Raw genomic sequence first — 107,387 nt, forward strand, 5'->3', positions numbered from 1 at the left:
CGGCGTTGGCCACCACCCGTACGTCGGTGTGCCGGACCAGCGCCGCACGCCAGAGCTGCGCCATCATGGCGACCTCCTTGGCGCGGTCGAGCTGGTCGCGGGAGAGGTTGAGCAGTGCGACCACGTGCGGCTCGGTCGCCTCCAGCACCTGGGCGAGGTAGTGCTCGTCGACCTCCAGCACCGCGTACGGGGTGCTGCCGGCCTTGGCCAGCGCCGAGGTGTGCCCGCTGGGCATGTTCGCGCCGAAGGAGTTGGTGGCGACCCGCCCGAGCACGCCGACGGCGGCGGCGGTCAGACGAGTGGTGGTGGTCTTGCCGTTGGTGCCGGAGACGAGCGCGATGGCGCGCCCGGCCGACAGGTGCGCCAGCAGATCCGGGTCGATCTTGAGCCCGATCCACCCGCCGATCACGGAACCGTCGCCACGCCCGGCCGCCCGGGAGAGCGCCGCGGCGGTCCGTGACACGGAGCTGGCAACCTTCGCCCGTAGGGGCATTTTCGCGTCCGTCACGCGAGCGAGGTTACCGGACCGACAGCCCCGCCAGATCGCCGCCGACGCCGAACCGTTCGGCCGTGGCAGGTGTGTGGGCGGCTGAGTCGGCCTCCACCGGACGGAGTCGATCTATGTCGGAAAGCGGACCACGCCGGATGGGCGCTCCGGCCCTCCACTCCGCTCCACCCCTTGTGACGTGCGGTTTTGCGCGCGGATCGGCCGCGCCACGCGGGCGATTCTGGTTGCAGGTGGAGGGAAGTGGAGTAGAGTGGGGCCCAATGGTGAGGCCGGGAGGGCTCACCGGCCCGGGGGGTCAGCGGCGCCGCGAACGCCGCTTCAGGGCGAGGGGGTTGGGCCGATGTTCCTCGGCACCCATACTCCGCGCCTTGACGACAAAGGCCGGTTGATCCTTCCGGCCAAGTTTCGGGATGAACTGGCGGGGGGTGTCGTGGTCACCAAAGGGCAGGATCGCTGTCTCTATGTCTTTCCGACACCCGAGTTCCAGCGCATCGCGGAGCAGTTGCGGGCGCAGCCCATGACGCACAAGGCGGCCCGGGCCTACAGCCGGGTCTTCTTCGCCAGCGCGCACGACGAGGTTCCGGACAAGCAGGGCCGGGTGACCATTCCGGCCCACCTGCGGGAGTACGCCGCACTCGACCGGGACCTGGTCGTGATCGGCGCGAGCACGCGTGTGGAGATCTGGGACAAGGCCGCGTGGGAGACCTACCTCGCCGAGAGCGAAGACGACTTCGCCGACATCGAGGAGGGGGTGCTGCCCGGCGGTCTGTAGGGCGGATCGGCGCCCGACGTACTGCGAGATCTCCAGCCGCTTTCGAGTTCCTGGCATCCCTTCCCCGGTGCCAGGCGCACGATCCAGTCATCGGGTTCGCCCGGTGGACGGCGGGAGCGGATGGGGATCTGGCGGTACGACGGCAGCGCCGTCCGACGACAGGCACAGGAGAAAGAACGGACGTTTCAACCAGTGGGGGTCAACATGGGGGAGCTACGCGGCACGCACGTGCCGGTGCTGCTCGAGCGGTGCCTCGAGCTGCTGGCCCCCGCGCTGGGTCGAGGCGGCCGAACGGTCCACGTCGACGCGACGCTCGGCCTTGCCGGGCACGCGGAGGCGGTGCTCGAGGCGCACCCGGAGACGGTCCTGATCGGGCTCGACCGGGACACCGAGGCACTCGCCCACGCGCGGGTCCGGTTGGCGCGTTTCGCCGACCGCATCCACCTGGAGCACGCCGTCTACGACGAGTTGCCCGACGTGCTGGCCCGGCTGGGTTATCCGGGCATCGACGGGATCCTGTTCGACCTGGGTGTCTCGTCGTTGCAGCTGGACGCGCCCGACCGCGGGTTCGCCTACGCCCAGGACGCGCCACTGGACATGCGGATGGACCAGACGCGGGGGGTGACCGCCGAGGAGGTGGTCAACACCTACGCGCATCCGGACCTGGCCCGGGTGTTGCGGGTCTACGGCGAGGAGAAGTTCGCCGGCCGGATCGCCTCGGCGATCCTCCGGGAGCGGGAACGCGCCCGGATCACCTCGTCCGCGCTGCTGGCGGAGCTGGTTCGGGACTCCATTCCGGCACCAGCCCGACGAACGGGTGGACACCCGGCAAAGAGAACGTTTCAGGCTTTACGGATCGAGGTAAACAGAGAGCTGGCAGCGCTGGAAGCAGCGCTGCCGTCCGCGCTCGACGCACTGACCGTGGGCGGTCGCATGGTGGTCCTGTCCTACCACTCGCTGGAGGACCGGCTCACCAAGTTGGCGCTCGCGGACCGGGTCCGCAGTAAGGGCCCGATCGACCTCCCGGTCGAGCTTCCCGGGTCCGGTCCGACGTTCCGGCTGCTCAGCCGGGGCGCCGAGCTTCCCGGGGAGGCGGAGGTCGCCGCGAACCCGCGCGCCGCCTCGGTGCGGCTGCGGGCGGCGGAACGACTCGATCCGAACGCGACAGAGCAAGGGCGGACCGACCGCGAACGGTCCCGCCGACGGGTGAAGGGGATGCATCAACCGGGGACGGGGTCTGCGTGATCCGTGGGGGGTCCGCAGACGTCGCCCCGTAGAGGGACGGACGTTTAGGGGGAGGGGACATGAGCATTGACAAGCGCGACCGCCGGGGCAACACCGGCGGCGGGCAGCGCGCACCGCGGTCGGGGGGCCGGACCGCGGCGGAGCGAGCCACGCGCGTGGAGAACGCTACGCCACGCATTGATCGAGTCAACCGGCAGGGGGAGGCTCGCGCCCGGGGGGCGCGCGAGTTTCCGACGCAGGGCAGCGCCGCGCTGCGACCGGCCGAGAAGGCCACCGCCGCGCCCAGCGCACGCCCGCCGCGCCTGCGGGTGGCGCCGCCTCCGCCGGTGTCGGTGCCGCGCGCTCCGTTCGCGGCGCTGATCGTGGTGCTTGTCGTCGGCGGGGTGCTGGGCATCCTGGCGGTCAACACCAAGATCAACGAGAACGCGTTCCGGCTGGAGCGGTTGCAGCAGCAGCAGACCCGACTGGACCTGGAGAAGCAGCAGCTGGACAAGCAGATCGCCGACGCCGAGGCGCCGGGCAACCTGACCGCCGAGGCGCGGCGGCTGGGCCTTGTCGACGCCGGCGAGCCGGGCTACATCCGGCTGCCGGACGGCAAGACCATCGGCGTGCCGCAGCCGGCGACGGGCCAGCCGTCGGTGACCAGCCAGGGTGCGGGAGGCTGAACCGTGCCACCGAGGTCGGACGAGCCGCGCCGGGACCCCAAGGGGACCCGGCGCGGTTCTTCGCGTGACACCGGCCGCACCGACGGGGAGCCGCGCGCCGGCGAGCCGGGTATCGGGGGCATCTCCGGCGCTCGGGCGTACACCCCGAGGGGCCGGACCGTCCGCGAGGAGCGCGGCACGCCAGCGCGCAGCGGGGGCGCCGAGCAGCGGCGTACCCCGCGCAGCACCCGCTCCGGAGACCCGTTCCGGCCGGCGTTGCAGGTGCTCGACGGTGGTCGCGCCGCCGCCCGGACCGGCCGGCGTGACGCCCCGGCCGCCGGACGCGGCGGTGTGGTGCGCACGGTCGCGCCGCGCAAACCCCGTGGTCCCGGTGTCGACGAGCCGCCGCCGCGACGCCGGACCACGCCGAGGGCGCCCGGCCGCGTCAGCCGCCCGGCCGCCCGCCGGCCCTCCCGCAAGCCACCGCGCCCACCGAAGCTCGCCGACTCGCGGCTGCGGCTGCGGCTGGGCACCGCGCTCGCGCTGACGCTGTTCGCCGTCATCGGGATCCGACTGGTCTTCCTTCAGGCGGTCGACACCCCTGCCTACGCCGGGGGTGGCATCGCCGACCGGACCCGCACGGTGGAGCTGCCCGCGCCGCGCGGCGCGATCTACGACAGCACCGGCGCGCCGCTGGCCCGCAGTGTCGAGGCGCGGTACGTGTACGCCGACCCGACCGAGGTGAAGGACCCGCCCGGCGCCGCCAAGGCGCTCTCCTCCCTGCTCGGCATCCCGGCGTCGAAACTCGCGGAGCTGATGGCGCCGCGCAAACTGGAGAACGGCATCCCGTCCCGATTCGTGTACTTGGCGCGCGGGGTGGAGATCTCGACAGCCAAGCGGGTGGAGGCGCTGGAACTGCCCGGCATCGGGGTGCACCGCGACGAGCGCCGCGACGTGCCCGGCGGGGATCTGGCGGCCAACCTGATCGGCTTCACAAGCCAGGACATGGTCGGTCTGGAAGGGCTGGAGGCCCGCTACGACGAGGTGCTCGCCGGGCAGGACGGCAAGCGGGTGTACGAGGCCGGCCGCCGTGACCTCGACGCGCCGATCCCGGGCGGCTACAGCCGGACGACCCCCGCCAAGCCGGGCAGCTCGCTGACCCTCACCATCGTCCGTGACCTCCAGTTCCGTACGCAGCAGATCCTCAGCGCGGGGATGGCGAAGCATCCCGGTGGCACCGCCGCGGCGGTGGTCATCGACGTGCCCACCGGCGAGGTGCTGGCCCAGGCCAGCCACCCCACCTACGACGCCGCGAAGCCGATCCCGAGCGACCCGGTCGCCCGGGAGGACGCCGCGACGAGTTTCGTGGTCGACCCCGGCTCGGTGCACAAGGCGATCACCTACGGCGCGGCGCTCCAGGAGGGGGTGATCACCCCGGACACGACGCTGCCCATCGCGAACAGCATCAAGAAGGGCGACACCTGGTTCTCCGACACGCACTACGCCAACGGCCGGAAGATGAGCATCCCGGGGATGCTCGCCTACTCGTCGAACGTCGGCACGATCACCATCGCCGACCGGCTCGGCCCGGACCGGCTGATCGACTACCAGAAGCGGTTCGGGCTGGGCCAGCCCACCCGCGAGGGCCTGCCCGGCGAGGCCAGCGGGCGGCTCCTGCCCGCCGAGGAGTGGAGCGAATCGTCGCGCGGGTCGGTGCCGATCGGGCACAGCGTCGACGCGACGCCACTGCAGATGGCCGCCGCGTACGCCGCCATCGCCAACGACGGCACGTACGTGCAGCCGCACCTGGTCAAGGAGACGATCGACCCGGACGGCAAGCGCACACCAGGGCCGACCCCGGTGACCCGCTCGGTGCTCAGCCCGCAGAACGCGGCAGCCCTGCGCACCATGCTGGAGGCGGTCACCACTGTCGACGGCGCCACGGGCCTCGCCGCAGCGGTCCCCGGCTACCGGGTCGCGGGTAAGACCGGCACCGGGTGGCGGTTGGTGGACGGCAAGAAGCAGCCCGGCGAGGTGTCGTCCTTCATCGGCATGGCACCCGCCGAGAAGCCCCGGTACGTGATCGCGGTCTTCGTGTACGCGCCCTCCGGTGGAGGCGCGGCGACCGCCGGACCGGCCTTCCGGGACATGATGCAGTTCACGCTGCGTCACTACCGGATTCCGCCTTCCGCAAGTGGTTCGGCACCCAAGTTCGTGGTCTATCCGCGCTGAGCAGCAATGGCGGGACATCATCGGTGAGTGCCGACGAACCACCGGGGCGGCTGTGCGGCCGGAACCGGACGACGGGGTAGGGTCTGACGCCGTGCCCGGCAATCCACGTCCACGTACCGTGACCGGAGTGCGGCTCGGTGATCTCGCCGGCCGACTCGCTGTCGACCTCCCGGCGGACGCCGCCGACGTGGTCGTCACCGGAGCGACCCACGCCAGCCAGGAGGTCCGCCCCGGCGACCTGTACGCGGCGTTGCCCGGCGCCCGCCGGCACGGCGCGGAGTTCGCCGCCGGCGCTGCCGAGGCCGGCGCCGTGGCCCTGTTGACCGACCCGGCCGGCGCTGAGCTGGCGACGGGGACCGGCCTGCCCGCCCTTGTGGTGCCCGACCCGCGTGCGGTGCTCGGCGAGCTGGCGTCGGCCGTCTACGGCGACCCGACCGCCGCGCTCACCGTGATCGGCGTGACCGGCACCGCGGGCAAGACGTCCACCGCGTACCTGATCGAGTCGGGGCTGCGGGCGGCCGGGCACACCACCGGGCTGATCGGCACCGTGGAGACCCGCCTCGGCGACCTGGTGATCGACAGCGTGCGCACCACCCCCGAGGCGACGGACCTGCACGCGATGCTTGCCACCGCCCAGGAGCGGGGGGTGACAGCCGTCGTCATGGAGGTCTCCAGCCACGCGCTGGCCATGGGCCGGGTGGGCGGGGTCCGCTTCGCCGTGGGCGGCTACACCAACTTCGGCTCCGACCACCTGGACTTCCACGCCGACAGCGCCGACTACTTCGCCGCCAAGGCGCAGCTCTTCGACGGTCGGTGCGCGGTCGAGGTGCTCAACCAGGACGACCCGGCACTCAAGCCGCTGTACAAGCCGGCGACTGTCACCTATTCGGCGGCCGGCGACCAGGCCGCGACCTGGTGGGCCGACGGCGTGGGCGGCGAGGGGTACGCGCAGCGGTTCACCGCGCACGGCCCGGACGGGACGCTGGCAGCCGGGGTGGCGCTGCCCGGCCGGCACAACGTCGCCAACGCGCTGCTGGCCATCGCCGCGCTCGTGGGCGCCGGGGTCGACCCGGCGACCGCGGCGACAGGCGTGGCCGCCTGCGGTGGCGTACCCGGCCGCCTCCAGTTGGTCGACGTGGTCGGGCCGGTGCGCGGAGTCGTCGACTACGCGCACAAGGCCGACGCGATAGTCGCGGCGCTGGCAGCGCTGCGCGAGCTGAGCGCCGGCCGGTTGATCTGTGTGATCGGTGCCGGCGGAGACCGGGACCGGGGTAAGCGGCCGGTGATGGGCGCCGCCGCGGCGGAGGGGGCCGACGTGGTGCTGGTGACCGACGACAATCCGCGTACCGAGGATCCGGTGGAGATCCGCGCCGAGGTGCTCGCTGGGGCGTACGCCGCCAGCACGCCCGCCCGGATCATCGAGGTGGCCGGTCGCCGGGCCGCGATCGACGAGGCAGTCCGGCTCGCCGAGCCGGGCGACGTCATCGCGCTGCTCGGCAAGGGCCACGAGCGGGGCCAGGAGGTCGCCGGCGAGGTGCTCCCGTTCGACGACAGCGTCGAGTTGGCCGACGCGCTGCGGGCACGGTTCGGCGATCCGGCGGGTCAGCGATGATCGCCCTCAGCCTGGCCGAGGTGGCCGAGGCGGTCGACGGGCGGCTCGTGGCCGCCGACCCGGCCGCCACCGTCACCGGCTCGGTCGAATTCGACTCGCGCAAGGTGGGGCCCGGTTCGCTCTTCGTGGCCTTCCCCGGGGAGAAGGTCGACGGGCACGACTACGCGGCGACGGCGCTGGCTGCCGGCGCGGTGGCGGTGCTCGGCAGCCGCGAGGTGCCAGGGGTGCCGATGGTGCTTGTCGACGACGCCCTGGCCGCGATGGGCCGGCTGGCCCGCGCGGCGGTGGACCGGCTGCCCGAGCTGACAGTGATCGGCGTGACCGGCTCCTCGGGCAAGACCACCACGAAGGACCTGATCGGCCAGCTCACCTCCCGGCTTGGGGCCACCGTGGCGCCGCCCGGTTCGTTCAACAACGAGCTGGGGCACCCGTACACGGCGTTGCAGGCCGACCCGGGCACCCGCTACCTGGTGATGGAGAAGGGCGCCCGCGGGATCGGGCACGTCCGTTACCTGTGCGAGCTGGTGCCACCCCGGATCTCGGTGGTGCTCAACGTCGGTACGTCACACATCGGCGAGTTCGGCTCGCAGGACGCCATCGCACAGGCCAAGGGCGAGTTGGTCGAGGCGCTGCCGCCGGACGGGCTGGCCGTGCTGAACGCCGACGACCCGCGGGTGGCCGCGATGGCGAGCCGCACCAAGGCCCGGGTGGTCCGCTACGGCGAGGCGCCGGACGCCGACGTGCGCGCCGAGGACGTCACGCTCGACGAGCGCGGGCACCCGTCGTACACCCTTGTGACCCCGGAGGGACGCGCGCCGGTGCGGCTCGCGCTGACCGGCCGCCACCAGGTCGGCAACACCCTCGCCGCCGCCGCGGTCGCCCGGGAGCTGGGCATGCCGCTGGCCGAGCTGGCCACGGCGCTCGGCGAACTGGGGCTGAAGTCCACCCGGCGGATGGATGTCTTCGACAGGCCCGACGGGGTCACGATCATCGACGACTCGTACAACGCCAACCCGGCCTCGATGGCGGTCGCGCTGCGGGCGCTTGCCAGCCTCGGCGAGGGGCGGCGTACCGTCGCGGTGCTCGGTTACATGGCGGAGCTCGGCCCGTTCGAGCGGGATGGCCACCGTGAGGTCGGCCAACTCGCGGCCGAGCTTGGTGTCGACCGGCTGCTCGTGGTGGGTGAGCCGGCAGCGCCGATCCACGAAGGCGCGACAGCGGTAGCGAACTGGGGAGGAGAGTCGGTGCTGCTCACCGATCAGGCGGCGGCCGTCGAGGTGCTGCGGGGCGAGTTACGGCCGGGCGATGTCGTCCTGGTCAAGGGCTCCCGGTACCGGACTTGGGAGGTTGTCGACGCCCTGCGCGCCGACGCCGCCGGGGAGCCCACCCGATGAGGGCTGTCATCGTCGCCATCGGGGTGGCCTTCCTCGTCTCGCTCTTCTGCACCCCGATCGCGATCAAGGTGTTCACCCGGCTCAAGGCCGGTCAGCCGATCCGGTCCGACGGTCCGGCCATGCACCAGACCAAGAAGGGCACGCCCACGATGGGCGGCGTGGTCTTCATCCTGGCCACGGTGATCGCGTACGTGGCCGGACACCTCGCCCTGACGACCCTGCCGGACGCGCAGATCGCCCAGGTCGAGCCGACCATCACCGCGCTGGTGCTGCTGGGGCTGATGGTCTTCTCCGGCGCGGTCGGCTTCCTCGACGACTTCCTCAAGGTGCGCAAGCGCAACAGCGCCGGCCTGAACAAGCGCGGCAAGCTGCTCGGCCAGATTCTGGTCGGCGCGGTCTTCGGCGTGGTCGCGTTGTACTTCCCGAGCACGATGACCGACGCGTCGGGCGCGGTGACGAACACCGAGACGGTGGGCAGCACCACGCTGAGCTTCATCAGGGACATCGACGCCCTGGAAGTCAGCAAGGTCGGCGCCGTGATCATCTTCATCTTCGTGGTGATGGGCGCGACGAACGGGGTGAACCTCACCGACGGCCTGGACGGCCTGGCCACCGGCGCCTCGGTGATGGTGCTCGCCGCGTACGCGTTGATCGCGTTCTGGCAGTACCGGCACTGGTGCGCCGACCCGAGCTACACCCAGGGGCAGGAATACTGCTACGCCGTCCGCGACCCGCTGGAGATCGCGCTGATAGCCGGGGCCGCGGCCGGGGCCTGTGTGGGCTTCCTGTGGTGGAACACGTCCCCGGCGCGGATCTTCATGGGTGACACCGGCGCGCTGGGGCTGGGCGGCCTGATCGCCGGCATGGCGATGTCCACCCGCACGATCCTGCTGCTGCCGATCATCGGTGGCCTCTTCGTGATCATCACGATGTCCGTGGTGATCCAGATCATCTCCTTCCGGACTACAGGTAAACGTGTCTTCCGAATGTCGCCGTTGCAGCACCACTTCGAGTTGGCCGGCTGGAGCGAGGTCAACATCGTGGTCCGGTTCTGGATCATCGCCGGCATCGGCGTAGCCATCGCCCTAGGCCTGTTCTACAGCGAGTTCCTAGCCAACATGACCTAACCCGCTGCCCCCTCCCCGCGCCCCCCTCCCCGCGCCCCGCCCTCATTCCCCCCGCGATCTTGCACTTTCGGTCTCCCGTATGCCCCGTTGTGTGGCTTGTGTCCGGGCAGAAAGTGCAAGATCGACGGGGTGGGGCGGCCGACACGCCGGGGGTGCCGTTGTGGGCGTGCCCGGCGCGCGAAGCGGTGATGATGTCGGGGTGGGGGAGGAACGAGGCACCGAGGGCAGGACAGGCGGCCGGCCGCGGCGATCACCGGGTGTGCGGCGTACCGCTGCGGCCCCGGTGGCACCGCCCGGGCCGGACGACGAGCGTGGGCCGGAGGACCGGCGCGGCTCGGAGGACAGGCGCGGCCCGGAGGACAGGCACGGTCTGGGCCACACGCTCGGCCCGGACGGCCTGCGGGGCCCGGAGGACAGGCGCGGCCCGCACGGGTCCGGGGACACGCGGGAGACCGGCGACACGCGGGGGGCGGACAGGTCCCGTGGGGCGGTGCCGGTTGCGGCGGCGCGGGAGTCGGAGGCTGTCGCGCCGGTACCGCTGCGCGGACTGGACGCCGCAAGCGGGCTCGCCGCGCTGCGCGGCCTGCTGGATCGGCCGCTGGCCTCCTACTACCTGCTGCTGTCCTGCGCCGGCCTGTTGCTGCTGATCGGGCTGACAATGGTCTTCTCGGCGACAAGCGTGCGCGACTACGCCGAGGGCGGTAATGCCTCGGCGTCGGTGACCAAGCAGGCGATCTTCGCGGTGATCGGCATCGGGGCGTTCTGGGTCTGCCAGCGCCTGCCCGCCAGCACCTACCGGTCCCTGGGTCGGCCGCTGCTGTTCACCGCGATCGGGCTGCTGCTGCTGCTAAACGTTCTGCTCGCGTACGCCCGGCTCAGTCACCAGGAATCCGCCCAGATCGGCCCGATCGAGGCGCGGCTGCTCTGGTTGTTCATCGGCGGGATCCAGGTGCAGCCCTCCGAGTTGGCCAAGTTCGCGCTGGTGCTGTGGGGCGCGCACGTGGTCGCCCGGAAGGGTGCCGCGCTGGGCTGGTGGCGCGAGTTGGCCACCCCGATGTTCCCGGTGATGGGCCTGCTCTTCGTCCTGGTCGGCTACAACGACGTGGGCACGATGCTCTGCCTGCTGGCACTGGTGGTGGGCCTGCTCTGGGCCGCCGGCGTACGAATGCGGGTCTTCGGCGCGCTGACGGTGGTCGGTCTGCTCGGCGTGGGCCTGCTCATCGCAGTGGCCTCGCTGGGCGCCGGCTCGGGTGTGCGTGGCGCGGAAAACTACCGGCTGGCGCGCCTGACGCTCTTTCTCAACCCGCCGCCGCCGGACCAGTGCGGGGACCCGTGTTACCAGTTCTACCAGGGGCGACTGGCCATCGAGCACGGCGGCTGGTTCGGGGTCGGGCTGGGCAAGGGCAGCCTGAAGTGGGACTGGCTGCCCGAGGCGCACAACGACTTCATCTTCGCAGTCATCGCCGAGGAGTTGGGTGTTATCGGCTGCGCGGTGGTGCTCAGCCTCTTCGCGGTGCTCGCGTACACCGGGCTGCGGATCGCCCGGCGGGTCGACGACCCGTTCCGGCGGCTCGCCGCCGCGGCCGTCACCACCTGGCTGGTGAGCCAGGCGGTGATCAATATCGGTGGGGTGGTCGGGCTGCTGCCGATCACCGGTCTGCCGCTGCCGTTCATCTCCGACGGTGGAAGTGCCCTGGTCGTGACGTTGGCCGGGATCGGCATGCTGGCGTCGTTCGCTCGCGCCGAACCCGATGCGGCCAGAGCACTGCATGCCCGTCCGCCAGCCCGGTGGGTCCGACTACTCTGGGCCCCGTTGCCGCCGCTTCCCGGCCGGCGTCGCCGGCCGGCGACGCCGCCGGCTGGCCGAGGGTCAGTGCCCCGGTCCCGTGAACGGCGACAGGACGACCAGGCCGCACCACGCGGCGTCCGGCAGGGCCGGAGTCGCGCGGGTTCGGCGAGCGAGAGGAGACGCTGATGGGTCCGCTGCGTTCGGTGGTGCTCGCGGGAGGTGGCACCGGGGGGCACATCTACCCGCTGCTCGCCTTCGCCGACTGCCTGCGCCGACACGACCCGGGCGTCCGCATCACCTGCCTCGGCACACCGAAGGGCATGGAGAACGAGCTGATCCCGCCGCACGGCTACGAACTGCGGCAGATCCCCGCGTACCAACTGCCCCGGTCGGTCAACATGAACCTGGTCCGCACCCCGGGCCGGATGTGGACCGCGGCCCGCGCGGCGGGCAAGGTGATCGACGAGGTGCGGGCCGACGTGGTCGTCGGCTTCGGCGGGTACGTCTCGGTGCCGGCCTACCTGGCCGCCTGGCGGCGTGAGCTTCCCATGGTGATCCACGAGGTGAACGTGCCGCCGGGGGTGGCCAACCGGCTGGGCATGAAGTTCACCAAGAACATCGCTGTCGGTTTCCCGCACCAGCCGAGCCAGTCCGAGGCGCTGCGGCACGCCACAGTGGTCGGGGTGCCGCTGCGCCGCTCCATCGCTGGGCTGGACCGGTACGCGCTGCGCAACGCGGCCCGCGCCCACTTCGGGCTCCGCCCCGACCTGCCGGTGCTCTTCGTCGCGGGCGGCTCGTCGGGTGCCCGCTCGGTCAACCTGGCCGTCTCCGGTGCCGCCAAGGAGTTGGCCCGCAACGGCGTGCAGGTGCTGCACGTGATGGGCGCCCGCAACGAGCCGGTGCCGATCCCCACCGACCTGCCGGTGCCGTACGTGACGCTGCCGTACCTGTCGGAGATGGAGCTGGGTTACGCGGCCGCCGACCTGATGCTGGCCCGGGGCGGGGCGATGACAGTCGCCGAGGTGGCCGCGATCGGGCTGCCCACGATCTTCGTGCCGTATCCGCACAGCAACCAGGAGCAGAAGCGCAACGCGCTGCCGGTGGTGGAGGCAGGCGGCGGGCTGCTTGTCGATGACGCCGAACTGACCCCGGACTGGCTGGAGCGGGCCGTCATCCCGCTGATCCGCGACCCGCAGCGGCTCTACACGATGGGCGCTGCGGCGTCGGCGTACGGGCGGCGCGACGGTGACGAGGCGCTGCGCTCCTTCGTCGTCGAGGCGGTGGCCCGATGACCGCGCAGTTCACCCCGGCCGGCACGCTCACCGCAGAGGACCTGGGCGCCGTTCACCTGATCGGCGTGGGCGGGGTGGGCATGCTGGGCGTGGCCCGACTGCTGCTCACCCGGGGCATCCGGGTTTCCGGCAGCGACCTGCGTGAGTGGCCGTCGCTGGCGGGGCTGCGGGCGCTCGGCGGCACGATCTACCTCAGCCACGAGGCGACGAACCTCGACGGCGTGGACACAGTTGTCTACTCCTCGGCCATCCCGCAGGACCACCTGGAGCTGGTCGAGGCGCGCCGGCGTGGCCTGCGGGTGCTGCACCGCTCGGAGGCTCTCGCCGCGGCGATGACCGGCCGCCGCGCGATCGCGGTGGCCGGCACCCACGGCAAGACCACCACCACGTCGATGGTGACGATGGTTCTCCAGCAGGCCGGTGTGGACCCGTCGTTCGTGATCGGCGGGGAGATCTCCGAGGTCGGTTCGGGTGCGCACCACGGCACCGGCGAGCACTTCGTGGTCGAGGCGGACGAGAGCGACCGCTCGTTCCTCATCTACCGCCCGTACGTCTCGATCATCACGAACGTCGAGGCGGACCACCTCAACACCTACGGCGACTACGAGACGCTTGAGGCGGCGTTCGTCGAGTTCGCCCGGCTCACCGACCCGGACGGGTTCATCATCACGTGTGCCGACGACCCGGGTGGCCGGCGGCTGGCGGCGACGCTGCGCGCCGAGGGCCGGCGGGTCCACACGTACGGCGCGGCCGAGGACGCCGACCTGCGACTGACCGAGATCGTCTCCTCCGCGCGGGGAGTGCGCTACCTGGCCTCGATCGACGGGCGGTCGCTCGGCGAGTTCCGGCTGCCGGTGCCGGGCCGGCACATGGGCCTGAACAGCGCCTCGGCGGTGCTGGCCGCGTACCTCCTGGAGTTGCCGTTGGAGGCCGCGGAGGCGGCGCTTGCGGTCTTCCCCGGCGTGCGACGGCGCTTCGAGCGCAAGGGCGTCGCGGACGGCGTGCTTGTCTACGACGAGTACGCCTACCACCCGACCTCGATCACGCTGGCGATGCAGACGCTGCGCGAGGTGGCCGGGGACGGGCGGCTGATAGTGGTCTTCCAGCCCTACCGGCTGTACCGGACCCGCGACAACCAGGCGGAGATCGCCGAGGCGCTTGCCATCGCCGACGAGGTGGTGCTGCTGGAGGTCTTCGGGCCGGGCGAGCTGCGTCAGCCCGGTGAGGGGTCGGCGGCGCTTATCGAGGCGGTGCCGTTGCCCGCCGAGCGGAAGGTGTTCGTCGACTCGTGGGAGGCAGCGCCTGTCGAGGTGGCCCGCCGGGCCCGCTCCGGGGACGTCGTGGTGACGATGGGCGCCCCGCCGATCTCGCTTATGGGTGATGAGTTGCTTGCCGCCCTGGGCGCGCGTGGTTCCGCCTCCGCGTCGACCGCGACAGTCGATCCGGTGGCCACCACCCCGGCGATCGGCCAGCCGGTGCCCGGCGGGTCCACCGCCGGTGGCGACGGTGCGGCACTCGGCACCGTCGCACCGGACGGCGCGGCGCCCCCGGCCGGATGAGCCCCGGCCCCGCCCGAGGGCGGACAAGCGCCGCCGAGGGCGGCACCCCGCGACGTGGGCCGGTGCGGCGTTGGCAGTTGGTCCGGGCCGGCAGCGACGCGGTGCCGCCGTCGACCCGCCGGTTCATGGCCCGCGCCAGGCAGCGCCGGATGCGCGCGGCGCTGCCGTGGGCGGTGGCCGCCGGGGTGTTGGCGCTGCTCGGGCTGGTCGCCTGGACGGTGCTCGGCACCGGGTTGTTCGGGGTCCGCGAGGTGACTGTGGAGGGTGCGAAGCTGGTCACCGCCGTGCAGGTGCGTGACGCGGTGGGGGTGCCCGACGGGGTGCCGCTGGCCCGGGTCGACCTGACCGCCGCCGAGCGCCGGGTCGGCGCGCTGGCTCCGGTGGAGCGGGCCACGGTGTCCCGGGACTGGCCTGGCGCGCTTGTGGTCCGGGTGATCGAGCGGACCCCGGTGGCGGCGGTGCCGCAGGGGGAGGCGTTCGCCCTGATCGACCGCAGCGGCGTGGCGTTCCAGACGGCGGCCCGTCGACCTGCCGATCTACCGCTGGTGCGGGTGGTCCAGCCCGCCGCCCACGACCCGGGCACCCGGGCGGCGCTTGAGGTGCTTGTGGCGTTGACCCCGCAGCTGCGCGCCGAGCTGGTGGAGGTGAGTGTGGAGAGCCTGGCCCGGATCAGCCTGCGGCTGCGCGGGGACCGCACGGTGGTCTGGGGTGACGCGACGAGGGGTACGGACAAGGCCCGGGTGGCCACCGCGCTGCTCGACGAGGACGCCGACCGGATCGACGTGAGCGCTCCGGACGTGGTGACCTTCCGCTGATCGGAGAGCGTCCGGGGACGTGATGAGTCGCGCTCCGGCGGCGACACGCCGGTCAGGTCCTTGGCTCATCGGGCGGTGGCGCTTACGTTGCCCCGAAGAGGATCAGTGGTTGACATAACTGTAAGCCTCTAGTAGAGGGTTAGGGTTCACCTCTGGCCCTCGCTGGTGACAGCTGTCGTCGGCCGCTGGGCTGGCCACGCCGTACCCGGTCGGCCGAAGCCAATCTCGAAGGGAAAGGACCGGAGATGACACCTCCGCACAACTACCTGGCGGTCATCAAGGTCGTCGGCATCGGGGGTGGCGGCGTCAACGCCGTCAACCGGATGATCGAGGTTGGGCTCAAGGGCGTCGAGTTCATCGCGATCAACACCGATGCCCAGGCGCTGCTGATGAGTGACGCCGACGTCAAGCTCGACGTCGGCCGGGAGCTGACCCGTGGCCTTGGCGCCGGGGCCAATCCGGACGTGGGCAAGAACGCCGCCGAGGACCACCGCGACGAGATCGAGGAGGTGCTCAAGGGCGCCGACATGGTCTTCGTGACCTGCGGTGAGGGCGGCGGCACCGGCACCGGCGGCGCGCCGGTGGTGGCAAACATTGCCCGCAAGCTCGGCGCGCTGACCATCGGCGTGGTGACCCGGCCGTTCTCCTTCGAGGGCAAGCGCCGTCAGGTGCAGGCCGAGACCGGGATAGACGAACTCCGCAACCAGTGCGACACGCTGATCGTGATCCCGAACGACCGGCTGCTGGCGCTCGGTGACCGCAACATCAGCATGATGGACGCCTTCCGCACCGCCGACCAGGTGCTGCTCTCCGGTGTGCAGGGCATCACCGACCTGATCACCACCCCGGGTCTGATCAACCTGGACTTCGCCGACGTCAAGAGCGTGATGAGTGGCGCCGGCAGCGCGTTGATGGGCATCGGCAGCGCCCGCGGGGAGAACCGCGCGGTCGAGGCGGCCGAGGCGGCCATCTCCAGCCCGCTGCTGGAGCAGAGCATGGACGGCGCGCGTGGCGTGCTGCTCTCCATCGCCGGCGGCTCCGACCTGGGCCTGTTCGAAATCAACGACGCGGCGCAACTGGTCACCGACGCGGCCCACCCGGACGCCAACATCATCTTCGGTGCGGTGATCGACGACGCGCTCGGCGACGAGGTCCGCGTGACGGTCATCGCGGCGGGCTTCGACGGCGGCACGCCTGCCTACAAGGCGGCCGAGCCGACCCGCAAGACCAACACCAACCAGCCGGCGCCGCAGAACACCCCGGTGCCCGCACCGGCCACGCTGCCGGCCCCGACCCAGTCGCCGCGCCGGGTGCTCTTCGACGATGTGGACGTGCCCGACTTCCTCAAGAACGGGTCCTGAGCCCCGCCGATGACTGACAGCTCAGCCACGGCACGACCGGACCGGCGCGCCGAACTCGCGGCCGGCCTGGCCCAGGTGAGGGCCCGGATCGCCGACGCCTGCGCGGATGCGGGCCGGGACCGCGCCGAGGTCACGATGATCGCGGTGACCAAGACGTACCCGGCCGACGACGTACTGGCGTTGGCCGGGCTCGGGGTGACCGACATGGGGGAGAACCGCGACCAGGAGGCGGCCGGCAAGGCCGCCGAGGTGGCCGCCGCCGGGGTGAGCCCGCGGTGGCACTTCATCGGCCAGTTGCAGCGGAACAAGGCCCGCTCGGTGGTCCGGTACGCCGACGTCGTGCACTCGGTGGACAGCGCGCGGCTGGCCCGGGCGCTGGCAACGGCGGCGGCCGACCGGGAAAAGCCGTTGGACGCTCTGGTGCAGGTGAGCATCGACGGCGACCCGGCCCGCGGCGGGGCGCTGCCCGGATCGGCCGACCCGGGCGTCGGGCTGGAGGCGGTGGCCGAGGCTGTCGCCGACGCGCCGGCGCTGCGGCTGGCCGGCCTGATGGCGGTCGCGCCGCTGGGCTGGCAGCCGGAGCGGGCCTTTGCCCGGCTGGCCGAGGTGGCCGAGGCGTTTCGGAATGTCCATCCAACGGCGACAGCGTTGTCCGCGGGAATGAGCGGCGACCTGGAAATCGCGATCCGATATGGCGCGACACATGTCCGCGTCGGTAGCGCGTTGCTCGGAATGCGTCCCACGCTGCGGTAGCCTGACCGCGAGACATGCAAATTACATCAGTGTTGTTTCAGGGACGGCGTCCCCTTGTCGGGGGTTGTGGCGTGCGACGCGAATCGCGCGCCAGGGGATTGCCGTTCCGGTCCGATGGGCATCGTTGTCCACTCGCGACTGGCGACATGGCACGGGGGCGAGTGCCGCACGGCGGACGGAAGGGCGCGGGATGGGTGCACTGCGCAAGGCGGGGGTCTGGCTCGGTCTGGTCGAGGAAGACGACGAGCGGGCCTACGACGACGGTGGCTACGAAAAGGGTGGCTACCGCGATTCGCGGTACCGGCAGAGCCGGTACGCCGAGGAGTTCGCCGACGAGGACGACGACGACACCGAGGAGCCGCCGGCTCCCCGGCCGCGGGCGAGCGAGCGGGGTCGGTTCTCCGACCGCGCGAACGGGCGGGCCGGCGAGTCCGACCGTGGCGACGGTGAGCGTCCCGAGCGCCTCGAGCGGTCCAGCGTACGGTCGATCACCCGGTCGTCGGCCGGTGAGAGTTCCGGCGCGCTGACCTACCACACGCGCGACAATCTGGCTCTCGCGCCGCAGGCCACGACGCGCGAGCGTGCCGTGGCGCCCGAGGAGGAGCAGCGCTACCAGATCACCACGCTGCACCCGACCACCTACCGGGAGGCGCGCACCATCGGTGAGCACTTCCGCGACGGTGTCCCGGTGATCATCAACCTCACCGAGATGGATGAGGCAGATGCCCGCCGTCTGGTTGACTTCGCCGCCGGTCTGGCGTTTGGGCTGCGCGGTACGATCGAGCGCGTGACCAATCGGGTGTTCCTGCTCTCACCGGCCAATGTCCAGGTCACCGCGGAGGACAAGGCCAAGATCGCTGAGGGCGGTTTTTTCAGCCTGAGTTGACCCCGCCCGACCCGAGGGACGTCGCTGACCGTGTTGTCGATCTTACTGCAAGTGTTGTATTTGGTCCTTTATGTCTTCCTGCTCGTTCTTCTGTCCCGGTTCGTGTTGAGCGCCGTTCTGCAGTACGGCCGTCGATGGCAGCCGGGCCGTGGCGCATCGGCCGGACTGGAATCCGTGTGGAGCGTCACTGATCCCCCTCTCAACGCGTTGAGGCGTGTGATCCCTCCGCTGCGAATTGGTACCGTGAGCATCGACCTGGCCTCCCTTGTGCTCCTGGTTATCCTGTTCGTGCTGATGGAGTTCGTGTTAGGGCCGTCGATCAGGGCATCTGCCTGATGACCGACGCGCTTTCGCGGCCGCAACTGACCCGAGGAGTTTCGATGCCGCTGACCCCGGCCGACGTCCACAACGTCGCCTTCAAAAAGCCGCCGATCGGCAAGCGGGGGTATGACGAGGAGGAGGTCGACGCCTTCCTGGACGAGGTCGAGCGCGAGCTCGCCCGTCTCATCGAGGAGAACAACGAGCTGCGCGCCCAGGTGGAGCGCGGCGGCCGTGGCGGCGCCCCCGCCGGCCCCGGCGGCGACGCCCGACTGGCGGCGGAGCTCAACGACGTCAAGGCCCAACTGGACCGGGTGCAGCGCGACAAGTCCGCTGCCGAGCAGGCCGCCCGCGCCATGCAGGCCGAGCTGGAGCAGGTCCGCGCGACCGGCGGTCCCGGCGCGGTCACCGGCGACGGTGAGCAGCAGGCCCTGCGCGTGCTGATGATGGCCCAGCGCACCGCCGACGACCACGTGTCCGACGCGCGTCGCGAGGCCGACCAGCTCCTGTCCGAGGCCCGCAGCAAGGCCGAGGAGGTGACCCGCGAGGCTCGCGCGAAGGCCGACGCCCTGGAGCGGGACGCCCGCCAGCGGCACCAGGAGGCCATGGGCGGCCTGGACGCCAAGCGCACGGCGCTGCAGAAGCACATCGAGGAGCTCAAGCAGTTCGAGCGCGAGTACCGCACCCGGCTCAAGGCGTACCTGGAGAGCCAACTGCGGGACCTCGACGGTCGTGGGCAGGGCCTCGAAGCCGAGATGACCCGCTCCGAGGCCAACCGGGCAGCCGGTGGCAACGGGCTGGCCGCGGCAGGTCTCGCCGGTTCGTACGGCGGCGGGCGCTCCGGCGCCCTCGAATCTGGACGCTGAGCACCGGCCGGCGATCGCTGTCCGCAGATGGTGACGGTCGCCGGCCCTGCCTCACGGGTCCGACGCGGCGGGGGTGAGCCGTGATAGTTGCGAGTCTTCTGCTCATCCTCGTCGCTGTGGTGCTGCTGGTGCTCGGCCTGGCCGGTGGCTCCAGCACTCTGTTGACCATCTCCATCGGGGCCAGCCTGCTGGCCGCCGTGGCGTTGGTGGTGGGCGCCCGCCAGGCTGCCGCCAACCGCGCGACGGCGGACCCCGGTCGGGCCGGCCTGCGGACCCCCACGACCTCTCGCCCGGCCAGCCGGTCCGGGCCGGGCGTCGCGTACGGGACGCCGCTTGTCGAGCCGGACGTGCCGGTCCAGCACGTACCTTCGACTGTCGGTAACGGCGGCACCGGGTGGCGGCAACCACCCGAGCCGCCGTTCGACCCCGACGCGCCGTTCGACACGGCCCCGCCGTTCGACACGGCCCCGCCCTTCGAGCGCGAGTCGCCGTTCGTGACAGCGGCCGACGGCACGCCGTCGCGTTCCGCGCCCGTCAACCCGGCGTCGCCCGTCAGCCCGGCATCGCCGGTCAGCCCCGCGTCGCCGTTCGTCGCGCGGGCCGCCGAGACGTCCGGTGCGCCGGCCGACACGCTTGTCGACGAGCCGGCCGAGCAACCGATCACCCCCGCCGAAGCGGCCCGGGTGGCCCGGTTGCCCAGCCCCGTCGACGTGGTGGACGGCCGCCCCCGCTATCACCTCGCCGGCTGCCCGCACCTCGTCGGCAGGCTGCCGGAGACTCTCCCGGTCGCCGAGGCCGTCGAGCTCGGCTTCACGCCGTGCGCGGCCTGCGCGCCCGCCACCGCCCTGCTCACCGACGCCCGACCGATCTGAAAGCCGCGCCGGTGCCCCCGCAGGACACGCTCACGGTGGCGGTGCGGGTGAAGCCCGGCGCCTCCCGGGACCGGGTCGGTGGCCGCTTCGACGGCCCGCACGGCCCCGCCCTGGTGATCGCCGTGCACGCGCCGGCAGTGGACGGCAGGGCCACCGAGGCGGCCCGTCGTGCCCTCGCCACCGCGTTGGGTGTCCGGCCGTCTGCGGTGTCGTTGCGTGCCGGCGCGGCCAGCCGGGACAAGCTCTTCCTCGTAGACCGGCCAGGCCCCGAACTACCCGACGCGCTGCGCCGGCTGCGGGACGGATCGGCAGGGTGAGCAACGCCCAGGCGAGGCAACCATGACGCCTGGGCTGGACATCGCGCTGCTGCTCGGGGCGGCCGTGCTGCTGGTGGCGGTCGGCGCGGTCCGGCTCTCCAGTCGCTTCGGGGTGCCCAGCCTGCTGGTCTACCTGGCGATAGGCGTGGCGATCGGCGAGAGCGGGCTGGGCATCCGCTTCGACGACGTCGAGCTGACCCGGACCCTCGGTTTCTGCGCGCTCATCGTCATCATCGCCGAGGGCGGCCTGACCGCCCGGTGGAGCACGCTGCGCCCGGTGCTCGGCCTGGCCTCCGCGCTCTCCACTGTCGGAGTGGTCGTCAGCATCGTGGTGGTCGGCATCGCCGTACACCTGTTGTTGGGGTTGGACTGGCGTTTGGCGTTGCTCTACGGCGCGGTGCTGTCCTCCACCGACGCGGCGGCCGTCTTCGCCACCCTGCGCCGGTTGCGGCTGCCGCCCCGGCTGGTGGCGACGCTGGAGGCCGAGTCCGGCATGAACGACGCTCCGGTGGTGCTGCTGGTGGTGCTCCTGTCCCACGAGGGCTTTGCGCATCCGTGGTGGTACGAGGTGGGGCTGGTCACCTACGAGTTGGTCGTCGGCGCCGCGGTGGGCGTGGGGGTGGGCCTCGCCGGCGCATGGGCGCTGCGTCGGGCGGCGCTGCCGTCGGCCGGGCTGTACCCGATCGCGGCGGTGGGCATCACCGTGCTGGCGTACGCCGCCGGGGCGGTGCTGCACGCCTCGGGGTTCCTCGCCGTCTACGTGGCCGGCGTGCTGCTGGGCAACGCCCGGCTCTCGCACCGGCAGGCGATTCTCGGCTTCGCCGACGGGTTGGCGTGGCTGGCCCAGATCGGGCTGTTCGTGCTGCTCGGGTTGCTGGTCACGCCGAGCCGGTTGGACGCGGCGGTGCTGCCGGCGGTGGTCGCCGGGCTGGCGCTGGTGCTGCTGGCCCGGCCGCTGTCGGTGGCCGTGGCGGCGCTGCCGTTCCGGGTCGGCCTGAACGAGCAGGCCTTCCTGTCCTGGGCTGGGCTGCGGGGTGCGGTGCCGATCGTGCTGGCCACCATTCCGCTCTCCGAACGGGTGCCGGGCGCGGATCGCCTCTTCGACGCGGTATTCGTGCTGGTGGTGATCTTCACTTTGGTGCAGGCCAGCACGTTGGGGCCGTTCGCCCGCTGGCTGGGGACCACCGCGCCGGCCGAGGCCACCGAGATCCACGTGGAGACCGCGCCGCTGGAGCGGATGCGGGCGGATCTGCTGCAACTGGAGGTGCCGCCGGGGTCGCGGCTTGCCGGCGTGCACGTCGACGAGCTGCGGCTGCCGGTGGGCGCTTCGATCACACTTGTGCTGCGCGACGGTACGGGTTTCGTGCCCGGTCCGGACACCCGGCTCAAGACCGGCGACAGTCTGCTGATCGTCGCCACCGGCGGGGTGCGCGACGCCACCGAACAGCGGCTGCGGGCGGTCAGTCGGCGGGGTCGGTTGGCCCGGTGGTTTGGCGAGTACGGAGATGAGGCCGTCCGTTGATCTGCTAGCGTTCCCTTTGCCCCAGTTAAGCAGGGCTCGGGGCAGTTGAGCGGTGCGACGGTGCGGCACGTTGTCGGACGCCTGTACGTTCCGTATTCTTGCGAACCTCCGGAGTGCGTGGCCGAGTGTGGCCGTGCGCCCCTTTTCGTACATAGGGGACGCCTTGGTCGGCGCCCCCTGACCAGGTGCTGCGGACCACGCGGTGCCGCGGCCGAGGGAGCGACCCATGGCGAAGCCAGCCGACACCAGGACTGCCGGCCGCAAGCCGGTGGCCAAGGCCACCCGCAGCGCGGCGGAGACCGAGAAGATCCGTGGGGCGTTGGCGGCGCGGCGGGACGAGCTTCGCGCCGAGTACGATCAGACGCTGAGCGAGATCACCGAGCTGCAGCGCGATCGGTTGACCGACTCGGCCGGGGACGACCAGGCCGACACGGGCACCAAGACGTTCGAGCGGGAGCAGGAGATCTCTCTCGCCAACAGCATCCTGGAACGGATCACACAGGTCGAGCGCGCCCTGGAGCGCCTCGACGAGGGTGGTTACGGCTGGTGCGAGCGGTGCGGCAACCCGATCCCGGTCGAGCGCCTCGCCGCCTTCCCGTCGGCGACCCTGTGCGTGACGTGCAAGCAGTTGGAGGAGCGGCGCTGAGACCCGTTCCCCATCTGCGATGAGACGGTGAGTGATCACCGCCGAGACTGTCGATGGGGAGCGCATGACCGCAGCACCGTCCGAGGAACCCGGCCGTACCGACCCGGGTGGCGGCAGAGCCCGGCGCCGGGCTGTCGCGATCCTCTCCGGGGTCGCCCTGGTTGCCCTGCTGACCGATCTGCTCACCAAGCACCTCGCGCTGGCCGGGCTCACCGACCGGGAGCCGGTCCGGGTGCTCGGCGGGCTGGTCTACCTGAGCCTGACCCGCAACAGCGGTGCCGCGTGGAGCATCGGCTCGGACTACACCTGGGTGTTTCCGCTGATCACCATCGGCGTGGTCGGCTGGATCGTCTTCATGGCGCTGCGGCTGCGCTCACTGCCGTGGGCGATCTCCCTGGGCCTCGTGCTCGGCGGCGCGCTCGGCAACCTCACGGACCGGATCTTCCGGGCGCCCGCACCGTTGCACGGGCACGTCGTCGACTTCGTGAGTGTCTTCGGGCCGTACGGCGAATATTTTCCGGTGTTCAACGTGGCTGACAGTTCGCTGTTCTGCGGCGTGGTGCTTGCCGTGCTGCTGGAGGTGACCGGCCGTCAGCGCGACGGCCGGCGGCTCGGCCGGGACGGCAAGCCGATAGATGCGAGCGCCGCCACCGAGGGCGCCGACCAGAGGGAGCGGGCATGACCTCCGCATTCGCCGCTGGCGGCGACCACCGTTCCCTGCCCGTGCCCGACGGCCTCGACGGAATGCGCCTGGACCAGGCGGTGGCGCGGTTGTTCGGCCTGTCCCGCACCGCCGCCGCGGCCCTTGTCGACGCGGGCGACGCCCTTGTCGACGGCACCGCCCGACCCAACTCGCACAAGGTCAAGGCCGGCTCCTGGCTGGACGTCACGCTGCCCGCGCCGGTCGCCCCACCCACTGTGGTGCCGCAGGCGGTGCCCGGCCTGCGCGTGGTGTACGCCGACGACGACATCGTCGTGGTGGACAAGCCGGTCGGCGTGGCCGCGCACCCCAGCCCGGGCTGGACCGGCCCGACGGTGATCGGCGCCCTCGCCGCCATCGGGCACCGCATTTCCACGAGTGGCGCCGCCGAACGGCAGGGTGTGGTGCACCGCCTCGACGTGGGCACCACAGGCATCATGGTGGTGGCCAAGAGCGAGCAGGCGTACACGGCGTTGAAGCGGGCCTTCAAGTACCGCGAGGTGGACAAGGGTTACCACGCGGTGGTGCAGGGCCATCTGGACCCGCTGCGGGGCACCGTCGACGCGCCGATCGACAGGCACCCCACCCACGACTACCGCTGGGCTGTGGTGTCCGGCGGCAAGCCGAGCATCACCCACTACGACACGATCGAGGCGTTCCCGGCCGCCAGCCTCGTCGATGTGCGGTTGGAGACCGGCCGGACCCACCAGATCCGGGTGCACTTCTCCACCCTGCGGCACCCGTGCGTGGGTGACCTCACGTACGGTGCCGATCCCACCCTCTCGGCCCGTCTGGGCCTGGCCCGACAGTGGCTTCACGCTCGCGAATTGAGCTTTTTGCACCCCCGTTCGGGGGACGAGGTCCGCTTCGTCAGCGACTACCCTGACGACCTGGAACGTGCGCTTGAGATCCTTCGTGACTGAGCGGCGACCGCCCGACACCTACCCGACGAGGGGATCTGACCCGTGCGCGCCGGCGACCTGCTGCGGCAGTTGGACCAACGCCTGCTGCCGCCGCTGACCCGGGCGGTGGCCCGGCTCGCCGACCGGTCGGGCCGCTCCGGCGTGCTCACCTGGGCCGCCGTGCTGTCCGCCGCCGCCGTGCTGGGCACCGCCGTCTGGGCCGCCGACGACCCACCGGTGGGCGATCGGACGGTGGGCGAGGTGACACGGGTCGGGGTGTCCGACGGCGACTCCGTCCCCGGCTACCTGCGCTCCGCCGCAGCCGACCTGGCCGCCCTGCCCTCGGCCGCACCGGCCACCGGCGACGGGACGTACGCCCTTGTGACGCTCGACGCGTACCTGCCGCCGCAGCGACTGACCGAGGTGCTCGGCGACGTCGGAGTCTCGGCCGTCTTCGGGCGGGTGCCGCTGCCGGGCCGGCAGACCGAGATCGTCAAGATCCCCGCACTGCGGGTGCCGGATGACGTGGTGGCCGGGATGGCGCAGGTGGCCGCCCGCAAGGACGGCGAGGCCGCCGACTATCGGGCCAGGGCCGCAGCGCTCGCCGGCGACGGCGCCGACGGGCGTGAGCTGCGCGAGTGGTACGCCACAAGCGCTGACGTGGCGAGCGCCGAGGCGTCGGCGTACCGGGCTGGCTGCGCCTGCGTCTACGCGGCGGTGGTGCGCGCGGCCCCGCAGGCGCTGCGGGGGGTGGCGTCCCGGCCGGACGTGCGGGCCGTCGACCCGGCCCCCGAGGTGTACCGGCTGGACCGCACGGTCTTCACCGCGCCGCTGCCCGAGCAGCGCGACGTGGTCCGCCCGCCGGCCGACACCGGGCCGGCACCGACCCCGGCCCCGACGGGCGCGTCGGTCACGCCGGTGCCCCCGGTGCCGATGGGCGAATCGTCGGAACCCGCACCGGTCGTAACGATTCCGTCACCCGAGCAGTCGTCGGTCGCGCCCACCGAACAGGCTCCCACGAGCGTCACCACCTCCCCGGACGTCGCCGGCGCCGGGCCGCTGAAGCCCTCCCCGTCGTGATCTCAGTCGGTCGGTGTGCGTGCTCCGGTGTGGTCCGAATAGGGTTTCGTTCGTAGCCTGTCAGACAGAGATCGATGGCGCTGGGAGGGCGGGCCGTGGAGGGCAGTGAGACCGGCTGGGGCCGGCCGGCCGAACCAGCACCGAGGTGGCGGGCATTGTTGGACCGCGCCCGGCTGGGAGGCCGCGCCGCGGAACAGGCCGAGCCCGACCGCCGGGCCGACGAGCAGCCCCCGGACCCCCTGCCGCGGCGCGCGGCCCCCAACGGCTACGCCGGGCGGGCGCCGGCCATCGGGCACCCGGCCGAGCTGACGTACGGCCAGGACCCGGGTTACCGGGCCGAGGGGACCTACCGGGTCGACCCCGCCCACCGATCCGAGCCGGGGTACCGGTCGGAGCCCGACTACCGCGCCGACCCCGCCTACCGGTCCGAGCCGGGATACCGGCCGCAGCCGGAGCACCGTTCCGAGCCGGCATACCGCGCCGAGCCGGCGTACCGGTCGGAGCCGGCCTATCGGTCGGAGCCGGCGTACCGTCCCGAGCCCGGGTACCGGTCCGAGCCGGACTACCGCGCCGAGCCCGGCTATCGTGCCGAGCCGGACTACCGTGCCGAGCCGGACTACCGTGCCGAGCCGGACTACCGTGCCGAGCCTGGCTATCGTGCCGAGCCGGACCACCGTGCCGAGCCCGTCGAGCCGCGTCGCGCCGAGCCCGAGTCGCGCCGGGCGGCCGAGCCGGTCGAGTCGCGCTACGCGCTGCTGGACAACGGCTACCGGCAGGGCGGGCCGACGATCGAGTCCCGGTACGCGTTGCTGGAGACCGGCTACCAGCCGGAGGCCGGCTATGCGCCGCCGCAGGCCGCGCCAGCGCCCGCCGCGCCGCCGATCACCCCACCGCCGATCACCCCACCGCCCGCGCCGCCGGTCGGCTCGGCGCTCGCCGAGCGCGGTTACCCGGCCCGCATCGAGTGGCGCCCCCAGGGCGTCGACAAGGAGGTGGAGCGCGCCACCGGGGTGCTCCGCCGCGACCTGGGCACGCCACGGGTGTTCGCGTTCGCCAACCCCAAGGGCGGGGTGCACAAGACGACGGCCACAGTGCTCGCCGCCGCCACAGTCGGCAGCGTGCGCGGGAGCGGCGTACTGGCCTGGGACGACAACGAACTGCGGGGCACCCTCGGGCTGCGCGCCGGCAGCGCCCGACACGCCCGCACCATCCGGCACCTGATCAGCGACCTGGCCCAGATCGAGATCCTGGAGGGCTCGACGCTGCTGGAGCGGTTGGACGACTACCTGCGGCACGCCTCCGACGGCTCGTACGACGTGCTTGCCGGCGAGGAGAGCCCACGCTTCGCCCAGCGACTGGACCAGTTCACTGTCAAGCGGGTGCTGGAGCTGCTGCGGCGTACCCATGACGTGGTCTGCGTGGACACCGGCAACAACGTGGAGAGCCCCAACTGGCGCACCGTGATGCAGGCCGCCGACCAGTTGGTGGTGACCACCGTGCCGCGTGAGGACGCGGCGTTCAGCGCCGACTGGATGCTCGACCTGCTGCACGAGGTGGGCATGGGCGAGCTGGCCGACAACGCCGTCACACTCATCTCCTGCCCGACGCCGGGGCGCTCGCCCCTGCAGGACGACCTGGAACGGCACTTCGCCACCCGTACCCGGGCGGTGGCAGTGGTGCCCTACGACCCGGCGCTGGAGACTGGGTCGTCGATCGAGTACCACCAGCTCCAGCCGGAAACCCGACAGGCCTGGCTGCGCGCCGCCGCGATCATGGCGGAGCCGTTCGGCAGGTGACCGGTCATGTCATCGGCGGGAGCGCCGACGACAGTGCACGGCTCGGGCGGCGAGCTGAGAGGATCATCGGGTGAACCCCGACAGTCCCGAATCCGATCGGCCCGCGCCGCCCGGCGACGAGCCGTCCGTACCCTCGGCGTCCGCGGAACCGCTCGCCCAGGAGCAGAGCCCGAGCGGTACGCCGCCGGACACCGACGGGCTCATCGGCCCCCTCCCGGTGGGCCCGCCGCGCCGACCGGGCCGGATCGTGGCGACGGTGCTCGGCGTCGCGCTCGCTATGGCCGTGCTGGGTGCGCCCCTCGGGCTGCTCTGGGCGGCGCTCGCGCCGGACACCCCGGTGCTCAAGGTCGCCGAGGGCGCCATCTACGCCGAGCCGCAGCCGGAGCAGCCGATCGCCGCGGACGGCTGGTTCAGCCTGGTCGGGCTTGCCTTCGGGGTGCTCGCGGCGCTCGTCCTGTGGTTCGTGCTGCGGCGGTGGCGCGGCCCCGTCGGGCTGCTCAGCGCGGTGCTCGGCGCGCTGGCCGCCGCGCCCGTGGCCTGGCAGGTGGGGCGCCGGGTCGGCCTGGGGACCTACGACCGGCTGCTGGACAGCGCCCCCGCCGGGCAGGCCTTCACCAAACCCGCCGATCTCCGTGCCGGCGGGGTCGACTGGCTGCTCGGGGTGCTGCCGGTGCCGCACGGCAACCTGCTGCTGCCGGCGTTCGGCGCCGCTGTCACGTACACGCTGCTGGCCGGATGGTCACGCTGGCCGTCGCTGCGGCCCGAGCCCGACCCGGAGGCCCTCAGTTGGGCGTCGGCGGGGACGCCAGTTCCGCAAGCGGCACCGGAACCGCCCGCACCTGGCGCAGCAGAGCCGCCTCGCGGTTGAGCAGCCGCAGCTCGGCGCGGAGCCGGGCCGCGGTGTCGTCGATCGCCAGCAGCCGCTGCCTGTCGTCAACGGTCAGCGCCGCGGTGGCCGCCACCAGGTGGGAGAGCACTGTCGGGTCCTCCGGCAGCTGCTCGGAGATCTCCTCCGGGTCGGCGCGGATCAGCCCGAGATATTGCCGGAACACCGAGATCACCCGCGCCGCCAGCAGGTCGGCCACCTCGTCCGGCCCGGCCGGCTCGCGCAGCCACTCGACCTCGGCGGTCAGGTAGGGCGCGGCGGCCTCGTCGACCTCGGCGATCCGGAACCGGCGTCGGCCGACCGTGACGATGTCGAAGCCGCCGTCGTCCAACTCGGTCACCTGGCGCAGTTCGGCGGTGCAGCCCACCTCGTGCAGGGTGATCTCGCCCACGCCTGGCGTCGGGCGGCCGCCCGGCCCGGTGGTCGCGACCTCCCACCCGGTCTGGATGGCGACCACCCCGAACTCGCGCGGCGCGCCCTCCGGCAGGCCGACAAGGTGCCGGACCAGGGCGCGGTAGCGCTCCTCGAAGATGTGCAGTGGCAGCACCAACCCGGGAAAGAGCACCGTTGCGAGCGGGAACACCGGCAGCCGTGCGGTCACGTGGTCGAGCCTAACCAATCCCGGGCGCCACGGCGTGGCCCGGCTCACCGTCCCGCCGACCGGGCAGCTCGGGTGGGCGGCCGGCCCGCCGCCTAGACTCGCAAGGGTGCTGAACCGGATCGACATGCGCGGTGGCCTCGGCGACCCGCGCCGCCTGCTGCCCCGTGCCCAGCTCGACGTGTCTGTGGCCGTCGAGCGGATCAAGCCGCTCGTGGAGGCGGTCCGCGAGCATGGGTACCCGGCGATCCGGGAGGCAAGCCTTCGGTTCGACGGCGTCTCGCCCGAGGTGCTGCGGGTGCCTGTCGAGGCGATCGCCGAGGCCGAGGGTGTGCTCGACCCGGCCGTACGCGCCGCGCTGCTGGAGTCGATCAGCCGGGCCCGTCGTGTGCACGACGACCAGCGGCGCACCGACCACGTGACGCAGGTGGTGCCGGGCGGCACCGTCACCGAGCGGTGGTTGCCCGTCGACCGGGTCGGCCTCTACGTCCCCGGTGGGCTGGCCATGTATCCGTCGACAGTCGTGATGAACGTGGTGCCGGCCCAGGCGGCCGGGGTGCGCTCGCTCGTGGTGGTCAGCCCGCCGCAGAAGGACAACGGCGGCCTGCCCGATCCCCGCGTGCTCGCCGCGTGTGCGCTGCTCGGCGTCGACGAGGTCTACGCGGTGGGCGGCGCCCAGGCGGTGGCGATGCTTGCCTACGGCGCGGCGGTCGACCCGGCTGGTGAGCTGCGGTGCGAGCCTGTCGACCTGATCACCGGCCCGGGCAACATCTGGGTGACCGCCGCCAAGCGGCTGCTCCGCGGCGTGGTCGGCATCGACGCCGAGGCCGGGCCGACCGAGATCGCCATCCTGGCCGACGACACCGCCGACGCGGCGCACGTCGCCGCCGACCTGATCAGCCAGGCCGAGCACGACCCACTGGCAGCCAGCGTGCTTGTCACGCCGTCGCTGGCGCTTGTCGAGGCGGTCGAGCGGGAGCTGGCCCGGCAGGTGCCGGCCACCAAGCACACCGAGCGGGTGACCACAGCGCTTACCGGCGAGCAGAGCGGCGTGGTCCTCGTCGACGACCTCGAGGCGGGGCTGCGGGTGGTCGACGCGTACGCGGCCGAGCACCTGGAGATCCAGACGGCCGACGCCCGGGAGTGGGCGCTGCGCGTCCGCAACGCCGGGGCGATCTTCGTGGGCGCCTGGTCGCCGGTGTCGCTCGGCGACTACTGCGCCGGCTCCAACCACGTGCTGCCCACCGGCGGCTGCGCCCGGCACTCCTCGGGCCTGTCGGTGCAGTCCTTCCTGCGCGGTGTGCACCTGATCGAATACACCGAGGCCGCCCTGCGCGAGGTGGCCCCGCACGTGGTCACCCTGGCCAACGTGGAGGACCTGCCCGCGCACGGCCAGGCCGTCCAGGCACGCTTCCCGGGAGGGCCGGCGTGACCGCGCTCGACGACCTGCCGATCCGCGACGACCTGCGCGGGCTGACGCCGTACGGGGCGCCGCAGCTGGACGTGCCGGTGCGGCTCAACACCAACGAGAACTCCTACCCGGTGCCGGAGCCGGTTGTCGACGCGATCGGCAAGGCCCTCGCGGCCGAGCTGCGCGAGCTGAACCGCTATCCGGACCGGGACGCCGTGGCGCTGCGCGCCGACCTGGCCGACTATCTCGGACACGACCTCACCGTCGAGCAGGTGTGGGCGGCCAACGGCTCCAACGAGATCCAGCAGCAGTTGCTCCAGGCGTTCGGTGGTCCGGGTCGCAGCGCGCTCGGCTTCGTGCCGGCGTACTCGATGCACCCGCTGTTGGCGCTCGGCACCGGCACCCGGTGGGTGCCGGTGCGGCGCGGCGTCGACTTCGGGCTGACCGCCGACGAGGCGGTGGCGCAGGTCCGCGAGCACCGGCCCGACGTGGTGTTCCTCTGCTCGCCGAACAACCCCACAGGCACCGCACTGGACCCTGCGGTGGTCGCCGCGGTGCTCGACGCCGCGCCGGGCATGGTGGTGGTCGACGAGGCGTACGCCGAGTTCGCCCGGCCCGGCACGATAAGCGCCCTCGCGGTGCTGCCCGGCCATCCGCGGCTGGTGGTCACCCGGACGATGAGCAAGGCGTTCGGGTTCGCCGGCGGCCGGCTGGGCTACCTGGCGGCCGACGCGGCGGTGGTGCAGGCGGTGCAGTTGGTCCGGTTGCCATACCATCTGTCCGCGCTGACCCAGGCCGCAGCCCGCGCGGCGCTCGCGCACCGCGACGCCCTGCTCGGTACGGTGAGCGCGATCATGGTGCAGCGGGACCGGATCGTGACGACGCTGCGGGAGCGCGGTCTCCGGGTCGCCGACAGCGACGCCAACTTCGTGCTCTTCGAGACCGGTGGCGACCAGGCGACCGCCTGGCGCGCCCTGCTGGAGCAGGGGGTGCTGGTCCGCGACGTCGGCCTGCCGGGCTGGCTGCGCGTGACCGCCGGCACCCCCGCCGAGACCGACGCATTCCTCACCGCAATGGAGACTGTGTAGTGGCAGCGCGAGGAGTGAGCTTGCGAGCCCCGCAGTCGCGACCGAAAGGCAACACATGAGCAGGACCGCCCGGGTGGAGCGGATCACCAAGGAGACGAAGGTCCTCGTCGAGATCGACCTCGACGGCACCGGGACGGCCGAGATCAGCACCGGCGTGGGCTTCTACGACCACATGCTGCACCAGATCGCCCGGCACGGCGGCTTCGACCTGACCGTGCAGACGGTGGGCGACCTGGAGATCGACGCGCACCACACGATGGAGGACACCGCGCTCGCCCTCGGCGCCGCGTTCGACCAGGCGCTTGGCGACAAGGCTGGCATCCGGCGGTACGGGTCGGCGACCGTGCCGATGGACGAGGTGCTGGTGCGGGCCGCGGTGGATCTGTCCGGCCGGCCGTACGTGGTGCACGACGAGCCGCTGCTCGCGCCGTACATCGGTCCGGTCTACGCGACAAGCATGACCCGCCACATCTGGGAGTCGTTCGGTCAGGCGGCCCGGGTCACCCTGCACGTCGACGTGCTGCGGGCGGCCCGCCCGGGTGGTCACCCGGACGCGCACCACGTGGTGGAGGCGCAGTTCAAGGCGGTGTCGCGGGCGCTGCGTGAGGCCACCGCGATCGACCCGCGGGCGGCGGGAGCGATTCCGAGCACGAAGGGCGCTCTCTAATGGGTGGCGCGTTGCCGACGTTGCTGCTGATCCTGGCCGGGGTGCTGGTGGGTGGCACCTGGTCGTTGTACCGGCAGGGCGCGCCGAAGGTCGCCGTGCTGATCACCGCGGTGCTCGCGGTGCTCGCCACGGTCGCCGGGGTGCTGCGGCTGCTGCCGGGGGACGGGTGAGCGCCCGATGAGTGACGTGGTGGTGCTTGACTACGGCTCGGGCAACCTGCGTTCGGCGGAGCGGGCGTTGGCGGCGGCCGGCGCGTCCGTGCGGGTGACCGACGACCTCGCCGCGGCGGCTGCCGCCGATGGTCTGGTGGTGCCGGGCGTGGGCGCGTACGCGGCGTGCATGGCGGGGCTTGACGCGCTCGGCGCCGGCCCGGTGGTCGCCGAGCGGGTCGCTGCGGGCCGGCCGGTCCTCGGCATCTGTGTGGGCATGCAGGTGCTCTTCGAGTACGGCGAGGAGCACGGTGTGGTGACCAAGGGGCTCGGTCTGTTGCCCGGTGGGGTGACTCGCCTGGCCGCTGCCCGGTTGCCGCACATGGGCTGGAACACGGTCCGGGCGGCTCCGGGTTCGGTGCTGTTCGCAGGCCTGTCGGCGGAGAGCCGCTTCTACTTCGTCCACTCGTACGCGATGGGTGACCCGGCGGCGTTGGCGGCGGCTGGCGCCACGGTGACCACCGCCCACCATGACACCGACTTCGTGGCCGCTGTGGAGCGCGGGCCGCTGTCGGCTGCTCAGTTCCACCCGGAGAAGTCCGCCGACACCGGTGCCGCGCTGCTGCGCAACTGGCTTGCCACTCTGCCCAGCGGTGACTGAGCGCTGTCGCCCGCTGCCTGATCGGGGGGTGCCGCGGTGAGCCGGGAACGCGCCCGTCGGCGCGCGGAGCGGGAGGCCGTGCTGGCCCGGGAGCGGGCGGTCCGGCAGCGCCGGGTGGCCCGCCGGCAGCGTCGCCGTGCGCTTGTGCGCCGGTTGACGCCGCAGGTGCGGCGGGGCCGGTCGGGCCGGTTGGCTCGGCACACCCGGGGTGAGCGGGCCGCGATCGTGCTGCTCACCGGCGCGGCGATCTTTTCGATCTGGACATTCGTCGACAATCTGGCGTTGCGTATCGCGCTGATCGTGTTGTTGCTGCTCGTACTGCCGGCGATCGTGGTGATCGCCTTGGACCGCCGTACCTGATCGAGGAGAAGACCTTGAGCCTCACCCTGTTACCCGCTGTGGATGTCGCCGACGGCCGGGCTGTCCGGCTCGTGCAGGGCGCCGCCGACAGCGAGAGCATCTACGGCGAGCCGCTGGATGCGGCGTTGGCGTGGCAGCGCGACGGCGCCGAGTGGATCCACCTGGTCGACCTGGACGCGGCGTTCGGCCGGGGCACGAACGCCCACCTGCTCGCGGAGGTGGTGCGTCAGTTGGACGTGAAGGTGGAGTTGTCCGGCGGGATCCGTGACGACGAGTCGCTGCGGGCGGCGCTGGGCACGGGGGCGGCGCGGGTGAACATCGGCACGGCCGCCCTGGAGAACCCGGAGTGGTGTGACCGGGTGGTGGGGGAGTACGGCGATCGGGTCGCCATCGGGCTGGACGTGCGTGGTCGTACCCTGTCGGCGCGGGGCTGGACCCGCGACGGCGGTGACCTGTACGAGGTGCTGGAGCGGCTGGACAAGGCGGGCGCGACCCGGTACGTGGTCACCGACATCACCAAGGACGGCACGATGCGCGGGCCGAACCTGGAGCTGCTGCGCGAGGTGTGCGCGCGTACCGATCGGCCGGTGATCGCGTCGGGTGGGGTGTCCACGTTGGACGACCTGCGGGCGTTGAGCGGTCTGGAGTCGATCGGGGTGGAGGGCGTGATCGCGGGCAAGGCGCTCTACGCGGGTGCCTTCACTGTTGCGGAGGCGCTGCGCACGCTGGCCGAGGTGTGACTGTCACCCGCCTCGGCTCGGGCGGCCCGTGGGAGCAGCGGTACGGCTACTCGCGGGTGGTGCGGGCCGGTGACCGGGCCTTCACGGCCGGCTGCACGGCCACCGTGGAGGGTCGGGTGGTGCACGTCGGTGACGCCGCCGCGCAGACCGCGCAGGCGCTGCGGATCGCGCTCGACGCGCTCGCCGAGGTGGGGGCGGGTCCGGGCGATGTGGTCCGCACCCGGATGTACGTGACGGACCGGCTGCACGCCGACGAGGTGGGCCGGGCACACAACGCGGTCTTCGGCGCGGTCCGGCCGGCGGCGACGCTTGTGGTGGTGGCCGGCCTGCTGGATCCGGAGCATCTGGTCGAGGTCGAGGTGGAGGCGTACGTCGGCGACCGCTGAGGTCGGCCCGGCGGGGCGCCCGCCACCTCGCGGCCCGACAAGTTGTGCACAATTCAATTGGGGGCTACGGTTTGGTGGTGACCGATGATCTGGTGCTGCGCCGGCAGGCGTGCTTCGCGCTCTATGCCGCGTCGCGCGCCCTCACCGACGTCTACCGGCCGATGCTTGACGAGTTCGGGCTGACCTACCCGCAGTACCTGGTGCTGCTGGTGCTCTGGGAACACCCCGACGACGCCCCCACGGTCTCCGAGCTGGGCGCCGAGCTGCGGCTCGACTCCGGCACGCTCTCCCCGCTGCTCAAGCGGTTGGAGGCGGCAGGTCTGGTGGTGCGGCGGCGCTCGGCACGCGACGAGCGGCGGGTCGAGGTGGGCCTCACCGAGGCGGGCCGGGCGCTGCGGGAGCAGGTCCGCGACGTCCCGGGGCGGGTCGCGCAGGCCACCGGGCTGGGCCGCGATGAGCTTGTCGCGCTGCGCAACACCCTCACCAGGATCACCGACACCATCCACCGACAGAAGGAGCAGTGACCCTCATGCAGGTTCTCTACACCGCATCCGCGACGGCCAGCGGCGACGGCCGGGACGGCCACGTCGAGACCTCCGACGGCACCCTCGCGCTCGACCTGGCCGTGCCGAAGGAGATGGGCGGAGCCGGTGGCGCCGCCAACCCCGAGCAGCTCTTCGCCGCCGGCTACGCAGCCTGCTTCCACAGCGCCCTGCGTGTGGTGGCCCGCCGGGCCAAGGCCGACGTGACAGGCTCCGTCGTCGCCGCCGAGGTCGGCATCGGCCCGAACGGCAGCGGTGGCTTCGGGCTCACCGTGCAGCTCGTCGTCGACCTGCCCGCGGTGTCCCGCGAGACCGCCGAGCAGATCGTCGAGCAGGCCCACCAGGTCTGCCCCTACTCCAACGCCACCCGCGGCAACATCGACGTCAAGCTGACCGTCCGCGAGACCCTGCCCGCCTGACGCCGCCCGCCAGGCACCCCACCGTGGACGAGAGGACATCCACCCTGTGACCAGCAACCGCGAGATCCACCTGGCCAGCCGCCCGCACGGCTGGCCGACCGAGGACACCTTCCGGCTCGTCGAGACCGACGTGCCGACGCCCGGCCCGGGCCAGATCGTGGTCCGCAACCAGTTCATGTCCGTCGACCCGTACATGCGCGGGCGGATGAACGACGTCAAGTCGTACGTGCCGCCGTTCGCCCTCGACGCGCCCCTCGACGGGGCCGCGATCGGCGAGGTGGTCGCCAGTGAGGCGGCGGACGTCGCCGTCGGCGACACCGTCCAGCACGGGCTGGGCTGGCGGGAGTACGCGCTGCTCGACGCCACCGCCGCCCGCACTGTCGACGCGAGCATCGCCCCGGTCAGCACCTACCTCGGCGTGCTGGGCATGCCCGGTCTGACGGCGTACGCCGGGCTGCTGGAGGTGGCCGCGATGAAGCCCGGCGACACGGTATTCGTCTCCGCCGCGGCCGGCTCGGTGGGCAGCCTCGTCGGTCAGATCGCCAAGCTCAAGGGCGCCGGCCGGGTGATCGGCAGCGCCGGCTCGCCGGCCAAGGTCGAACGGCTGCGGGCGCTGGGCTTCGACGCCGCGTTCGACTACCACGACGGGCCGGTCCGTGACTCGCTGCGGGTGGCCGCGCCGGACGGCATCGACGTCTACTTCGACAACGTCGGTGGCGACCACCTGGAGGCGGCGATCTCGGCCCTGAACCTGCACGGCCGGGCCGCCATCTGCGGCATGATCGCGCAGTACAACGACACCGAGCCGCCGGCCGCGCCGCGCAACCTGGCACTTGTCATCGGCAAGCGGCTCACCCTGCGCGGCTTCCTGGTCAACGATCACAACCACCTGCGGACGGCCTTCGTCCGTGACGTCGCCGGCTGGCTGCGCGAGGGCACGCTGTCCTACGACGAGACGATCGTGGACGGCATCGAGAACGCCCCGGCGGCGTTCCTCGGCCTGCTGCGCGGCGAAAACCTCGGCAAGATGCTCGTCCGGGTGTGAACCCCACCCGCCGCGCGGCGGTGGCCGGCCTCACACGCCGGTCACCGCCGCGTGCGCGGAGGATAGGCTCGCGGCATGACGGTGGCGGTGCGCGTGATCCCCTGCCTGGACGTGGACGCGGGACGGGTGGTCAAGGGGGTCAACTTCCTCGACCTGCGCGACGCCGGCGACCCGGTCGAGCTGGCCGCTGCCTATGACCGGGCCGGCGCCGACGAGCTGACCTTCCTCGACGTCACGGCGTCGTCCAGCGACCGGGGCACCATGCTCGACGTGGTGCGCCGCACCGCCGAGTCGGTATTCATCCCGCTGACCGTCGGCGGTGGGGTCCGGCAGGTCGCCGACGTCGACACGCTGCTGCGCGCGGGCGCCGACAAGGTCGGCGTGAACACGGCCGCCATCGCCCGACCGGAGCTGATCGCCGAGATCGCCGACCGGTTCGGCAGGCAGGTGCTTGTGCTCTCCCTCGACGTCCGCCGCGCGCCGGCCGGCGGCACGCCCAGCGGCTTCGAGGTCACCACGCACGGCGGCCGGCGCGGCACGGGCATCGACGCGGTCCAGTGGGCGCGGCAGGGCGCCGAGCTTGGCGCGGGGGAGATCCTGCTCAACTCGATGGACGCCGACGGCACCAAGGCGGGCTTCGACCTGGAACTTATCGGCGCGGTACGCGCCGTGGTGGACGTGCCGGTGGTGGCCAGTGGCGGCGCCGGCGAGGTGGGGCACTTCCCGCCGGCGATCGGGGCCGGCGCGGACGCGGTGCTCGCCGCAAGCGTCTTCCACTTCGGTGAGCTGACAGTGGCCGAGGTCAAGGACGCACTACGCCGCAGCGGTCACCCGGTGCGCTGAGCCCCGCTCAGTGCCCGCCGGGGTGCCCCTCCGGCGACCTGCGGGGCGTGGGAATCGAACGGACTGCGTATTCCTGCACGGCCGCGGCGTGATCTTCCTCGTCGAGGATCCAGTCGGCGCGACCAGGCTCACGGCGGCGGCTCAGCACGCCCTGCACCGTGTCCACCATTGTCGCCACCCCGGCGCGCGGCCGCGTACGCCAGAGTTGCTCGCCCTCGGCGGTGATCCGGAACCAGCCGTCGGCGACGGTGACAAGCCCGGCACCGACCAACCGCTGGACGGCGGCCTCCACCTCGTGCCGCTGCGGAATCGCGTGGTTGAGGTGATCGGCTGTGGACAGCACATCGGTCAGACGAACGCCCTCCGGACGTCGGCTGGTCGCGGACCGCCGGTGCCGCCCGGCCCCGCTCGCGATCACCAGCGACACGAAGATCCAGGCGTCCGTCCAACGCCAACCGTTGTCCCCCATGCAGAGATGATGACGGCGAGCGTCGCGGAAGGGAACACCCACCCTCGAACGTGCCCTATTACACCCCGCGGCGTGCCGAGCCGGGGACCGTCGGTGAGAACTCAGCCGGCCGGCGCCACCGGCTCGACACCTTCCGTCGCGGACGGCCCGACGCGCTGCCCGCCCGGCGCGGGAGCGGCGTCTGTCGAGCGGTCTGCGGCGGCGGGCGGGGGAGTGGCGTCTGTCGGGCGGTCTGCGGCGGCTGCCGGTGTGGGAGTGGCGTCCGTCGGGCGGTCTACGGCGGCTGCCGGTGTGGGAGTGGCGTCCGTCGGGCGGGCTGTGGCGGTGCCCGGTGTGGGCACCGCGACAAGCGGGATGAACAGTTGCGTCAACGGGCCGATGGCCAGCGCGTAGGCGAGGGTGCCCAGGCCCACAGTGCCGCCGAGCAGCCAACCCAGCGCGAGCACAGTGATCTCGATGGCGGTGCGCACCAGCCGGACCGACCAGCGAGGCCGGCGGGCCACGAAGCCCGTCATCAGCCCGTCGCGCGGGCCGGGGCCCAGGTGGGCGCCGAGGTAGAGAGCGGTCGCGGCGCCGTTGCCGACGATCCCGGTGATCAGCATCGCGATCCGCACGGCGAGCGGTCCACCGCCGGGCAGCAGGGCCAGAGTGGCATCCACGACCAGACCGATCACGAGCACGTTGCTGACCGTGCCCAGGCCGGGCCGCTGCCGCAGCGGGATCCAGAGCAGCAGCACCAGGACGCCGACGAGAATGGTGACGGTGCCGAAGGAGAGCGTGGTCAGCTCGGACAACCCCTGGTGGAACACGTCCCACGGGTTGAGGCCCAGGTCGGAGCGGATCATCAGGGCCATGCTGACCCCGTAGAGGACGAGCCCGACGTAGAGCTGGCTGAGCCGCCGGACCGGCCGATGCCGCAGATTGCCAATCAGTGCCATGCATGCCACCCTAGGGGCCAATCCTCCCGGCGGAAGAGGCCAATATCCGAGGAGTGGCTATGGCAGGTCAGGTGCGAGGCGTCCAATTGGCCCGCCTGCTCGGTCAGTGGCACGCCCTGCCGGGTCGTCGCCGCAGCCCCGACTACGCCGCCCTGGCCGGCGCGGTGCGTGGACTGCTCGCCGACGCCCGGCTGCCGCTTGGCGTCCGCCTCCCCGCCGAACGGGAGCTGGCCGAGGCGCTGCGGATCAGCCGTACCACTGTCACCGCCGCGTACCGGGAGCTGCGCGAGACCGGGCACCTCGCCAGCCGTCGGGGCGCCGGCAGCTGGACGATGCTGCCCGCCAACCACCGGGTGGCCAGCACCGGGCTCTGGACCCCGCTGGACGACCGGGAGATGATCGACCTCGGTGTCGCCGCGCTGGCCGCCCCGCCGCAACTGCTCGGCGCGGCCCGGGCCGCCACCGAGGACCTGCCCCGCTATCTGGGTGGGGCCGGCTACCACCCGACCGGCATCATCGAGCTGCGCGAGGCGATCGCCGACGGCTACACCGTCCGGGGTCTGCCCACCTCGGCCGACCAGATCATGGTCACCAGCGGCACCCAGCACGCCCTGGACCTGGTGCTGCGGCTCGCCCTGCCCCCCGGCGGGAGCGTGCTCGTCGAGTCACCGACCTACCCCAACGCGCTCGCCGCCCTGGCCGGTAGGCGGGCCCGGATCACCACTCACGGGCTGTCCGTCGACGCCGGCGGCTGGGAGCCCGACCTGCTGCTGGGCAGCCTGCGGCAGACGCGGCCCAAGCTGGCCTACCTGATCCCGGAGTTCCAGAACCCGACAGGGCATCTGATGCCGTCCACGCTGCGTGAGCGTGTGGTGGCCGCCGCCCACGCCGTCGGCACCGACCTGATCGTCGACGAGTCCTTCGTGGACCTGCCACTGGACGGCACCGAGTTGCCGCCGCCGATGGCCGCGTTCGACAGGCACTCCCGGGTGGTGAGCATCGGCGGGATGAGCAAGCCGTACTGGGGTGGCCTGCGGATCGGCTGGGTCCGCGCCTCCGCGCCGCAGGTGCAACGGCTTGCCGCCGTACGGGTCGGCGTGGACATGTCCAGCCCGGTGCTCGACCAACTGGTCGCGGTGCACCTGCTCGCCGACGCGGAGGCGATCGTCGCGGACCGCCGGGTGCAGCTCGCCGCCCAACGCGACGCGCTGCTCGGCGCGCTGGCGCACCGGCTGCCGGACTGGCGGGTGAGCGTCCCGCGCGGCGGTGTCACGCTCTGGGCCGAGCTGGACGGCCCGGTCTCCAGCGCGCTGGCCCGGGCCGCCGAGGAGGTCGGAGTCCGCCTGGCGCCCGGCCCCCGGTTCGGTCTGGACGGCACCCTGGAGCGTTTCCTGCGGCTGCCGTTCACACTGCCGGCCACCGACCTGGTCGAGGCCGTGGGGCGGATCGCCACGGTCCGCTACGACCTGGACCGCACCGGCCGGCAGCGGTGGCGGGAGCCCTCCGTCATCGCCTGAGCCCGCCATCGCCTGAGCCCCGACGAGCCCTGAGCCCCGACGAGCCCGGAGCCCCGACCACCGCCGGAGCCCCGACCCATCGCCCGTGCCGGCTGAGTCGCCGGTGGCTCCGCACCCGAGCGGTGCCGAGCCACCGGCGGTCGACTCAGAGCTCGGCGAGGGTGCCGGAGTACATCTTGTCGATCTCGGCGGAGAAGTTGCTCTCCACCCCACGCCGCTTGATCTTCAGCGACGGGGTGATCTCGCCGTCCTCGATGGTCAGGTCGCGCGGCAGGATCGCCACCTTCTTGATGGTCTCCCAGCGGTTGAGCTTGGCGTTGAGCTGGGCGACGTACTCCTCGACCATCGTCTGTGCCTCCTGAGAGGTCACGATCTCGGTGTAGCTGCGCCCCTCCAGCGGCCCGCCGGCGACCCAACCCTGGATCGCGTCCGGGTCCAGCGTGACGAGCATCGTGCAGAAGTTGCGGGCCTGACCGACGACGACCGCCTGCGAGGTGTACGGGCAGATCGCCTTGAACATGCCCTCGATGTGCGACGGCGCGATGTACTTGCCGCCCGAGGTCTTGACCAGGTCCTTCTTGCGGTCGGTGATCCGCAGGTAGCCCTGCTCGTCGAGGGTGCCGATGTCGCCGGTACGGAAGAAGCCGTCCTCGGTGAACGCGGCGGCGGTCTCCTCCGGCAGGTTGTGGTAGCCGCGCATCACCGGCCGGCCACGCACCAGGATCTCGCCGTCGGTGTCGATCCGGCACTCCAGGTCGCCCATCGCCCGGCCGACAGTGCCGATCCGCAGCCCCGACGGCGGGTTGACGAAGTTGCCGGCGCTGGTCTCGGTGAGGCCGTAGCCCTCGGAGATCGGCAGGTTCGCGGCGGCGAAGAAGGTGGCGATCTCCGGGCTGAGCGGAGCGGCACCCGAGACCAGCACCCGCATCCGGCCGCCGAGGCGGGCCTGGAGCTTGCTGAACACGAGCTTCTCGGCCAGCCCGTAGCGCAGCTTGAGCCCGCCGGGCACCGGCTTGCCGGCCTGCTCCAGGGCCACCTTCTCCTTGCCGACCCGGACGCCCCAGGCGAAGATTTTCGCCTTCGCGCCGCCGGCGCCCTGCGCGGTGGTCACGGCCCGGTTGTAGACCTTCTCGAACACCCGGGGAGCGCCGCACATAAGCGTCGGACGGATTACCGACAACAGGTCGACAAGCTTCTCCACCCGACCGTCGACGTAGGTCGGCAGCCCGACGTGGATGGCGCCGCAGAGCAGCGTCTTGCCGAACGAGTGGGCCAACGGCAGCCACAGGTATTGCAGGTCGTCGTCGCGCAGCAGCCCGACCTCGGCCTGCGCCACCGCCTCCCAGCACCAGCCGCCGTGCAGCAGCTCGACGCCCTTGGGCTGACCTGTCGTGCCGGAGGTGTAGATCAGTGTGGCCAGGTGCTCCGGGCCGATGCCGGCCACGAGCATGTCGATCAGATCCGGCTCGGCGGCCAGCGCGGCGGCCCCCCGCTCCTCCAGCTCGGCGAGCGTGAGCTGGGGCACCGCCGCGGCGGGGTCGACGGCACCGTCGAAGAGCACCACGTGTGTCAGCGCCGGCAGGGCCGCTCCCGCGATCTTCGCGGCCTGGGCGGGGTTCTCCGCGAACAGCACCCGCGAGCCGGAGTCCGCGATGATGAACGTCGCGTCCCCCGGCTCGGTGGTCGGATAGACGGTGGTGGTCGCCCCGCCGGCACACATGATGCCGAGGTCGGCGACCACCCAGTCCAGCCGGGTGCTGGCGAGGATGGCGACCGGATCCTCCTGGCCGACGCCGAGCGTGTGCAGGCCGGCGGCGACCGCCTTGGCGCGCTGACCGACCTGTTCCCAGGTCAGCCAGTTGGGGCCCGAATCGTCGGGTAAGGGTGACGCGAAGGCGTGCTGGTCGGGGGTCGCCGCCACGCGCTTGAGAAACATGTCCGGGATGGAGCGGTACGGTACATCGAGAGCCATCGCTGTAGCCGCCTTCGGGGGTGGTGGCGTGACGGTTGTCACGTCAAAACGGTTACCGAAGAGTATTGCCTGGCACCGTGCATCGGCTAGCCCTGGAGATCACGCAGGCGCCCGTCCCGCTATCCGGAACCGATGATTCAGGCGTATCGGGCAGCCATTATCGACCAGTCGTAGGTGGCACGCACCCAGTTGCGTCGGGACGCGAGCGGCTCGTGCAGCCCGTCGTCACCGCTGGCCAGCAGCGCCTCCTCGGCGTCCAGGTACGCCGCCAACCCCCGGTTGAAGCGGTCCGCGGCCGCCCGCAGCGCATCCGCCTCGTCCAGGCCGCTCTCCTGGGCGATGACCGTCACCAGGTTGTGCGCGTCCGGGTCGGAACGACTCTCCTTGCCGTAGGAGAAGACGTCGTTGCACCAGCAGATCAGGTCGACCGCCAGCAGATCCAGGGCCGTCAACGCCGGGTCGGCGCGCCGCGTCGGCCCCGGTGGCCGTCCCGACGCCAGGTCGGTAAGGGTCAGGCAGGGGTGGACGCCGCCGATGTGCCGCCGCAGTTGGACGTACTCCGTGACCCCGGGGACTCTCTGGCGTTCCCGGTTGGCCGCCTCCCAGAGCAGCGCCAGCAGATACTCGCGTAATTGGCTGATGAACCGCAGCAGCAGCGCCGAGCGGCCCTGCGCCCGGGTCCGACGGCACAGATCGTGCAGCGCGGCACCCAGCGGGCCGGCCTCGGTCGGCGGTGGTGCGGCCGGATCACCGCACCGGTCCAGCACGTCGAGGAGAGCCGCGATCGCCGGCGCCAACCGGCCCGGGTCGGTCCCGAGGCCGTCCTCGTCGCAGGCGTCGTCCATGACGAAGAGCCAGGAAATCAAGTCAGTGAGTAGTCGTACTCCCTCCACTGGCCCGTCTGGGCAGGCCCGGCCGGCCAGGCCGGCGGCATCCGCCCGTTGCAATCTATGAACTCGATGTCCGGAATCGACCAGCCCGAACGTGCGCGCCCATTCGACGCTCTCGTTCGCCACCCGATCCGTGGCTTGATGGCGCCCTCCCACAAAGGAAGGTTCCCGTAGCGCCGAAATCGCGAAACTGCGCATGCTCCGCCCCCACTCCATGCCGCCCCGGCGCGGAACGGCGCGGTGAAGCGTACGGGAGGAGGCATCGTTCCGCATCGTTTGAAGCGCGCAATACCGTGGAAGATCCGCGACCGATTCGGTACAGACGGTCACATACCCAGACTGGCGTCACGCAGTTGCCGCGCGGACGCCGCCGGACCGTCCAGCTGAACCCGGGCCACCCGCTGCCGCCCGGAGAGGAACAGAGTCAGCTCGGCCGGGGCGCCGACCAACCGCAGCGGCTCGCCGCCACGGCCGACGGAGATCTCGCCGTAACCCGGTGCCTGGACGTACAGGTCGGCAGGAAAGCGGCGCAGCGCCATCCGGGCCAGTGGGGCGGCCCGCTTCCAGAGGCTGGCCTGTAGGCCACGCGGCAACTCGCGCGGCTGCCACCCCGACGCGGCCCGCCGCACGTCCTCGTGGTGGATGAAGAACTCCACCGTGTTGACCAGCTCGTCGGTCAACGGGTTGCTGACCGGGCTCCACACCGGCGGCCGGCGCACCTGCGCCACCAACTCCGGGTAGGGCCGGGCCGCGATCCGGCGGCGGACCCTTTCGGCGTACGCGCGCAGCGGCGCCAGCAGGATCCCGCCGGCCGCATCCGGTCGGCGTTCACGCAGCACCAGGTGCGCGGCGAGGTCACGGGTCGCCCAGCCCTCGTTTATCGTCGGGGCGTCCGGCCCGAGGGCCAGGAGGAGATCGGCCAGCGACTCGCGCTCGGCTCGGGCGTACCGCGGCATGGCCCGATCGTAGGCCCGGATGCCCCGCGCCGCGCGTCGGACATATTCCCGGTTGTCGCCCCGTCCGGTACGTGACCGTCGACATATCGAGTCCGGGTCGTCGTGTTGGCAGAGACCAGTAAGGATGAGGGAGATAATTGTGGCTTACGGCGGGGGATAGCGTGGCGAGCGGGACAAGTCGGGACGTGCTCGGCCGAGGGCTGGGAGTCCTCCGGCAGGCGATCCGGGAACAGCCACGGATATTCGCGGTGGCCGTGGTCGGCAGCGTGTTGTTCGGCGGGATGGTCATCGCCAGCGCGTACGTGGTGGGCGGGGTCGTCGGTGACGTGGTGGTGCCTGCCATCGCCAGCGGCCAGGTGGCCACCGGCACCCTCGCGTTGGCAGCGGTCGCGCTGTTCGGGATCAGCGTGCTGCGGGTGGTGGGGATCTTCGGCCGCCGGCTCGGCGCCGGCTACATGCAGTACCGCCTCCAGGCCGCCTACCGACGCCGGGTCACCCGCCGCTACCTGGACCTGCCGCTGTCCTGGCACCACCGCAACGCCACCGGCACGCTGCTCTCCAACGCCAACTCCGACGTAGAGGCAGCCTGGTATCCGATCGCGCCGCTGCCCTTCGCGGTCGGCACTGTGGTGATGCTTGTCGGCGCGATCGCCTCGCTGTTCGCCACCGACTGGGCGCTGGCCCTTGTCGGCCTCGCGGTGTTTCCGGCGCTGTTCGCGCTCAACGTGGTCTACTCCCGCCGGATGGCGCCCCGACAGGCCCGGGCGCAGCGGCTGCGCGCCGAGGTCAGCGAGATCGCCCACGAGAGCTTCGACGGCGCGCTCGTGGTCAAGACGATGGGCCGCGAGGCGCAGGAGACCGCCCGGTTCGCCGGTCGTGCCCGCGAGCTGCGGGACGCGCTGATCGCGGTCGGCCGGCTGCGCGGCGTCTTCGACCCGCTGCTGGAGACGCTGCCCAGCCTCGGCACCCTGGCGGTGCTCGTGGTCGGGGCGTTCCGGCTGCGGCAGGGCGCGATCAGCGTGACCGAGCTGGTAAGCGTGGCCTTCCTCTTCACAGTGCTGGCCTTCCCGGTGCGGGCCATCGGCTGGGTGCTGGCCGAGCTGCCGCGCAGCGTCGCCGGCTGGGACCGGGTCCGCCGGGTGCTCGACGCGACAGGCGAGATGCCGTACGGGTCCCGCGTGCTCGATCCGGCCATCTCCGGCCCGGCCACGCTCACCTTCACGAACGTGCACTTCTCGTACCCCCCGGCGGAGGCGCACCAGACCGGCGCGAAGGTGCTCGGCGATGTTGGTTTCACAGTGCCGGCCGGCCGCACTGTCGCCCTGGTCGGGCCGACCGGCGCCGGTAAGTCCACAATCGCCTCGCTTGCGGTGCGCCTTGTCGACCCGGACGCCGGCGTCGTCGAGTTGGACGGCGTGGACGTGCGGGACCTGACGGCCGCCTCGCTGGCGGGCACTGTCGCCCTTGTCGCGCAGGTGCCGTTCATCTTCGACGACACCGTCCGGGCCAACATCGCCCTCGACCGGCCGGGCATCGACGACGAGGTGGTCTGGGCGGCTCTGCGGCTGGCCGAGGCGGACGGGTTCGTCGCGGCGCTGCCCGACGGACTGGACACCATGGTCGGCGAGCGCGGCACCTCGCTCTCCGGTGGGCAGCGGCAGCGGCTCACCCTGGCCCGTGCGTTGGCGGGAAGCCCACGTCTGCTGGTCCTCGACGACGCGACGAGCGCCGTGGACCCGCGCGTGGAGGCGGCCATCCTGGCCGGTCTGCGCTCGTCGGCGGGCGAGCCGGGAGCGCCTGCCGCGTCGATCCTTGTCGTCGCGTACCGCCGGGCGACCATCGCGCTGGCCGACGAGGTCATCTACGTGGCGCGCGGCCGGGTGATCGCCCGGGGCACGCACACCGAGTTGCTGGCGACTGTGCCCGGGTACGCGGACCTGGTCACCGCCTACGAACAGGCGGAGGTCGAACGGGCGCAGGAGCGCGCGTACGACGAGGTGGCGCCGCTGCCGTCGGGCCTGGAAATCGAGGTGGACCGGTGAGCGCGAGGAGTGCAGCGAAGCGGAGCCCCGCAGTCGCGAGCGAAAGGCAAGTCCGGTGAGCGCGAGGAGTGCAGCGAAGCGGAGCCCCGCAGTCGCGAACGAAAGGCAAGTCCGGTGAGCGCGAGGAGTGCAGCGCGGCGGAGCCCCGCAGTCGCGAACGAAAGGCCAGAACCCGTGAGCGCGCAGACTGATGAGCGGGCGGCGAGGTCCGAGACGACCTGGCAGACGTTTCGGCGTGGGTTGGCTCTCTCTCCGGAGTTGCGGACGGGGCTGGCTGTCACGTTGGCCCTGGCGTTGGTCTACATGGTGGGCCGGGTGGCGGTGCCGGTGGCGGTGCAGCAGGGCATCGACAAGGGCATCGTCGGTGGTCTGAACCTGAACGTGGTCTGGTCGGTGGTGGCGATCACCGCGGCGATCCTGACGGTCACCACGATCTGCGGTTACCTGATGATGCGCCGGCTGTTCACGGTCAGCGAGACGGCGTTGGCGAACGTGCGGACGCGGGCGTTCCGGCATGTGCACGACCTGTCGATGTTGCACCAGCAGTCGGAGCGGCGTGGTTCGTTGGTGTCGCGGGTGACGAGCGACGTCGACCAGATCACCCAGTTCCTCCAGTGGGGTGGGGTGATCCTGCTCGTCAACCTCGGTCAACTGGTGGTGACGACGGCGGTCATGTTGGCGTACTCCTGGCAGTTGACGCTTGTGGTGCTCGTGGCGTTCCTGCCGGCGGTGTTCATCATCCGACAGTTGCAGCGCCGGCTCGGCGCGGCGTACGCGACGGTGCGTCAGCGCACCGGCGCGCTGCTGGGCGCGATCGGTGAGAGTGTGGTGGGCGCGCCGGTGATCCGGGCGTACGGCATCGCGGGGCGCACGGCGCGGCGGTTGGACGACGCCATCGACAGTCAGCGTCAGGCGCAGCAGCGGGCGATCCGGATCAGCATCGTGGGCAGTTCGGTGGGTGAGCTGGCGGCGGGGGTGGCGCTTGCCGGCGTGGTGGTGCTCGGGGTGACGCTGGGGGTGGACGGCACGCTGTCGATCGGGCAGCTGACCGCGTTCCTGTTCCTGGTGACGCTGTTCATCCAGCCGGTGCAGATCGCCACCGAGGTGCTGAACGAGGCGCAGAACGCGATCGCGGGCTGGCGTCGGGTGTTGGACGTGCTGGACGTCGCGCCGGACGTGGCCGACCCGGGGGAGCAGGGGCGGGAGTTGCCGGGTGGTCCGTTGGACATCCGGTTCGCCGGGGTGCGGTTCGCCTACCCGGGTGGTCCGCCGGTGCTGCACGACATCGACTTGGAGATCCCGGCGAAGAGCCGGGTGGCGGTGGTGGGGGAGACCGGCAGCGGCAAGACCACGTTCGCCAAGTTGCTGACCCGTCTGATGGACCCGTCGGACGGGGCGGTGCTGCTGTCCGGGGTGCCGTTGACGGATGTCCGGTTCGACTCGCTGCGTTCCCGTGTGGTGATGGTGCCGCAGGACGGGTTCCTCTTCGACGCGACGGTGGGGGACAACGTCCGGTTCGCCCGGCCGGACCTGACCGACGAGCAGTTGAGCACCGCCTTCACCGAGTTGGGCCTTGCGGACTGGTTGGACGGCCTGCCGGCCGGTCTGGACACGCCGGTCGGTGAGCGCGGTGAGGCGCTGAGCGTCGGGGAGCGGCAGTTGGTCGCGTTGGCTCGGGCGTACGTGGCGGACCCGGATCTGCTGGTGCTGGACGAGGCGACAAGCGCGGTGGATCCGGCTACTGAGGTGCGGCTGCAACGCACCCTGGAGGCGGTGACGCGGGGTCGTACGACCCTCGCGATCGCGCACCGGCTCTCCACGGCGCAGGCGGCCGACGAGGTGATCGTTGTGGACCGGGGGCGGATCGTGCAGCGCGGTCCGCACGACGAGTTGGTCCGTGACGCCGATTCGGTCTATGGCCTGCTGTATGCCTCCTGGCTGGAGCAGACCCGGTAACGGTCGGGCCTGGGCCGCAGGTGGACGTGGTGGGCCGGGTGCTCTACGCTCCGAGTTAGGTTAGCCTAACCGAAGGAGGCGCCCATGCGGCCCAGCCCTGCCGAGACCGTTCGTACCCTGGTTGCCGGCTGGCTGCCCGGCCTCATCCACCTGGCCCACCGGCCGGGCCCACACCACGCCCGGCACGTGACCGACCCCGACGGGCGCGTCCTGCTGCTGGTGCCGGTTGCCAGCCACCTCGCCGCCGCGTTGCAGCCCCACGGCGCAAACACCGACGTCGCGGTCGTCCTCGACGTGCTCGATCTGCCGCCGGCGGCAGGTGCCCCCGGGCTGGGTCGGGCCTGGGTCTCCGGTTGGGCCGTGGAACTGCGCGGGGACGAGGCGCGCTCCGCGGCTGTCGACTTCGCGACGGTCGAGCCGACAGGCGACCTGCTCGACGTGGGCACCCGGTTCCGGCTGTTCCGCTTCGAGGTGGCCGAGGTCCGCTGGGAGCGGGCCGGGGTCGTGCAGCGGATCGACCCGGGGGAGTACGCCGAGGCGGAGCCGGACCCGGTGCACCCGGTGGAGGCGCTGCTCCTGGCCGATCTCGCCGAACGCGACGCCGCCCAGATGACCGACTACCTGCGTCAGCAGCTCGGGTTGACCGAGCAGGCCCCGGACGGGCCGCCCCGCGTGGTGCGTATTGATCGGTACGGTCTGGTGGTCGCGCTCGGCCGCCCCGGCGCCCGCCGTCGTGTGCGGCTGGCCTTCCCGTGCCCGGTGGACGGCCTGGACGAGCTGGACGGGTTGCTCCCGACGCTGCGCCGCCCGGCCGACGCCCGCCCGCCGCGCTGACCGCCCCGCCCGGGCCAGCGGCTCCGGCTAGGTCGGCAGTGGCCCGGTCAGGTACCGCTGGAGGGTCGGGCCGACCGCCGCGATCAGCATCTCCGGGTCGGCGGACGCCACCGGCTCCAGCCGGATCACGTACCGCATCATGGCCAGGCCGATCAGCTGGGTGGCGACAAGCGAACCGCGCAGCGGCAGTTGGGCCGGGTCGACGTCGAGCTGGTCGAGCACCCGGCGCAGCACCTGCGTGGTGATGAACTCGCGCAGCAGCTTCGCGGTCCACTCGTTGCTCACCGCCGAGCGGATCAACGCGATCCCGGCGGCGCCGGCCGGGGAGTCCCAGACGCCGACGAACGTGCGGACCAGCCGCTCGCCGATGTGGTCCTGGCCGCCCGCGAGCACCTTCGGCACCACCTCCCCGGGGTCGACCGGAAAGTTCATCGCGGCCAGGAAGAGCTGGTCCTTGCTGCCGAAGTAGTGGTGCACGAGCGCCGGGTCGACCTCGGCGGTGCCGGCGATGCCCCGGATCGAGGCCGCGTCGAAGCCGCGCTCGGCGAACGCCGTGCGCGCCGCGTCGAGGATCGCCTCCCGGGTGTCCGGGTTGCCGGGTCGCCGGCCCGTCCGCCGCGTCATCGCCGTCCTTCGTTCGCCGCCGGTCAGCCGGTGCGCCGGCGCAGGGTGGTCGCGGCGAGCACAAGCGCCAGCACCGTCGCGCCGATCACGACGGCCACGTCCCGCCACATCGTGCCGGTCGGTTCGGCGTGGGCGCCGACCTCCTGCAACGCCTCGACGGCGTACGACAGGGGGAAGACGTCACTGAGCGCCTGGAGCCAGCCGGCCATCTGGTCGCGGGCCACGAACAGACCGCAGAGCAGCAGTTGGGGGATCACCACGACCGGCAGGAACTGTACTGCCTGGAACTCGGTGCGGGCGAAGGCGCTGCAGAGCAGCCCGAGGGCGACGCCGAGCACGGCGTTGACGACCGCGATCCCGATCACCAGACCGCTGCTGCCGGCCGTCTCCAGGTCGAAGATCCAGTACGCCACGCCGGCGGCCACCGAGGCCTGCACGGCGGCGGCCAACCCGAACGCGATGCCATAGCCGAAGAGCAGGTCGAGCTTGCCCAGCGGCGTGGTGAGCAGCCGCTCCAGGGTGCCGGAGGCGCGTTCCCGGAGCATGGCGATGCTCGTCACCAGGAACATGATCACGAAGGGGAAGACGCCGAGCATCACCAGGGCGACCCGGTCGAACGTCGAAGGCTGCCCGGGCGGGGCCGGCTGATCGACGTACATGAAATAGACGAGGGTGAGCAGGGCGGCCGGGACCACCACGAGCAGCGCGATGGTGCGCCTGTCGTGCCGGAGTTGGCGCAGGATGCGGCCGGTAGTGGCCGCCAGGATGCGGGGGTTCACGATGCCTCCCGTCCGGTGCGACCGGTCCGGCTCTCGTCCGTGGCGCCTGCCGCGCCGCGGGCCTCCTCGGCCCGGATCAGCCGCAGGAACGCCTCGTCGAGGTCGTCCACCCCGGCGGCCGCGCGGACCGCGGCCGGGCTGTCATCGGCGATCAACCGCCCCGCGCGGATCAGCAGCAGTCGGTCGCAGCGCGCCGCCTCGTCCATCACGTGGCTGGACACCAGCAGGGTGGTGCCGGCGGCGGCCATGGCGTGGAACCGGGCCCACAGGTCGGCGCGCAGCACCGGGTCCTGACCGACTGTCGGCTCGTCGAGGACTACCAACTCCGGGTCGCCGACAAGCGCGCAGGCCAGGGAGGCCCGGCTGCGCTGGCCGCCGGAAAGGGTGGAGACGAGTTGGCCGGCGGCCTCGGCCAGCCCGACGTCGGCGACCGCCTGGTCGGCCGCATCGCGGCCGCGCCCGTGCAGGGCCGCGAAGTAGCGGGCGTTCTCCCGCACGGTCAGGTCGGCGTAGACGCTCGGCGCCTGGGTCAGGTAGCCGACCTGGTGGCGCAGGGCGGGGGTGCCCGCCGGTCGGCCCAGCACCGTCACCGTCCCGGAGGTCACCGTCTGCACGCCGACCACCGCCCGCATGAACGTGGTCTTGCCACTGCCGCTGGGGCCGAGCAGCCCGGTGACGGCGCCGCGCGGGACGGTGCAGCTGATGCCGTCCAGCACCCGCCGGCCACCCCTGTCGACCACCAGGTCACGGACCGCTATCGCGTCGTCCATTCCGCACCTCCGGGGAATTCACCGCCTGAGGAACTCAACGCTAGATGAGATACCGCCGCCCACGCAACGCAGTCTGTCGCATCCAGCATGAGAACGGGCAGTAAGCGTCGGACCGGACACCGAGTCCGCCAACGGGCATTGCGCACCGAACGGACGTACGGCACGATGGCGCGGTGGGTCACGCTCCGTTACCGCACGGCGGGTTTCTCGAGGACTGGGCCGCGCGCCTGAGGCAAGCCGCTGACCGGCCGGTCGTCGGCATCCTGCTGCGCGGCAGTCACGCACGCCGGGCGGCCACCGCACACAGTGACGTCGACCTCGACGTGCTTGTCGGGGGCGCACCGTACGCCGCCCGCCGCGCGTACCTGACCGAGACCGCCGGCCGGGTCACCCACGTCTCGGTGGCCGCCCGCGACGTCCGCTCCTGGGTGCACCGGCTCGGCGAGCCGGCCGACTGGGCGTTCGGGCTGCCCGTCACCGCGCCGGCCCGGCTGCTCTGGGCCGACCCGCACTGGCGGCCCCGGATCGACCTGCCGGTGCTCTGCCAGCCCGCCGAACCGCCGAGGTTGGAGGAGCTGATCGCCATGCTCGGCAAGGCCGCCGCCGCACGGGCCGCCGACGACCGCGTCGGCGTCCGGCTCGCCGTGGCGGACCTGGCGCGACTGTGCCCGTCGGTGCTGCGCCCGGCGAACCCCTCGGTGCGTGTGTACTCCCGCCGGGCGGCGTTCGCGGCGGCCCTCGAACTGCCGGTCGCCCCGCCCGGTTACCGGGAGGACATGCTGCTCTGCCTCGGGCTGCGCCCGGGCGCCGGCGGGCAGCTCTGGGCCGCCGCCGTACGGTTGGTCGCCGGCATCCTGCCGCTGATCCGGCCGTACGCCGAGGAGATCGCCGAGGCGGCCGGCACCGATCTGGCGGACGCCCTTGTCGACGGCCGGCTGGACCGCTACGTGGCCCAACTCGCCCGGCCGGTCCACCTCGGGCGGGAGCCGTCGCCGGTGCCCGCGCCGCGTGCGGGACAATGGGTCACTGTGCCCGTACCTGACGCGCCGCTGACCGGCGTCCCCAGCGATCCGAGCGGCGCGGCGGCTGCCGTGCCGGCCCGGCCGTCCCAGCTCGACCCGGCCATCGCGCAACGACTTCGCCGTACCGCCGACGGTCTTGTCGCCGCCGTGGTCCGCGCCCACGACTCCGGCGAGGTGTTGATGGTCGCCTGGATGGACGACGAGGCGCTGCACCGCACCCTCACCACCGGCCGGGCCACCTACTGGTCGCGCAGCCGGAGCGAATACTGGGTCAAGGGCGCCACCTCCGGGCACCACCAGTACGTCCGCTCGGTCGCCCTGGACTGCGACGGCGACGCGCTGCTGGTCAGCGTGGAGCAGGTGGGCGCCGCCTGCCACACCGGGCAGCGGACCTGCTTCTTCACCGAACTGCCCGTCACCAGCCCGGAGGCACGGTGACCGCGCGGGGCGGCCCCGCCGTCCCGAACGAAAGGCAGGCTCAGCCATGACCGACGGCGCCGTGAGCCCCGACCCGGTCACCTTCACCGAGCTGGCGGCACGCTGGCGGGTGGTGCCGGTCGTCCGGCGCCTGCTGGCCGACGCGGAGACTCCGGTCGGGGTCTACCGCAAGCTGGCCGGCGGGCCCGGCACGTTCCTGCTCGAATCGGCCGAACAGGGCGTCGGTTCGGCAGGCATGGCCTGGTCGCGGTATTCGTTCATCGGCGTGCGCAGCAGCGCCACGCTCGTCGAGCGCGACGGCGTGGCGACCTGGCTCGGCCAGCCGCCGGCCGGGCTGCCCACCGGCGGTGACCCGATGGAGGTGCTGCGGGAGACCGTCGCGGCGCTTGCCGGCCCGGTCGGCGACGAGGCCGCCGGGATGCCGCCACTGACCGGGGGCATGGTCGGCTACCTCGGCTACGACTTCGTCCGCCGCATCGAGCGGCTGCCCGAGCTGACCGAGGACGACCTCGGCGTGCCGGAGCTGGGCATGATGCTCGCCACCGACCTGGTGGTGCTCGACCACTACGACGGCTCGGCGATCCTCGTCGCCAACGCGGTGCTGCCGCCGCTGGACACCCCGGACCGCGACGCGCAGGTCACCGCCGCGTACCACCACGCGGTCGGACGGCTCGACGCGATGACCACAGCGCTGTCCCGACCCATCCCACCGATGATCTCCACGGTCGAGCGTCCGCCGGCCGGCGAGGTCCTGTGCCGTACGCCCGACGGCGGCTATCCGAAGGCGGTGGAGGCGGCCAAGGAGGCGATCCGGGCCGGCGAGTGCTTCCAGATCGTGCTGTCCCAGCGCTTCGAGCGGGAGACCCACGCCGATCCGCTCGACGTGTACCGGGTGCTGCGCACCAGCAACCCCAGCCCATACATGTACCTGCTGCGCTTCGACGGGTTCGACATCGTCGGCTCGTCGCCGGAGGCGCACCTGAAGGTCACCGCCGGCTCGGACGGGCGACGGCGGGCGTTGCTGCACCCGATCGCCGGCACCCGGCCGCGTGGCGGCACCGCGACCGCCGACGCGGCGCTCGCCGCCGAACTGCTCGCCGACCCGAAGGAACGGGCCGAGCACGTGATGCTCGTCGACCTGGGCCGCAACGACCTGGGTCGGGTCTGCGAGCCGGGCAGCGTGGAGGTTCCCGAGTTCGCCACCATCGAGCGGTACAGCCACGTGATGCACATCGTGTCGACAGTGACCGGCACGCTGCGTGACGATCGGGGAGCTTTCGACGCGCTCGCCGCGACCTTCCCGGCCGGCACGCTCTCCGGTGCGCCGAAGGTGCGGGCCATGGAGATCATCGAGGAGTTGGAGCCGGTCCGGCGCGGCCTCTACGGCGGCACTGTCGGCTACTTCGGGTTCGGCGGTGACCTGGACATGGCGATCGCCATCCGGACCGCGCTGATCCGCGACGGCCGCGCGTATGTGCAGGCGGGCGCGGGGGTGGTGGCCGACTCGGATCCGGCCGCCGAGGACCAGGAGACCCGCGACAAGGCCGCGGCCGTGCTGGCGGCGATAGCAGCAGCCGAGACGCTACGGCCGGCCCGGTGAGCGCGAGGAGTGCAGCGCAGCGGAGCCCCGCAGTCGCGAACGAAAGGCAAGTCCGGTGAGCGCGAGGAGTGCAGCGCAGCGGAGCCCCGCAGTCGCGAACGAAAGGCAAGTCCGGTGAGCGTTGGCGACCGGCTGGAGGCCGGGGGTCGGGCTGCGTCGGGTCGGCGTCAGTTGACGTACGCGATGCTGCTCTGCCTGGTTGGCGCGGCCCTGGCGCTCTGGGCGGCGACCCGGAACTGGTCGGTGGAGTTGACGGTGCGACCGGCTCCGCTGCCGCCGGTGCGGGATGTTCGCAGTGGGGCGGCCCTGTTGCCGTGGCTGCCGGCGTTGGCCCTGGTCGCGCTTGCTGGCGGGGGCGCGGTGCTTGCCACCCGGGGGTTGCTGCGCCGGATCGTGGGCGTGCTGATCGGGGTGCTCGGCCTGGCCGTGGCGGTCGGCGGCGGGTATGGGCTTGTCGCCGACATCGGCGGTGTGGTGAGCCGGCAGTGGCCGGCGCTCTGCCTGGTGGGCGGCCTGCTGGCAGCCGTGGGCGGTGTCTGGACCGCGCTGCGTGGCGGCACCTGGCCCGCGATGGGTGCCAGGTACGAGCGGCCGGCGCGAACCGTTACGGAGAGTGAACCTGCGGAGGTCGCGCCGCAGGGGCCGATGGCCGGGCGGCGGACCACCGAGGCGTGGGACGCGCTGGACCGGGGCGAGGACCCGACGGCCGGCTGACCCGACGGCCGTCGGCTCGATGTGCAGCCGGTGTGGCCGTCGCGGGCCGGTCGGCGGGTGTCAGCCGACCGGCTGGTGCTCCCGCTGTTGCTGGCGGCGGGCGGCGGCGCGGGCGGCGGCCAGTTCGGCCACCAGCCGGTCCAGTTCGGCGCGCTTGTCGGCGCGGGCGCGGTCGGCGCAGACCGCCTCCCAGGCGTTGCCGCGCGCTGTGCGCACGCGGGCCTCGCCGACGACGGCCCGTTCCAGGGTGTGCACCACCCCGACGGCAAGTGACGCCACGGTCCGCGAGATGGTGGTCAGCCCGATGCTCGGGTTCGGCTCGGCAATGTTCATTGGTCACCTCACACGAGGAGTTGGCGACGATCGGGCAGGTCGTCGTCGAGTCTGCCCGAGGACGATGCTGACCGGCTGACGTTTCGCCGGGGTGACCGCCCTGTCAACTGTCTCGTCCCTGCCCTGACCTGGGACCGGCCGGTCGGCCTTGAGTTCGCTCACAGAATCGACGGACGTCGTTGTGGAGAGGCGTCGATCCGCAACCAGTGGCATGATCGGTGGGTCGGCCCGGTTCGACCGGGGCCGCCGGGCTCCCGTCGGATGACGGCGGTCGATACCGGAGGTGGCGCTGCGTGACATCCCGTTCACGGCAAGTCGGCCATTATGCCGCAGCCCTTTTGGTGAGCAGCGCCATACCCCCGGCCTCCCGGCGTCGGTCGGCTGCCCCTAGCATCGGCCCATGACACCCGGAGAGGGGAGTCCGATGGTGACTGCTGAGCATGCGCACGCGGAGGGGGACGACGCCGGTCAGGCAGCGTCCGTAAGCGTGCTCGACGAGATTCTGGCTGGCGTGCGTGAGGACGTCGCCCGCCGCCAGGAGCAGATTCCGTTGGAGCGGATCCGTGAGCTGGCAGCGGCGGCGCCGCCACCGCTTGACGCGTACGCGGCGCTGCGTAAGCCCGGCGTCGCTGTCATCGCGGAGGTGAAGCGCTCCTCGCCGTCGAAGGGCCGGCTGGCCGAGATCGCCGATCCGGCCGATCTCGCCGTCGACTACGCGGCCGGTGGCGCGCGGGCGATCAGCGTGCTGACCGAGGGGCGCTGGTTCGGCGGCTCGTTGGACGACCTCGCGGCCGTCCGGGCCGCGGTCACCGTGCCGGTGCTGCGCAAGGACTTCGTGGTCTCCAGCTACCAGGTGCACGAGGCGCGTGCCCACGGCGCCGACCTGGTCCTGCTTATCGTCGCCGCGCTCGAACAGAACGTGCTGACGGGCCTGCTGGAGCGGATCGAGTCGCTGGGCATGACCGCTCTCGTCGAGGTGCACGACGAGGAGGAGGCCGACCGTGCCCTGGAGGCCGGCGCGCAGGTGATCGGGGTCAATGCCCGCGATCTGCGTACCCTGGAGGTCGACAGGTCGGTGTTCGAGCGGATCGCGCCCGGCCTGCCCAGCAGCGTCGTCAAGATCGCCGAGTCGGGCGTCCGTGGGCCGCACGACCTGATCCGGTACGCCTCCGCCGGCGCCGACGCGGTCCTCGTCGGCGAGGGCCTGGTCACCCAGAAGAGCCCCCGCGAGGCGGTCGCCGAGCTGGTCAACGCGGGCAACCACCCGGCAACGCCCCGGCCGGTGCGCTGACCCCGCGCCGGTGTGACGCCCCACCGAGAGGATTTCCGATGAGCGCCGATGCGCTGGCCCCGGTGGCCGGCTCGCAGCCCGACTCCGCCGGCCACTTCGGCCGCTTCGGCGGTCGGTTCGTGCCCGAGGCCCTGGTGGCCGCGCTGGACGAGCTCGACGGGGCGTGGCGCACGGCGATGACCGACGAATCCTTCCGGGCCGAGTTCGGCGCGCTGCTGCGGGACTACGCGGGCACGCCGTCGCTGCTCTACGAGGCCCGACGGTTCTCCGCGAAGGTCGGCGCGCGGGTGCTGCTCAAGCGCGAGGACCTCAACCACACAGGTGCGCACAAGGTGCGCAACGTGCTCGGCCAGGCGCTGCTCACCAGGCGGATGGGCAAGACCCGGGTGATCGCGGAGACCGGCGCCGGTCAGCACGGCGTGGCCACCGCGACGGCCGCCGCCCTGTTCGACCTGGAGTGCGTGGTCTACATGGGCGAGGTCGACACCGAGCGGCAGGCCCTCAACGTCGCCCGGATGCGGATGCTCGGCGCCACGGTCGTCCCGGTCACCACCGGCTCGCGCACCCTCAAGGACGCGATGAACGAGGCGATGCGCGACTGGGTGGCGAACGTCGACGAGACGCACTACCTGATCGGCACCGCCGCCGGGCCGCACCCGTTCCCGGCGATGGTCCGCGACTTCGTCCGTGGCATCGGTGACGAGGCCCGTCAGCAGTGCCTGGACCTCACCGGCGCGCTGCCGGACGCGGTGACGGCCTGCGTCGGCGGCGGCTCCAACGCGCTTGGCATCTTCCACGCCTTCGTCGGCGACGAGGACGTGCGGCTGTACGGCTTCGAGGCCGGCGGCGACGGGGTGACCACCACCCGCCACGCGGCAAGCATCACCGGCGGGTCCGCGGGCGTGCTGCACGGCGCCCGCACGTACGTGCTTCAGGACGCCGACGGGCAGACGCTGGAGTCGCACTCGATCTCCGCGGGTCTGGACTACCCGGGCGTCGGGCCCGAGCACGCCTGGCTGCACGACACCGGCCGGGCCAACTACCTGCCGGTCACCGACGACGAGGCGATGGCCGCGTTCGAGCTGCTCTGCCGCACCGAGGGGATCATCCCGGCGATCGAGAGCGCACACGCGCTCGCCGGCACCGTCACGCTCGCACCCAAGCTCGCCGCGGAGCTGGGCCGGGAGCCGACAATCGTGGTGAACCTCTCCGGGCGTGGCGACAAGGACGTGCACACCGCCGGGGACTACTTCGGCATCCTCGACAAGGAGCGCTGAGATGAGCCGGATCGGGGTGGCCTTCGACAAGGCCCGGGCCGACGGACGGGCCGTACTGGTCGGTTGCATGCCGGCCGGGTTCCCGACCGTCGAGGGCAGCATCGCGGCCATGACGGCGATGGTCGAGGCCGGCGTCGACGTCATCGAGGTGGAGATCCCGTACTCCGACCCGGTGATGGACGGGCCGGTCATCCAGAAGGCCAGCGACATCGCCCTGGCCGGCGGGGTCCGTACGGCGGACACGCTGCGCATCATCGAGGCGGTCGCGGCCACCGGAGCGCCGGTGGTCACCATGACCTACTGGAACCCCGTCGAGCGGTACGGCGTGGACGTGTTCGCACGTGACCTCGCCGCCGCCGGCGGGACCGGCCTGATCACCCCGGACCTCATCCCCGACGAGGCCGACGAGTGGCTGGCCGCCTCGGACGCGCACGGGCTGGACCGCACCTTCCTGGTGTCGCCGTCGTCCACCGACGCCCGGTTGGCGATGACCGTGGCGCACTGCCGGGGCTTCGTCTACGCCACCGCCGTGATGGGGGTGACCGGTGCCCGAGCACGTACCTCCGACGCCGCGCCGACGCTGGTCTCCCGGGTGCGGGCGGTCACCGACCTGCCGGTCGGTGTCGGACTGGGCGTGGGCACCGGCGCGCAGGCCGGCACGGTCGCCGGATACGCCGACGGAGTGATCGTCGGCAGCGCGCTGATCCGTTGCCTGCTCGACGCGCCGTCCGAGGCCGAGGGGCTGGCCGCGCTGCGGACCCTCAGCGCCGAACTCGCCGAGGGCGTCCGCAACCCCGTTCGCTGAGCGACGCCCGCGGTCTGCGCACGTGAGCCGCCAGCCGGGTGGTCGATTCGGCGGCACGGTCACGGATGCGGCGATGGGTCTGTCGCCGCTTCGCCGCGCTGCTCCGGCGGGTGCCCCACTCCTGCCCGTACGCCACGGCTGGCACCTGGCCAGCCGGGCCGCCCGGGCGCAGGCCGGCCGTCCGCGCCACCACCTGCCGGACGCGGCGCGGGATCCCCGGGATCGACAGCCCAGGTGGTCTCGCGAAGGACGCCGGAGCGGCCGGCGACCGCGTCGGCGACTGCTGCTCGGGTGAGCGGGGTGACCTCGTCGGGCAGCGCGGTGGGGGTGTGCCAGGACAGTCGGCAGCCCGGCGGCGGGTCGGCGCTCGGCCCGATCTCTGCCGCGCGTGCGCGGAACACGTGCACCAGAATGTCCGGCAGTGGCCCGGCGCGCCCGGCCGGCGCGTTCGCCGTCGGACCGCTCAGGTGGTAGACGCCGACCAGGTCGACAAGCGTGATCTCCCAGCCGGTCTCGGCGCGGATGTCCCGCAGCGCCGCCCGCACCGGACTCTCCGCCGGTCGCAGCCGGCCGCCGGGCAGTGCGTACCGGCGTTCGCCCTGCCGACAGAGCAGCACCCGGCCGGTGTCGTCGGTGACGACCGCGGCGACCGCCCAGGTGAGCGTTGTCATGGACAAAGAGCCTACGGCGGCGCAAACCAGAAGTCATCGGGATGGCCACGCGGTGGCCCGGGGTGCCGCTGTGGGGGTGGGCAGCGGTAGCGTGTGCACCCGTGACCTACGCCTCGCTGTCCCCCCAGGCGGCCCTGCCCAGTCCCAGCACGGCCGTCTGGCAGCTCGGTCCGGTGCCGATCCGGGCGTATGCGCTGTGCATCATCGTCGGCATCGTGCTGGCCTGCTGGGTCACCGAGCGCCGCCTGCGCCAACGGGGTGTCGCGCCGGGAGCGGTGCTCGACATCGCCGTCTGGGCGGTGCCGGCGGGCATCATCGGCGCTCGGATCTACCACGTGCTCACCTCGCCGGAGAAATACTTCGGCGCCGGCGGTGACCCGATGAAGGCGTTCGCCATCTGGGAGGGCGGTCTCGGCATCTGGGGCGCGGTCGCCGGTGGCGCGGTCGGCGCCTGGATCGCGGCCCGGCAGCTCGGCATCCCGTTCACTGTGGTGGCCGACGCGTTGGCCCCCGGGCTGCCGCTGGCCCAGGCGGTCGGGCGCCTCGGCAACTGGTTCAACAACGAGCTGTTCGGCGGCCGGACCACCCTGCCCTGGGGTCTGGAGATCCACCGGATGGACCCGGACAATCCGGGGCACGCGTTGCGGGACGACGCCGGCCAGCCGATCCTCGAACCGGGCCTCTACCAGCCGACGTTCCTCTACGAGGCGCTGTGGAACCTCGGCGTGGTCGCGTTGGTCCTCATCCTGGACCGCAAGCTGCGGCTCGGGCGGGGCCGGGCGTTCGCCCTCTACGTGATGGGCTACACCGTCGGCCGGTTCTGGATCGAGCTGATGCGCACCGACGACGCCAACCAGATCCTCGGTGTCCGGCTCAACGTCTGGACGGCGAGCCTGGTCTTCCTCGGCGCGTTGATCTACTTCGTGCGGGTCCGTGGCCCCCGGGAGTACCTGATCCCGATCGGCGTGGCGGCCACAGCGACCACGTCCGCGACGTCGGACCTGTCCCAGGTCGACCTCTCCGAGCGGGAGACCGGTGCGCGGGCCGCCGCCCCGGAGGGCTACCGGAAGGTAAGCGAAGAACAGTTCCACATCTGGCGGGACACCGGCGTGGCACCGCCCGAGTCGGCTGACGACGACGGTGATGGGAGCGACGGGCCGACCGGCGAGGCCGCGACCGGCGACCGAACGCCAACCGACGGCACGCCTGAGGCACCCGACGGCGACCGGGCCGACGCGACCGGCGTACGCCCCGCCGACCGGGACAGCTGAGCGGGGGCCGATACCGATGCGAAGCGCGGTGGTGGTCGGTGCCGGGGTTGGCGGCCTCGCGGTCGCTGGCGCGCTGGCCCGCTCCGGTTGGCAGGTCACCCTGCTGGACCGCGCCGAGCGGGTCCGTCCCGAGCCGACCGCCGTCGTGCTCTGGCCCAACGGTGTGCGCGCGTTGCAGGCTCTCGGCCTCGGCGCTGGCCTGGCCGCCATCGCCACACCGCTACCCGACGGCGGTGTCCGCCGCCCGGACGGGCACTGGCTGGTGCAGCCTCGACCGACGTCCGTCGAGCGGATGCCCGTGGTGGTGCACCGGGAGGACCTGCACGACGCGTTGATCGCCGGGCTGGGCGAGCGCGTCGAACTGCGTACCGGCGTGACAGTGCGCCACGTCCGGGTCGAGCCGGGCGAGCGGCCGGGCGTCAGCGACGGGCGGCACTCCATCGAGGCCGACCTGGTGGTCGCCGCGGACGGCACCGACAGCGTCATCCGCCGCCAACTGGCCCCCGAATCCGGGGTGGTCAGCTCCGGCTGCGCGGCCTGGCGGGCGGTCATCCCCTGGTACCGGGCACCCCGGCTACCCGCCGGCCAGCCGATCGCCGGCGAGGTCCTCGGCGCGGGCTACCGGTTCGTGGCCGCCTCGCTCGGCGAGCGCGGCTCCTCGGGCGGCTCCACCCGAGGTGGCATCTACTGGGTGGCCACCGCTGCCGGCGCTCCCCGCCCGGAGCCGCCGGAGACCCAGCTCGCCCTGCTGCGCCGCTGGTACGCGGGCTGGCCGGCACCGATCGCCGAGCTGCTCGACGCCACCGACCCGAGTGACCTCGTCCAGCAGGAGGTGCGCGAGCTGCGCCCGTTGCCCCGCGCGTACGGCTTCCCGGCCGGGCCGGGCGGGGTGGTGCTGCTCGGCGACGCGGCCCACGCCATGCCGCCGCACCTCGGCCAGGGCGCGTGCCTGGCGTTCGAGGACGCCGCCACGCTCGCCTCACTGCTGCGCGAGGCCCGACTGCCCGATGCGGTGCAGGCGTACGACCGGGTGCGCCGTCCCCGGGCGGCGACTGTGGTCCGGCAGACTCGGCGCATGTCGGCGGTGCTCCAGACCCGGGGCCGGTTGGCGCTGCGCGCCCGGGACGCCGCACTCGGCACGATCAACTCGCGGCTGCTCTCCAGCGCCGCCACGTCCGCCGCCCAGTGGCGCCCGCCGGCGTGATTCGTCCCGATGGTCAGGGGATGAGCGCGGCGGGTTCGGCGATGCAGGCGGTGCCGACGCGGCGGAAGCCGACCCGCAGGTAGACCCGGGCGATCTCCTCGCTGCCGGCGGACAGGAAGACGAGGTCGGTGCCGGCGGCCAGCAGTTCCCGTGCGAGGGTGGCGGTCAGCGCGGCGGCCATTCCACGACGGCGGGCGGCGGGCAGCGTCGCCACCCCGGCGATCTCCGCGACGTCGTCCACCCGCATCGCCATACCGCTGGCCAGTGCGCCCTCGGTCGGCGTGCCGGCCAGGGCGGAGATCCGTCGGCCGTCGGCGATCCGGGTACGCTCCTCGTCCAGCGCGGCAAGTTCCAGTTCGGTGACCGCCGCGTCCCGTTGCGCCGGTCCGGCCTCGCCGGGCGCGGTGCCGGCCGCCGCGAACGCCACGGCGGCCACCGCCCGCCGTGCGGCGACGTCGGCGGCGAAGCCTGGTGAGTCCGCCGCCAGAACCCGCACCGGTACGTCGGACAGCGTCGCCGGGTCGGGCAGCGCGGCTGGGTCGAGCACCATCAGTGGCGCCTCCAGCACGCTCAGCCCCGCCGAGCGGGCCACCGCCAGCAAGTCCGGGGTGGTGTCATGGACCCACTCGATGGCCTCCGGCAGGCCCAAACTCCGCTGTCGCTCGCGCACCGAGGTAATGTCGGCAAGGGACGGCGGCTCGTTGGCGCCGATCCGGGGCCGGGCATAGAACGGCCAGCCCGCGCCTTCGCGGACGAACAGCACCAACGCCCCATGTTCTTCCACGGCGGCGACGTCCCGGGGCACAGCGTCGTAGAAGCGTTCCAAACGGTCGAAGACGTCCTTGTGTAGCGGATCCACCGCGCGAGACTACACGTCCCAGACTCTGGACGGTGTGATCAATCTTGAGTGCCCTTGCGCTTACCCCCCTAACGTAGACTCAATAGACCCCACGGGCCGACGTCGTCCCTCACCATGATCCAACCTGAGTGACGACAGGAGGCCCGGTGGCCTTTCCGTACCCGCAGAGCCCACAGGCTTTGCCGACGCCCGGCCCCCGCCCGTCCGCCCAGGGTCTCTACGACCCGGCGCAGGAGCACGATGCCTGCGGAGTGGCCTTCGTAGCGGACCTGCACGGCCGACGGTCGCACTCGGTCGTCGCCAACGGGCTCGGCGCGCTCTGCCGACTGGACCATCGCGGCGCCCGGGGCGCGGAGCCCAACACCGGCGACGGCGCGGGCATCATGATCCAGGTCCCGGACGCGTTCCTGCGCGCGGTGGCAGGCGTCACGCTTCCGCCGGCCGGCGAGTACGCCACAGGCCTGGTCTTCCTCCCCGACGACGACGCCGCCGAGGCGCGTGCCCGCCGGGTCATCGAGAAGTACGCGGTGGTCGAGGGCGCCGACCTCCTCGGCTGGCGGGACGTGCCGATCGAGCCGGAAGGGCTGGGCGAGACCGCCCTGGCGGCGATGCCCCGGGTCCGGCAGGTCTTCCTCGCCGCGCACCGGCTCACCGACTCGCCCGCCGGTCGGGCCGGCTCCCCGCTGCGCGGCATCGATCTGGACCGTGTGGCGTTCTGCCTGCGCAAGCAGGCCGAGCGGGAGACCGCCGAGCGGGGCGTGCCGGCATACTTCCCGTCGCTGTCCAGCCGGACCATGATCTACAAGGGCATGCTCACGCCCGACCAGCTCCCGGCGTTCTACCCGGACCTGCGCGACGAGCGCGTGGACAGCGCTATCGCGCTCGTGCACTCCCGGTTCTCCACGAACACGTTCCCGTCCTGGCCGCTGGCGCACCCGTACCGCTTCATCGCCCACAACGGCGAGATCAACACGATCCGCGGCAACCGCAACTGGATGCAGGCACGCGAGGCGCTGCTGCGCTCGCCGAACCTGCCCGGCAACATCCGGCGGGTCTTCCCGGTCTGCACTCCCGGCGCCTCCGACTCGGCGAACTTTGACGAGGTGCTGGAACTGCTGCACCTGGCCGGCCGGAGCCTGCCGCACGCGGTGCTCATGATGATCCCCGAGGCGTGGGAGAACGACCCCGGCATGCGGCCGGACAAGCGGGCCTTCTACCGCTTCCACGCGAGCCTCATGGAGCCGTGGGACGGGCCGGCGTCGGTGGCGTTCACCGACGGCGAGATCGTCGGCGCGGTGCTGGACCGCAATGGGCTGCGCCCGGGGCGCTGGTGGCAGACCGACGACGGCCTCGTCGTGCTGGGCTCCGAGGCGGGCGTGCTCGACCTCGACCCGGCCCGTGTGGTCGCCAAGGGGCGGCTCCAGCCGGGCAAGATGTTCCTTGTCGACACCGTCGCCGGCCGGATCGTGCACGACGACGAGATCAAGTCCGAGCTGGCCGCCGCGCAGCCGTACGGCGAGTGGCTGCACGCCGGGCTGATCGAGCTCGACGACCTGCCGGCCCGCGAGCACACCGTCTACACCCACGACTCGGTCCGGCGCCGCCAGCAGACCTTCGGCTACACGCAGGAGGAGCTGAAGATCCTGCTCGCGCCGATGGCCCGCACCGGCGCCGAGCCGCTCGGCTCGATGGGCACCGACACTCCGATCTCACCGCTGTCCACCCGGCCGCGGCTGCTCTACGACTACTTCCACCAGCTCTTCGCCCAGGTCACCAACCCGCCGTTGGACGCCATCCGTGAGGAGTTGGTGACCAGCCTGGCGTCGACGATCGGGCCGGAGGGCAACCTGCTCGACCCGGGCGCGGCGAGCTGCCGGCAGATCGTGCTGCCGCATCCGATCATCGACAACGACGAGCTGGCGAAGATCCTCTCCATCGACGAGGACGGTGACCTGCCCGGCTTCAAGGCCGTCCGGGTCTCCGGCCTGTACCGCATCCGGGAGGGCGCCGCCGGCATCAAGGCCCGGCTGACCGAGATCTGCCGGCACGTCTCCGAGGCCATCGAGGACGGCGTCCGCATCCTTGTGCTCTCCGACCGGGACTCCAACGCCGACCTCGCGCCGATCCCGTCGCTGCTGCTCACCGCCGCCGTGCACCAGCACCTGGTGCGGGAGCAGACCCGCACGCAGGCGGCGCTGATCGTGGAGTCCGGCGACTGCCGGGAGGTGCACCACGCGGCCGTCCTGATCGGGTACGGCGCTGCGGCGGTCAACCCCTACCTGGCGTTCGAGTCGGTGGAGGACATGATCGCCACCGGCGCGCTGACAGGTGTCGAACCGGCCGCCGCCGTGCGCAACTACGCCAAGGGGCTCGGCAAGGGCGTCCTGAAGATCATGTCGAAGATGGGCATCTCGACGGTCTCGTCGTACTGCGGTGCTCAGGTCTTCGAGGCGGTCGGGCTGGACACCCGGTTGATCGACCGCTACTTCCGGGGCACCCCCAGCCGCATCGGCGGGGTGGGCCTGGCAGGTGTGCACACCGAGGTGGCCGCCCGGCACGCGCTGGCCTGGCCGCCGGCCGGCACCGCGGCCTCCGACCGGCTGGAGGTCGGCGGCGAGTACCAGTGGCGCCGTGAGGGCGAGCTGCACCTGTTCAACCCGGAGACGGTCTTCCTGCTCCAGCACGCCACCCGCAGCCGGCAGTACGACGTCTTCCGGCAGTACACGGCGAAGGTCGACGCGCTCGCCGCGCAGGCCGGCTCGCTGCGCGGGCTGTTCACCCTGCGCACCGGGGTCCGTCCGGCGGTGCCGATCGAGGAGGTCGAGCCGGCCACCGAGATCGTCAAGCGGTTCGCCACCGGCGCCATGTCGTACGGGTCGATCTCCGCGGAGGCCCACGAGACGCTCGCCATCGCGATGAACCGTCTCGGCGGCAAGTCCAACACCGGCGAGGGTGGCGAGGACGTCGATCGGCTGCACGACCCGTTGCGCCGCTCCTCGGTCAAGCAGATCGCCAGCGGCCGGTTCGGTGTCACGAGCGAATACCTGGTCAACGCCGACGACCTGCAGATCAAGATGGCCCAGGGCGCCAAGCCCGGCGAGGGTGGCCAACTGCCCGGCAACAAGGTCTGGCCGTGGATCGCCCGGACCCGGCACGCCACCCCCGGCGTCGGGCTGATCTCCCCGCCGCCGCACCACGACATCTACTCCATCGAGGACCTGGCCCAGCTCGTCCACGACCTGAAGTGCGTCAACCCGGCCGCCCGGGTGCACGTCAAGCTTGTCAGCGAGGTGGGTGTCGGCACCGTCGCCGCCGGGGTGGCCAAGCTCAAGGCCGACGTCATCCTGATCTCCGGGCACGACGGCGGCACCGGCGCGTCCCCGCTCAACTCGCTCAAGCACGCCGGCACCCCGTGGGAGCTGGGGCTGGCCGAGGCGCAGCAGACGCTGCTGCTCAACAAGCTGCGCGACCGGGTCACCGTGCAGGTCGACGGCCAGCTCAAGACCGGCCGGGACGTGCTGATCGCGGCGCTGCTCGGCGCGGAGGAGTTCGGCTTCGCGACCGCGCCGCTTATCGTCTCCGGCTGCGTGATGATGCGGGTCTGCCACCTGGACACCTGCCCGGTGGGCATCGCCACCCAGAACCCGGTGCTGCGTGAGCGGTTCACGGGCACCCCGGAGTTCGTGGAGAACTTCTTCCTGTTCCTCGCCGAGGAGGTCCGCGGATACCTGGCCGAGCTGGGCTTCCGGTCGATCGAAGAGGCGATCGGGCAGACCGAACTGCTCGACGTGGCCCCGGCGGTCGCGCACTGGAAGGCGAACGGGCTCGACCTGGCGCCGGTCCTGCACCTGCCGGAGCTGCCCGCCGGCGCCGCCCGGCGTGGCGTGCGCGCCCAGGATCACGGCCTGGAGCACTCCCTGGACAACGAGCTGATCGCACTCGCCCGCCCCGTGCTCTCCGCAGCGGGATCCCGGCCAGAGGCGGCAAGCGCCGAGGCGTGGGACTCCGCCCAGGTGACGCCGGTACGCGTCGAGGTGGCGGTGCGCAACGAGCACCGCAGCGTCGGCGCGATGCTCGGCGGCGAGGTGACCCGCCGGTTCGGTGGCGCCGGTCTGCCCGACGACACAATCGAGTTCGTGCTGCACGGCACGGCGGGGCAGTCGTTCGGCGCGTTCCTGCCGCGCGGGGTGACCCTGCGGCTGCACGGCGACGCCAACGACTACGTGGCGAAGGGCCTCTCCGGTGGGCGGATCATCGTCCGTCCGGACGCCGCCGCGCCGTTCCTCGACGCCGACGCCGAGCCGGGCAACCGCGCCGAGGACCAGATCATCGCGGGCAACACCATCCTGTACGGAGCCACCGCCGGTGAGGTCTTCCTGCGGGGCCGGGTGGGGGAGCGGTTCGCGGTGCGCAACTCCGGCGCGATAGCTGTGGTCGAGGGTGTCGGCGACCACGGCTGCGAGTACATGACCGGTGGGACGGTGGTGGTGCTCGGCGCGACGGGCCGTAACTTCGCCGCCGGCATGTCCGGCGGTACGGCATTCGTGCACCGGCTGGACCGGTCCCGGATCAACGCGGAGCTTGTCGACCTGACGCCGCTTGGAGAACAGGAGCAGGCGCTGCTGCACGAGCTGGTCCAGCGGCACGTGGCCGAGACCGGCTCGGCTGTCGCCGAGGAGTTGCTCAAGCGCTGGCCGGACGCGGTGACCGAGTTCACCGCCGTGGTGCCGCGCGAGTACCGCCGCGTGCGGGAGATCATGCGGGCCGCCGAAGCCGCCGGCCTCGACGTCGATGACGCGGTGATGAGAGAACTGACGCCGTCTGCTGCGCCGGCGATGCCCGTGCTGCCCGCCTCGCGGGTGGTCACCCAGGAGGTGGCTCGTGCCTGACCCGAACGGTTTCCTGCGTTACGACCGGGCACTGCCGGCCCGCCGCCCGGTGCCGGTGCGGATCAGCGACTGGCGTGAGGTGTACCCGCCCGCCGGTGAGACGCTGGTCCGCGAGCAGGCCACCCGCTGCATGGACTGCGGCATCCCGTTCTGCCACGACGGCTGCCCGCTGGGCAACCGGATCCCGGACTGGAACGACCTGGTCCGCACCGGCAGCTGGGACGCCGCCGTGGAGTCGCTGCACGCCACGAACAACTTCCCGGAGTTCACCGGCCGGCTCTGCCCGGCGCCCTGCGAGGCGGCCTGCGTGCTGGGCATCGCCGGTGGGCAGCCGGTGACCATCAAGCAGGTGGAGGTGGAGATCGCCAACGCCGCCGCGGCGAACGGCCTCCTGCCTCTCCCGGTGCCACCGCCGTCCGGCCGGTCGGTCGCCGTGGTCGGTTCCGGGCCCGCAGGCCTCGCCGCCGCACAGCAGTTGGCCCGCGCCGGCCACGCGGTGACGGTGTACGAGCGCGACGACGCGATCGGCGGCCTGCTCCGATACGGCATTCCGGACTTCAAGCTGGAGAAGCAGCACATCGACGCCCGGTTGGCGCAGCTCACCGCGGAGGGGGTGCGCTTTCGCACCGGGGTGAACGTCGGCGTGGACGTCACCGCCGAGCAGTTGCGCGCCGAGCACGACGCGGTGCTGCTGGCCTGCGGCGCGTTGCAGGGTCGGGACACCCCGGAGACCCCGGGGCGGGCGCTGCGGGGCGTACACCAGGCGATGGCGCATCTGGTCGCGGCCAATCGGGCGGTCGCGGCAGCGGCCACCGACGAGCCTGGCGTCGCCGTGACCGGCGAGGGCCGGGCGGCCCGGGCGGTGCTGCCGGACGGCACGCCCATCGACGCGGCCGGCAAACACGTGGTGATCATCGGTGGTGGTGACACCGCAGCCGACTGCCTCGGTGTCGCTCATCGGCAGGGTGCCGCCGGTGTGCACCAGCTCGACCTGTACCCCCAGCCGCCGAGCGAGCGCGACGAGGCACGGGACCCGTGGCCGACCTGGCCGTGGATCCTGCGCAGCTACCCGGCGCACGAGGAGGGCGGCGAGCGGGTCTTCGCCGTGGCGGTGCAGGAGTTCGTGGACGACGGCACCGGTCAGGTGCGGGCGGTCCGGATCGCCGAGGTGACTGTCGAGAAGCACGACGGCCGCCGGGTGGTCACAGTGGTGCCGGGCTCCGAGCGGGAGTTGCCGGCGGATCTGGTGCTGTTGGCGATCGGCTTCGAGGGCACCGAGCAGCAGCCGTTGCTGGCCCAGTTCGGTGTCACCCGCAACGCGCGGGGCGCCATCGACGCCCGGGACGACTGGCAGACCGACGCCGACGGGGTGTTCGTCGCAGGTGACATGCACCGGGGCGCCTCGCTGATCGTCTGGGCGATCGCCGAGGGCCGTGCGGTGGCCGCAGCCATCCACGGTTACCTCGGTGGCGCCGGGGCGTTGCCCGCCCCGGTGGCCCCGGCCGCGCAGCCGCTCGCCGCGAGGTGACCGGCCGGAGGCGCTGAGACAGCGGTCACGCCCTCCGGCGGGCGCGCGGGGCCGAACGATACGAAGATCATCGCTACTCTCCGGTCATGGAGATCGAGGAGCGGCTACGGCGGACCCGTCGCTGGCTGTGGGTCGTGTTGATCGGGCTCTTTCTGAGCGGGGTCACCGCGTTCCCGCTGGAGATCGAGGTGCGCTGGCTGCTGCGCGTGCTGGATCCGCTCGACGGCCACCTGCCGGCACTTGTCGCCTGGATCGAGCGGGTCCACACCGGGCTCGTGACGGCCGACAGGGACTACCCGTTCCTGCTCTACGGCACCGACTGGCTGGCCTTCGCCCACCTGGTGCTGGCGGTGGCGTTCTGGGGGCCGCTGCGTGACCCGGTGCGCAACGTCTGGGTGGTGCAGGTCGGCCTGATCGCCTGCGCGGGGATCATCCCGCTGGCGCTGATCTGCGGCCCGATCCGGGACATCCCGTGGTTCTGGACGCTTGTCGACCTGTCCTTCGCCGTCGGGGCGTTCCCGCCGCTCTGGTTCGCCTACCGGCACATCCGCGCCGTCGAGGCGAGCATGGCCGAGTCGGCGGCTGCCCCGGCAACCGTGGGCGGGTAGGCGCCCGCCCATCTGCCGCGCGGCCGCCCATCTGCCCTGCGCCCGCCCGCCGACGCCAGGTTGCGGCTGACCCAAGCCTCGGCCCTGCCGGGCTCACCACCCGTGACGGTCCAGCCGGGCGAGAGGCATCTGTGCGCGTCCTTTGCTCTGCTTCAACCCACGCAACAATCGATCACGCTTTTCGTTGCGCCGGTTGAAGCAGAGCAAAGGACATGCGGGGATGCCACCGGGCGGGCGACAGCGCGCCGGGCCGGCGACCGCTCCGCCGAATGGTCCAGGTTGGACGCGCGGAAGGCCCGCCGCGTGTGGCGGCGGGCCTTCCGGGTCGACCGACGAGGTCGGCGGACTGGCTAGTGCGACAGCAGCTCGTGGGCCTCGCGGATCTTGGCCCAGGACTTCGGCTCGACCGGCGGGGCGGCCTTGCGGGCGGCCGAGGCCACGTCCGGCCGGCCGGCGGTGAACAGCCAGGTGGTGAACAGCTCGTCCAGGTCCAGACCGGAGATCCGTTCGGCAAGGGCCTGGAACTGCGCGATGGTGCCGTTGCCGTACCGGTGCTCGGCGGTCCAGGCCGGCAGGATCTCGAAGAACGCGTCGTCGCCGACGGCCAGCCGGAGCTGGTGCAGGGCCATCGCGCCCCGGTCGTAGACGGCGTTGTCGAAGATCCGTGCCGCCCCCGGGTCGCCGGGCGGCACCTGCCAGAACTCCGAATCGGCCGGGTAGCTCGCGTAGGTGAAGTCGAAGACCTCCTGCGCGGTGCCCTCGCCCTGCTCCTCCGACCACAGCCACTCGGCGTACGAGGCGAAGCCCTCGTTGAGCCAGATGTCGCGCCATCCGTTCACCGACACCGAGTCACCGAACCACTGGTGGGCGTTCTCGTGGACCACCACGTACGTGTTGGCGCCGCGACGCCAGAAGCCCGGGCCGTACACCGGTCGGGTCTGGGTCTCCAGGGCGAAGCTGATGCCGTCGACCGGCCCGGCCACGCCACCCTGCGCCTCGAACGGGTACGGGCCAAAGATCCCGCTCTCCCAGTCGACGATCTCGGCGGTCCGCTCGATGCTGGCCCGTGCGGCCGGCCCGAGCTCGCCCAGCGAGGTGCTGTACGCGTTGATCACCGGCTGGCCGCTCGGCGTGGTGTCGGTGACGATGTCGTACTGGCCGATGGCCATGAAGGCCAGGTAGGTGGCGGTGGGGGAGGTGGTCCGCCAGATCCACCGGGTGCGATTGCCCGCCTCGGCCACCGGTGGCCGTGGCTGCACGCCGTTGCTGATCACCTCGACCCCTGTGGGCACCGAGACGGAGATGTCGAATGTGGCCTTGTCCAGCGGGTGGTCGTTGCTCGGGAACCACCACCACGCCGACTCGGGCTCGTTTACCGCGAGCGCCCCGTCGTCGGTACGCGTCCAGCCGGTGTAGCCGCCGACGAGCGTCTCCGACGGGATGCCGTCGTAGCGCACCACGATCGTCAACTGCTGGCCTCGGGTGATGGTGCGGGCCGGCGTGACCACCAGCTCGTGCGCGCCCTCGGTGCTGGTGCTGGCCTCCCAGCCGTTGACCCGCACCGACTCGACGTCGAGCAGGAAGTCCAGGTTGAACCGGGAGAGGTCCTGGGTGGCGGTGGCGAGGATCGTGGTGGTGCCCGTGAGTCGGTCGGTGGCCGGCTCGTAGCGCAGCCGGACGTCGTAGTGCGAGACGTCGTAGCCGCCGTTGCCGTAGTCGGGGAAGTAGGCGTCGCCCAGGCCGGGCGCGCCGGGTTGCGGCGCGATGGTGACGACGGGCCGGCCCCAGGCGGTCGGCGCGGCCTGGCCAGGTGTGCCGGCGAGCATGGTGCCGGCGGTGGTGAGGGTCAGGGCGGCGGTGGCCGCCGTGAGGACACGTCGCACGGTGTGGACTCCCTCCATTGGGTGTTCGCCAGGCCAACCTAATCGACAACTGTGATCGTCGCTGACCCGCAACGCAGCGATGTCGGCCTATTCCATTGATCTGCATGTTTCGCTAGCATTACCGCCTAGTAACAACTGTTTCATCCCTGGCCACGCGCGCGGTCACAGGATCCCACCACCCCTGTTCTGTGGAGGTCCGTCATGCCCCACCGCCCGCTGGCCCGCGCGCTCGCCGCACTGGTCGCCCTCTTCGCCGCAGCCCTCGGCGCCGTGCTCGTCCCCGGCACCGCGCAGGCCGCCGCCGTCAACTACGTCGCACTCGGCGACTCCTACTCCTCCGGTGTCGGCGCCGGCCCGTACGACCTGTCCGGTTGCCTGCGCAGCCAGAAGTCGTACGCCCCGCTCTGGGCGGCAGCCCACGGCGTGACCAGCTTCAACTTCCGGGCCTGCGGCGGCGCGGTCACCGCCGACGTGCTCAACGATCAGGTGAGCGCGCTCAGCGCCAGCACCACACTTGTCACCATCACCATCGGTGGCAACGACGCCGGCTTCGTCAACGTCATCACCAGTTGCCGGTTCGGCAGCACGTCGTCCTGCACGAACGCCGTCAACACCGCCAAGACCTTCGCCACCTCGACGCTTCCCGCCCGGCTCGACGCCACGTACGCCGCCATCCGCAACCGGGCACCCAACGCCCGGCTGATCGTCCTCGGCTACCCGCGCCTGTTCGAGACGAACTCCTGCGGCTGGTTGGCCATGAGCACCTACAAGCGCACGATCCTCAACGAGGCAGCCGACGTGCTCGCGTCGGTCACCGCGAGCCGGGCCAGCGCGGCCGGCGCCACCTTCGCCGACACCCGGAGCCACTTCTCCGGGCACGGCGTCTGCGCCGGCGACCCGTGGATCAACGACATCTCCGGGTTGATCGAGGCGTACCACCCGGATGCCGACGGCTACCGCTACGGCTACCTGCCGGCGCTGAACGCGGTCACCGGCTGACCCGTACACAGTGCCCGGGCGGCCGACGGTCCACCCCGGACCGTCGGCCGCCGCCGCGCGCCGACCCGCGTCGGTACTGTGCCGGTGCCACCGCCGTCCGTTAGGGTTTCGGCGAACCGGACGGCAGTGGCGTGGGAGGCAGAGCGTGGGCAGGCTCGCGTCGGCGTACGGGCAGGCGGTCACCGCCCACCGGGCGGCACGCGTCCACCTCGACACCGCCCGGGGCGCGCTCGGCACGGCACCGGCTCCCACCCCGCCAGTCGGCGGCGACGACCTGGTTGCTCGACTCGCACGCATCGGCGGCGCGCTTGCCACACCCACCCCGGGCGTCACCGGGCTGACCGACGCGCCGGCCCCCGTGCGGATCGGCGAGGCGTCCACCCCGGACGGCGGCTTCCCGGTGCTGGTGCCGCTCGGCGGCGGGCATCACCTGGCGCTGGACACCGACGCCCGGGACCGCCGGGTCGCCGCGCTGCTGCGGGCACTGGTGCTGCGGCTGATCGCCACCGCGCCGCCCGGCCAGGTCCGGGTCGCCGGCATCGACACCGCCGCGCTCGGCGCGACCTTCGGGCCGTTGCGCCCGCTGCTCGACGCCGGGGTTCTCGACCCGCCGGCCACCGGCGACGCCGAGGTGACAGCCCTGCTGGACGCCGCCGAACGACACGCCCGCGCCGCGCAGCACGCCGAGCCGCACACCCGGCAGCTGCTGCTGGTGGTGGCCACCGCAGTCCCGGCGCCGCGCGAGCTGGCCCGACTCGCCGCGCTCACCCACGCCGGCCCGGCCGCCGCCGTCTGCGTCCTGCTCGCCGGTCACCCGTCCCGGCTGCCCGGCGAGACCTCACCGCCGCTGGGCGGCACCACCGCCATCCGGCTCTTCGAGGGGTACGCGCACGTCGGCGACCCGCCGGGCACCCCGTTCAGCGCCGACGGCAGCGGCCTCGCCGCACCCGTGCAGCTCGACGGCGACCCGCCCCCCGCCTCGGTACGCGCGCTCGCCGAGCACCTCGGCGCCGCCGCCCGCCGCTCCGAGGCGCTGCCCTTCGCCGAGTTGCTGCCCGAGCGGCGCTGGGCCGAGTCCGCCGGCAACGGGCTGCGTACCGTCATCGGCCGGGCCGGCTCCGCACCGATGACAGTCGCCTTCGACGATGCCACCCCGCACTGGCTGGTCGGCGGGCGCACCGGCGCCGGCAAGACAGTCTTCCTCCTCGACGTCCTCTACGGGCTGGCCGCCCGTTACTCCCCGGCCGAGTTGCAGCTCTACCTGCTCGACTTCAAGGAGGGCGTCAGCTTCACCGAGTTCGTGCCCACCGGGCGTGACCCGTCCTGGCTGCCGCACGCCCGCGCCGTCGGCATCGAATCCGACCGCGAGTACGGCCTCGCCGTGCTGCGCGAGCTGCGCCGGGAGGCACAGCGCCGCGCCACCGCCCTGAAACGGCACGGTGTCACCAAACTGGCCGACCTGCCGCCGGCCAATTCACTGCCGCGCATCGTGGCGGTCATCGACGAGTTCCACGTGCTGCTCGCCGGCAACGACGCGCTGGCCCGCGAGTCCGTCGACCTGCTGGAGGAGTTGGCCCGCAAGGGCCGTTCCTACGGCATACACCTGGTGCTGGCCAGTCAGAGCATGACAGGCATCGAGGCGCTCTACGGGCGGGCCGAGGCGATCTTCGGGCAGTTCGCGCTCCGGGTGGCGCTGCCCGGCGGCGGCGGGGTGCTCGACCCGCTCAACAACGCCGCGGCGGCCCTGCCCATCGGCTCCGCCGTGGTCAACACCGCAGCCGGCGCGGTCGGCGCCGACACCGTGCTGCGCTTTCCCGACGCGCACGCCGCAGCCGCCGACCTGGCCACGCTTCGCCACGAGCTGTGGCAGGCCCGGCCGCCGGGCTCGCGGGCACCGGCGGTGTTCAAGGGGTACGAAGCGGCGCGCGTTGAGGACGATCCGACGTTCGCCGGGTTGCGGCCCGGTGGCCGACGCCCGATGGCCCTCGTTGGCCGGACCGTCGACGTGCACGGCACCACAGCGCTCTTCCTCATGGACAGCGCCCCGGGCCGGCACCTCGCCGTCGTCGGCACCACACCGGGCGGCGCGGACGTGCTGCGCGCCGCGACACTCAGCCTGGCCCGGCAGCACATCCCCGGTGACGCCCGGTTCCAGCTCGCCTCGCTGGTAAGCGCCGCCGACCCGGTCGCGGACGAGACCGACGCCGCCCTGCGAGCCGCTGGTCACCCGGTGCACCGCCTGGACGCGGCGGGGCTGCGCGACCGGATCACCGCGCTTGCCGTCGAGCCCGCCGGCCGCGAATACCTTGTGGTGTTCGGCATGGACGCCGCCGCGCCGGTCCTCGGAGCGGCCGACCCGGTCACCTTCCGCTCCGGCCTCGACGACCTGCGCACCCTGCTGCGCCACGGCCCCGCCCAGGGGATACACCTGCTCGGCTGGTGGCGGGGCCTGCGCCGGCTCGCCGACGACCTCGGCGGCACGCAGAACCGCGACGACGTCGCCTGCCTCGTCGCGCTGAACGTGCCCGGCGCCGAGCTGGCCCTGCACCTCGGGGTGCACGACCTGACCTACACGCCGCGCGCCGACCGGGCGTTGCTTGTCGACAGGCACGACCAGCGCACCAGGCTGATCGTGCCCTTCGCCCGGGACGGGCACGAGCCGGACGGGGAGCGTTGACAGTGTCCTTCGAGGAGTACGCGGCGGCGGCCCGACAGCTCGCCGAGCAACGCCGGGCCGGTGAGCAGCACGCCGCCACCGAGTCCGCGCGTCGCCGTGACCTGCACGCCACCGCCGACTACCTGCACCAGCGGTTGACCGCACAGGGGCACCGCCTCGACCAGCTCGGCCGCGCGATCGGCCTCGACCAGCCCCCGACAGCCCCTGCCGCGGACCCGGCGGCCGGGTCCGGGCCGCCTCCAGGTTCCGGGCCGCAGGGTTCCGGATCGCCGTCGAGTTTCGGGCCGCCAGGTTCTGGGCCGTCGTCAAGTTTCGGGCCAGCTCCAGGCTCCGGGCCGCCGGGTTCTGGGCCGTCGTCGAGTTTCGGGCCGACTCCAGGCTCCGGGCCGCCGGGTTCCGGGCCGTCGTCGAGTTTCGGGCCGACTCCGCGTTCCGGGTCGACCGAGGACTTTGGGGCTGGGTTGGGGTCGGCCGGGATGCCCGGATCGGGGGACGGTGGGTCCGCCGGCGCAGCCGGCGTGTCGGGGCGGTCGGGGGTCGAGGCGTACCCCGAGCTGCCGGTGGGGGAGGCGCGGCTGGCGCTGCCGACGGCGGTGAGCCCGGCGGGCGTCGGGGTGCCGGCGCAGCGCGCGGCGGCGGTCGACCCGGCGACAGAGTTGGAGCTGGCGCGGCGGATGGCCGACGAGGCCGACCGGCACGGGCAGCAGGCCGAGTTGCTGGCCCAGCGGCCGGCGTTGCTGCCGACGTGGTCGCCGCTGGCGCGGGCGGTGGCCGTCTATGCCGGGTGCGGGGCAGCCGCAGGGGTGCTCATGCTGACGCTCGTGCTGGCTTCCGGGGTGGGGCTTGTCGACGGGTTCACCCTCGGCGCGTGGATCTGCGCGGGGCTGCCGGCGCTTGCGTTCTTCGGCGGCTATCTGGTGCTCGGGCGGTGGGGGAGGCCCGCGATGGTCGCGGGTACGCCGCCGCGCTACCTGCCGCTGGGGTTCCTGATCTGCTTCCTGCTGGTGCCGCTCGGCTACTGCGGCTACCTGCTGCTGTTCCGCGCCCTCCGCTGAGCCCGTCGCGCGGGAGACACCGCAGATCTTGGAAGGAAAACGCCCTCGGAGGGGCCGAAATCTTCCAAGATCCGTTGTGTGAGGAGCGCGGTCGTGCGGGCATCTCGTACGCTCCTCTGTGGTCTCCCCGGTGCCGTGTGGTGGAGGCGATGGTTGACCAGGGGAGGGGCGCGTGAGCGCAGCACAGATCATCGCGAGGCTGGCGGCGGCGTCGCAGAAGCTCGACGAGGCGAAGGCCAAGACCGCAGCCGCGGCACAGGACGCGGCCGAGGCGCGGGCGCTCGTCGCCGGAGCGTTGGAGGGCGTGGCCGCCGGCCCGCTCATCGGCATGATCGACTCGTACCGGCAGGCCCTCGCGCAGGCATCGCAGGGCGGCGACCCGGCCAAGCAGCACGTCCAGGAGACGATCGCCAAGGTTCGAGCGCTGGGAAACTGACAACGGGCGGCGGGCGGCGGGGCGCGCAACCCAACCCGCCACCGACTGTGCGGGTCGTCAGTCGCGCGAGCGCGGCAGGCAGCACTTCTTGTACTTGCTGCCCGAGCCGCACCAGCAGGTGTCGTTGCGGCCGGGCGGCCAGGCTGTCACGCCCGCCTCGTCGAGGCTGTCGGCGTACTCGTCGAGGGTTTCCTCGTCGATGGGGTCGTCACCCGCGAAGGCTGCCAGTCCGGTGACCGTGCCGGTGACCACGCCCAGGTCGGCGCCGCCCAGCCCGGAGGCGTTGACGAGCGCGCGTTCGATCTGGGTGCGGTGCTCGTCCCAGTTGGCGGGGTAGCTGTCGACAAGCGAGGGCCAGCGCACCAGCAGGGCGTCGAACTCCGCCCGCGGCCAGAACAGCAGCGTCGCCGGGCCGGCGTCGAGCGCGTCGAGCGCGTGGTTGCTCGCGGCGCGCAGCCGGTCGGCGAGGTTGTCGTACTCGTCGTGGGGGAGGCCCATCTCCTCGCGCAGGTCGTGTCGCCGCTGGGCCAGGCCGTAGATCATGGCGGCGGCCTCGTCCTGCGCGTCCTCGGAGGCGTGCTGCTGGGTCCGGGTCCGTTCCAGGATCGCGTCAAGCGCGGTGGTCAGCCATTCCAGGGCCGTCTCGGCGTGGCCGGATTCGGCCAGCTCGTCAACGAGGTACGTGGCGTCGGGGTTGGTCTCCAGCAGGGGACGCAGCGCGGTCAGTTCGGCCAGGCCCTCGGCCTCGCGGCCGAGGCGCAGCAGCAGGCCGCCGCGCACCGATCGGGCGTACGCGTCCTCGTCGGGCTGTTCGGCGATGGCGCGGGTGGCGAGCGCGAGCGCGTCGGCCAGGTCGCCGGCCTGCTCCATGATGTCCGCGGCGACAAGCAGCGCGTACCCGGTGTCGTCGGGGTCGGCTACCCGCCCCTCGTCGACGGCGCTCACCAACTCGGCGGCCAGCGCGGCCGGGTCCGGGCTCGCGGATCCCAGGGAGCCGATCTCGTCGATGCGGTCGGCGGTCAGCAGTTCGGACATGGGGCGCATCCTGACGGCGACGGACGGTGGGCGGGAAGCGGCCAGCGTACCCCCGGGCACGCCGGAGCCCGGGGCGGCGAACCGCCCCGGGCTCCGGTGTCGCTCAGCGGGTCGCGGGCATTGTGGCGAACTCGCCGGCTAGCTCCGATTCGATGATCGTCGCGGTGGTCGGCCGGCGGCCGGCCGACGGCCGCCGGGCGGACGGGACGGCGAGGGCCGCGAGTGCGGCGGCAAGGGCGATCGCGGTGAGGACGAGAAACCCCGCCGTGAAGCCGGCCTCCCGGGGCAGTCCGTTGGCCTGCGGGTTCGCGGTGATCACACCGCTGACCACCGCGGCGCCGATCGCGCCGCCGATGGTGCGGATGTTGGCGTTCATGCCGGTGGCCACGCCGGTCTGGCTGGCGGGCACGCTGCCGACGATCAGGTTGGCCATCGAGGCGAAGGCCAGGCCGATGCCGAGGCCCACCAGGCCGCCGGCGACGGCGACCTCCCAGCGGGTGTCGTGCGCGACGGCCAACATCGCGGAGGCGGCCACGTTGAACGCGGCCCCCGAGGCGAGCTGGGCCTTCGCGCTGAACACGGCCTGGAGGCGGCCGGCGACGAGCCCGGCGACGAACATGGCGACGAGCATCGGCAGCATGAGCAGGCCCGCCTGGCTGATGCTGGCGCCGAAGCCGTAGCCGGCCGCGCTGGGGGTCTGCACGAACTGCGGCAGGAACGCGTACACGGAGAACATCGACGCGCCGTAGAGCAGGGCGACCAGGTTGGTGGTCCAGACGCCGGGCAGGCGCATCATCCGCATGTCGATGAGCGGGTTGGGCGAGCGCACCTCGGCGACCAGCCAACCGGCCAGGAGCACCACTGCGAGCGCGAGCAGGCCGAGCACCCGGACGGAGGTCCAGCCCCAGGCGGCGCCCTGGCTGATCGGCAGGAGCAGCGCGACAAGCCAGCCGGAGAGCAGCACTGTGGCGCGCCAGTCGATCCGGCCGGGGGTACGCACCGGCGACTCGGGCACGAACAGGTGGGCGGCGACGGCGGTCAACCCGACCACGGCCATCGGGATCCAGAACAGCCAGCGGTAGTCGAGCGCGGCGACGATCGGGCCGGCCAGCACGACGCCGAGGCCACCGCCGGCGGCGACGATCGCCGAGATGGCGGCGACGGCGCTGGAGACCCGCGCGGCGGGGAACTCGTCGCGGATGATGCCGAACGACAGCGGGAAGACCGCGCCGCCGATGCCCTGCACGATCCGGGCGACGATGAGGACGCCGATTGTCGGCGCGACCGCGGCCAGTAGGCAGCCGAGGGCGAGCGCGGCGAGTGAGACGACGAGCATCCGCTCCTTGCCGACCATGTCGCCGACCCGTCCGAGGATTGGCGTGAAGATCGACGCGGAGAGCAGGTAGGCGGTGAGAACCCAGGTCACGGTGTTCTGTGAGGTGTGCAGGTCCTGCTGGATGGTCGGTAGTACCGGGGTGATGAGCGATTGGAGCATCGCGAAGAATCCGGCACCGGCCGCGAGCACGGTGAAGGTGAGCCGACGCGAGCTGCGTCGGGAGGTCACTGCCACGAGAGGAGACTCCCTGGTTGCGTACGGAAGGAGGTTTGTGGCCCGGCGATGGCGGGCGGGGTGTCGGGTCCCGGGCGATCGGGGTGGCCAGGCGGCGATCGGGCGGGTCCCGAGGTAAGCTAACCGGAGGCAGGCCTCCGGGATTCCGGAGGGGTGCCTCCACTAAGCTAGCGGAGGGTTGCCTCCGGATGCAACCAGGGTGAGGTGACGTACGTCATGACCAGCGCCGGCCAGGTGCCCGAGGTCTTCGCGCAGCGACCCAAGCGGGCCGACGCGCGGCGGAACTACGACGCCCTGATCGCCGCTGCGCGCGACGCGTTCGCCGAGAACGGCGCCGCCGCCTCCCTGGAGGACGTGGCCCGACGTGCCGGGGTGGGCATCGGCACGCTCTACCGCAACTTCCCGACCCGGCGGCATCTCTTCGAGGCCGTCTACGTCGAGGAGGTCCGGGCGCTCAGCCGCTCCGCCGAGGACCTCGCCGAGGTGCCCCCGTGGGACGCCCTCGTCGCCTGGCTGCACCGGTTCGTCGCGTACGTCGCCACCAAGCGGGCGCTCGCCGAGCAGTTGCTCCAGGACTCCGAGATCTTCCGGAGCTGCCGTGCCGAGATCTACGCCGCCGGCCAGCCGCTCATGCGGCGCGCCCAGGCCGCTGGCGCGGTCCGCGACGACATCGACTTCGACGACGTGGTGCGGCTGATCAGCGGCCTCACGATGGCCCAGTTCCCGTCATCCGAGCAGCGCGACCGTGTGCTCGGTGTGGCCCTCGACGGCCTGCGCGCCGGGGCCGCCGGCTGACGAGGCGACGCCGCACACCCTCGCTCAGGGGTCGACAAGCAGCAGCCACTCGTCGTCAAGGGGTCGCCCCGGACTGCCGGTGCGGATCGCGTCGATGCGCAGCGTGGCACGGGTGTCCGGCTGGCTGGCCCGGTCGGCCTCGGTGAGCAGCAGGTCCAGCACGAGCCAGCCGAGCGCCGCGGCGAGCAGCAGGCCGACCGGCACCAGCCACCAGGGCATCACCCGCAGCGAGCGCTCGGTGGGTTCGTCGACAGCCACGGCCACAGCATGCCAGCCGGCGCGTATGTCCGATATGGAGTGCGACGGAATGCCCGTTTACGCCCTCGCCGGAACAACGGGTTACCCGCGCGTAACAAGCCATTGACGTTTCTAAATTGTTGCGGGCATGATCGTCGCACGGTCGACCGGACACCCCCACCCACCTGCCCGGTTCGCCGGGTGCCTCCCCCGGAGGTGCGGCCATGCTGCTCCGAAAGACCGTCCTCGTCCTGTCCCTCGCCACCGCCGTCGTGCTCACGGCCGCCACCGCGGCCACCGCCGCCGCACCCGCCCCGACCGCACCCACTCCGGCCGCACCCGCCCCGGCTGCCGTGGCCGGCGCGGCGGCGGCCAACCCCGTCATCGTGGTCGGCGGGCTCAGCGGCATCGCCGTCGCGTACGAGCCGATCGCCGCCCGGCTGCGCGCCGACGGCTACCGGACCTTCATCTACCAACTGCCCGGTCTCGGCCTCGGCGACATCCCCACCTCGGCCCGCGCGTTCGCCAGCTACGTCGACCGGGTGCGCGCCAGCACCGGCGCGGCGAGCGTGGACCTCGTCGCCCACTCCGAAGGCGGCCTCGTCAGCCGCTACTACCTCAAACGACTCGGCGGCACCGCCAGCATCGGCCGCTACGTAAGCCTCGGCACGCCGCACTACGGCACGTACGTCGCCAACATCGTCGCGTTCCTCGGCCTGGGCAGTTGCGCCGGCGTCGTGGCCTGCCAGCAGATGACCATCGGCTCCGCGTTCCTCGCCGACCTCAACGCCGGAGACGACACCCCGGGGTCGGTGCGCTACACCACCATCCGCACCCTCCAGGACGAGCTGGTCCGGCCGACCGGGAACGCCGCTGTCAACGACGGTGCCACGAACGTGCTCATCCAGACGTACTGCCCGCTGCGGGTGGTCGGTCACCTCGGTCTGGTGCTCGACGGCACCGCGTACACCCTGGTGCGCGGCGCCCTTGTCGACGGCCCGGTGCGGCCCAACTGCCTCGCGGTCTGACCCGGTCGGGGTGGGGGTGGTCCCGGCCGGGACCACCCCCACCCGGCGGCGGGCGCTCAGCTCGCCTTGCTCAGCGCCTCGAACTCGTCGTCGGTGAGCCGCACGTCGCCCGCGGCCACGTTCTCCTCCAGGTGCGCCACCGAGGACGTGCCGGGGATCGGCAGCATCACCGGGGACCGGCGCAGCAGCCAGGCCAGCGCGAGCTGCGCGGGCGTCGCGCCGTGCTCGGTGGAGATGGCGTCCAGCGGGCCGCCCGGTCGGGCCAGCTCACCCGTGGCGATCGGGAACCACGGGATGAACGCGAGGTCGTTGCGCTCGCAGTACTCCAGCACGTCCTCGGCGCTGCGGTTGGCGAGGTTGTACAGGTTCTGCACCGAGACGATCTCGGTGATCGCCCGGGACTCCTCGATCTGGTCGACGGTCACCTCGGACAACCCGATGTGCCGGATCTTGCCCTCCTCGCGCAGCAACGCCAGCTCGCCGAGTTGGTCGGCGAGCGGCACCTTCGCGTCGATCCGGTGCAGCTGATAGAGCGGGATGCTGTCCAGGCCGAGGTGGCGCAGGCTCAGCTCACACTGCTGGCGCAGGTACTCCGGGCGGCCCAGCGGGCGCCAGTCGCCCGGACCGGAGCGGCTCAGGCCGGCCTTCGTCGCGATGACAAGATCGTCGGCGTACGGGTGCAAAGCCTCACGGATCAGCAGTTCGGAGACGAACGGGCCGTACGAGTCGGCGGTGTCGATGAACGTCACGCCCAGCTCGACGGCCCGGCGCAGGACCCGTACCGCCTCGGCCGGGTCCTTCGGGTCCCCCCAGACGCCCGGCCCGGTGAGCTGCATCGCCCCGTAGCCGAGCCGGTTGACGGTGATGTCGCCCCCGATCCGGTACGTGCCGGACGCCTTCGCGGGCTGCTTGCTGATATCGGTCGCCATACGCGGATCCCCAATCGTGGTCGTCGTGGCGGGACAACGAGCCCTCCCGCCACGTGATCATCCCCTGGGACCGGTAGGTCATGCGGCCACCTGGTCGATTGTGCGCGGCGACACGACAGTCCGGGGCCGCCTGCACCCACCTCGGCCCCTGACCCCGCGACCGAGCGGGGTGAGTTGCGCCGAGCGGCCGGTGTCGCCGTTGCCGGCGTGCGACGCTTGGCGCGTGCCGGTGCGGCGGGCTCGGGCGGCCGGGCCGATGCGGGCCGGCGGAGGGAGCACCATGGCGGAGGTGCCGCAGGTCAACTTCGCGCTCGACACGTACGAGTGCATCGTGATCTATCCCGGCGCGGCCGGACGGGCCCTGCCCGCCGAGACGGTGCAGCGGTTGCAGGCCGAGCACGCCGAGCACATGCAGGCGTTGCAGCGCCGTGGCATCGTCCTGGTCGCCGGGTCGATCGACGGTACGACAAGCAACCCGGAACCCCCGATCGGCTTCGGGCTGGCCCGCACCGGCAGCGTCGACGACGTGCGCAGCGTGCTGGAGGCCGACCCGGCGGTGCAGGCCGGCCTCTACCGGCTCGACGTGCTGACCTTCATCTGCCCTGCCGGGTCGCTGGAATTTCCGTTGGTCAAGACCGAGAGCTGAGCGGCCGGGGCATCGGCGGCTGTCGCGATGGCGACGGCACTCGCCCGCTCGCCGGTGCTACCGTCGCGCCCAGCGAGGGCCGCCGTCGGGGCACCCCGGCGCCAGCGGTTGGCCCGGTCGAGGAGTCGCCATGGTCTCCGCCGCCACCGTCCACCGCGCGGCCAACCAGGTCCGGCTCGCCCCCATTGCGACCGGAATGCGGCCGCGTCGGGCCACGCGCCGCTGCGACCCCCGTGACCTGCTCACCGAGGTCCCCACCCGGCCACCCTCGGTGCGCCGATCGTGAGCGTCGCTCGGGAGCACCCCGACAACGAGTGCCGGTGGAGGCGTACGATTCCCGGCGCGCGGTCGCCGTTGCCCGTCGCCACAACGTTCCCGGTGCGGGTCCGCCCGCCGGCCCGACGCGAACCACGCGTCGTTGGACAAAACTTCCACTGCCTGCAAGGGGTCGGCCCTGAGTCCGACCTGAAGGAGAGACTAGCCTGATGGGCGTGACACGCCGCGCGAAGATCGTCTGCACTCTTGGTCCCGCCACCTCGTCCCCGGAGCGCATCCGGGGTCTCGTCGAGGCCGGCATGAACGTGGCAAGGCTCAACTTCAGCCACGGCAGCCACGCCGACCACGAGGCGGTCTACCGACTGGTCCGGGAGGCGTCCGAGGCGTCCGGTAAGCCGGTGGCCGTCCTCGCCGACCTCCAGGGGCCCAAGATTCGGCTCGGCCGGTTCGCCGACGGCCCCCACGAGTGGCGCACCGGCGACTCGGTCGTGATCACCGGCGACGACGTCGTCGGCACCAAGGAGCGGGTCTCCTGCACCTACCGCAAGCTGCCGCAGGAGGTGCGCGCCGGCGACCGTCTGCTGATCGACGACGGCCGCGTCGCCGTCGAGGTCACCGACGTCACCGGCAACGACATCCGCTGCCTGGTCACCGAGGGCGGCCCGGTCTCCAACAACAAGGGTGTCTCGCTGCCCAACGTGGCGGTGAGCGTGCCCGCCATGTCGGACAAGGACGCCGAGGACCTGCGCTTCTCCCTGGGGCTCGGCGTCGACCTGGTGGCGCTCTCCTTCGTCCGCTCGGCCGAGGACATCAAGCTGGTGCACGGCATCATGGCCGAGGAGGGCGTGTTCCGCCCGGTGCTGGCCAAGGTCGAGAAGCCGGAGGCCGTGGAGAACCTCGAAGCCATCGTGCTGGCCTTCGACGGCGTCATGGTCGCCCGCGGTGACCTCGGTGTCGAGATGCCGCTGGACGAGGTGCCGCTGGTGCAGAAGCGGGCCGTGCAGCTGTGCCGGGAGAACGCCAAGCCGGTCATCGTGGCCACGCAGATGCTCGACTCCATGATCGAGAACTCCCGCCCCACCCGGGCGGAGGCCTCCGACGTGGCAAACGCCGTGCTCGACGGCGCGGACGCCGTGATGCTCTCCGGCGAGACGAGCGTCGGCAAGTATCCGGTGCTGACCGTCAGCACCATGGCCAAGATCGTCACGACGACCGAGTCCGGCTCGATCGGCGTGCCCCGGTTGCAGCACGACCCGCGTACCCACGGCGGCGCGCTCACCGTCGCCGCCTCGTCGATCGCCCGGGCCATCAACGCCAAGGCGCTCGTCGCCTTCTCGCAGACCGGTGACACCGTCCGACGGCTCTCCCGGCTGCACTGCGACCTGCCGCTGCTGGCCTTCACCCCGGTCCCCGAGGTGCGCGACCAACTCGCCCTGAGCTGGGGCGTCGAGACCTTCCTGATGCCCTTCGTGCAGCACACTGATGACATGTTCCGTCAGGTGGACCAAGCGCTGCTCGGCCTCAACCGGGCCAACCCGGGCGACTACGTGGTGATCGTCGCGGGCAGCCCGCCCGGCACCCCCGGCTCGACCAACACGCTGCGCGTCCACCAGCTGGGCTCGCTCGTCGACGCCGCGTCGGCGCGGGCCCTGCAGTGAGCGACGGCCAGGCCGCAGTCGGCCAGGCCGCCGTGGACCAACTGCTGGAGGTGCTGGACCTCGATCCGATCGGGGAGATGACCTTCCGGGGGATGAGCCCCCGGGTCGGCCCACAGCGGGTGTACGGCGGCCAGGTGGCCGGTCAGGCGCTTGTCGCCGCCGGCCGCACGGTCGCCCCGGAGCGGTTCGTGCACTCGCTGCACGGCTACTTCGTGCGCCCCGGCGATCCCGTCGAGCCGATCGAATACCAGGTGGAGAACATCCGCGACGGCCGGTCCTTCTCGGTACGCCGCGCGGTCGCGCTCCAGCACGACAAGCCGATCTTCTTCATGTCGGCGTCCTTCCAGCGGGCCGAGGAGGGGCTGGACCATCAGGCCGTGTCGCCGCTTGACGTGCCGGCGCCGCAGGACGTGCCGACGATGACGGACCGGCTCGCCCGCTACCCGGAACGCCTGGGCATCTGGGGCCAGATTCCCCGCCCGATTGATGTGCGCTACGTCGGCGAGCCCGGCTGGGTCCGTCCCGGCGACCGGCCGGCCGACCCGCACCAGCGGGTGTGGATGCGCGTCGACGGCAAGTTGCCCGACGATCCGCTGCTGCACGCCTGCCTGCTCACCTACGCGTCGGACCTGACCCTGCTGGACTCGGTGCTCTCCATGCACGGGGAGGTGTGGGGGCCGGGCGGCGTGGTCGGCGCGAGCCTCGACCACGCGCTGTGGTTCCACCGGCCGTTCCGCGCCGACGAGTGGTTCCTCTACGACTGCTGGAGCCCGTCGGCGTCCGGCGCGCGAGGGCTGGCCACCGGCCGGATGTTCACCACCGACGGCCGGCAGATATCCAGCGCCGTGCAGGAGGGCCTGCTGCGCCGCGTCGGCGACTGACGCTCGCGGTCATCCCCGCCAGGTGTACGCCCGTGCGAGCGAGGCGTCATGGCGGGGACGACCGTTGGGCGGCATGGTCACGCCTGGTGGATGGCCTCGCCAGCGATCTCGATCTGGACGGTCTTGCCGACCAGAACGCCGCCGCTTTCCAGCGCCACATTCCAGAGCAGACCGTAGTCCTCCCTGTTGATTTCGGCGCTCGCGCTGAAACCGAAAATGTTCTGCCCGTACGGGTCGCGGCGGGCGCCGCCGAAATTCACCTGTAGGTCCACCGCCCGCGTGATCCCCTTCACCGTCAATTCGCCGGTGAGCACGAATCGACCGGTGTCGGGCTGGGGTGGCGGGTTGTGACCTCTGCCTCGTCCGCCGAGCCGATTGCTGCGCAGTCGGGCCCAGTAGAAAATCGGGTCCTCGCTGCTCTGCCAGTTGATGCCCGTGCTTCGATATTCGAGAGTGGAATAGCGCTCCACGTCGAGGAAGTCGGCACTCTTGAGGTGGGTGTCCCGATCCGCGCTGCCGGTGGTGATGCTCGCGGCCTGGATGGTGGCCGTCACGCTGGAGAGCAGCGGATCCTCCGCCACGGAGATCTCCGCGGTCGCCTCGGCGAACTCGCCGCGGACGGGGCTGACCATCATGTGCCGGGACAGGAAACCGATCCGCTTGTGCGCCTGATCGAGGCGATAGGTGCCGGCGACCGGGATGGTCATGCCATCCCAGATGCGTGTGGCGACATCGGTCATGGTGTTGCCTTCCCCCCGGATGGAACCCGGGTGTTTATCAATGTGCTGCCCGAGCCCCCGCAAACGGTCAGACAGTCGTGCGTGCCACCCAGCATAGGGACGCGCCAAATCAGCTTCCCGAGCCCCCGAGGGCGGTGAATAATCACCTTTCTCACTGATCTGCCTCGGCATCCCGCGCAGTCAGATATGTATCGATGCCTGGCTGATTGGCGAAGGGTCGCCCGTCCGGGCGGACGACCAGCGGGATAGCCTTGCCGGCATGCGTCTCTCCGCCCGGGTCGACTATGCCCTCCGCGCGGCCGCCGAGCTCGCCGCGACGGCCAGTGGCCCCGGGCGTGGCCGGCCGGTCACGGCCGACCAGATCGCCCGAGCCCAGGAGATCCCGCCGAAGTTCCTGGAGAGCATCATGCTCCAGCTGCGCCGGGGCGGCATCGTGCATGCCCAGCGCGGCCCGGAGGGCGGCTACTGGCTCGCCCGCCCGGCCGAGGAGATCTCCCTCGCGGAGGTGATCAGGGTGATCGACGGGCCGCTCGCGCACGTCCGAGGGCAGCGCCCGGAGCAACTCGGTTACCACGGCCCGGCCCGCGCCCTGCAGGAGGTTTGGATCGCGCTGCGGGCCAGCGAACGGGAGATCCTGGAGCTGGTAAGCGTCGCCGACGTGGCCGCCGGCACCCTGCCGCCGCGGATCACCGAACTGGTCGCCGACCCCCGCGCCTGGATCTGATTGCGGCTCCGGCTCCTGTCGCGGCCTCGCCGCGTACCGCTCGCCGACGTCCCATCCACCGATCAGACACTTGACCGCGGTTGCCCCGTGGCGCATTGTCGACCAAGTTGATAGGAGAAGGCGAAAAGTCAGGGGGCGCTCGTGCGCAAGCTGCTGGTCCTCGCTCTGGTCGGGCTCGCGGCGCAACTGGTCGACGGCTCGCTCGGTATGGCGTACGGGCTGACCTCCTCCACTCTGCTGCTGCTCGTCGGGGTCGCCCCCGCCGCCGCGTCGGCCTCGGTGCACCTGGCCGAGATCGGCACCACCCTGGCCGCGGGCGTGGCGCACTGGCGGTTCGGCAACGTCGACTGGCGGGTGGTGACCCGCATCGCCCTTCCCGGCGCGGTCGGCGCGTTCGCCGGCGCCACAGTGCTCAGCTCGATCTCGACCGAGTCGGCCGCGCCGTGGATGGCCGGCATCCTCTTCACGCTCGGCGCGTACCTGCTGGTCCGCTTCGCCAGGCCCCTGCGCACCGACCGGATCGGTGGGCGGCTGCGCGGGCGATTCCTCGGCCCCCTCGGCCTGGTCGCCGGCTTCGTCGATGCCACCGGCGGCGGAGGCTGGGGCCCTGTCGCCACCCCGGCGCTGCTGGTGTCCGGCCGCCTGGAGCCGCGCAAGGTGATCGGCTCGGTCGACACCGCCGAGTTCGTGGTGGCGGGCGCGGCCAGCGTCGGCTTCCTGATCGGGCTGGGCACCGAGGGGTTCCTGCTGCCCATCGTCGCCGCGCTGCTCGTCGGCGGCCTCATCGCCGCCCCGCTCGCCGCCTGGCTGGTGCGCATCGTGCCGGCTCAACTGCTCGGCGCGGCGGTCGGCGGCGTGATCGTCCTGACCAACGCCCGGACCCTGGTCCGGTCCGCGGGGCTGGATGGCACCGTCCCTCCCGTGCTCTACGCCCTCCTGGCCGTCGGCTGGCTGGCAGCGCTGGTCCTGGCCGTGCGGACCCTGCGCCGAACCTCAGCCGCCACCGCCACCGCCACCGCCACCACCGCCACCGCCACCACCGCCACCGCCACCGCCGCCACCGCCGGCACCGCCACCGCCGGCACCGCCACCGCCGGCACCGCCACCGCCGGCACCGCCACCGCCGGCACCGGCACCGGCACCGCCACTGCCACCCCGCCCCCGACCCAGAGCCGGACCCCGATCCCGACCCCGACCCTGATCCCGGCCTCGGCCCCGGCCCCGAGCGAGGCAGCGGCCGCAGCGGCCGCAGCGGAGGAGGCGGCGGGCGGCGATGCTCCGGCCGCAGCCGGCAGCGTCCCGGTCGCCACAGGTGCGCCGAGACTCCGCTGAGCCCTCGCTGAGCCCCCGCCACTGTTGCGCCTACGCCCGTGGCCCTCCGCTAGACCCCGCGCCCTCGTTGGTCGGCGTTGTCTTCGCTGTCCTTATTGGTCTTCGCTGGTCTCCGTTGGCCCTCGCTGGTCCCGCATTACTCCCAGGGATTGCTCCTCTGAGCGTCGTCACTTGCCGTGACATCAGCCGCCGTCACGGCGTGCACCTTGCTCCCTTTGCTTTGCTTACCTATACGCAAGACCGGTCTGACCAGCTCACCTATCGGTGGCGCCTTCGCCGCTTCTGCCAGCCTGCGATGACTTTCGGTAACTGGTGCGTGGGTGTAAGCAGAGCAAAGGATGCCAACCGGACTTCGGGCACCGCAGGCGAGCGGCGAGTAGGCCAGTAGGCGAGCAGCGAGCAGCGGGCAGTGGCTCAGCGAGGCCGGGCCCGCCAAGGCGTCGGCATCACCGGCGGCCGTGCGGGCCTGTGACAGTTGAGGCTGGGCGAGCCGGGCGAGCCGGGCGAGCCGGGCGAGCCGGTCGGCCGGGCGGCTCAGCGGCCGAGCAGGTCGTCGGGCGAACAGGTCAGCGCGCGAGGAGGCCAGCGGCCGAGCGGGTCGTCGAGCGAACAGGTCAGCGACGAGCAGGTCAGCGGCCGGGCAGGTCAGCGCGCGAGGAGGTCAGCGGCCGTGTCGGTCAGCAGCGCCCATGCCTCGTCGACGTGCCGCTCGGCGGTCTGCGGGGAGCCGACCGCCAGACGCAGCGTGTACCGGCTGGCCACACGGGTGTGGGTCAGGTACGCCCGTCCGCTGCGGTTCACCCGGGCCAGCAGTTCGGCGTTCGTGTCGTCGTCGGCGCGCAGCCGGAAGCAGACAAGCGAGAACGGGTGCGCCGCGGCCAACTCGAACCGGTTGTCGGAGCGGACCCGGTCGGCGAACCGGGCGGCCAGCGCCACCCCGGAGCGGATGTGGGCGCGCAGCCCTTCGGCGCCGTACCAGCGCAGCACGAACCACAGTTTCAGCGCCCGGAAGCGGCGGCCCAGCGGGACCTGCCAGTCCCGGTAGTCGATCACCGCCCCGGAGTCGGACGCCGCGTTGCGCAGGAACTCCGGCAGCACGGTGAGCGCCTCGATCAACTCGGCTCGGTCGGCCACCCAGAACGCGTCGCAGTCGAAGCCGGTGAGCAGCCACTTGTGCGGGTCGAAGCAGTACGAGTCGGCGTACTCCAGGCCGACGTGTGACCAGCGCAGCTCGGGACAGACGGCGGCGGCCCCCGCGTACGCGGCGTCCACGTGCAGCCAGATCCCGTACTCCGCGCAGATCGCCCCGATTTCCGGCAGCGGGTCGACGGCGGTGGTGGAGGTGGTGCCGATGGTGGCGACCACGATGGCGGGTACGTCCCCGGCGGCAAGGTCGGCCTCGATCGCGGCCCGCAGGGCGTCCGGCAGCAGAGCCTGGGTGTCCGGGTCCACCTCGATCGATCGAACCCCGTCGGTGCCCAGCCCGGCGATCCGCGCGGCCTTCTCGATGGAGGAGTGCCCGTGCACGGACGTGTACGCGCGGTAGCGCCGATCGATGCCGGCGTCGCGCCAGCGACCCCCGCTGGCCCGGTGCAGCGCGGCGAGGGTGGCCACAAGGGTCGCCGAGGAGGCCGAGTCCTGGATGACGCCGCCGCCGGTGCCTGTCGAACGGAACCGCTGCGGCAGGTCCAGCAGTTGGGCCAGCCAGTCCATCGTCACCGTCTCCAGCTCGGTGCAGGCGGGGCTGGTGGCCCAGAGCATGCCCTGTACGCCGAGCCCTGCGCTGACCAGGTCGCCGAGCACGCTCGGGCCGGAGGTGTTGGCGGGGAAGTAGCCGAAGAAACCAGGATGCTGCCAGTGGGTCAGCCCGGGCACGACGATGCGGTCCAGGTCGGGCAGGACGGCTTCGATCGGCTCGCCGACGGTCGGCGGCGCGGCGGGCAGGGCGCTCGCCACAGCGCCCGGCGGGTCGGTCGGGGCAACCGGTAGCTGCTCCAGAGTGGCCCAGTAGTCGGCGATCCAGTCGACGACGGCGTGGCCGGCTCGGCGGAACTCGTCGGGGTCCATGTGGGGAACGCTCACCGACTGAGTTGATCAGGCGGCGGTCGTCGGAACAAGACCGGCCGCCGAGCCGGCCCACGAGGAGCGCGACGTCCGTCGATATTGCGGAGCGGAAAGCGCTTGCCCTACGATGCGCCTTGAGCCGCGAGTCCAGGGCGTGTCACCCGATCAGATCGCCATCCGTCGCCGTCGTGACGGGCCGTTCACCGTGCCTCCCGGGCAGGGCCGGTGGACCGACAGCGGTCACCACCGGATCCCCGGAGGCAGTTCATGCACCCGTCCAAACAACGGCTGATCCTGCTCGCCGCCACGACGGCGACCGCCGTCGTGGCCGGCACCGTCGGCACGGTCGTCGCCTCGGCCGCCGCTGCCGGCTGCCGGGTCGACTACCAGGTAACCAACCAGTGGCAGGGCGGCTTCGGCGCCAACGTCACGATCACCAACCTGGGCGACCCGGTCAACGGCTGGGCCCTGACCTGGTCGTACGCCGGAGGGCAGCAGGTCACGCAGGCGTGGAGCGCCGCCGTCACCCAGTCCGGCGCGCAGGTCACCGCCCGCAACGTCGACTACAACGCCGCCATCGCCACCAACGGCACCGCCTCGTTCGGCTTCAACGGCTCGTGGACCAGCAGCAATCCGGCACCCACCAGTTTCGCGCTCAACGGTGTCACCTGCACCGGCGCGCCGGCCACCGACGGCCCGACCACCCCGCCACCCACCACTCCGCCGCCGACCACTCCTCCACCCACGACCCCACCACCGACCACCCCGCCGCCGACGACGCCGCCGCCGACGACCCCGCCGCCCACCAATGGCGTACTGCAGATGGAGAAGTTGGACCGAGGGCTCGTCAGCGTCCGCTCAGGCAACGGCAACCTGGTCTCCTGGCGACTGCTCGGCACCGAGACCTCCGGGGTGGCGTTCAACGTGTACCGGGGCTCGACCCGGGTGAACTCCAGCCCGATCACCGGCGCCACCAACTACCTCGACAGCGGCGCGGCGGCCGGCTCGGCGTACACCGTGCGGGCCGTGGTGGGCGGTGCCGAGCAGGCGGCGTCGGCGCCCGCGCTCCAGTTCGGCGACGGCTACCTGGACGTGCCGTTGCAGATCCCCGCCGGGGGCACCACTCCCAGTGGGGAGAGCTACACCTACAGCGCCAACGACGCCTCCGTCGGTGACCTCAACGGTGACGGCACCTACGAGATCGTGCTCAAGTGGGACCCGTCGAACGCCAAGGACAACTCCCAGTCCGGCTACACGGGCAACGTCTACGTCGACGCGTACACCCTGACCGGCACCCGGTTGTGGCGCATCGACCTGGGCCGCAACATCCGGGCCGGCGCCCACTACACCCAGTTCCAGGTGTACGACTACGACGGTGACGGCCGCGCAGAGGTGGCAATGAAGACCGCCGACGGCTCCCGCTCGGGAACCGGCCAGGTGATCGGCTCGTCGTCGGCGGACTACCGCAACTCCAGCGGCTACGTGCTGTCCGGTCCGGAGTATCTGACCATGTTCGACGGACGCAGCGGCGCGATCCTGTCCACCGTCAACTACGACCCGCCGCGCGGCACCGTGTCGTCCTGGGGCGACTCGTACGGCAACCGGGTGGACCGATTCCTCGCCGGCACCGCCTACCTGGACGGGCAGCGGCCCTCGCTGATCATGGCCCGGGGCTACTACACCCGTGCGGTGATCGCGGCGTGGGACTTCCGCAACGGCACGCTGACCAAGCGCTGGACGTTCGACTCGAACGCCTCCGGCAACGGTGCCGCCGCAGGTCAGGGCAATCACCAGCTCTCCGTCGCCGACGTCGACGGTGACGGCCGTCAGGAGATCGTGTACGGTGCCGCCACCATCGACGACAACGGCCGGCTGCTCTACTCGACGGGCAACGGGCACGGCGACGCCCTGCACGTCGGCGACCTCGACCCGGGCCGTGCCGGCCTGGAGGTGTTCAAGGTCGACGAGGACGCCAGCAAGCCCAGTTCCTGGTTCGCCGACGCGCGTACCGGCCAGATCCTGTGGTCCACGCCGGCCTCGGGCGACAACGGCCGGGGTGTCTCGGCGGACATCTGGGCGGGCAGCCCGGGTGCCGAGTCGTGGTCGTCGGCGGTTAACGGGCTGGCCAACACCAGGGGGCAGAACGTCGGCCGCAAGCCGTCGTCGGCCAACTTCCTCGCCTGGTGGGACGGCGACCCGGTGCGGGAGCTGCTCGACGCCACGAAGATCGACAAGTACGGCACGGGCGGGGAGACCCGGCTGCTCACCGGCAACGGCGTGGCGTCGAACAACGGCACCAAGTCCACGCCGACGCTCTCCGGCGACATCCTTGGCGACTGGCGCGAAGAGGTCATCTGGCGGACCAGCGACAGCCGGGCGTTGCGCATCTACAGCACGCCCACGCCGACCAGCACCCGGATCTACACGCTTATGCACGACCCGCAGTACCGCGTGGCGATCGCCTGGCAGAACACCGCCTACAACCAGCCGCCGCACCCGGGGTTCTTCATCGGCGACCAGATGGGTACCCCACCGACCCCAAACATCTACCTACGTTGATCTGGCGATCCTGATCCAGTTCGCCTAAGGTGGCAGGCACCGGGCCGCAGCCGCGGAATCCGCACAGCTCCGGCCCGGTGCTCCACACCGCGGCAATCCCGACCCGTCCCGACCGGGAATGCCGTACCACCACCGGCATCTACGTTAGGCACCGTCCGGGTCGCGGGGGTGACGCTGACGTGAAGATCGTGTTTCACGCGTCCCGGTGCAGACCGCCCGCCACCTGCTCGGCGATCAACTCGTACGAGCGCACCCGGTCGGCGACGTCGTACACAAGCGTGGTCAACATCAGCTCGTCCGCGCCGGTGCGCTCCTGAAGGTCGGTCAGCTGCCGACGCACCGTCTCCGGCGAGCCCATCGCCTGACCGTCGCGCCGTTGCAGGACGAACTCCCGCTCGAACTCGGAGTACGGGTAAGCCGCCGCTTCGTCGGGCGTCGACAGCGGCTCCGGCCGGCCGGAGCGCAGCTTCAGGAACGACAGGGCGCTCGGCCCGGCCAGCCACTCGGCCCGCTCGTCGGTTTCGGCGCACACCGCGTTGACGGCCACCATCGCGTACGGCTTGTCCAGCCACTGCGACGGCCGGAAGTTCTGCCGGTACAGCGCCAGAGCCGGCAGCGTGTTCGCCGAGCTGAAGTGGTGCGCGAACGAGAACGGCAGACCGAGCAGGCCGGCGAGTTGGGCGCTGAAACCGCTGGACCCGAGCAGCCACACGGCCGGCTGCTCACCCTGACCCGGTGTGGCGATGATCTGCCCGGGGCGTTCTCCGCTGAAGTAGTTCATCAGGTCGGCCAGCTCGCGGGGGAAGCCCTCTGCCGACAGCCCCTCCATCGTGCGGCGCAACGCCAGCGCGGTCACCTGGTCGGTGCCCGGCGCCCGGCCGATGCCCAGGTCGATCCGGCCCGGGTGCAGCGCCTCGAGGGTGCCGAACTGCTCGGCCACGACCAGCGGCGCGTGGTTGGGCAGCATCACCCCGCCCGACCCGAGTCGGATCGTCGAGGTGTTCGCGGCCAGGTGTGCCAGCAGCACCGCCGGGGCTGAGCTGGCGATAGCGGGCATGTTGTGGTGCTCGGCCACCCAGAACCGGTGGTAGCCCAACGCCTCGGTGCGTCGGGCCAACTCGGTGGTGGCCTGGAGCGCGGCGCCGGCGGTGGTCCCCTTGGCGACCGGGGCAAGATCAAGAACAGACAACGGTACGGTGATCACACGCGTGGCCAACCCGCCGCCGGCCGGTTTTGTTCCAGCCTCGGCGCATTCGTCGGGCAACTCACCCGCTGCTCAGCCCACCCCACGGACCTGTTCGAAGATCAGACTCGTCTGCGTGTGCTGCACCGCCGGGTCGACCGCCAGGTGATCCAGCACGAAATCCCGCAACGCGTCACCCGAGGCCGCCCGGACGTGCAGCACGTAGTCCTCCGCGCCGGCCACGTGGAACACCGACACCACACCGGGCAGCCGCACCGACCGGGCCCGGAACGCGTCCACCGCCGCCCGCTCGTGCGCCGTCAGACGCACCGACACCAGCGCCTGCAACGGCAACCCCAGCGCCGCCGGATCCACCTCGGCGTGGAACCCGCGGATCGCCCCGCGCTCGCGCAGCGCCCGGGTGCGCGTCAGACACGTGGACGGCGCCACCCCCACCCGCTCGGCGAGGGCGTTGTTGGGCAGTCGACCGTCCGCGGCCAACTCGGTGAGGATCGCGCGGTCCACCTCGTCGAGGGGCGAATTCGACCGCACATCGTTCGGCTCAGGGGGCATCCCACCATCCTCGCCCGAACCAAACGGCGAATCCAGTGCCGACGACAGAATTATCTGCCAACCCATTGCCGACGAGGCTCCGGATGTTCGACGCTACCGCCATGATGACGGTGGACACCCAGGCCGTGCACGCCGGCCGCGACGACCTGCGCACGCTCGGCGTGCACGTACCACCTATCGACTTCTCCACGACAAACCCACTGCCCTCGGTCGAGGACGGCGGCAACGCCTACGAGCAGCTCGCCACCGGCGGCACCCTCCCCGCCGAGGGCGGTGCCGTCTACCAACGGCTCTGGAACCCCACAGTCGCCCGCTTCGAAACCGCCCTCGCCCAACTGGAGGGCACCGCCCAGGCCGTCGCCTTCGCCAGCGGCATGGCCGCACTCACCGCCACCCTGCTCGCCGCCACCCGCGACGGCAAGCGCCACATCGTCGCCGTCCGACCCCTCTACGGCGGCACCGACCACGTCCTCGCCACCGGCCTGCTCGGCACCACAGTCACCTGGGCCCACCCCGACCAGGTCGCCGCGGCCATCCGCCGGGACACCGCGCTCGTCATCATCGAGACGCCCGCCAACCCGACCCTCGACCTCGTCGACATCGCGGCCCTCGCCACCGCGGCCGGCGACGTGCCGCTGCTCGTCGACAACACCGTCGCCACCCCCGTCCTGCAACAGCCCGCCCGCCACGGCGCCGCCCTCGTCCTGCACAGCGCCACCAAGAGCATCGGCGGCCACGGCGACGTCCTCGCCGGTGTCGTCGCCTGCGACGCCGGGTGGGCCACCCGACTGCGCCAGGTCCGCGCCGTCACCGGCGCGATCCTGCACCCCCTCGGCGGCTACCTCCTGCACCGCGGCCTGCAAACCCTGCCGCTGCGGGTCCGCGCCCAGCAGGCCAGCGCCGAGAAACTCGCCGGCTGGCTCGCCGACCACCCCGCCGTACACCGGGTGCACCACCCGTCGGTGTACGACCCGGCGGCGCTCGTCGGCCGGCAGATGGCCGGGCCCGGCAGCCTGCTCGCCTTCGAGGTGCACGGCGGCGCACCCGCCGCGGCCGCCGTCGCCGGCGCCTGCGAGCTGATCACCCACGCCGTCTCCCTCGGTGGCGTGGACACCCTCATCCAGCACCCCGCCTCGCTCACCCACCGGCCCGTCGAAGGCGACGCGAAGCCCGCCGGCGGTCTGCTGCGCCTCTCGGTCGGCCTGGAGGACCCCGAGGACCTGCGCGCCGACCTCGCCCGCGCGCTCGACACGATCGCCTGACCGGCGCGGTCGGTCACCGCAGCTCGCGGTTGCCCACCACCCGATCCACTCCATGTCGCCGATCTGGCGGTGTCTCCGGTGGGGGATGCCGCCACATCGGCGATACGGAGACGATCAGGCCGGGCAGATTCCCGTAGGCGGGCGGGGTCGGTCGGATTGTCGACATCTGGCAGGCAGCCAGTGAAAGCACAGTGGTGCGGTGCCGAACGTCGCGGGTTGAGGCCGACCGACGCACAAGTGCCGGACCGTGGTGTCCGGCAACGAGGCGTGCGAGCCGTCGAGCGGATGTCGCGCCTGCGAGCGGAGAGCGCGGGCCTGTGCCCGCATCTGCGGTGGGTGCACACCCACATCGTCGAACAGGTGTATGACACGGTGCCGGGAGCGGGATTCGAACCCGCAAGCCCTTTCGGGCAGAAGTGTTTGAGACTTCCGTGTATGCCGTTCCACCATCCCGGCGGGTGGCGCTTACTGTACCCGACTACGCTCGTGCGGGAGCATGGGTGGTAGCCGTGCAGTGATGACTGGTGGGGGTAGTGCTGGTGGCCGAGATGCCGACGGATGCCGAGCGCAGGCGCGTACTGATCGCCGAGGACGAGGCGCTGATCCGGCTGGACCTCGCCGAGATGCTTGTCGAAGAGGGCTACGAGGTGGTCGGGGAGGCCGGTGACGGCGAGACCGCCGTCCGCCTCGCCGAGGAGTTGAAGCCCGATCTCGTCATCCTCGACATCAAGATGCCGATCATGGACGGGTTGGCCGCCGCCGAGCGGATCGCCGGTGCCCGGATCGCCCCGGTGATCATCCTGACCGCGTTCAGCCAGCGTGACCTGGTGGAGCGGGCGCGGGCGGCGGGCGCGATGGCGTACCTGGTGAAGCCCTTCCAGAAGAGCGACCTGGTCCCGGCGGTGGAGATCGCGCTGTCGCGCTACTCGGAGGTCGCGGCCCTGGAGGCGGAGGTCGCGAGCCTGACCGACCGCCTGGAGATCCGCAAGACGGTGGAGCGGGCCAAGGGCGCGCTGATGACCACCTACGGGATGACCGAGCCGCAGGCGTTCAAGTGGATCCAGCGCACGGCGATGGACCACCGGATGACCATGAAGGAGGTCGCCGAGCGGATCCTCACGGAGACCGCCGGCGGCGAGGCGGCTCAGCCGACCGTCTGAGCACCCGGCCCTCGCGGGGGGCGCACCGCACGGCGGCCGGTGGCTAGCATCGATGGATGTCCGTCCGACGGATCGTCGCGGTGTTCGGCCTCGTCGCGCTGCTGCTCGCCGGTTGTGACGGCCCGGCGCCGCCGAACGGTGACCTGTCGTCCGGGTCGACGTCGGCCGCCGCGCCAGCGCTCCGGCCGGATTGGCAGGCGCTGACGCTGCCGGCGTCGCCGGGCGACGCCGGCCGATTGTTGGTACGCGACATCGCGGCCTGCTCGGGTCGGTGGTTCCTGGTCGGCGGCGTCGCGGACGCGAGTGGCGGCACCCGTCCGGCGGTGTGGACCAGTGTGGACGGTACGACGTGGACGTCGGTTCCGGTGCGGGCGGATTCGTTCTACGGCCGGCAGAACGTGCTCTCCTCAGTCGCCTGTCGCGACGGGACGGCGGCGGTGATCGGCGCCAAGACCGGCGGGGCGCACGGCTATCCGCGGATCAGCACCTGGCGGCAGCGGGCCGACGGCGCGTTTGTCGAGGTGCAGGCGCCGTTCGAGACGTACGGCGGGCCGACGGCGGTGAACGTGTCCCGGCTGGCGGCCGGTCCGCCGGGCTGGCTGATCGTCGGCAACCGCTCGGCGGGCGCTGCCTCCTGGGTGTCGGCGCCGGCCGCGGAGGAGTTCGCGCTTGTGGAGGGTGCACCGGAGCTGGCGAGTGACGCCGTGGGCGTGACCTGGGCGTTCGACGCGGTGGCCGTACCGTCGGGTTGGTTGGCGGTGGGTGGTTTGCTGCCTGCGGGCCGGATCGACAGGGATCCGGCGGTGTGGTCGTCGCCGGACGGGCGGTCCTGGCGGCGCACGGTGTTGCCGGGCGACTCGGAGTACGAGGAGTTGCAGCGGGTGGCGCTTGTCGGTGGCGTGCCGGTGGCGGTCGGGCTGCGCGGGGCGACGTTCGGCGCGTGGCGGCAGGAGGCGGCCGGCTGGGTGGCCGCGGGGACGTTCGGTCGGCGGTCCTCGTCGGGCGTGCCGGTGGTGGCGTCGCTGGTGTCGGCGGGGGATCGGTTGTTCGTCGCGGTGGCCGACGGTTCGCGGTATTCGGTGTGGGTGTCGGCGGACCGGGGTGGGTCGTGGCGGCAGGCCGCGATGCCGCTGGAGGTCGGGGCGGGTGCCGACCGGGATGTGGCGCTGGTGGCGGAGGGTGACCGCTGGTGGCTGACGGTAGACGATGGTTCGCAGGCCGGTCTGTGGTCGGCGAGCGGCCTGGGCGCCTGAAGGCGGGGCGTGTTGGCGGCGCCGTGGTCCGGCCGCGTCGACGATCGGCTGTTTTACAGTTCAGGCGGTGTTAACGCGGGGTTCACCGGCCCGGTTGAGGGTGTCTGGGTCCCATCCGGACGCCAGACTAAGGACCGATCGACGGATTCACCTGTTACGGGCATCGACAGGATTGCGCTCGTCTTCGTAACGGTTTCGCAGACCCCCCGTTCAGGCCTTCCACGACGGTGTGCGGTGTCGGTACGCTCCGCCATCACGAGCCGTAACGCAGGGGGAGTCTCTGCGGGGTGGGTGGAATTGCGGTCTGCTGCTGTCGCCGTCGCTAACGGGTCAGCCGCGTCCGCATCTGGAGGAGGTCAGGAAGCCGTGAGGCGAAGCTATGTACGAGCGCTGGGAACAGTTGCGCTCGCCGCGTCCCTGGTGGTCGCTGCTGGTTGCCAGGATTCCGGTGGCAGCGAAGGTGGGACCGCGTCCGGTGACTGCGGTGGCAAGATCGCGATCTTCGGCGCGTTTACCGGAGACAACGCGGGTCTGGTGATCCCGTCGCTCAACGGCGCGAAGCTCGCCGTGAAGCAGTTCAACGAGGCGAACCCGGACTGCAAGGTCACCATGCAGGAGTTCGACACCCAGGGTGACCCGGCTGTCGCGACCCCGTTCGCGAACCAGATCGCCGGGGACAACTCGTTCCTCGGTGTCATCGGTGGTCACTTCTCCGGTGAGTCGGACGCGACGATGCCGATCTACCAGGCCGCGGGCCTGGCGATGGTCAGCCCGTCGGCGACCCGGACCGACCTGACCCAGAAGGGCAACACGTCCTTCTTCCGTGTCGTCGGCAACGACGGCACGCAGGCCGGCGCGGTGGCCAGCTACATGAAGTCGCAGAACGCGCAGAAGGTCTTCATGGTCGATGACGCCAGCGCGTACGGCGCGGGTATCACCGACGAGCTGGGCAAGCAGCTCGGCCCGCTGGTGGTCAACAAGGACAAGATCCAGGAGCGGCAGGCGCAGTTCGACGCCACCATCTCCAAGATCAAGTCGTCGCAGGCAGACTTCGTCTTCTACGGCGGTTACACCCGTGAGGCCGCTCCGCTGGTGAAGCAGATGCGTGCCGCCGGTATCCAGGCCAAGTTCGTCGGCCCGGACGGTCTCTACGACACCGCGTTCCCGAAGGGTGCCTCCGGCGGCGCCGAGGGTGCCATCATCACCTGCCCGTGCCTCCCGGCCGACAAGGCCGGCGGCACCTTCTCCGCCGACTACCAGAAGGAGTACGGCATCCCGCCGGGCTCCTACGGCGCTGAGGGCTTCGACGGCGCGAAGGTCTACCTGGACGCCTTCAAGGACGGCAAGAAGACCCGGGCCGACATCCTGGCGTACGTGAAGTCGTACGACAAGCAGGGTGTGTCGAAGTACATCAAGTTCGACGCCAAGGGTGACGTTGACCCGTCGAAGGTCGTCATCTGGGCCTACCAGATCAAGGGCGAGGCCATCGAGGCGCTGCAGGAGCTCAAGCTCAGCTGACGCCCAGGCGCTGGAGTGCGGCCGGGGTCTATCCACCCCGGCCGCACTCGATTCAAGGAGACCCCCGGTGCATTTCGATGAACTGATCGGCCATCTCGGCCAGCACACGGTCGATGGCCTGTCCAAGGGCGCCATCTATGCCCTGATCGCCCTCGGCTACACCCTCGTCTATGGCGTCCTTCGCCTTATCAACTTCGCGCACTCTGAAGTCTTCATGGTCGGCACCTTCGCGGTGCTGATCCTCTGGAACCAGCTCGGGGTGGAAAATAACCCCCCTATCGGCCAGGCGATCCTGCTCCTGGTGCTCGGTCTGATCGTCGCGGCGGTCGCCTCCGGCGGCACAGCCCTGGCGCTGGAACGCATCGCGTACCGGCCGTTGCGGCGCAAGAACGCGCCGCCGCTGATCTTCCTGATCACCGCCATCGGTCTGTCGCTGGTCTTCGTGGAGCTCTTCGGGCAGGTGCTGCCCAAGCTGCTCGGCTCCGTGTTGCCAGATGTGTTCGGCCGGCCCCGGCAGATCATCGGTATGCCGACGATCATTCAGCAGGAAACCCTGTTCACCATCGGCAACACGGCCATCACGAACATCCAGCTGATTGTCTTCGTGGCGGCCGTGGTGATGATGGCGCTGCTGGACTGGTTCATCAACCGCACCCGGTACGGCCGTGGTGTGCGGGCGGTGGCGCAGAACCCGGAAACCGCCGCGCTGATGGGTGTCAACCAGGAACGCGTGATCATGTTGATCTTCGTGATCGGTGGCATCATGGCCGGCGCCGCCGCTCTGCTGTGGAGCATGCGGTTCGGCTTCACCCAGAACAGCATCGGCTTCGTGCTCGGCCTCAAGGCGTTCACCGCCGCGGTCCTGGGCGGCATCGGTAACCTGCGCGGCGCGCTGCTGGGTGGCCTCTTCCTCGGCATCGTCGAGGTCTACGGCGCCACGCTCTTCGCGTCCAACTGGGAGGACGTCATCGCCTTCGTGGTGCTGATCGTGGTGCTGATGTTCCGGCCGACCGGTCTGTTGGGCGAGTCGCTCGGGAGGGCCCGCGCATGATTGACAAGATTCGCTCCGCGGACCGCCGCCGGGTCGGCGTCCTGAACTCGGTAGGCGATCGCTGGCGGGCACTGCCGAAGTGGCAGAAGGCTGTGGGCGTGGTCGCCCTGATCGTCTTCCTCTACCACCTGCCGTACCTGGGCAAGCTGCCCGGTGGTCTGATGATCCCCGGTCTGAACAACCTGCGTACCGACTCGATCGAGGGCGGCAACAACTGGGCGGGCGTGCTCTTCGTCTGCGCCATCTACGTGCTCGTCGCGATCGGCCTGAACATCGTTGTCGGCCTCGCCGGCCTGCTCGACCTGGGCTACATCGGCTTCTTCGCCATCGGTGCGTACAGCGTCGCGCTGTTCGGTTCGGTGAACTCGCCGGTGGTCAAGTGGATCCAGCAGGAGTTCGACCTGCCGCCGACGTGGGCGGTGACCTGGGGCATCTGCCTCCTGCTCGCGATCGTGCTGACGATGATCTCCGGGGTGATCCTGGGTTGGCCGACGCTTCGGCTGCGCGGTGACTACCTGGCCATCGTGACGCTCGGCTTCGGTGAGATCATCCGGATCGTGGCCCGCAACGCCACAGGGGTCACCAACGGTCCGGTCGGTATCTCGGCAATTCCCGGCCCGGAGGGCCCGCCGTCGGCGGACAACAAGGTCTTCGGTCTGATCGACGCGAAGCCCTGGTACTGGCTGGCGATCACCTTCGTACTGCTGATGGTGGTCCTGGTCCGCCGGCTGGAGCACAGCCGGGTCGGCCGGGCGTGGCTGGCGGTCCGCGAGGACGAGGACGCCGCCGCGGTGATGGGCGTGTACCCGTTCAAATTCAAGCTCTGGGCGTTCGCCATGGGCGCGGCGCTCGGCGGCCTGTCGGGCTTCCTCTTCGGTAGCCGAAACGCGTTCATCGACCCGACCCAGTTCAACGCGAACCTGTCCATCCTCTTCGTCGCCATGGTCGTGGTCGGCGGTTCCGGCAACATGATCGGCGTCTCGCTCGGCGCCGTGCTGTTGGCGTACCTGCCGGAGCGGTTCCGCGATTTCGCCGACTACCGTTGGCTGGTCTTCGGCCTGGCCATGGTGCTGGTGATGATCCTGCGTCCGCAGGGCCTGATCCCCAGCCGGCGGCGAGCCCGCGAGTTGAAGGATCGCGCGGCCGAGGCAGAGGAGGCGCCCGCTCATGTCTGACCAGACCACCAGCACCGCGACGCCGAAGATCCCGACTCAGCCGGGGCCTCGGCAGGTGCTGCTCGAAGTCGACGACGTCACGCTCCGCTTCGGCGGCGTGGTCGCGCTCGACAAGATCAATTTCCAGATCTACGAGGGCGAGATCCTCGGTCTCATCGGGCCGAACGGCGCCGGCAAGACCACCAGCTTCAACGTGATGACGGGGGTCTACAAGCCGACCTCCGGTGCGGTCCGGTTCCGTGGCGAGAAGGTGACCGGCCGCAAGCCGCACCAGATCAGCCAGTTGGGCATCTCCCGGACGTTCCAGAACATCCGTCTCTTCCCGGAGATGACGGCGTTGGAGAACGTCATGGTCGGCACGGATTCCCGGCACAAGACAAGCGTGCCCGGTGCGCTCTTCCGGGTGCCCCGGCACAAGCCGAAGCCACACGAGTTGCCGCAGGTGACCGCCGAGGCGGGCATCCAGCGGACGTGGCAGGAGGTGCGCCGGTCGTTCGCCAAGACGTTCGGCCTGTCCCGGCACATCCTCGAGGAGCGGGCGGCCGAGGCCAAGGCGCTGGAGCTGCTGCGCTTCGTCGGGATCGCCGACCGGGCCAACGACGAGGCGCGCAACCTCCCGTACGGCTACCAGCGTCGGTTGGAGATCGCCCGTGCGATGGCCACCGAGCCGAAGCTGATCTGCCTGGACGAGCCGGCCGCCGGCTTCAACCCGGCGGAGAAGGAGGAGCTGCTCACCCTGATCCGGAAGATCCGGGACATGGGCCTGACCGTGCTGCTCATCGAGCACGACATGCGGCTGGTCATGGGGGTCACCGACCGGATCGTGGTGCTGGAGTTCGGCCGCAAGATCGCCGAGGGTGCGCCCGCGGAGGTCAGCCGCGATCCGAAGGTGATCGCCGCGTACCTGGGGGAGCCAGCCGATGACGCTGCTTGATCTCGAGAACGTAACCGTCGCCTACGGCCGGATCGAGGCGCTGCACGGCATCAGCCTGAGCGTCAACGAGGGTGAGGTGGTGGCCCTGATCGGCGCGAACGGCGCCGGTAAGACCACCACCATGCGGGCCATCTCGGGGACCCGGGCGCTCGCCGGCGGCAAGATCACGTTCAACGGCGAGGACATCAGCAAGCTCCGGGCCGACCTGCGGGTCGTCCGGGGGTTGTGCCAGTCCCCGGAGGGCCGGCAGATCTTCCCGGGTATGACGGTCATGGAGAACCTGGACATGGGGGCGTACACGCGGCGGGACTCCGCCGGCATCGCCGCCGACCTGGACCGGGTGTTGACCCTCTTCCCGCGGCTGCGCGAGCGGCGCAAGCAGGCCGGCGGCACCCTGTCCGGCGGCGAGCAGCAGATGCTCGCGGTCGGTCGGGCGCTGATGAGCCGGCCGAAGCTGCTGCTGCTCGACGAGCCGTCGATGGGTCTGGCCCCGCTGGTGATCCGGCAGATCTTCGACATCATCACGGAGATCAACCAGCAGGGCACCACGATCCTGCTGGTGGAGCAGAACGCCCAGCAGGCGCTCTCCCGGGCGCACCGCGGCTACGTGCTGGAGACCGGCCGGATCGTGAAGGAGGGTTCCGGTCAGGAACTCCTGCACGACCCGTCGATCAAGGAGGCGTACCTCGGCGTGGCCTGAGCCACCTCGTTCGGCGGCCGGCCATCCCCTCGCGGGGTGGCCGGCCGCCGGCGTTGACGGTGGTTGTCCGTTTTCGTGTCCGGGGCGCGGTGCCGCCACCCGGGGATGTCGGTGCGACGGACTAGAGTCGCTGCCGTGACAGCTACGACGCCGCGCCTGCTCCTCGTCGACGGACATTCCATGGCATACCGGGCCTTCTTCGCCCTGCCCGTGGAAAACTTCTCCACCACGACGGGTCAGCCGACCAACGCGGTCTACGGCTTCACGTCGATGCTGATCAACGTGCTGCGCGACGAGCAGCCCACCCACATCGTCGTCGCCTTCGACGTCTCCCGCCGCTCCTTCCGCACCGACAAGTACGCGGAGTACAAGGCCGGCCGCAGCGAGACGCCCACCGACTTCAAGGGCCAGGTAAGCCTCGTCAAGGAGGTCCTGGCCGCGCTCCAGATCCCGGTGGTGGAAAAGGAGGGCTTCGAGGCCGACGACGTCATCGCCACGCTCGCCTGCCAGGCCCGCGACCAGGGCATGTCGGTGCTGATCAGCAGCGGCGACCGGGACGCGTTCCAACTCGTCGACGACCAGATCACAGTCCTCTACCCGCGCAAGGGCGTCTCCGATCTGGCCCGGATGGACCCAGCGGCGATCGAGGCGAAGTACGGCGTCGGGCCGGCGCAATACCGGGACCTGGCCGCACTTGTCGGCGAGACCAGCGACAACCTGCCCGGCATCCCCGGTGTCGGCCCGAAGACCGCCGCCAAGTGGATCACCACGTACGGCGGGGTGGAGGGCGTGATCGCCCGCGCCGACGAGATCAAGGGCAAGGCCGGCGACAGCCTGCGCGAGCGGCTCGCCGACGTGATCCGCAACTACGAGATCAACCGGCTCGTGTCCGATCTGGAGCTGCCGCTGCGCCCGGAGGACTCCCGCTGGACCGGTTGGGACCGCGAGGCGGTGCACCAGGTCTTCGACACCCTGGAGTTCCGCATCCTGCGTGACCGGCTCTACCAATACCTCGAGGCCGTCGAGCCGGAGGCCGAGTCCGGCTTCGACCTCACCGGCGAGCTGCTCACCGAGCCCGGCGCGCTTACCGCCTGGCTGGGCACCCACGCCCCGGCCGGCACCTCGGTCGGGCTGGCGGTGAAGCTCGACACCGGCCCCAACCGCCGGCACACCGCCTCGATCACCGGCCTGGCGCTGGCCACCGCCGGTGGCGCGGCCGCCTGGGTCGACCCGGCAGGCCTCGACGCCACCGACGAGGGCGCGCTTGCCGCCTGGCTGGCCGACGCGCAGCGGCCCAAGGTCCTGCACGACAGCAAGCCGGCCGTGCTGGCCTGCTCGGCGCACGGCTGGGAGTTGGCCGGCGTCGTCCGTGACACCCAGATCGCCGCATACCTGGCCCGCCCCGACCAGCGGTCCTACGACCTGACCGACCTGGCGCTGCGCTACCTGCACCGCGAGCTGCGGGTGGACACTCCGGAGACCGGCCAGCTCACCCTCGACGGGCTGGGCGACGAGGGTGTGGCCGAGCAGAACCTCATGCTCCAGGCGCGGGCCACCCTCGACCTGGCCGACGCGATCGACGCCGAGCTGTCCCGCGACGGTGAGCAGTCCGCCCGCCTGATGGCCGGGGTGGAGCTGCCGCTGATGCGGGTCCTCGCCGACATGGAGCGCACCGGCATCGCCGCCGACACGCACTACCTGTCCGAGTTGGAGGCGCACTTCGCCGCCGAGGTGAAGGCTGCCGCGCAGGGCGCGTACGAGGCGGTGGGCCGGGAGTTCAACCTCGGTTCGCCCAAGCAGTTGCAGGAGATCCTCTTCACCGAGCTGGGCCTGCCCAAGACCAAGAAGATCAAGACGGGCTACACGACCGACGCCGACGCCCTGCAGTGGCTCTACGCGCAGCAGCCGCACCCGGTGCTGGCCCACCTTCTGCGCCACCGCGACGTGGCCAAGCTCAAGTCGACAGTGGACGGCCTGCTCAAGTCCGTCTCCGACGACGGCCGGATCCATACCACCTTCAACCAGACGGTGGCGGCCACCGGGCGGCTCTCGTCCACCGAGCCCAACCTGCAGAACATCCCGATCCGCACCGAGGAGGGCCGCCGCATCCGCCGGGCCTTCGTCGTGGGGGAGGGGTTCGAGTGCCTGCTCACCGCCGACTACAGCCAGATCGAAATGCGGATCATGGCGCACCTCTCCTCGGACGACGCGCTGATCGAGGCGTTCAACTCCGGCGCCGACTTCCACGCCGCCACCGCCTCGTCGGTCTTCGGGGTGCCGGTCGACGAGGTCACCCCGGACCAGCGCCGCAAGATCAAGGCCATGAACTACGGCCTGGCGTACGGGCTGAGCGCCTTCGGCCTGTCCCAACAGCTCGGCATCAACACCGAAGAGGCGCGCGGGCTTATGGAAAACTACTTCGCCGGCTTCGGCGGAGTGCGCGACTACCTGCAGCAGGTCGTCGCCCGAGCCCGCCAGGACGGCTACACCTCGACAATCCTCGGCCGTCGCCGCTACCTGCCCGACCTGGTCAGCGACAACAGGCAACGCCGCGACATCGCCGAACGGATGGCCCTCAACGCCCCGATCCAGGGCTCCGCCGCCGACATCATCAAGGTGGCGATGCTGCACGTCGACACCGCGCTCGGCGAGGCCGGCCTGCGCTCCCGCATGCTGTTGCAGGTGCACGACGAGCTGGTCTTCGAGGTCGCCCCCGGTGAGCGCGAGGCGCTGGAGGCGCTGGTCCGACGGGAGATGGGCGAGGCGTACCCGCTGTCGGTGCCGCTTGAGGTGTCGGTGGGCGAAGGTCGGGACTGGAACAGCGCTGACCACTGAGCCTGCGGTGAGGGGTTCCGGGGCGACAAGACCCGCTTCGGGCGGTCGGCTGATCCGTGCGCGGGTCGGCTGCCTTCCTGTCCTGCCGGTTTCCTCGCCGCGCGCCGGCGACTGACGGTCCTTCGGGTCAGCGGCATCTGATCAAGGCGGGCTACCCTGCTGCGATGCCATTTGAGCCGGGAAAGATCATCAATCGTCGCTATCTGCGTGGCCGTTGGTGCACGTGGGTGCAGCCGATGCGCGTCATCGCCGACAACGAGGATGGGCTGCTGCTGTGGCATCCAGCCGGCAGTGACTTCGCCAGGCTTGTCGATGGGGACGGCAAGACTCAACACGAGATCACCGTCGATCAGATGCGTGATCCGAAGCTGACGGTCCTGACCTGGCAGACGTACGACATTCTGGTCCTCATGCCGCCGCAGGCCGCCTACTCGGTGTGGTGGTTTTTCCACGATGGCGCCTTCACTGGCTGGTACGTCAACCTCGAAACGCCCTGTCAACGGCAGCCCAATGGCGTAGACACCGACGACCTCGTCCTCGATATCGTCGTGACCCCAGACCGGCAGTGGGAGTGGAAGGACCTCGACGAGTTCGACGGGCGCATCGGCAACCCCCTGTACTTCGACAGGGCTACGGCCGACGCCGTCCGCGCCGAGGGAGAGCGGCTCATCAAGCTGATCGCGGCAGGCGATTTCCCCTTCGACGGCACCTACACCGACTTCCGTCCGGACCAGCGCGGGCCGATGCTGCGGCTCCCGGCGACCCTCGACCCGCAGCCAGGCTTAGCCGAATAGCAGGTCGCCCAGGGTCTGTCGACGACGCGCTGAGACTGACCCTCTAGCGGCGGATTGGGACTGACCCCTCCGAGGCTGGAGGGGTGATCGCACTGGAAGACTGGGCTGAGATCCGTCGGCTGCATCGGGCCGAGGGTGTTCCGATCAAGGAGATCGCGCGCCGGCTGGGTTTGGCGCGTAACACGGTCCGTTCGGCGCTTCGGGCGCAGGCGCCGCCATCGCGTGAGCGCGGCCCCCGCGGTTCGCTTGTGGACAAGGTCGAGCCGCAGATCCGGGCGTTGCTCGCGGAGTTCCCGCGGATGCCGGCGACGGTGATCGCTGAGCGGATCGGGTGGACGAAGTCGCTGACGATCCTCAAAGACCGG

Annotated in this window: 96 protein-coding genes, 1 tRNA gene and 3 pseudogenes (1 of these 100 only partly in view); 77 read left to right on the forward strand and 23 right to left on the reverse strand. The window is 71.9% G+C overall.

Going from position 1 to position 107,387, the window contains the following annotated elements:
* Nucleotides 1–493: the beginning of a MurT ligase domain-containing protein gene (locus ACFY2Q_RS10330; protein WP_387129137.1), read on the reverse strand. The gene continues 755 nt to the left of window position 1, outside the view; only the first 493 of its 1,248 coding nucleotides appear in the window; its start codon is at nucleotides 491–493; its stop codon lies off the left edge, out of view.
* Nucleotides 494–848: 355 nt separating this feature from the next.
* Between ACFY2Q_RS10330 and mraZ the strand changes: the two genes are divergently transcribed.
* From mraZ to ACFY2Q_RS10455, 25 genes are all read left to right on the forward strand, one after another.
* Nucleotides 849–1,280 (forward strand): division/cell wall cluster transcriptional repressor MraZ, encoded by a 432-nt coding sequence (gene mraZ / locus ACFY2Q_RS10335; protein ID WP_357010975.1) that lies wholly within the window; start codon nucleotides 849–851, stop codon nucleotides 1,278–1,280.
* Nucleotides 1,281–1,484: 204 nt separating this feature from the next.
* The gene (gene rsmH, locus ACFY2Q_RS10340; RefSeq protein WP_387128961.1) at nucleotides 1,485–2,525 is read left to right on the forward strand and encodes a 16S rRNA (cytosine(1402)-N(4))-methyltransferase RsmH; all 1,041 of its coding nucleotides are present in this window, start codon (nucleotides 1,485–1,487) and stop codon (nucleotides 2,523–2,525) included.
* 59 nt (nucleotides 2,526–2,584) lie between these two features.
* Nucleotides 2,585–3,190, forward strand: a complete 606-nt coding sequence (locus tag ACFY2Q_RS10345) for a hypothetical protein (protein ID WP_387128963.1) — start codon at nucleotides 2,585–2,587, stop codon at nucleotides 3,188–3,190.
* A gap of 3 nt (nucleotides 3,191–3,193) precedes the next feature.
* Nucleotides 3,194–5,401, forward strand: coding sequence for a peptidoglycan D,D-transpeptidase FtsI family protein (locus ACFY2Q_RS10350; protein ID WP_387128965.1), 2,208 nt, complete (start codon nucleotides 3,194–3,196; stop codon nucleotides 5,399–5,401).
* A gap of 52 nt (nucleotides 5,402–5,453) precedes the next feature.
* A complete protein-coding gene (locus ACFY2Q_RS10355; RefSeq protein WP_387128966.1) occupies nucleotides 5,454–7,013 on the forward strand; it encodes a UDP-N-acetylmuramoyl-L-alanyl-D-glutamate--2,6-diaminopimelate ligase in 1,560 nt (519 codons plus the stop codon).
* Complete coding sequence (gene murF, locus ACFY2Q_RS10360) at nucleotides 7,010–8,407, forward strand: UDP-N-acetylmuramoyl-tripeptide--D-alanyl-D-alanine ligase (RefSeq protein ID WP_387128969.1); 1,398 nt, start codon at nucleotides 7,010–7,012, stop codon at nucleotides 8,405–8,407. Before ACFY2Q_RS10355 ends, murF begins: the two co-directional genes overlap by 4 nt.
* Nucleotides 8,404–9,534: a phospho-N-acetylmuramoyl-pentapeptide-transferase gene (gene mraY / locus ACFY2Q_RS10365; RefSeq protein WP_387128971.1), complete on the forward strand. Its 1,131-nt coding sequence runs from the start codon at nucleotides 8,404–8,406 to the stop codon at nucleotides 9,532–9,534. Before murF ends, mraY begins: the two co-directional genes overlap by 4 nt.
* Before the next feature lie 538 nt (nucleotides 9,535–10,072).
* The gene (locus ACFY2Q_RS10370; protein WP_387129140.1) at nucleotides 10,073–11,509 is read left to right on the forward strand and encodes an FtsW/RodA/SpoVE family cell cycle protein; all 1,437 of its coding nucleotides are present in this window, start codon (nucleotides 10,073–10,075) and stop codon (nucleotides 11,507–11,509) included.
* Nucleotides 11,509–12,615 carry an undecaprenyldiphospho-muramoylpentapeptide beta-N-acetylglucosaminyltransferase gene (gene murG / locus ACFY2Q_RS10375; protein WP_387128973.1) on the forward strand — a complete coding sequence of 369 codons (1,107 nt, stop codon included), beginning with the start codon at nucleotides 11,509–11,511 and terminating at the stop codon, nucleotides 12,613–12,615. The genes ACFY2Q_RS10370 and murG overlap by 1 nt, the downstream gene beginning before the upstream one ends.
* A complete protein-coding gene (murC, locus tag ACFY2Q_RS10380) occupies nucleotides 12,612–14,174 on the forward strand; it encodes a UDP-N-acetylmuramate--L-alanine ligase (protein ID WP_387128975.1) in 1,563 nt (520 codons plus the stop codon). Before murG ends, murC begins: the two co-directional genes overlap by 4 nt.
* Nucleotides 14,171–14,989, forward strand: coding sequence for a cell division protein FtsQ/DivIB (locus ACFY2Q_RS10385; RefSeq protein ID WP_387128978.1), 819 nt, complete (start codon nucleotides 14,171–14,173; stop codon nucleotides 14,987–14,989). Before murC ends, ACFY2Q_RS10385 begins: the two co-directional genes overlap by 4 nt.
* Nucleotides 14,990–15,234: 245 nt before the next feature.
* Entirely contained in the window at nucleotides 15,235–16,350 is a 1,116-nt protein-coding gene (ftsZ, locus tag ACFY2Q_RS10390; RefSeq protein ID WP_387128979.1) for a cell division protein FtsZ, read from the forward strand.
* 9 nt (nucleotides 16,351–16,359) lie between these two features.
* Complete coding sequence (locus ACFY2Q_RS10395) at nucleotides 16,360–17,103, forward strand: YggS family pyridoxal phosphate-dependent enzyme (RefSeq protein WP_387128982.1); 744 nt, start codon at nucleotides 16,360–16,362, stop codon at nucleotides 17,101–17,103.
* A gap of 190 nt (nucleotides 17,104–17,293) precedes the next feature.
* Nucleotides 17,294–17,989, forward strand: a complete 696-nt coding sequence (locus ACFY2Q_RS10400) for a cell division protein SepF (protein WP_387128983.1) — start codon at nucleotides 17,294–17,296, stop codon at nucleotides 17,987–17,989.
* Between the two features lie 30 nt (nucleotides 17,990–18,019).
* The gene (locus ACFY2Q_RS10405) at nucleotides 18,020–18,325 is read left to right on the forward strand and encodes a YggT family protein (protein WP_355593008.1); all 306 of its coding nucleotides are present in this window, start codon (nucleotides 18,020–18,022) and stop codon (nucleotides 18,323–18,325) included.
* A gap of 44 nt (nucleotides 18,326–18,369) precedes the next feature.
* Entirely contained in the window at nucleotides 18,370–19,173 is an 804-nt protein-coding gene (locus tag ACFY2Q_RS10410; protein WP_387128985.1) for a DivIVA domain-containing protein, read from the forward strand.
* Nucleotides 19,174–19,253: 80 nt separating this feature from the next.
* Complete coding sequence (locus tag ACFY2Q_RS10415; RefSeq protein ID WP_387128986.1) at nucleotides 19,254–20,045, forward strand: hypothetical protein; 792 nt, start codon at nucleotides 19,254–19,256, stop codon at nucleotides 20,043–20,045.
* Between the two features lie 11 nt (nucleotides 20,046–20,056).
* Nucleotides 20,057–20,362, forward strand: coding sequence for a DUF167 domain-containing protein (locus ACFY2Q_RS10420; protein WP_387128987.1), 306 nt, complete (start codon nucleotides 20,057–20,059; stop codon nucleotides 20,360–20,362).
* A 22-nt stretch (nucleotides 20,363–20,384) separates the two neighbouring features.
* Nucleotides 20,385–21,884: a potassium/proton antiporter gene (locus ACFY2Q_RS10425; RefSeq protein WP_387128988.1), complete on the forward strand. Its 1,500-nt coding sequence runs from the start codon at nucleotides 20,385–20,387 to the stop codon at nucleotides 21,882–21,884.
* A 226-nt stretch (nucleotides 21,885–22,110) separates the two neighbouring features.
* Entirely contained in the window at nucleotides 22,111–22,530 is a 420-nt protein-coding gene (locus ACFY2Q_RS10430; RefSeq protein WP_387128989.1) for a TraR/DksA family transcriptional regulator, read from the forward strand.
* A gap of 64 nt (nucleotides 22,531–22,594) precedes the next feature.
* Nucleotides 22,595–23,212, forward strand: a complete 618-nt coding sequence (lspA, locus tag ACFY2Q_RS10435; RefSeq protein WP_387128991.1) for a signal peptidase II — start codon at nucleotides 22,595–22,597, stop codon at nucleotides 23,210–23,212.
* Nucleotides 23,209–24,153 carry an RluA family pseudouridine synthase gene (locus ACFY2Q_RS10440; RefSeq protein WP_387128993.1) on the forward strand — a complete coding sequence of 315 codons (945 nt, stop codon included), beginning with the start codon at nucleotides 23,209–23,211 and terminating at the stop codon, nucleotides 24,151–24,153. Before lspA ends, ACFY2Q_RS10440 begins: the two co-directional genes overlap by 4 nt.
* Before the next feature lie 42 nt (nucleotides 24,154–24,195).
* Nucleotides 24,196–25,212 (forward strand): hypothetical protein, encoded by a 1,017-nt coding sequence (locus tag ACFY2Q_RS10445; RefSeq protein ID WP_387128995.1) that lies wholly within the window; start codon nucleotides 24,196–24,198, stop codon nucleotides 25,210–25,212.
* A gap of 95 nt (nucleotides 25,213–25,307) precedes the next feature.
* On the forward strand, nucleotides 25,308–27,008 hold the full coding sequence (locus ACFY2Q_RS10450; RefSeq protein ID WP_387128997.1) for an AAA family ATPase: 1,701 nt from the start codon (nucleotides 25,308–25,310) through the stop codon (nucleotides 27,006–27,008).
* Nucleotides 27,009–27,078: 70 nt separating this feature from the next.
* Nucleotides 27,079–27,876, forward strand: a complete 798-nt coding sequence (locus ACFY2Q_RS10455; RefSeq protein ID WP_387128998.1) for a DUF2567 domain-containing protein — start codon at nucleotides 27,079–27,081, stop codon at nucleotides 27,874–27,876.
* Here the strand turns inward: ACFY2Q_RS10455 and ACFY2Q_RS10460 are convergent.
* Nucleotides 27,791–28,495, reverse strand: coding sequence for an LON peptidase substrate-binding domain-containing protein (locus ACFY2Q_RS10460; RefSeq protein WP_387129000.1), 705 nt, complete (start codon nucleotides 28,493–28,495; stop codon nucleotides 27,791–27,793). The two genes, ACFY2Q_RS10455 and ACFY2Q_RS10460, sit on opposite strands and share 86 nt — an antisense overlap.
* 106 nt (nucleotides 28,496–28,601) lie before the next feature.
* On the opposite strand from ACFY2Q_RS10460, the gene hisD reads away from it, so the two are divergent.
* The 12 genes from hisD to hisF all read left to right on the forward strand — a co-directional run bounded on the left by hisD (nucleotide 28,602) and on the right by hisF (nucleotide 36,803).
* Nucleotides 28,602–29,924: a histidinol dehydrogenase gene (gene hisD, locus ACFY2Q_RS10465; RefSeq protein ID WP_387129001.1), complete on the forward strand. Its 1,323-nt coding sequence runs from the start codon at nucleotides 28,602–28,604 to the stop codon at nucleotides 29,922–29,924.
* Nucleotides 29,921–30,991 (forward strand): histidinol-phosphate transaminase, encoded by a 1,071-nt coding sequence (locus ACFY2Q_RS10470; RefSeq protein WP_387129004.1) that lies wholly within the window; start codon nucleotides 29,921–29,923, stop codon nucleotides 30,989–30,991. The genes hisD and ACFY2Q_RS10470 overlap by 4 nt, the downstream gene beginning before the upstream one ends.
* 55 nt (nucleotides 30,992–31,046) lie before the next feature.
* Nucleotides 31,047–31,658: an imidazoleglycerol-phosphate dehydratase HisB gene (gene hisB / locus ACFY2Q_RS10475; RefSeq protein ID WP_357011029.1), complete on the forward strand. Its 612-nt coding sequence runs from the start codon at nucleotides 31,047–31,049 to the stop codon at nucleotides 31,656–31,658.
* Complete coding sequence (locus ACFY2Q_RS10480) at nucleotides 31,658–31,828, forward strand: hypothetical protein (protein ID WP_357011031.1); 171 nt, start codon at nucleotides 31,658–31,660, stop codon at nucleotides 31,826–31,828. The genes hisB and ACFY2Q_RS10480 overlap by 1 nt, the downstream gene beginning before the upstream one ends.
* Nucleotides 31,829–31,835: 7 nt before the next feature.
* Nucleotides 31,836–32,468 (forward strand): imidazole glycerol phosphate synthase subunit HisH, encoded by a 633-nt coding sequence (gene hisH / locus ACFY2Q_RS10485; protein ID WP_387129007.1) that lies wholly within the window; start codon nucleotides 31,836–31,838, stop codon nucleotides 32,466–32,468.
* Between the two features lie 36 nt (nucleotides 32,469–32,504).
* The gene (locus ACFY2Q_RS10490; protein ID WP_387129009.1) at nucleotides 32,505–32,828 is read left to right on the forward strand and encodes a hypothetical protein; all 324 of its coding nucleotides are present in this window, start codon (nucleotides 32,505–32,507) and stop codon (nucleotides 32,826–32,828) included.
* 14 nt (nucleotides 32,829–32,842) lie between these two features.
* The gene (gene priA / locus ACFY2Q_RS10495) at nucleotides 32,843–33,568 is read left to right on the forward strand and encodes a bifunctional 1-(5-phosphoribosyl)-5-((5-phosphoribosylamino)methylideneamino)imidazole-4-carboxamide isomerase/phosphoribosylanthranilate isomerase PriA (protein WP_387129012.1); all 726 of its coding nucleotides are present in this window, start codon (nucleotides 32,843–32,845) and stop codon (nucleotides 33,566–33,568) included.
* Nucleotides 33,565–33,954 (forward strand): RidA family protein, encoded by a 390-nt coding sequence (locus ACFY2Q_RS10500; protein WP_387129014.1) that lies wholly within the window; start codon nucleotides 33,565–33,567, stop codon nucleotides 33,952–33,954. The genes priA and ACFY2Q_RS10500 overlap by 4 nt, the downstream gene beginning before the upstream one ends.
* Nucleotides 33,955–34,031: 77 nt before the next feature.
* Nucleotides 34,032–34,478, forward strand: coding sequence for a MarR family winged helix-turn-helix transcriptional regulator (locus tag ACFY2Q_RS10505; RefSeq protein ID WP_387129016.1), 447 nt, complete (start codon nucleotides 34,032–34,034; stop codon nucleotides 34,476–34,478).
* A gap of 5 nt (nucleotides 34,479–34,483) precedes the next feature.
* Complete coding sequence (locus ACFY2Q_RS10510; RefSeq protein WP_387129017.1) at nucleotides 34,484–34,915, forward strand: organic hydroperoxide resistance protein; 432 nt, start codon at nucleotides 34,484–34,486, stop codon at nucleotides 34,913–34,915.
* A gap of 46 nt (nucleotides 34,916–34,961) precedes the next feature.
* Nucleotides 34,962–35,960 (forward strand): NADP-dependent oxidoreductase, encoded by a 999-nt coding sequence (locus tag ACFY2Q_RS10515; RefSeq protein WP_387129019.1) that lies wholly within the window; start codon nucleotides 34,962–34,964, stop codon nucleotides 35,958–35,960.
* 75 nt (nucleotides 35,961–36,035) lie between these two features.
* Nucleotides 36,036–36,803 (forward strand): imidazole glycerol phosphate synthase subunit HisF, encoded by a 768-nt coding sequence (gene hisF / locus ACFY2Q_RS10520; RefSeq protein ID WP_387129020.1) that lies wholly within the window; start codon nucleotides 36,036–36,038, stop codon nucleotides 36,801–36,803.
* Between the two features lie 7 nt (nucleotides 36,804–36,810).
* Here hisF and ACFY2Q_RS10525 read toward each other — a convergent pair whose 3' ends face one another.
* Both ACFY2Q_RS10525 and ACFY2Q_RS10530 read right to left on the reverse strand, forming a co-directional pair.
* Nucleotides 36,811–37,272 carry a hypothetical protein gene (locus tag ACFY2Q_RS10525; RefSeq protein ID WP_387129021.1) on the reverse strand — a complete coding sequence of 154 codons (462 nt, stop codon included), beginning with the start codon at nucleotides 37,270–37,272 and terminating at the stop codon, nucleotides 36,811–36,813.
* A 284-nt stretch (nucleotides 37,273–37,556) separates the two neighbouring features.
* Nucleotides 37,557–38,210: pseudogene (locus ACFY2Q_RS10530) on the reverse strand (YitT family protein); the annotation flags it as partial.
* A 59-nt stretch (nucleotides 38,211–38,269) separates the two neighbouring features.
* On the opposite strand from ACFY2Q_RS10530, the gene ACFY2Q_RS10535 reads away from it, so the two are divergent.
* Entirely contained in the window at nucleotides 38,270–39,727 is a 1,458-nt protein-coding gene (locus tag ACFY2Q_RS10535; RefSeq protein WP_387129022.1) for a PLP-dependent aminotransferase family protein, read from the forward strand.
* A gap of 145 nt (nucleotides 39,728–39,872) precedes the next feature.
* Here the strand turns inward: ACFY2Q_RS10535 and ACFY2Q_RS10540 are convergent, their stop codons facing one another.
* The 3 genes from ACFY2Q_RS10540 to ACFY2Q_RS10550 form a co-directional block, all read right to left on the reverse strand.
* Entirely contained in the window at nucleotides 39,873–41,699 is a 1,827-nt protein-coding gene (locus tag ACFY2Q_RS10540; protein ID WP_387129023.1) for an AMP-dependent synthetase/ligase, read from the reverse strand.
* A 137-nt stretch (nucleotides 41,700–41,836) separates the two neighbouring features.
* On the reverse strand, nucleotides 41,837–42,862 hold the full coding sequence (locus ACFY2Q_RS10545; RefSeq protein ID WP_387129024.1) for a terpene synthase: 1,026 nt from the start codon (nucleotides 42,860–42,862) through the stop codon (nucleotides 41,837–41,839).
* 53 nt (nucleotides 42,863–42,915) lie between these two features.
* Entirely contained in the window at nucleotides 42,916–43,545 is a 630-nt protein-coding gene (locus tag ACFY2Q_RS10550; RefSeq protein ID WP_387129026.1) for a TIGR03085 family metal-binding protein, read from the reverse strand.
* A gap of 161 nt (nucleotides 43,546–43,706) precedes the next feature.
* Here ACFY2Q_RS10550 and ACFY2Q_RS10555 point away from each other — a divergent pair, with 161 nt between their 5' ends.
* From ACFY2Q_RS10555 to ACFY2Q_RS10565, 3 genes are all read left to right on the forward strand, one after another.
* Nucleotides 43,707–45,587: an ABC transporter ATP-binding protein gene (locus ACFY2Q_RS10555; RefSeq protein WP_387129028.1), complete on the forward strand. Its 1,881-nt coding sequence runs from the start codon at nucleotides 43,707–43,709 to the stop codon at nucleotides 45,585–45,587.
* A 174-nt stretch (nucleotides 45,588–45,761) separates the two neighbouring features.
* Nucleotides 45,762–47,543, forward strand: a complete 1,782-nt coding sequence (locus tag ACFY2Q_RS10560) for an ABC transporter ATP-binding protein (protein WP_387129030.1) — start codon at nucleotides 45,762–45,764, stop codon at nucleotides 47,541–47,543.
* Nucleotides 47,544–47,627: 84 nt separating this feature from the next.
* Nucleotides 47,628–48,377 carry a DUF2470 domain-containing protein gene (locus tag ACFY2Q_RS10565; RefSeq protein WP_387129032.1) on the forward strand — a complete coding sequence of 250 codons (750 nt, stop codon included), beginning with the start codon at nucleotides 47,628–47,630 and terminating at the stop codon, nucleotides 48,375–48,377.
* 27 nt (nucleotides 48,378–48,404) lie between these two features.
* Here the strand turns inward: ACFY2Q_RS10565 and ACFY2Q_RS10570 are convergent, their stop codons facing one another.
* The 3 genes from ACFY2Q_RS10570 to ACFY2Q_RS10580 are packed head-to-tail and all read right to left on the reverse strand — an operon-like array spanning nucleotide 48,405 to nucleotide 50,550.
* The gene (locus ACFY2Q_RS10570; RefSeq protein ID WP_387129033.1) at nucleotides 48,405–49,001 is read right to left on the reverse strand and encodes a TetR family transcriptional regulator; all 597 of its coding nucleotides are present in this window, start codon (nucleotides 48,999–49,001) and stop codon (nucleotides 48,405–48,407) included.
* A 23-nt stretch (nucleotides 49,002–49,024) separates the two neighbouring features.
* The gene (locus ACFY2Q_RS10575) at nucleotides 49,025–49,780 is read right to left on the reverse strand and encodes an ABC transporter permease (RefSeq protein ID WP_387129035.1); all 756 of its coding nucleotides are present in this window, start codon (nucleotides 49,778–49,780) and stop codon (nucleotides 49,025–49,027) included.
* On the reverse strand, nucleotides 49,777–50,550 hold the full coding sequence (locus ACFY2Q_RS10580) for an ABC transporter ATP-binding protein (protein WP_387129036.1): 774 nt from the start codon (nucleotides 50,548–50,550) through the stop codon (nucleotides 49,777–49,779). The genes ACFY2Q_RS10575 and ACFY2Q_RS10580 overlap by 4 nt, the downstream gene beginning before the upstream one ends.
* A gap of 536 nt (nucleotides 50,551–51,086) precedes the next feature.
* Between ACFY2Q_RS10580 and ACFY2Q_RS10585 the strand changes: the two are divergent.
* The 4 genes and pseudogenes from ACFY2Q_RS10585 to ACFY2Q_RS10600 all read left to right on the forward strand — a co-directional run.
* A pseudogene (locus tag ACFY2Q_RS10585) lies at nucleotides 51,087–51,410 on the forward strand (phosphoribosyl-AMP cyclohydrolase); the annotation flags it as partial.
* A 168-nt stretch (nucleotides 51,411–51,578) separates the two neighbouring features.
* Nucleotides 51,579–52,010 carry a phosphoribosyl-AMP cyclohydrolase gene (gene hisI / locus ACFY2Q_RS10590; RefSeq protein ID WP_387129142.1) on the forward strand — a complete coding sequence of 144 codons (432 nt, stop codon included), beginning with the start codon at nucleotides 51,579–51,581 and terminating at the stop codon, nucleotides 52,008–52,010.
* A 46-nt stretch (nucleotides 52,011–52,056) separates the two neighbouring features.
* Nucleotides 52,057–53,610, forward strand: a complete 1,554-nt coding sequence (locus ACFY2Q_RS10595; RefSeq protein ID WP_387129037.1) for an anthranilate synthase component I — start codon at nucleotides 52,057–52,059, stop codon at nucleotides 53,608–53,610.
* 114 nt (nucleotides 53,611–53,724) lie between these two features.
* Nucleotides 53,725–54,324: a Trp biosynthesis-associated membrane protein gene (locus tag ACFY2Q_RS10600; RefSeq protein ID WP_387129039.1), complete on the forward strand. Its 600-nt coding sequence runs from the start codon at nucleotides 53,725–53,727 to the stop codon at nucleotides 54,322–54,324.
* A gap of 60 nt (nucleotides 54,325–54,384) precedes the next feature.
* Here the strand turns inward: ACFY2Q_RS10600 and ACFY2Q_RS10605 are convergent, their stop codons facing one another.
* Complete coding sequence (locus tag ACFY2Q_RS10605; RefSeq protein ID WP_387129040.1) at nucleotides 54,385–54,657, reverse strand: hypothetical protein; 273 nt, start codon at nucleotides 54,655–54,657, stop codon at nucleotides 54,385–54,387.
* Between the two features lie 487 nt (nucleotides 54,658–55,144).
* Here ACFY2Q_RS10605 and trpC point away from each other — a divergent pair, with 487 nt between their 5' ends.
* Genes trpC through trpA form a run of 3 tightly spaced genes read left to right on the forward strand, consistent with a single transcriptional unit; the run spans nucleotide 55,145 to nucleotide 58,030 of the window.
* Entirely contained in the window at nucleotides 55,145–55,948 is an 804-nt protein-coding gene (trpC, locus tag ACFY2Q_RS10610; protein WP_387129144.1) for an indole-3-glycerol phosphate synthase TrpC, read from the forward strand.
* Nucleotides 55,949–55,986: 38 nt separating this feature from the next.
* Nucleotides 55,987–57,225 carry a tryptophan synthase subunit beta gene (gene trpB / locus ACFY2Q_RS10615; RefSeq protein WP_357486331.1) on the forward strand — a complete coding sequence of 413 codons (1,239 nt, stop codon included), beginning with the start codon at nucleotides 55,987–55,989 and terminating at the stop codon, nucleotides 57,223–57,225.
* Nucleotide 57,226: 1 nt separating this feature from the next.
* Entirely contained in the window at nucleotides 57,227–58,030 is an 804-nt protein-coding gene (gene trpA / locus ACFY2Q_RS10620; protein ID WP_387129042.1) for a tryptophan synthase subunit alpha, read from the forward strand.
* Nucleotides 58,031–58,089: 59 nt separating this feature from the next.
* On the opposite strand, the gene ACFY2Q_RS10625 is transcribed toward trpA, so the two are convergent.
* On the reverse strand, nucleotides 58,090–58,701 hold the full coding sequence (locus ACFY2Q_RS10625; protein ID WP_387129043.1) for an NUDIX hydrolase: 612 nt from the start codon (nucleotides 58,699–58,701) through the stop codon (nucleotides 58,090–58,092).
* A gap of 101 nt (nucleotides 58,702–58,802) precedes the next feature.
* On the opposite strand from ACFY2Q_RS10625, the gene lgt reads away from it, so the two are divergent.
* Nucleotides 58,803–59,972 (forward strand): prolipoprotein diacylglyceryl transferase, encoded by a 1,170-nt coding sequence (gene lgt / locus ACFY2Q_RS10630; protein ID WP_387129045.1) that lies wholly within the window; start codon nucleotides 58,803–58,805, stop codon nucleotides 59,970–59,972.
* A gap of 16 nt (nucleotides 59,973–59,988) precedes the next feature.
* The gene (locus tag ACFY2Q_RS10635; protein WP_387129047.1) at nucleotides 59,989–61,176 is read left to right on the forward strand and encodes an FAD-dependent monooxygenase; all 1,188 of its coding nucleotides are present in this window, start codon (nucleotides 59,989–59,991) and stop codon (nucleotides 61,174–61,176) included.
* Nucleotides 61,177–61,189: 13 nt separating this feature from the next.
* Here ACFY2Q_RS10635 and ACFY2Q_RS10640 read toward each other — a convergent pair whose 3' ends face one another.
* Nucleotides 61,190–62,035 carry a GNAT family N-acetyltransferase gene (locus ACFY2Q_RS10640; RefSeq protein WP_387129048.1) on the reverse strand — a complete coding sequence of 282 codons (846 nt, stop codon included), beginning with the start codon at nucleotides 62,033–62,035 and terminating at the stop codon, nucleotides 61,190–61,192.
* A 146-nt stretch (nucleotides 62,036–62,181) separates the two neighbouring features.
* Here ACFY2Q_RS10640 and gltB point away from each other — a divergent pair, with 146 nt between their 5' ends.
* The 3 genes from gltB to ACFY2Q_RS10655 all read left to right on the forward strand — a co-directional run bounded on the left by gltB (nucleotide 62,182) and on the right by ACFY2Q_RS10655 (nucleotide 69,060).
* Complete coding sequence (gltB, locus tag ACFY2Q_RS10645; RefSeq protein ID WP_387129050.1) at nucleotides 62,182–66,924, forward strand: glutamate synthase large subunit; 4,743 nt, start codon at nucleotides 62,182–62,184, stop codon at nucleotides 66,922–66,924.
* Entirely contained in the window at nucleotides 66,917–68,452 is a 1,536-nt protein-coding gene (locus ACFY2Q_RS10650; protein ID WP_387129053.1) for a glutamate synthase subunit beta, read from the forward strand. Before gltB ends, ACFY2Q_RS10650 begins: the two co-directional genes overlap by 8 nt.
* Nucleotides 68,453–68,538: 86 nt before the next feature.
* Nucleotides 68,539–69,060, forward strand: a complete 522-nt coding sequence (locus ACFY2Q_RS10655; RefSeq protein WP_387129055.1) for a hypothetical protein — start codon at nucleotides 68,539–68,541, stop codon at nucleotides 69,058–69,060.
* A gap of 350 nt (nucleotides 69,061–69,410) precedes the next feature.
* Here the strand turns inward: ACFY2Q_RS10655 and ACFY2Q_RS10660 are convergent, their stop codons facing one another.
* Nucleotides 69,411–70,943 (reverse strand): M1 family metallopeptidase, encoded by a 1,533-nt coding sequence (locus ACFY2Q_RS10660; protein ID WP_387129056.1) that lies wholly within the window; start codon nucleotides 70,941–70,943, stop codon nucleotides 69,411–69,413.
* 201 nt (nucleotides 70,944–71,144) lie between these two features.
* On the opposite strand from ACFY2Q_RS10660, the gene ACFY2Q_RS10665 reads away from it, so the two are divergent.
* The 4 genes from ACFY2Q_RS10665 (at nucleotide 71,145) to ACFY2Q_RS10680 (ending at nucleotide 76,110) form a co-directional block, all read left to right on the forward strand.
* Nucleotides 71,145–71,942, forward strand: a complete 798-nt coding sequence (locus ACFY2Q_RS10665) for an SGNH/GDSL hydrolase family protein (protein WP_387129058.1) — start codon at nucleotides 71,145–71,147, stop codon at nucleotides 71,940–71,942.
* 145 nt (nucleotides 71,943–72,087) lie between these two features.
* A complete protein-coding gene (locus ACFY2Q_RS10670) occupies nucleotides 72,088–74,619 on the forward strand; it encodes an FtsK/SpoIIIE domain-containing protein (protein ID WP_387129060.1) in 2,532 nt (843 codons plus the stop codon).
* A gap of 518 nt (nucleotides 74,620–75,137) precedes the next feature.
* Entirely contained in the window at nucleotides 75,138–75,674 is a 537-nt protein-coding gene (locus tag ACFY2Q_RS10675; RefSeq protein ID WP_387129062.1) for a hypothetical protein, read from the forward strand.
* 172 nt (nucleotides 75,675–75,846) lie between these two features.
* The gene (locus tag ACFY2Q_RS10680; protein WP_074312928.1) at nucleotides 75,847–76,110 is read left to right on the forward strand and encodes a DUF6244 family protein; all 264 of its coding nucleotides are present in this window, start codon (nucleotides 75,847–75,849) and stop codon (nucleotides 76,108–76,110) included.
* Between the two features lie 57 nt (nucleotides 76,111–76,167).
* On the opposite strand, the gene ACFY2Q_RS10685 is transcribed toward ACFY2Q_RS10680, so the two are convergent.
* On the reverse strand, nucleotides 76,168–77,145 hold the full coding sequence (locus tag ACFY2Q_RS10685; RefSeq protein WP_387129065.1) for an SEC-C domain-containing protein: 978 nt from the start codon (nucleotides 77,143–77,145) through the stop codon (nucleotides 76,168–76,170).
* Nucleotides 77,146–77,248: 103 nt separating this feature from the next.
* On the reverse strand, nucleotides 77,249–78,715 hold the full coding sequence (locus tag ACFY2Q_RS10690) for an MFS transporter (RefSeq protein ID WP_387129067.1): 1,467 nt from the start codon (nucleotides 78,713–78,715) through the stop codon (nucleotides 77,249–77,251).
* Nucleotides 78,716–78,931: 216 nt separating this feature from the next.
* Between ACFY2Q_RS10690 and ACFY2Q_RS10695 the strand changes: the two genes are divergently transcribed.
* Nucleotides 78,932–79,510: a TetR/AcrR family transcriptional regulator gene (locus ACFY2Q_RS10695; protein WP_387129069.1), complete on the forward strand. Its 579-nt coding sequence runs from the start codon at nucleotides 78,932–78,934 to the stop codon at nucleotides 79,508–79,510.
* A 24-nt stretch (nucleotides 79,511–79,534) separates the two neighbouring features.
* Here the strand turns inward: ACFY2Q_RS10695 and ACFY2Q_RS10700 are convergent, their stop codons facing one another.
* Nucleotides 79,535–79,768: a hypothetical protein gene (locus tag ACFY2Q_RS10700; protein WP_387129070.1), complete on the reverse strand. Its 234-nt coding sequence runs from the start codon at nucleotides 79,766–79,768 to the stop codon at nucleotides 79,535–79,537.
* Between the two features lie 203 nt (nucleotides 79,769–79,971).
* Between ACFY2Q_RS10700 and ACFY2Q_RS10705 the strand changes: the two genes are divergently transcribed.
* Entirely contained in the window at nucleotides 79,972–80,775 is an 804-nt protein-coding gene (locus ACFY2Q_RS10705; protein WP_387129072.1) for an esterase/lipase family protein, read from the forward strand.
* A 56-nt stretch (nucleotides 80,776–80,831) separates the two neighbouring features.
* Here the strand turns inward: ACFY2Q_RS10705 and ACFY2Q_RS10710 are convergent, their stop codons facing one another.
* On the reverse strand, nucleotides 80,832–81,704 hold the full coding sequence (locus tag ACFY2Q_RS10710; RefSeq protein ID WP_387129073.1) for an aldo/keto reductase: 873 nt from the start codon (nucleotides 81,702–81,704) through the stop codon (nucleotides 80,832–80,834).
* A gap of 280 nt (nucleotides 81,705–81,984) precedes the next feature.
* Between ACFY2Q_RS10710 and ACFY2Q_RS10715 the strand changes: the two genes are divergently transcribed.
* The 4 genes from ACFY2Q_RS10715 to ACFY2Q_RS10730 all read left to right on the forward strand — a co-directional run bounded on the left by ACFY2Q_RS10715 (nucleotide 81,985) and on the right by ACFY2Q_RS10730 (nucleotide 85,165).
* A complete protein-coding gene (locus ACFY2Q_RS10715) occupies nucleotides 81,985–82,350 on the forward strand; it encodes a YciI family protein (RefSeq protein WP_387129075.1) in 366 nt (121 codons plus the stop codon).
* Between the two features lie 130 nt (nucleotides 82,351–82,480).
* Nucleotides 82,481–82,636, forward strand: coding sequence for a hypothetical protein (locus tag ACFY2Q_RS10720; protein WP_387129076.1), 156 nt, complete (start codon nucleotides 82,481–82,483; stop codon nucleotides 82,634–82,636).
* 199 nt (nucleotides 82,637–82,835) lie between these two features.
* Nucleotides 82,836–84,284, forward strand: coding sequence for a pyruvate kinase (pyk, locus tag ACFY2Q_RS10725; protein WP_053658208.1), 1,449 nt, complete (start codon nucleotides 82,836–82,838; stop codon nucleotides 84,282–84,284).
* A complete protein-coding gene (locus ACFY2Q_RS10730) occupies nucleotides 84,281–85,165 on the forward strand; it encodes an acyl-CoA thioesterase (RefSeq protein ID WP_387129078.1) in 885 nt (294 codons plus the stop codon). The genes pyk and ACFY2Q_RS10730 overlap by 4 nt, the downstream gene beginning before the upstream one ends.
* Before the next feature lie 77 nt (nucleotides 85,166–85,242).
* Here the strand turns inward: ACFY2Q_RS10730 and ACFY2Q_RS10735 are convergent, their stop codons facing one another.
* Nucleotides 85,243–85,905, reverse strand: coding sequence for a YceI family protein (locus ACFY2Q_RS10735; protein ID WP_387129080.1), 663 nt, complete (start codon nucleotides 85,903–85,905; stop codon nucleotides 85,243–85,245).
* Nucleotides 85,906–86,164: 259 nt separating this feature from the next.
* Between ACFY2Q_RS10735 and ACFY2Q_RS10740 the strand changes: the two genes are divergently transcribed.
* On the forward strand, nucleotides 86,165–86,629 hold the full coding sequence (locus tag ACFY2Q_RS10740; protein ID WP_387129081.1) for an RrF2 family transcriptional regulator: 465 nt from the start codon (nucleotides 86,165–86,167) through the stop codon (nucleotides 86,627–86,629).
* Between the two features lie 141 nt (nucleotides 86,630–86,770).
* A pseudogene (locus tag ACFY2Q_RS10745) lies at nucleotides 86,771–87,745 on the forward strand (sulfite exporter TauE/SafE family protein); the annotation flags it as partial.
* 861 nt (nucleotides 87,746–88,606) lie between these two features.
* On the opposite strand, the gene ACFY2Q_RS10750 reads toward ACFY2Q_RS10745, so the two are convergent.
* Nucleotides 88,607–90,043 carry a pyridoxal-dependent decarboxylase gene (locus ACFY2Q_RS10750; protein ID WP_387129083.1) on the reverse strand — a complete coding sequence of 479 codons (1,437 nt, stop codon included), beginning with the start codon at nucleotides 90,041–90,043 and terminating at the stop codon, nucleotides 88,607–88,609.
* A gap of 249 nt (nucleotides 90,044–90,292) precedes the next feature.
* Between ACFY2Q_RS10750 and ACFY2Q_RS10755 the strand changes: the two genes are divergently transcribed.
* On the forward strand, nucleotides 90,293–92,584 hold the full coding sequence (locus ACFY2Q_RS10755; protein ID WP_387129084.1) for a cellulose binding domain-containing protein: 2,292 nt from the start codon (nucleotides 90,293–90,295) through the stop codon (nucleotides 92,582–92,584).
* A gap of 193 nt (nucleotides 92,585–92,777) precedes the next feature.
* Here ACFY2Q_RS10755 and ACFY2Q_RS10760 read toward each other — a convergent pair whose 3' ends face one another.
* Nucleotides 92,778–93,773, reverse strand: coding sequence for an LLM class flavin-dependent oxidoreductase (locus ACFY2Q_RS10760; RefSeq protein WP_387129085.1), 996 nt, complete (start codon nucleotides 93,771–93,773; stop codon nucleotides 92,778–92,780).
* A gap of 87 nt (nucleotides 93,774–93,860) precedes the next feature.
* Nucleotides 93,861–94,340, reverse strand: coding sequence for an Lrp/AsnC family transcriptional regulator (locus ACFY2Q_RS10765; RefSeq protein ID WP_387129086.1), 480 nt, complete (start codon nucleotides 94,338–94,340; stop codon nucleotides 93,861–93,863).
* An 83-nt stretch (nucleotides 94,341–94,423) separates the two neighbouring features.
* Between ACFY2Q_RS10765 and ACFY2Q_RS10770 the strand changes: the two genes are divergently transcribed.
* Nucleotides 94,424–95,602 (forward strand): trans-sulfuration enzyme family protein, encoded by a 1,179-nt coding sequence (locus ACFY2Q_RS10770; protein ID WP_387129088.1) that lies wholly within the window; start codon nucleotides 94,424–94,426, stop codon nucleotides 95,600–95,602.
* Nucleotides 95,603–95,975: 373 nt separating this feature from the next.
* On the opposite strand, the gene ACFY2Q_RS10775 is transcribed toward ACFY2Q_RS10770, so the two are convergent.
* Nucleotides 95,976–96,058: transfer RNA gene (locus ACFY2Q_RS10775), tRNA-Leu, on the reverse strand.
* Nucleotides 96,059–96,141: 83 nt separating this feature from the next.
* Between ACFY2Q_RS10775 and ACFY2Q_RS10780 the strand changes: the two genes are divergently transcribed.
* The 10 genes from ACFY2Q_RS10780 to ACFY2Q_RS10825 all read left to right on the forward strand — a co-directional run.
* On the forward strand, nucleotides 96,142–96,762 hold the full coding sequence (locus tag ACFY2Q_RS10780) for an ANTAR domain-containing response regulator (RefSeq protein ID WP_377673310.1): 621 nt from the start codon (nucleotides 96,142–96,144) through the stop codon (nucleotides 96,760–96,762).
* Nucleotides 96,763–96,818: 56 nt separating this feature from the next.
* A complete protein-coding gene (locus ACFY2Q_RS10785) occupies nucleotides 96,819–98,015 on the forward strand; it encodes a hypothetical protein (RefSeq protein WP_387129090.1) in 1,197 nt (398 codons plus the stop codon).
* A 366-nt stretch (nucleotides 98,016–98,381) separates the two neighbouring features.
* Nucleotides 98,382–99,533 carry a branched-chain amino acid ABC transporter substrate-binding protein gene (locus ACFY2Q_RS10790; RefSeq protein WP_387129091.1) on the forward strand — a complete coding sequence of 384 codons (1,152 nt, stop codon included), beginning with the start codon at nucleotides 98,382–98,384 and terminating at the stop codon, nucleotides 99,531–99,533.
* Nucleotides 99,534–99,600: 67 nt separating this feature from the next.
* Complete coding sequence (locus ACFY2Q_RS10795; protein WP_387129093.1) at nucleotides 99,601–100,584, forward strand: branched-chain amino acid ABC transporter permease; 984 nt, start codon at nucleotides 99,601–99,603, stop codon at nucleotides 100,582–100,584.
* Nucleotides 100,581–101,759, forward strand: coding sequence for a branched-chain amino acid ABC transporter permease (locus ACFY2Q_RS10800; protein ID WP_387129094.1), 1,179 nt, complete (start codon nucleotides 100,581–100,583; stop codon nucleotides 101,757–101,759). The genes ACFY2Q_RS10795 and ACFY2Q_RS10800 overlap by 4 nt, the downstream gene beginning before the upstream one ends.
* On the forward strand, nucleotides 101,752–102,693 hold the full coding sequence (locus ACFY2Q_RS10805; protein WP_387129095.1) for an ABC transporter ATP-binding protein: 942 nt from the start codon (nucleotides 101,752–101,754) through the stop codon (nucleotides 102,691–102,693). The genes ACFY2Q_RS10800 and ACFY2Q_RS10805 overlap by 8 nt, the downstream gene beginning before the upstream one ends.
* A complete protein-coding gene (locus tag ACFY2Q_RS10810; RefSeq protein WP_387129096.1) occupies nucleotides 102,680–103,393 on the forward strand; it encodes an ABC transporter ATP-binding protein in 714 nt (237 codons plus the stop codon). The genes ACFY2Q_RS10805 and ACFY2Q_RS10810 overlap by 14 nt, the downstream gene beginning before the upstream one ends.
* A 135-nt stretch (nucleotides 103,394–103,528) precedes the next feature.
* Nucleotides 103,529–106,228, forward strand: a complete 2,700-nt coding sequence (gene polA / locus ACFY2Q_RS10815) for a DNA polymerase I (RefSeq protein WP_387129097.1) — start codon at nucleotides 103,529–103,531, stop codon at nucleotides 106,226–106,228.
* Between the two features lie 164 nt (nucleotides 106,229–106,392).
* Nucleotides 106,393–107,022: a DUF402 domain-containing protein gene (locus ACFY2Q_RS10820; protein WP_387129099.1), complete on the forward strand. Its 630-nt coding sequence runs from the start codon at nucleotides 106,393–106,395 to the stop codon at nucleotides 107,020–107,022.
* Between the two features lie 83 nt (nucleotides 107,023–107,105).
* Nucleotides 107,106–107,387 (forward strand): helix-turn-helix domain-containing protein (locus tag ACFY2Q_RS10825; protein WP_387129100.1); only part of this gene is annotated, 282 nt, incomplete at its 3' end.

Origin of the sequence: Micromonospora sp. NPDC000316 (assembly GCF_042898885.1) — a bacterium.
Taxonomy (GTDB): domain Bacteria; phylum Actinomycetota; class Actinomycetes; order Mycobacteriales; family Micromonosporaceae; genus Micromonospora.

Bases quoted from the DNA above. Each gene is read 5' to 3' on its own strand.
- ACFY2Q_RS10480 (WP_357011031.1), top strand. From the start codon at position 31,658: ATGGGTGGCGCGTTGCCGACGTTGCTGCTGATCCTGGCCGGGGTGCTG.
- ACFY2Q_RS10535 (WP_387129022.1), top strand. From the start codon at position 38,270: ATGGCAGGTCAGGTGCGAGGCGTCCAATTGGCCCGCCTGCTCGGTCAG.
- ACFY2Q_RS10570 (WP_387129033.1), bottom strand. From the start codon at position 49,001: ATGACGCGGCGGACGGGCCGGCGACCCGGCAACCCGGACACCCGGGAG.
- mraZ (WP_357010975.1), top strand. From the start codon at position 849: ATGTTCCTCGGCACCCATACTCCGCGCCTTGACGACAAAGGCCGGTTG.
- ACFY2Q_RS10345 (WP_387128963.1), top strand. From the start codon at position 2,585: ATGAGCATTGACAAGCGCGACCGCCGGGGCAACACCGGCGGCGGGCAG.
- ACFY2Q_RS10735 (WP_387129080.1), bottom strand. From the start codon at position 85,905: ATGACCGATGTCGCCACACGCATCTGGGATGGCATGACCATCCCGGTC.
- ACFY2Q_RS10565 (WP_387129032.1), top strand. From the start codon at position 47,628: ATGCGGCCCAGCCCTGCCGAGACCGTTCGTACCCTGGTTGCCGGCTGG.
- ACFY2Q_RS10805 (WP_387129095.1), top strand. From the start codon at position 101,752: ATGTCTGACCAGACCACCAGCACCGCGACGCCGAAGATCCCGACTCAG.
- ACFY2Q_RS10425 (WP_387128988.1), top strand. From the start codon at position 20,385: ATGACGCCTGGGCTGGACATCGCGCTGCTGCTCGGGGCGGCCGTGCTG.
- rsmH (WP_387128961.1), top strand. From the start codon at position 1,485: ATGGGGGAGCTACGCGGCACGCACGTGCCGGTGCTGCTCGAGCGGTGC.
- ACFY2Q_RS10580 (WP_387129036.1), bottom strand. From the start codon at position 50,550: ATGGACGACGCGATAGCGGTCCGTGACCTGGTGGTCGACAGGGGTGGC.
- ftsZ (WP_387128979.1), top strand. From the start codon at position 15,235: ATGACACCTCCGCACAACTACCTGGCGGTCATCAAGGTCGTCGGCATC.
- ACFY2Q_RS10550 (WP_387129026.1), bottom strand. From the start codon at position 43,545: ATGCCGCGGTACGCCCGAGCCGAGCGCGAGTCGCTGGCCGATCTCCTC.
- ACFY2Q_RS10800 (WP_387129094.1), top strand. From the start codon at position 100,581: ATGATTGACAAGATTCGCTCCGCGGACCGCCGCCGGGTCGGCGTCCTG.
- mraY (WP_387128971.1), top strand. From the start codon at position 8,404: ATGAGGGCTGTCATCGTCGCCATCGGGGTGGCCTTCCTCGTCTCGCTC.
- ACFY2Q_RS10430 (WP_387128989.1), top strand. From the start codon at position 22,111: ATGGCGAAGCCAGCCGACACCAGGACTGCCGGCCGCAAGCCGGTGGCC.
- ACFY2Q_RS10685 (WP_387129065.1), bottom strand. From the start codon at position 77,145: ATGTCCGAACTGCTGACCGCCGACCGCATCGACGAGATCGGCTCCCTG.
- ACFY2Q_RS10595 (WP_387129037.1), top strand. From the start codon at position 52,057: ATGACCGACGGCGCCGTGAGCCCCGACCCGGTCACCTTCACCGAGCTG.
- murF (WP_387128969.1), top strand. From the start codon at position 7,010: ATGATCGCCCTCAGCCTGGCCGAGGTGGCCGAGGCGGTCGACGGGCGG.
- ACFY2Q_RS10625 (WP_387129043.1), bottom strand. From the start codon at position 58,701: ATGACAACGCTCACCTGGGCGGTCGCCGCGGTCGTCACCGACGACACC.
- ACFY2Q_RS10540 (WP_387129023.1), bottom strand. From the start codon at position 41,699: ATGGCTCTCGATGTACCGTACCGCTCCATCCCGGACATGTTTCTCAAG.
- ACFY2Q_RS10695 (WP_387129069.1), top strand. From the start codon at position 78,932: ATGACCAGCGCCGGCCAGGTGCCCGAGGTCTTCGCGCAGCGACCCAAG.
- ACFY2Q_RS10820 (WP_387129099.1), top strand. From the start codon at position 106,393: ATGCCATTTGAGCCGGGAAAGATCATCAATCGTCGCTATCTGCGTGGC.
- ACFY2Q_RS10785 (WP_387129090.1), top strand. From the start codon at position 96,819: ATGTCCGTCCGACGGATCGTCGCGGTGTTCGGCCTCGTCGCGCTGCTG.
- lspA (WP_387128991.1), top strand. From the start codon at position 22,595: ATGACCGCAGCACCGTCCGAGGAACCCGGCCGTACCGACCCGGGTGGC.
- ACFY2Q_RS10705 (WP_387129072.1), top strand. From the start codon at position 79,972: ATGCTGCTCCGAAAGACCGTCCTCGTCCTGTCCCTCGCCACCGCCGTC.
- ACFY2Q_RS10810 (WP_387129096.1), top strand. From the start codon at position 102,680: ATGACGCTGCTTGATCTCGAGAACGTAACCGTCGCCTACGGCCGGATC.
- ACFY2Q_RS10655 (WP_387129055.1), top strand. From the start codon at position 68,539: ATGGAGATCGAGGAGCGGCTACGGCGGACCCGTCGCTGGCTGTGGGTC.
- ACFY2Q_RS10720 (WP_387129076.1), top strand. From the start codon at position 82,481: ATGGTCTCCGCCGCCACCGTCCACCGCGCGGCCAACCAGGTCCGGCTC.
- ACFY2Q_RS10410 (WP_387128985.1), top strand. From the start codon at position 18,370: ATGCCGCTGACCCCGGCCGACGTCCACAACGTCGCCTTCAAAAAGCCG.
- ACFY2Q_RS10635 (WP_387129047.1), top strand. From the start codon at position 59,989: ATGCGAAGCGCGGTGGTGGTCGGTGCCGGGGTTGGCGGCCTCGCGGTC.
- ACFY2Q_RS10755 (WP_387129084.1), top strand. From the start codon at position 90,293: ATGCACCCGTCCAAACAACGGCTGATCCTGCTCGCCGCCACGACGGCG.
- ACFY2Q_RS10510 (WP_387129017.1), top strand. From the start codon at position 34,484: ATGCAGGTTCTCTACACCGCATCCGCGACGGCCAGCGGCGACGGCCGG.
- ACFY2Q_RS10545 (WP_387129024.1), bottom strand. From the start codon at position 42,862: ATGCGGAACGATGCCTCCTCCCGTACGCTTCACCGCGCCGTTCCGCGC.
- murC (WP_387128975.1), top strand. From the start codon at position 12,612: ATGACCGCGCAGTTCACCCCGGCCGGCACGCTCACCGCAGAGGACCTG.
- ACFY2Q_RS10605 (WP_387129040.1), bottom strand. From the start codon at position 54,657: ATGAACATTGCCGAGCCGAACCCGAGCATCGGGCTGACCACCATCTCG.
- ACFY2Q_RS10440 (WP_387128993.1), top strand. From the start codon at position 23,209: ATGACCTCCGCATTCGCCGCTGGCGGCGACCACCGTTCCCTGCCCGTG.
- ACFY2Q_RS10525 (WP_387129021.1), bottom strand. From the start codon at position 37,272: ATGGGGGACAACGGTTGGCGTTGGACGGACGCCTGGATCTTCGTGTCG.
- trpA (WP_387129042.1), top strand. From the start codon at position 57,227: ATGAGCCGGATCGGGGTGGCCTTCGACAAGGCCCGGGCCGACGGACGG.
- ACFY2Q_RS10770 (WP_387129088.1), top strand. From the start codon at position 94,424: ATGTTCGACGCTACCGCCATGATGACGGTGGACACCCAGGCCGTGCAC.
- murG (WP_387128973.1), top strand. From the start codon at position 11,509: ATGGGTCCGCTGCGTTCGGTGGTGCTCGCGGGAGGTGGCACCGGGGGG.
- hisH (WP_387129007.1), top strand. From the start codon at position 31,836: ATGAGTGACGTGGTGGTGCTTGACTACGGCTCGGGCAACCTGCGTTCG.
- hisB (WP_357011029.1), top strand. From the start codon at position 31,047: ATGAGCAGGACCGCCCGGGTGGAGCGGATCACCAAGGAGACGAAGGTC.
- hisF (WP_387129020.1), top strand. From the start codon at position 36,036: ATGACGGTGGCGGTGCGCGTGATCCCCTGCCTGGACGTGGACGCGGGA.
- ACFY2Q_RS10395 (WP_387128982.1), top strand. From the start codon at position 16,360: ATGACTGACAGCTCAGCCACGGCACGACCGGACCGGCGCGCCGAACTC.
- ACFY2Q_RS10385 (WP_387128978.1), top strand. From the start codon at position 14,171: ATGAGCCCCGGCCCCGCCCGAGGGCGGACAAGCGCCGCCGAGGGCGGC.
- ACFY2Q_RS10765 (WP_387129086.1), bottom strand. From the start codon at position 94,340: ATGCCCCCTGAGCCGAACGATGTGCGGTCGAATTCGCCCCTCGACGAG.
- ACFY2Q_RS10665 (WP_387129058.1), top strand. From the start codon at position 71,145: ATGCCCCACCGCCCGCTGGCCCGCGCGCTCGCCGCACTGGTCGCCCTC.
- pyk (WP_053658208.1), top strand. From the start codon at position 82,836: ATGGGCGTGACACGCCGCGCGAAGATCGTCTGCACTCTTGGTCCCGCC.
- ACFY2Q_RS10400 (WP_387128983.1), top strand. From the start codon at position 17,294: ATGGGTGCACTGCGCAAGGCGGGGGTCTGGCTCGGTCTGGTCGAGGAA.
- ACFY2Q_RS10710 (WP_387129073.1), bottom strand. From the start codon at position 81,704: ATGGCGACCGATATCAGCAAGCAGCCCGCGAAGGCGTCCGGCACGTAC.
- ACFY2Q_RS10740 (WP_387129081.1), top strand. From the start codon at position 86,165: ATGCGTCTCTCCGCCCGGGTCGACTATGCCCTCCGCGCGGCCGCCGAG.
- ACFY2Q_RS10715 (WP_387129075.1), top strand. From the start codon at position 81,985: ATGGCGGAGGTGCCGCAGGTCAACTTCGCGCTCGACACGTACGAGTGC.
- trpB (WP_357486331.1), top strand. From the start codon at position 55,987: ATGAGCGCCGATGCGCTGGCCCCGGTGGCCGGCTCGCAGCCCGACTCC.